The sequence below is a fragment of the Amycolatopsis anabasis genome (assembly GCF_009765355.1).
In the GTDB taxonomy this organism is placed as follows: Bacteria; Actinomycetota; Actinomycetes; order Mycobacteriales; family Pseudonocardiaceae; genus Amycolatopsis; species Amycolatopsis anabasis.
This window is the reverse complement of sequence record NZ_VTHK01000016.1, coordinates 55737-169442: the sequence shown is the minus strand read 5'-3', so window position 1 is coordinate 169442 and position 113706 is coordinate 55737. Positions and strand designations below refer to the sequence as shown.

The window sequence follows — 113706 nt, the reverse complement described above, 5'->3', positions numbered from 1 at the left end:
CGCCAGCACCGCGGCGGTCCAGCCGATCCCGGCGGGCGCCTCGTCGGCCTGGTTCTGGGCGCCGTTCTGGCCGTCGCCGTTCGCGTCGGGCGGCGGGGCGACCCCGGTCGGCGCCTCCCGCGGGGCCGACGAGTTCGGCTGGTTCGACGCGGTACCGGACGGCGCGTTGCTGGCGGCGGTGTCCGGGCGCAGATACGGCGGGATGTAACCGCGGCCATCGGCCAGCGGGGTCGGGTCGAAGCTGACCCAGCCGCGGTCGCCGAAGTGCACCTCCACCCAGGCGTGCGCGTCCTGCGAGGTGATCGTCCGGTAGTCGGCCGTGGGGTAGCCGGTGGTGAACCCGACCGCGACCCGCGCCGGGATGCCGATCAGCCGCAGCATCACGGCCATCGCCGAGGCGAACTGCTCGCAGTACCCGCGCTTGCCGTTCAACAGGAAGTCGGCCAGCGCGTCGGCGTCGGCCTGCTGCGCGGTCTGGGTGTCGTAGGTGAACCCGTTCTGCGCGGTGAAGAACTGCCACAGCGCGGTGGCCTTGTCGAAGTTCGTGGGCTTGTTGTCGGTGATCTTCTTGGTCAGCTCGACGACCCGCGGATCCACCGGCGGCAGCCGGGTGTACACCGGCGAGATCTGGCCCGGTTTCGGGTTCGCCGCGCGCAGTTCGTTCTTGCTGGGTTCGGCGAGCGAAGCCGATTCGGTGTACGCCGGGACGTGCTGCTTGCGCTCGCTGAACACCGCGCCGCTGGTCGGGTCGTAGAACCAGCCGCCGGGCACGTTGCGCAGGCCGCGCGGCGCGCCGTAGATCGGCATCCACACGTCCGCGAAGTTCACCGGCTCGATCTGGATCTCGGTCGACTTGCTGGTGCCGTCGTCACCCGGGGCCGCCGGCAATGTCTGGTTGGCCGGAACACCGGCCGGCATCGGGGCGTCCGGCAGTCCCCAGCCCTTGTTCGGCCGGTAGGTGTCCAAGGTGAACGCGCGCAGCAGCCGCTTCTCGTTGCCCAGCCCGCGAACCCGGAACAACTCGACGTTGTTGCCCTGGTCCAGCATGCCGCGCAGCTGGGTGAACGGATTGACGCCGAGGCCGCCCGCGCCGCCGGCCTGACCGCCCTGGCCGCTGCCGGGCAGCCTGCCCACGGTGCCCACGGCGGTGACCGTGGCCCCGGCGATCAGGCCGAGGACCAGGGCGACCGAAACGACCGCGACCGGGGTGGACGCCGCGCCCGGCGAGGCGCCGAGCCCGGGGGCGTCCCGGTTGCGCCAGCGGCGGTGCCGGTGGTTACCGTCCACGGCGAGCATTCCGGCGAATGCGGCGGCGCCGAGCAGGAACGTCCACCACGGCAGCATGCCGTCCGAAAGCGACGCCGGAACCGCGTACACGCACAGCAGCACCAGCCCGGTGGCCGCGGGTGCGGCCGCGGCGACGGCGAGCGTGTCGACGAGGACCGCGACCAGCCCGATCGCGATCGTGACCAGGCACAGGATCGGCGGGGTCGGCTCCACCGGCGGCAGGCCGACGCGGATCTGTTCGAACGCGGCCGTGAGCACGTCGTTCAGTTCGGCGAGCGCGGCCGGGCCGGGGATGATCGACAGGATCCCGCTGCGCGTGAAGACCCCGGTGATCATGAACGCGAGCACGAGCAACTGCGCCAGCCCGACCAGCGGGGTGGGCGTGCGCATCGAGCGCAGGGCCAGCCCGGTGCAGGCGACCAGGACGGCGGCGACGATCACGTAACCGAGCCAGGCCCAGCCGCCGACGACCCCGGTGAGCGAGGTCGCCGCGCAGACCGTGGCCGTACCGGCGGCGGCCGGGGCGAGGATCGAACTGGCCCAGGCGGTCGGCGGCGGAACCGGTCGCGGGGCAGGCGTGTGCGGGGAGGCCGGGGGCGGCGGCCGGTGCGCGGTGGCGGTCACAGGGCGCCGCCGATCAGCGTGCCCCGGCGGGCCGCGGTCCGGCACAGCTCCGCCCACACCTGCGGCATGGGGGAGTCGGGCCCCGCGATCACCACACCCCAGCCGGCCGCGCGCAGCAGGCTCGCCGACTCCTCGGTGGCCGCCGCGCGGTGCTCGGGCGCGCTCACGCCGCCGGACCACGCCGGGGTGTCCAGCAGCACCGCGAGGCTGCGGATGCCGCGCGGGCGGAACCGGGCCAGTTCGTGCACGGATTCGTTGCTCACCGTGCCGAGCACCGCGATCAGCTCCTGGCCTTCGGCCGGGTCGTGCCCGGTGGTGACATCCCGCTGATGCGCGGGCTGCAGCGCCGCGAGCGCGTCCAGGATGAGGTTGTCGTAGTGCTCGCCGCCGTCGCCCGGGGTGTCGGCGAGGGTTTTGCCGTGCTCGCTGACCAGCCGCACCCGGTGCCCGGCGCGGCGCAGGTGCACGCAGACGCTGGCGGCGAAGGACACCGCCCATTCCAGGCTCGCGGTGGGCCCGGTGCCGTGGTGGGCCGCCGCCCGGTGGTCGAGCAGCACGGTGGTGCCGCCCCGCCAGGGACGTTCCTCCACCCGGACCATGATCTCGTCGCGGCGCGCGGTGGAACGCCAGTGCACCTTCCGCAGATCGTCGCCCTGGCGGTACTGGCGGACGATCACGTCGGTCTCGCCCTGCCCGGCGTGCAGCCGGATGCTGCCGTCGTCGCCCGCGCCGATCCCGGCGCCGCTCGGCAGGCCCCACAACCCGACCACCTTGGGCACCACGATCAACCGGGAGTGCCCGATGAGTTCGCGTTCGAACTCGCAGAGCCCGAACGGATCGGTGATCGTCGCGCGCAGCGGGCCGATCTGCTGGATACCGCGCAGCACCGGCTGGATCGGATAGCGCAGCCCGACCGCGCGATCGTGCGGCAGGCGTTCCACCACGAACCGCGGGCGCGCGCCGAGCGCGTAGGGCACGCCGTCCTCGAGCAGCACCTCGCCCGCGGGCAGGCGGCCGTTGCGCCACAGGTCGAGCTCCACCTCGCCGGCGGAGCCGACCGAGACCCGGTCCGGCAGCATCTTGCGGGCGGCTCCGATGCGCACCCGGGACGCCGCGATGAACGCCGCGACGAGCAGGGGCAGCGCGACGACGAACACGGCGACCCGGAGCAGGTCCCGCTCGTTGAGCACCACGGCGCACACCGCGGCGGCGACGCCCGCGGCGAGTAGGCATCGGCCCCGCGTGGTCAGGCCGGACAGCGAGCGCAGCATGGTCGGTTACCGGCGGCCCTGCCCGCCCGCCGGGGCACCGGCACCCTGGGGCACCGGGACCCGGTGCAGCACCGCGCGCACGACATCGGTGGCCGAGCGCCGGGCGGCGTGCGCCTCGGTGGTGAGCACCAGGCGGTGCGCGAGCACCGGCACGGCGACCGCGTGCAAGTCGTCCGGGACCACGAATTCGCGGCCGGACAGCGCGGCCTGGGCGCGCGCGGCGCGGACCAGCTGCAGCGTGGCACGCGGCGAGGCGCCGAGCCGGATCTCCGGAACCTGCCGGGTCGCCGAGGCCAGTTCCACGGCATACCGCTGGACCTCGGGCGACATGTGCACGCCGCGCACGGTCCGGATGAGCCGGTGCACGGTCTCCGCGTCGGACACCGGCTGGAGGTCCTTGAGCGGATCGTGCCCCGCGTGCTCGTCGACCATCGCGAGCTCGGCCTGCGGATCGGGATAGCCGATGGAAACGCGCGCGGTGAACCGGTCGCGCTGCGCCTCCGGCAGGGCGTAGGTGCCTTCCATCTCGATCGGGTTCTGGGTGGCGATCACCATGAACGGCTCGCCGAGCTCGTAGGTGCTGGTGTCCACGGTGACCTGGTGCTCTTCCATGCACTCCAGCAGCGCCGACTGGGTCTTCGGCGAGGCGCGGTTGATCTCGTCGCCGACCACGATGTTGGCGAACACCGGGCCGGGCCGGAACTCGAAGCCGCCGGTCTGCCGGTTGTAGATGGAGACGCCGGTGACATCGCTGGGCAGCAGGTCCGGGGTGAACTGGATCCGGCTGACCGTGCAGTCGATGGAGCGGGCGAGCGCCTTCGCCAGCGAGGTCTTGCCGACGCCTGGCACGTCCTCGACCAGGAGGTGCCCCTCCGCGAGGAGGGTGACCAGGGCGACCCGCACCACGTCGGGTTTGCCGACCAGGACCCGTTCCACGTTGGCCGCGATGCGCCGCGCGGTGTCGTGCAGCTCGTCGAGGGCCGCGGCGGGGGCCCGGCCGTTCGTGCTGGCGCCGCCCCCGTAGTACGGCGCTTGTTCAGGGCTCGTCCCGCCCGTCTGCTCGTCAGGCGTTGCAGACTGCGTTCTCGACGTCACTCGACCTCCCGGAGCCGAAGCCCTTACCTGCTGTTGAGGCGCGCGTGGCGCGCACGTAACTATCCCTCTGTCGCGGCTCGCGCGGCATTCAGACTGCCACGAAGTGTGTCAAACTCGGGCGAACTCGGTGAGAGAACCCCGCGATGACGCTGCGCAACCGTTGCGCTTGCGCCATCCGGGGGTGTCTTTTCGTCACTCTTCGGGTCCTCCCGCAGGCCGGGCTTGTGCCCTATGCTGCGGTATGGATTCGGACGGCTACGGAGAGGTGCGGCACGGGCGATGACCGATGTTGGCACGGGCATCAAGGTGAACGCGAACGCGTTCGCGGTCGCTCCCGAGCTCTCCGCGGACGCGTTCCAGCAGATCAGCCGGCTGCAGGATGTCGTGGGCGAGATGGTCCGCAATGCCAAGGTGCTGGGCCGGACGGTGCCGCTGGGCGGCGGCTACGCCGACGAGATCGGCAACTTCATGGCCCAGTACGGCGTCGGCGCGCACGGTTCCGCGGTCGACTCGCTGACCCGGTTCGGCCGGGAACTGGAGACGTTGAAGACCAATATCGCCAAGGCGATGCGGCGCTACCAGGATTCCGACGACGCAGCGGCCGATGGTGTCGACTGTTCCGGCGGCTGACCGATGGCGGGGAACGCGCAGGTCCGCGGCTGGCGGGCGAGTTTGCTGGTGGTCGCGGGCGCGAGCCTGGCCGCGGGATGCGGCGCGGGCTCCGGCGCCACCCAGCCGGGCGCCTCGATCCACCAGACGACGGTGGCCGCGTCCACCGGGATGACCGCGACACCGTCCTCGAAACCCGGTTCCGCACTGGCCGCGATCCGGCCGTGCGAGCTGCTGTCCTCGGTCGACCGGTCCTCGGCCGGGCTCACCTCGATGGGCAAGGAGAAGACCATCGGCCGGGCCCGGGCCTGCGACTGGACCGAATCGGGCGTCTTCGGGCTGACCATCACGCTCGACGAGTCCGCCGGGCTGAACGATCTGAAGATCGACAAGGGGACCGGTCGCAAGCTCACCATCGGCGCCCACCAGGCGCTCCAGGTCGCCGACCGGCGCAAGGCCGACGGAACCTGTGCCGTGCTGCTCGCCGCGGGGAACTCCGCCAGCGTGCAGGTCGACGTGAACAACGCGAACTTCGCCGACACCGAGCTGGCTTGCGAACGGGCGAGCACCGCGGCGAAGCTCATCGAACCGAAGGTGCCCCAGGCCTGAGTCCTGAGCCCGCGAGATCGGATGTGCGCGATGACCGAACGGGAAGTGCCCGAGTCCGGCAGGCGGTACGACGCCTACTCGCACGAGGCGCTGAAGGCCGAGGTGGAGACGGGCAACGATCCGGGCGCCGCGGGGGAGATCGGGGAGCAGTGGGCCACGCTCGGCACGCGGCTGCGCGAATCGACCGAGGCGCTGGGCAAGATCGCCGAGCGCAGCGAGGACCACTGGCAGGGCACCGGCGGTGACGCGTTGCGCGGGATGCTGGCGAAGGCCGCCGCCTGGTCCGGGCACGCGACCGAGGTTTCGTTCTCGGTGGCCGACGCGGTGACCCAGCAGGCCGGGATCGCGGCGCGGGCGAAGGACGACATGCCCGCCGTGGTGAGCTACGACCCCGCGCAGCTGATCAGGGACGCGGCCGCGAGTGGTGACCTGCTGGCGCTGGTCGGCCTGTCCGAGACGATGTCGGCCCGCCGGGACGAGGCGGAGGCCGCCCGGGCCAAGGCCGTCGACGTGATGAACGCGCGCGACGCCGCCCTGCGCGCGGCGGTGCCGGCCCAGTCGTTCGATCCGCCGCCCGCGCTGGGGGCGAGTTGATCAGGGTCTCCGCGTCGGCGTTCGACATCCTCTGGCAGGACCTCGGCTACCCGGCCCCGCCCGGTCCGCTGCGCGTGCGCAGTGTCGGGTCGACCGACCAGGAGCGGGCGGACATCCGGGAAGCGGTCTACGACAACCTCGCCGAGCGGCGGCTCTTCGACGGCGGCCGGCTCGACCCGTCGCTGACCGAATCGCTGGACACCCTGGCCACGGCGACCGTGTATGTGGAATGCGAGGCGCTCGGGGACATGACCGCCGAGGTCCCGTTGCGCGCGGTGGCCGCGGCGCGCGGGCGGCGGGCGGTGCTGGCCGCGCAGCCGAGCAAGACGATCGGGCTGTCCAGCATCCGGGACACCGAGTTGTTCTCGGCGATCGTGGACCTGCTGCCGGTGCTGGAACCGGGGCCCGGCTACGGCATCAGCCTGCCCGCGTCCGCACTGGGCTCCGGCGTCGAGGACCCGGTCTTCGGCGAACGCGGTGCCGCCTCGGCGGCGTACCAGAAGCAGATCCGCGAAGTGCTCGCGATCCAGGCGCGCCCGGTGCTCGGCGCCGGGCAGTTCTCGGTGCGGGTCCGCGAGGGCGAGGGGCGGCCGCGGCGGATCGGCGGGGTGAGCTGGTTCGCCACCGACATCGGCGCGTATCTCGGCACCCTGGAACCCGGGCGGGGCGGGCAGCCGTGGGTGAGCGTGGCCCCGGTCGACGGCCCCCGCCTGGTCAACCGCCTCGCCGAGATTCTCGAGCCCTAGGCCTTTCATGAGGGGACCCCTCCGGACGGATTTCGTCTGGAGGGGTCCCCTCATGAAAGGGGCCTTCCCACCCGTCCCCACCCGGCTCCCCACCGTTCTCCACCCCGTTCCCCACCCCGTTCCCCACGTTGCTCCACGCGGGTCCCCACGGTGACCCACTGTACGCCGGGCAGCCGCTCCCACTAGGCCTTTCGGCTGCTTGTGAGCGGGCTCAGCGGGGCTGGAACCGGGACCCGAGCCCCCGGGCCGGGGGATCTTGGGCGGCGCGCCCCACCTCGCCCCCCACCGGCCCCCACCTCGCTCACCTGCGGAAATGTGGGCAGGTTCGCTCATTGGTGCGGCCTTTCGACGTTGACTGTGGTGAAAAGTGGGGTACGGTGGTGGCCAGTGGGGCGGAAGGGAGCCCCGTGGCCGGTTTCGGTGGGATCCACGGAGGCCGGTGAGGGAGGTGGCGCCGATGTTCCTCGGCACCCACACCCCGAAGCTGGACGACAAAGGGCGGCTCACGTTGCCCGCGAAGTTCCGCGACGCACTGGCAGGTGGGCTGATGGTCACCAAGGGACAGGATCACTGCCTCTACGTCTTCCCGCGTGCCGAGTTCGAGCAGATGGCCCGCAAGGTCGCCGACGCGCCGTTCACCAACGAGGCGGTCCGGGCCTACCAGCGGTATCTGTTCGCCGGAACCGACGAACAGCGCCCGGACGGGCAGGGGCGCATCGCGATCGCCCCGGAGCTGCGGCGGTACGCCGGGCTCAACAAGGAGTGCGTGGTGATCGGTGCGATCACCAGGTTGGAGATCTGGGACGCCCAAGCGTGGCAGGGCTACCTGGAGGAACACGAAGACAGCTACGCCAAGGCTCAGGAGGAGGTTCTGCCGGGCGTCTTCTAGACATCCGGCCGTGGTGCACCCACGCCGTCGGGGGGCGGGGGTTCCCCGGACGGCCGCGAAGCAGCAGTAGCCGACGTTCGAGGCGGATGTCGTGAGGCCTCTGTCCGCTCAGTGACCCTGATGCACCTTCCCCGGCATCAGGTTCGCAGCGGGCGGGCGGGGACCTGACGGCATCCGCCTCGTCTCGAAACCAGCAGAAACCAGCGGGTCACAAGGGAAGGGGGTGGACCATGACAGGCGAAACCGCGCACGTGCCGGTGCTGCTCGATCGCGTGCTGGCGCTGTTCGAGCCGGCGCTCGCCGATCGCGACGCCGTGCTGGTCGACGCCACCCTCGGCCTCGGCGGCCACGCCGACGCCCTGCTGTCCGCCTTCCCCCGCCTGCGGCTGATCGGGCTGGACCGCGATCCCGACGCGCTCGCCCGCTCCGCGGAACGGCTCGCCCGCCACGGTGGCCGGGCCGAGTTCGTGCACGCGGTGTACGACCGGATTCCCGAAGTCCTCGCCGATCGCGGACTGTCCCGTGTGGACGGACTGCTGTTCGACCTCGGCGTCTCCTCGATGCAGCTCGACCGCACCGAGCGCGGCTTCGCCTACGCCCGGGACGCACCGCTCGACATGCGGATGGACCCGACCGCCGGGCCCACCGCGGCCGACGTGCTGAACACCTACCCGGCCGGGGAACTCACCCGGATCCTGCGCGACTACGGCGAGGAGCGGTTCGCCGCGCGCATCGCGAAAGCCATTGTGAGCGAACGGGAACGCGAACCCTTCGAGCGCAGCGAGCGGCTGGTGAAGCTGCTCTACGACGCCGTGCCCGCGGCCACCCGGCGCACCGGCGGTCACCCGGCGAAGCGCACCTTCCAGGCGTTGCGCATCGAGGTGAACGGCGAACTGGGCGTGCTGCGCGCCGCGATCCCGGCGGCGCTGGCGGCGCTCGCCGTCGGCGGCCGGATCGTCGTCGAGTCGTACCAGTCCCTGGAAGACCGCGTGGTGAAACAGGGCTTCGCGGAACTCGCGAAATCCCGTACCCCGCAAGGGTTACCGGTCGAGCTACCCGGGCACGGCCCGCAGCTGAAGCTGTTGACCCGGGGCGCGGAGAAGGCCGGTGAGACCGAGATCGAGCAGAACCCGCGGGCCGCTTCGGTGCGGCTGCGCGCGGCGGAGCGGATCGGAGAGGTGGCACGATGACAGCGCCCACCCGCACACGCAGGCAGCAGGCCGCCGGGACCGCCCGGCAACGCGCGCGGGCCGCCACCGTCACCAAGGAGGCGCCCGGCACCACCCGCACCGCCCGGCGGCGCACGACGGGTACCCCGCAGAAACGCAGCACCGCCGCCGAGCGGGCGTATGCGCGCCGCGCGCAACGCGCGGAGGAGATGCGGCGCACCGCAGTCGCCGAGCCCGAGCAGGCGCGCGCCCGGTTCGCGCTGCGCCGCCTGCGGCCGAAGTCGAAGGCGTCCTTCGTGCTGGTCATGATGGGCCTGCTCGTCGCCGGGGTCGCGGTCACCCTGTGGCTGTCCACCCAGGCGATCGCCGACTCCTACCGGCTCGAACAGCTCCGCCAGGACAACGCGGGGCTCGCGGAGAACGCCGAACGCCTGCAACGCGAGGTCACCCAGCAGGAATCGGCGTCCTCGCTGGCCGCCAAGGCCAAGGCGCTGGGCATGGTGCCCGGCGGTGATCCGGCGCGCATCGTGGTGAACCCGGACGGTTCCACCAAGGTCGTCGGCGAGCCGAAGAAGGCGACCGTCGCCCCGGCGCCACCGCCGCCCGCCCCGCCCGCGCAGCCATCGGGCAACCCGCCGGAAACGCGGCCGATCGAAGGAGACGTGTCGCAGCAGGGCGACGAGCCGCCGCCCGCCGACGGACAGCAACAGCAGGCGCAGCAACCAGCACCGGAGCAGGGAGGTCAGTGATGCCGGGCAGGGGAGGGACGCGCGGCCGGGAACCGGGTGCTCCCAGACGCCGGACCTACACCGCGGGCGTCCGCCGGGTGGCGGGCAAGCCGAGCGGCGGGGGAAGCCAGGGCCGGTTCGTCGCGATCCGGGTGATCCTGGTCGCGGTGCTGGCGGTCGCCGGGCTGAAACTGGTGCAGGTACAGGGTTTCCAGGCCGAGGCGCTGTCCGCGAAGGCGGAGCAGCAGCGCAACACCGTGCTGGAGATCCCCGCCCATCGCGGGTCCATTGTGGACCGCAACGGGGCCAAGCTGGCGTTCAGCGTCGAGGTCCGCACGCTCTCGGTGAACCTGCGGTTGATGCGCAAGACGTGGACCGAGTTCGCGCAGCAGAACCCGGCCTCCGGGCAGAACTTCGAAACCCGGGCCGCCGCGGCGGCGAAGGCCATCGCCGCGAAGGTGCCCGGGAAGACCACCGAACAGGATCTGCTGGCCCGCTTCCACAAGCCCGAGAACTTCACCTACCTCGTGGACAACGTGGAGCCCTCGGTCGCCGACGCGATCACCAAGGCGTTCCCGGAGATCAAGGCGGAGAAGCGGGCCGCCCGCGAGTACCCCGGCGGCACGCTCGCGTCCAATGTGGTCGGCGTCGCCAACTGGCGGATGGAGGATCCGGACGTCTCCAAGCACAACCTGCACGGGCTGGTCGGGCTGGAGAACTCCCGGGACAACGATCTCGCCGGGACCCCGGGCCGCCGGATGGTGGACACCGCGCAGGGCAACGACAACATCGTCATCCCGGGGACCGAACGCGACATCCAGCCGGCGACCGCGGGTTCCGATCTGGAGCTGACTATCGACTCCGACGTCCAGTACGACCTGCAGAGCCGCCTGTCCGACTACGTCGCCAAATCACGGGCCAAGGGCGGCAGCGCGGTCATCATGGACTCGCAGACCGGCCAGGTCTACGCGCTGGCGAACGACCGGACGTTCAACCCCAACGACCCGGCCACCCGCACCGACGACCTGATGAACAACCGGGCGGTCACCACGCCGTACGAACCGGGTTCGGTGAACAAGGTCGTCACCGCGACCGCGGCCATCGATTCCGGGGTGGCGACTCCGGAGTCGAGCCTCGAGGTGCCCGGTTCGCTGCGAGTCGCCGACCACACCGTGCACGACGCCTGGTCGCACGGCACGCAGCAGTTCACCACCACCGGGATCTTCGCCAAGTCCTCCAACATCGGCACGCTGCTGCTCGCGCAGAAGGTCGGCGAGGAGAAGTACGCGGACCTGCTGAAGAAGTTCGGGATCGGGCAGCGCACCGGAATCGGCCTGCCCGGTGAGAGCCCGGGTTCGGTGCCGCCGCGCAGCCAGTGGTCGGGCACCACGTTCGGTAACCTCCCGATCGGGCAGGGGCTTTCCATGACCGTCGTGCAGATGGCCGGGATGTACCAGGCGATCGCCAACAACGGGCTGCGCGTGGAGCCCCGGATCGTCCAGGCGAAGATCAACCCGGACGGCACGCGGGTGCCCGAACCGGCGCCGAAGACCACCCAGGTGGTCAGCCCGGAAACCGCGAACACGGTGAAGAACATGATGCGCGCGGTCACGCAGAAGGGTAAGGGCCAGAACAGCGGCACGGCCCCGACCGCGGCGCTGGAGGGCTACCAGGTGTCCGGGAAGACCGGTACCGGTCAGCAGGTCGATCCGAAGACCGGGGCGTACAGCAACTCGCTGTACAACATCACGTTCGCCGGGATACTGCCCGCCGACAACCCGCGGTTCGTCATCGCGATCCGGCTGGACGCCCCGGACACCACGCTCCCCGCCGGGCATTCGGCGGCGCCGCTGTTCCACGACATCGCGTCCTACCTGACGCAGCGGTACTCGATCCCGCTGTCCAACGAGCCGTCCCCGGTGGTGCCGCTGGTGCTGTAGGACTCAGCGCCTCGGGAGTCGTGAGTGTTCAGGCCGGTTAGAGCGGACTCTCATTTGGTCGCCTACTGGTGACCTGGCGTTTCCGTTCGACGAGCCGCATTTGGCTGGCAAAGTGCGAATCCGCGCGGGTGGTGGTGCTCGGAGGTACCCAATGCGGCGTTCGGTACCTTCGACGCCCCGAAAGCCGCATTGGTGTCCTCCGGGTACCGGAACGGGGAACACCCGCGACCAAGGACGAGGGGCTCGCGGCGGGCGGGGATCCCGCTGGCGCGTGTCCCCCGTTTCGGGCGTGCGAGTCCCTCGTTTCGGTAGGCCGAGTTCCCCATTTCGGCAGGTACCCCCCGGGGCACCCCGACGAGCACGGCCTCGTTGCGGTCCCTCTTGGCCGACAACGTGCGACGAGCATCGGGGTGGCAGCCAGGCGGCGCCTGCACGCCCAGACCGGTCACCGTCTCTTGTAAGGGAACCAAGTACTGGGGGTCGTGAGTGGTCAGGCCGGTTACTGCAGAACCGGCCGTACCACTCACGACCCCCAGCACCCGGCTCCAGGGCGCGGGGATGACCAGCCGTTCCCTCAGACCACGGGATGAGGCGGAAGTTCGGACCGCGGGGCGACGTCCGCGGCCGGGTTTCCGGCGAGGCTCTGCCGCATGAACTTGCTTGCGGCAGAACGCATCAAACTGTTCAGCACCCGATCGCCGTGGTGGTGCGCGCTCGTCGCGGTGGTCGTCACGGCCGCCTTCGGGGCGTTCATGACCGGTGGCGCGGTCAGCGCCGGGGTCGCGCCCACGGTCGCCAGCACCCAGGCCGGGTCGAACTTCGGCCTGCTGGTGGTGATGGTGCTCGCCGCGCTGTCGGTGACCACCGAATACCGGTTCGGCACCCTGCGCACCACGTTCCAGGCGGCACCGGGCCGGATCGCGCCGCTGGCCGCGAAGGCGGCGACGGTCGCCGGGGTCGCGCTGGTGATCGGCGAGGTCGCCGCGTTCGTCGCCTGGTGCGCCGGTTCCCTTCTCGCACCGGACGCCGACCTCGCGCTGAACAGCGCCGCGGACTGGGGCAACGTCGCCGGTCTGGGCCCGGTGTGCGCGTTCGCCGCGCTGATCGCGGTGGCGGTCGGTCTGCTGGTGCGGCACAGCGCGGGCGCGGTGGCGCTGCTCATCATCTACGCCCAGGCGGCCGAGCCGTTGGTGGCCGCGATCCCTTCGGTGGGGGACGACGTCCACCGGTGGCTGCCGTTCAACGCGGCCAGTAAATTCCTCACCGGGAACGGGGATTCGGCCGGTGGGCGGGACGGCGGATACGGGCCGGTGCTTTCCGATTCACCGCTCGGCCAGGGCTGGGCACTGGCGTATTTCGCCGCGATCGCGTTGGCGTTGCTGGCGATCGCCATCCGCACGGCCAAAACCCGGGACGCGTAAGGAGAACTTCCCAGCATGGTCCATCCGGGATTTACGACATGCCCCACCGGTTGACCGGACCGGACAACCTCGCCGGTAACCTCCCGGCTGTGTCTGTCAACAACGATGGGCCCGCCACGTCCGGGGGCCGGGTCCCGGACAAGCCGGTCAAGGCCGTCCTCGCGCCGCCCCGACCGGTCCGCATCGAGCCGGTGCCGCTCACCACGCTCGTGGCCCGTGCCGACGCCCGGCTGATTCCGGACGCCGGGGCCCACGCCGCCGAGCTCGCGGTGACCGGCGCGACGCTGCGCGCCCAGCACGTCCTGCCCGGAGACCTCTTCGCCGCGCTGCCCGGCGCCCGGGCGCACGGCGCCGATTTCGCGGACCAGGCCATCGCGGCGGGCGCCGCCGCGGTGCTCACCGACGAGGCCGGGGCCGAGCGTCCCGCGCTGCGCGACGCGGACGTTCCCGTCCTGGTGCACGCGGACCCGCGGGACGTGCTCGGCTCGGTCGCCGCGTGGATCTACGGCGAACCGTCGCTCAAGCTCTCCGTCCTCGGCGTCACCGGCACCTCCGGCAAGACCACCACCGCCTACCTGATCGAGGCCGGGCTCCGGGCCGCGGGCTACACCACGGGGCTGATCGGCACCGTGGAGACCCGGATCGCGGGGGAGCGGCTCGCCAGCGCGTTCACCACGCCCGAGGCCCCCGATCTGCAGGCGCTGTTCGCGGTGATGGCCGAACAGGGCGTGACGCACGTGCCGATGGAGGTCTCCAGCCACGCGCTCTCGCTGGGCCGGGTCAACGGCACCCGGTTCGCGGTCGGCGCGTTCACCAACCTCTCCCAGGACCACCTCGACTTCCACCGCGACATGGAGGAGTACTTCGCCGCCAAGTCGCTGCTGTTCGACGGGCGCTCCACCACCGAGGTCGTCGTGGTGGACAGCGCCTGGGGGCAGGCGCTGGTCACCCCGCAGACCGTGACCGTCTCGACCGAGACCGGCACCGGCGCGGCGTGGCGGGCCACCGATATGGCCACCACGACGACCGGTGAGCAGACGTTCGTGCTGCACGGCCCGCACGGCCGGACCGCGCCCGCGACCCTGCCGTTGCCGGGTGCGTTCAACGTGGCCAACGCGACGCTGGCGGCCGCGATCCTGGACACCGCCGGGGTGACGCTCGAGCAGATCGTCGCCGCGCTCGCCGAGGCCGAGGTGCCGGGCCGGATGGAACGGGTCTACCTCGGCCAGGAGTTCACCGCGGTGGTCGACTACGCGCACAAGCCCGCCGCGGTGGCCCAGGCGCTGGACGCCCTGCGGGCCCGCACCGAGGGCCGGGTCATCACCGTGCTCGGCTGCGGGGGCGACCGGGACACCGCGAAACGCCCGATGATGGGCGAGGCCGCGGCGCGGCGCAGTGACGTGCTGATCGTGACCGACGACAATCCGCGCAGCGAGGACCCGGCGGCCATCCGGGCCGCCATGCTCGCCGGGGCCCGCGGCGTCGGGCCCGCGCTGGGCGGTGAGATCCGCGAGATCGGCGACCGGCGCGCGGCGATCACCGAGGCCGTCTCGCTCGCCGAGCCCGGCGACGTCGTGCTGATCGCGGGCAAGGGACACGAGACCGGGCAGGAGGTCGCGGGTGTCGTCCACCCGTTCTCCGACCGCGACGAGCTGGAGGCGGCCATCCGGCAAAAACTTGAGGTGAGCGCGTGATCGAGCTGAGTCTCGCCGAGATCGCCGAGATCGTCGGCGGGCGGACGCACAATTCCGACGGATCCGAGCGGGTCACCGGTGGCGTGGAGTTCGACTCCCGGAAACTCACCGCGGGCGGGCTCTTCCTCGCCCTGCCCGGCGAGCGGGTGGACGGGCACGACTTCGCCGCCCAGGCCGTCGCGGCGGGTGCGGCCGGGGTGCTCGCGGCCCGAAAGGTCGACGCCCCGGCGGTGATCGTGCCGCCGCTGGCCGCGGGGCAGGCGCACGAGCGCTCGGTCGCGCTCACCGGCGATTCCGACGGCTCCGGCGCGGCGGTGCTCGCCGCGCTGGGCAAGCTCGCCCGGCACGTGGTCACCGCGCTGTCGGCGGACGGGCTCACCGTCGTCGGCGTGACCGGATCGTCCGGGAAGACCTCGACCAAGGACCTCATCGCCCAGCTGCTGGAGCCGCTCGGCCCGACGGTCGCGCCGCCCGGTTCGTTCAACAACGAGCTCGGGCACCCGTGGACCGCGCTGCGCGCCGACCGGGACACCCGGCACCTGGTGCTCGAACTGTCCGCGCGCGGCCCCGGGCACATCGCCGATCTGGCCGCCGTCGCGCCGCCGCGGATCGGCGTGGTGCTCAACGTGGGCAGCGCGCACGTCGGCGAGTTCGGTTCCCGCGAGGGCATCGCGAAGACCAAGGGGGAACTGGTCGAGGCGCTGCCCGCGGACGGGGTGGCGGTCCTGAACTTCGACGACCCGCTGGTGGCGGCGATGGCCGCCCGGACGCGGGCGCGGGTCGTCGGGGTGGGCGAGCATCCGGACGCGCGGGTGCGCGCCGAGAACATCACCCTGGACGAGCAGGCCCGGGCCTCGTTCCGCCTGGTCACCCCCGGCGGGCAGGCCGAGGTCGCGCTGCCGCTGTTCGGCGAGCACCACGTCGGCAACGCGCTCGCCGCGGCCGCGGTGGCGCTCGAACTCGGCACCCCGGTGGCCGAAGTCGCGGCCCGGCTGTCCGCGGTCCAGCGGCGCTCCGCGCGCCGGATGGAGGTCACCACCCGCGCCGACGGGGTGACCGTCCTCAACGACTCGTACAACGCCAACCCCGAATCGGTCCGGGCGGCGCTGAAGACGCTCGCGTCGATGAGCCGCGGCCGCCGATCCTGGGCGGTCCTCGGCGTGATGGGCGAACTCGGGGCCGACAGCGTGACCGCGCACGACGAGATCGGGCGGCTCGCGGTCCGGCTCAACATCGGGCGGCTGGTCGTGGTCGGCGAGGACGCGGCGGCCATGCACCAGGGCGCGAGCCACGAAGGCTCCTGGGGCGAGGAGTCGGTCCTGGTGCCCGACACCGACGCCGCCGTCGCGTTGCTGCGCGACGAACTGCGGTCCGGTGACGTCGTGCTGGTCAAGGCCTCCAAGGTCGCGCGGCTCTGGCGGGTGGCCGACGCACTGCTCACCGAAGACGTGCCGAACGGTGGTGACGCGTGATCAGTATTCTGATCGCGGCCTCGGCCGGTCTCCTGGTCTCCATCCTGCTCACGCCCTACCTGATCCGGGTGTTCTCGCGGCAGGGATTCGGCCAGGAGATCCGCGAGGAGGGCCCCGAGGGGCACAAGTCCAAACGCGGCACCCCCACCATGGGCGGGGTCTCGATCATCGTCGCCCTGGTGGTCGGCTACTTCGTCGCGCACCTGATCGACTGGCTGCGCAATTCCCGGAGCGAGGGCCCGTCCGCCTCGGGCATCCTGGTTCTCTTCCTCGCGGTGGGCCTGGGCGTGGTCGGGTTCCTGGACGACTTCATCATCATCCGCAAGAAGCGGAACCTGGGCCTGAACAAGACCGCGAAACTGGTCGGCCAGCTCCTGGTGGCGATCGTGTTCGGCGTCCTGGTGCTGCAGTTCGCCGACGAGAACGGGCTCACCCCGGCGTCGCAGAACCTCTCCTACGTCCGCGACCTGACCCTGATCACGTTCCCCGCGGTGCTCTTCGTGCTGTTCATCTACGTGGTGATCTCGGGGTGGTCGAACGCGGTCAACTTCACCGACGGCCTGGACGGGCTGGCCGGTGGCGCGTCGGCGATGGTGCTCGCGACCTACGTGGTGATCTCCTTCTGGCAGTTCCGGCTCAGCTGCGAGATCAACCCGCAGGCCGCCTGCTACCACGTGCGCGACCCGCTCGACCTCGCGGTGGTGGCCGCCGCCGCGACCGGCGCGTGCGTCGGATTCCTGTGGTGGAACGCGGCCCCGGCGAAGATCTTCATGGGCGACACCGGGTCGCTGGCCCTCGGCGGCCTGGTGGCCGGGCTGTCGGTCACCACCCGCACCGAACTGCTCGCGATCGTGATCGGCGGGCTGTTCATGGTGGAGATGATCTCGGTGGTGCTGCAGATCGCGGTCTTCCGCACCACCCGGCGCCGGTTGTTCCGGATGGCGCCGTTCCACCACCACTTCGAGCTCGCCGGCTGGGCCGAGACCACGGTGATCATCCGGTTCTGGCTGCTGGCGGCGATCTGCTGCATGTTCGGGCTCGGGCTGTTCTACAGCGAGCAGCTCACCGCCGGGGGAGGTTAGTTCCGTGGACCTCGCCGGACGTCAGGTGCTCGTCGCCGGTGCCGGGGTGACCGGGAAATCGGTCGTCGACGCGCTGTCCGCGCTGGACGCCCGGATCGCGGTGACCGACGGCAACGCCGACCGCCTCGCGGAGCTCGAGGGGCTCGGCGCGGAGCTGGTTCCCGGACTCGCCGAGCCGCCCGCGGGCACCGAACTGGTGGTCACCAGCCCCGGCTGGCGGCCGACCGCCCCGCTGCTGGTCGCCGCCGCGCGGGCCGGGATCGAGGTGATCGGGGACGTCGAACTCACCTGGCGGATCGGGCAGGCGCGCCCCGAGCCGCCGGTGTGGCTCGCGGTCACCGGAACCAACGGCAAGACCACCACGGTGAGCATGCTCGAGTCGATCCTGCGCGCGGCCGGAGCGGACGCGGTGGCCTGCGGGAACGTGGGCTACGCGGTGCTGGACGCGGTGCGGGCCGGGCACCGGGTGCTCGCGGTCGAACTGTCCAGCTACCAGCTGCACTGGTCGAATTCGCTCGCCCCGCACGCTTCGGTGGTGCTCAACCTCGCCGAGGACCACCTCGACTGGCACGGCTCGCTGGCCGAGTACGCGGCCGCGAAGGGCAAGATCCACGATCGCTCGGCCACGGTCGTGCACAACCTGGCCGACGAGTGGTCCGCCCGGCTCGCGGCCGAGCACGCGCCCGAGACCGCCGCGCGGGCCGGTTTCGGCCTGGACACCCCGCGCCCGGGCGAGCTGGGCCTGGTCGAGGACCTGCTGGTGGACCGGGCCTTCGTCGCCGACCCCGCGCGCAGCGCCGACGAACTGGCCACCCTGGCCGACGTGCGCCCGTCCGGCCCGCACAACGTCGCCAACGCGCTCGCCGCGGCCGCGCTGGCGCGGGCGTACGGGGTGCCGGGCGACGCCGTCGCGAAGGGGCTGCGCGACTTCCAGCCCGGCGCGCACCGGGCCGTCGAGGTGGCCGAGATCGGCGGCGTCCGGTACGTCGACGACTCGAAGGCGACCAACCCGCATGCCGCGGCCGGTTCGCTCGGCGCGCATCCGAGCGTGGTGTGGATCGCGGGCGGCCAGCTCAAGGGTGCCTCGGTGGAGGAACTGGTCGCGTCCGTCGCCGGGCGGCTGCGCGGGGTCGTGCTCCTCGGGGTGGATTCACCCGTGATCGCCGCCGCTGTTGCGCGACACGCGCCGGATGTCCCGGTGAAAAGGGTTCATTCGGGTGACGATGATCCCATGACTGCGGCGGTGAGTGCGGCCAGCGCGATGGCGCGCGCTGGTGACGTCGTGCTGCTGGCTCCGGCCGCGGCCTCCCTGGACATGTTCCGCAACTACGCACACCGCGGCGACGCGTTCGCCGAAGCGGTCCGTGCGCTGGGGCAGGGACAAGCCCATGACCGTTCTTGAGGAACCGGAGAAGCGGGAGCGGACGGCACGCCGGAAGAAGCGGGAGCGCACCGGGGCGTTCGCCGCGTTCCGGACCGGGCTGACCGCCTGGATGTCCCGCCCGCTCGCCGATTTCCACCTCGTCCTCGCGCTGTGCGGCACGCTCACCGCGATCGGCATCGTGATGGTGCTGTCCGCGTCCTCGGTCGAATCGTTCACCAGCAGCGGTTCCTCGGTGTACGCGTTGTTCAAGAAGCACCTGGTGTTCGTCGCGCTCGGTTCGCTGGCGTTCTGGCTCGGGCTGCGCCTGCCGCTGCCGAAGATCCGGCGGCTCTCCTCGGTGACCATGGTGTGCTGCCTCGGCCTGCTGGTCCTGGTGCTCACGCCGCTCGGTTCGTCCGGCGGCGGCGCGCAGCGCTGGTTCACGATCGGGCCGATGTCCATCCAGCCGGTCGAGATCGCCAAGGTCGCGCTGACCCTGTGGGGCGCGCACATCCTGGTCACCAAGTTCAACGTGCTGCACCAGTGGCGGCACCTGCTGGTGCCGGTGGTCCCCGCCGCGCTGCTGATGTTCGCGCTGGTGATGGCGCAGCCGAACCTGTCCGGCACGATCACCCTCGGCGTGGTGCTGATCGCGCTGCTGTGGTTCGCCGGTGCGCCGAAACGGCTGTTCGCGGTGATCTTCGCGGGCGGGGTCGCCGGTGCGGTCGCGCTCGCGCTCGTCGCCGACTACCGGCTGGCCCGGGTGATGTCCTTCCTCTCGCCCGGCGAGGACACCAGCGGCGCCGCGTACCAGGCCACCCAGGCGCGGTACGCCCTGGCCGACGGCGGCCTCTTCGGGCGCGGGCTGGGGCAGGGCCCGTCGAAGTGGAAGTACCTGCCCAACGTGCACAACGACTTCATCTTCGCGGTGATCGGCGAGGAACTCGGGTTCGTCGGCTGCGCGGTGGTGATCGCCCTGTTCGCCGGGGTCGCGATCGTCGGCCTGCGCATCGCCACGCGTAACCTGGACCCGTGGATCCGGATCGTCGCCGGCACGCTGACGGCGTTCCTGGTTTCCCAGGCGGCCATCAACATCGGGTACGTGGTGGGTCTGCTGCCGGTCACCGGGGTCACCCTGCCGCTGATCTCCTCCGGGGGCACCTCGCTGCTCGTGACGATGGGGGTGCTGGGCATCCTGGCCAACTGCGCCCGGCACGAACCGGAGTCGGTCGCCGCACTGCGCACGCAGGGACCGGGTAAATTCGGGCGCCTGCTGCGGCTGCCCGCGCCGGACCCGTACCGGCCCCCGTCCAAGAAGCGGGGCAGTGGCCGGGCTGGCCCGTCGAAGGGCGTCCGGCCGGCGGCCCGGGGCGCACGGCCCGCACAGACACCGGACCGCCGCCGGGCGGTCTCGGATTACGGCAGACGTTCCGCGACGCGCGGAAGTTCGACACGGAGAGGATCCAGGTGAGCGAGCCGGTTACCGGAGCCGAACGCGGGGCGACCGCACAGGGGCCGACGGTGGTGGTCGCCGGAGGTGGCACCGCGGGGCACATCGAGCCCGCGCTGGCCCTGGCCGACGCGGTGATGCGGCTGCGACCGGAGGCCAAGGTGGTCGCGCTCGGCACGGCCCGCGGTCTGGAGAACAAGCTCGTTCCGGCGCGCGGCTACCCGCTCGAGCTGATCCCGCCGGTGCCGATGCCGCGCAAGCCGACCCCCGAACTGCTCCGGTTGCCGCTGAAGGTGCGCGACTCGGTCAAGCGCACCCGCGAGGTGCTCAACCGGGTGCGCGCGGACGTCGTGGTGGGCTTCGGCGGTTACGTCGCGCTCCCGGCCTACCTGGGCGCGCGGGGCCGGGTGCCGATCGTCGTGCACGAGGCCAACAAGACGCCCGGGCTGGCCAACAAGGTGGGCGCCCGGTTCGCGCGCAGCGTCGCGGTCGCCGTGCCGGGCACCCCGCTGCCGGGTGCCGAGGTGGTCGGCATCCCGCTGCGGCGCTCGATCACCACGCTGGACCGGGCCGCGCTGCGCGCCGAGGCCCGCAAGCATTTCGGGCTGGACCCGGACGCGCCGACCCTGCTGGTGTTCGGCGGTTCGCAGGGCGCGCAGTCGATCAACGCCGCGCTTTCCGGCGCGGCCAAGGACTTCGCGGACGCCGGGATCGGCGTGCTGCACGCGCACGGGCCGAAGAACACCCTCGCGGTGCAGGACTTCCCGGGCAAACCGCCGTACCTGCCGGTGCCCTACCTGGAGCGGATGGACCTGGCCTACGCGGCCGCCGATGTGGTGCTGTGCCGGTCCGGCGCGATGACCGCGGCCGAGGTGTCCGCGGTCGGGCTGCCCGCGATCTTCGTTCCGCTGCCGCACGGCAACGGGGAGCAGGCGGTCAATGCCCGCCCGGCGGTCGACGCGGGCGCGGCCCTGATGGTCGACGACGCCGACCTGACCCCGGGCAAGGTGGCCGAACTGGTGGTGCCGCTGGTGACCGACGCGGACCGGGTGGCGAAGATGAGCGCGGCCGCCGTCGGGCTCGGCCACCGCGAGGCCGACGAGGTGCTGGCGAAGATCGTGCTGGAGGCAGCCGGAAAATGAGCAACGTCCCCGAAGTGTTGAGCCGGGCGCATCTGATCGGCATCGGCGGCGCCGGGATGAGCGGGATCGCCCGCATCCTGCTCGCCCGCGGGGCGCGGGTGTCCGGTTCGGACGCCAAGGATTCCCGCACCTTCCTCACCCTGCGCGCGCAGGGCGCCGAGATCGCGATCGGCCAGCGCGCGGAGAACCTGGACGCCTTCGACGGCGGCCCGTCCGCGGTGATCGTGTCCACCGCCATCAAGGAGACCAACCCGGAACTGGTGGCGGCGCGCGAACGCGGCATCACCGTGCTGCACCGCGCCGAAGCACTGGCCGCCCTGATGACCGGGCACCGGGTCGCCTGCATCGCCGGAACACACGGCAAGACCTCGACGACGTCGATGCTCACCGTCGCGTTGCAGCACTGTCGCCTCGATCCGTCGTTCGCGATCGGCGGCGACCTCAACGAGTCCGGGGCGAACGCGCACCACGGTGAGGGCGGGATCTTCGTCGCCGAGGCCGACGAGAGCGACGGTTCGTTCCTGACCTACTCGCCGTCGGTGGCGGTGGTGACGAACGTCGAACCGGACCACCTCGACCATCACGGCACCGCCGAAGCGTATGTCGCGGTGTTCACCGAGTTCGCGCGGCGCATCGAACCGGGCGGCGTGCTGATCGTCTGCGCCGACGACGGCCCGGCCGCCGAACTGGCCGCGCGCGCGGAGGCCGAGGGCGTCCGGGTGCGCCGGTACGGCCGCTCGGTGACCGAATCCGGTGACGCACGCGTGCTCGCCTACACCCCGGGCGACGACGGCGGGGTCGTGCGCATTTCCTTGCAGGGCAACGAGATCGACGTCAAGGTCGCGGTGCCCGGCGAGCACATGGCGTTCAACGCGGTGGCCGCGCTGCTCGCCGGGGTGGAGCTGGGCGCCCCGGTCGACGGGCTCGCCGAGGGGCTGGCCGCGTTCGGCGGGGTGCGGCGGCGGTTCGAGTTCAAGGGCCGCTCCGGCGACGTGCGGGTGTACGACGACTACGCCCACCACCCGACCGAGGTCGACGCGCAGCTGCGGGCCGTCCGGCACGCCGCGGGACCGGGCCGGGTCGTGGTGGTGTTCCAGCCGCACCTGTACTCGCGGACCAAGACGTTCAGCGCCGAGTTCGCCAAGGCGCTCGGCCTCGCCGACGAGGTCGTGGTGCTGGACGTCTACGGCGCCCGCGAGGAACCGGAGCCCGGGGTCACCGGCGCGCTGATCGCCGACCAGATCACCGACGCCAAGGCGCACTACGAACCGGCGTTCGACCGGGCCGCGACGCTGGCCGCGGACCTGGCCGGGCCGGGTGACCTGGTGGTCACCATGGGCGCGGGGGACGTGACGCAGCTCGGGCCGGAGATCATCGCCGAGCTGGACCGCCGTAGCGAGGGCTGAGGCGGATGCGGGCGACCAGGGAGCGCACCGGCGAGCGGAGCAGGCCGGGCGACGAGAACCGCCGCCGCCCGGCGCCGAACTCCGCCGGGCGCCGCCGTGGCCGCCGCCCGCAGAGCGCGCGGCAGAAGACCGGCACCCGGCCGACCCGGCAGCGGGCGTTGCGGCGGCGGTGGGTGGCGCTGCTCAGCGTGGTCACCGTGGCCGCGGTCGTCTACCTGCTGTTCTTCACCTCGCTGCTCGGTGTGCGTTCGGTCGAGGTGCTCGGCGCGAACAGCGTGTCGGCGGACCAGGTGCGGGCGGTGGCCGCGGTCCCGGACCGGCGGGCCATGCTGCGCGTGGACACCGCCGAGATCCGCGACCGGGTGGCCGCGATGCCCGGGGTCGCCACCGCCGAGGTGTCCCGGTCCTGGCCGTCCACGATCGAAATCGAGATCACCGAGCGCACCGCCATGGGGTACTTCGAGCGGGACGGCGGCATCCACCTGGTCGACGGTACGGGCGTCGATTTCAAGACGGTGAAAGAGAAACCCGGCGGCCTGCCGCAGCTGAAGCTGGCGCGCGTCGCCCCGGACGACGCGCCGACCCGGGCGGTGACGGCCGTGCTCGCGGCCGTTCCGGAGCAACTGCGGTCCCAGGTCACCGCGGCCGGCGCGGTGACACCCGGCAGCGTCGAACTCACCCTGGCCAACGGCAAGGTCGTCCGCTGGGGCGACGCGGAACAGACCGAGCGGAAGGCGAAGGTCCTCGCCGCCCTGCTCACCCGCGAAGGCAAGACCTACGACGTCTCCAGCCCCGAACTGCCCACGGTCTCCTGACGGTTTCATGAGGGGACCCCTCCAGACAAAATTTGTCCGGAGGGGTCCCCTCATGAAAGAGAGCCTCAGGCGAGGGCGGCGTCCAGGGTGATGGTGGTGCCGGCGAGGGCCTTGCTCACCGGGCAGGTTTTCTCGGCGGTGGCGGCGAGTTCGGCGAACTTGTCCGCGTCCACGCCGGGGACCTGGGCGCGCAGCGTGATCGCGATGCCACTGATCTCGAATCCGCCGCCCTTGGCCGGGCCCAGGGTGACCTCGGCGCTCACGTCGATGCTCTCCGGTTTGAGGTTGTCGGCCTCCAGGACGCCGGAGAAGTTCATCGCCAGGCACGCCGAATGCGCGGCGGCGAGCAGTTCCTCGGGGCTGGTCTGGCCGTCCGGGTTGCCCGCCCGGGTCGGGAAGGACACGTCGAACTGACCCGCGTTGGACGAGTCCAGGGTGACGTTCCCGGTACCGGCCTGCAGGCCACCCTCCCAGTGCGTGGTGGCGTCGCGGCTTGGCATAGCTGTCTCCTCAGGTTCCTTCGGTGGTGGTGCGGGTCGACGCGGTGATGGACCGCAGCGTGGTGATGAGTTCCCGCCTTGCCTCGTCGTCCAGTCCGAGCGCGCAGCCGATCGCCGAGGGGATCCCGGCGGCCCGCTCGCGCAGTTCCCGCCCGCGTCCGGTCAGCCCGATCGCCACGCTGCGCTCGTCGCTGGCCAGCCGGTGACGGGTCACCAGGCCGTTCGCTTCGAGCCGTTTGAGCAGCGGGGACAGGGTGCCGTAGTCGAGCTGCAGCGCCTCGCCGATTTCCTTGACCGGCCGGGAATCGCGTTCCCACAGCACCAGCAGCACCAGGTACTGCGGGTAGGTGAGGCCGAGTTCGGCGAGCAGCGGGCGGTACACGTCGGTGACCGCCCGCGACGCCGAGTAGAGCGCGAAGCACGCCTGCTCTTCGAGGAGCAGCTCGCGGCGGGGATCGGTGGACGACATGCCAACAACATAGCCCTCGATTACATCGCACGCAATGTAAATGGGCGAAAGTGGGTCGCGGCAGCCCGCGGCCACCGGCAGACTTGCCCGCATGAGTGCCGAACCCGCGCGTCCCGAACCGCCGATGGTCGGCTCGCAGCGCGAGCAGCTGACCGGTTTCCTCGACTTCCACCGCGCGACGGTGGTGTGGAAGTGCGGCGGGCTGACCGACGAACAGGCGCGGCGTTCGCTCGTGCCGAGCGAGCTGACCACGATCGCCGGGCTCCTCGGGCACCTCACCTTCGTCGAGGAGTACTGGTTCAGCATCGTCCTCGCCGGGAAGCCGGACCGGTGGCGCGAGGCGTTCGCCGAGGATCCCGACGCCGAGTTCCGGCGCGCGATGCGGACACCGATCGCGCGACTGCTCGCCGAATACGAGCAGGAATGCCGGCGGAGCCGGGAGATCCTGGCCGGGCTCGATTTCGACAAGGTGGTCACCTTCCGCGGCGACCGCGCGGTGAGCGTGCACTGGGTGGTCGCGCACATGGTCGAGGAGACCGCGCGGCACGCCGGCCACCTCGACCTGCTGCGGGAACTGACCGACGGCCTCGTCGGGGAGTGACCGGCACCCATCCGATCCGGCGGCCGCGCCGAATACCCGTGCGACCCAGGGGCCCGAGGAGGCGCGCATGGACGAGCCGGCACGGCCGACTCCGTTCGGACCGGATGACCGCGAATACGCGGAGCCGACCGCCGAGCAGTTGCTGGCCGAGGTCGCCAAGGGGGACGAGCGGGCGTTCGAGCGGCTCTACGGGCTGCTCGCCGGGCCGATCTTCGGGCTGGTGCGCCGGATCGTGCGCGACGCCGCGCAGTCCGAGGAGGTGGCCCAGGAGGTGCTCGTCGAGCTCTGGCGCACCGCCCCGCGGTACTCCGCGGCCAAGGGCAGCGCGCTGAACTGGGCGCTGACGCTGGCGCATCGCCGAGCGGTGGACCGGGTCCGTTCCGCGCGGGCGAGCACCGAACGGGAACGGAAGGCGACCTTCGAGGCCGGGCGAGATCGCCCGTTCGACGAGGTGACCGAGGCGGTCACCGGGCGGCTGGAGCGGCGGCAGGTGCGCCGGTGCCTCGCGCAGCTGACCGAACTGCAGCGCGAATCCGTGCTGCTGGCGTACTACCAAGGGTACACCTATCGCGAGGTCGCCGAGGTGCTCTCGGCCCCGCTGGGCACCGTCAAGACCCGGTTGCGGGACGGTCTGATCCGGCTGCGGGACTGTCTGGGGGTGCTCGCGTGACTCAGGGAGATCTGCACGCCTTGTCCGGCGCCTACGCGCTGGACGCGCTCGACGAGCCCGAACGCGCGCGGTTCCGGCGGCACCTCGCCGAATGTCCGGCCTGCGCCCAGGAGGTCCGCGAACTGCGGGCGACCGCGGCCCGGCTGGGCGAGGCGGTCGGGCAGGACCCGCCCGCGCCGCTGAAGGACCGGGTGCTCGCCGAGGTCGCGAGCACCCGGCAGCTGCCGCCGTCGGCGAAACCGGAGCCGGGGCAGCGGTCCCGCGGCGGCGCGCGGGTGCCGCGGTGGGCGCTTGGCCTGGCGGCCGCCGCGGCGGTGGTCGGGCTCGCGCTGGCCGGGATCTTCGGCGGGATCGCCCTGCACCGGCAGGACCAGCTGACCGCCGCCGAGCGGCAGGTCGAGCAGGCGCGGCAGCGGTACGCGCCGGTGGCGGAGCTGCTGGCCGCGCCGGACGCCCGCACGGCGCGCGGCGAGTCCGGGATCGGCGGTTCGGGCACGGTCGTGCTGTCGCCGTCGCAGAACAGGCTGCTGTTCCTGGCTGCCCGGCTCCCACAGCGCCCGCCGAACCGCGATTACCAGGTCTGGCTGATGGCGCCCGGTGAACCGCCCCGCTCGGCCGGACTGCTGCCCGCGGACGGAATCGTGCTGATCAACGGGGTCGAAGGCGCCCGGCAGGTGGCCGTGACCGTGGAACCGCAAGGTGGTTCACCGGGTCCCACGACGAACCCATTTCTCGTTATGTTTGTGTGAGCCAGCGGGTTTTTCTGGCGTTACGCACCTTCACGCGAAAGGTGTTGTGGCGAAACACGTTCTGCGACACACGGCGTGGCTGCTGGATTCGGACCTGTCGGATGCCTACCGTCCTGCAACAACGTTGGTAGTTGACATAACTCTCGCCCTCAAGTTGAGGTTGAGGGTTTGGGCGCCAGCGAGCAACACGAGTAGTCACGATCAGGAAGGCGGACCCGATGACGCCCCCGCACAACTACCTTGCGGTGATCAAGGTCGTCGGTATCGGCGGCGGCGGCGTGAACGCCGTGAACCGCATGATCGAGGTCGGCCTCAAGGGTGTCGAGTTCATCGCGGTGAACACCGACGCGCAGGCTCTGCTGATGTCCGATGCCGACGTCAAGCTCGACATCGGCCGCGAACTGACCCGCGGCCTCGGCGCCGGTGCCGCCCCCGAGGTGGGGCAGCGCGCGGCCGAGGACCACCGCGAGGAGATCGAAGAGGTCATCAAGGGCGCCGACATGGTCTTCGTGACCGCCGGCGAGGGCGGTGGCACCGGCACCGGCGGCGCGCCGGTCGTCGCGCAGATCGCCCGCAAGCTCGGCGCGCTCACCATCGGCGTGGTGACCCGGCCGTTCACCTTCGAGGGCAAGCGGCGCAGCAAGCAGGCCGAGGACGGCATCCAGGCCCTGCGCAACGAATGCGACACGCTGATCGTGATCCCGAACGACCGGCTGCTGCAGCTCGGCGACATCGGCGTGTCCCTGATGGACGCGTTCCGGTCGGCCGACGAGGTGCTGCTCTCCGGTGTCCAGGGCATCACCGATCTGATCACCACGCCCGGCCTGATCAACCTGGACTTCGCCGACGTGAAGAGCGTGATGTCCGGTGCGGGCAGCGCGCTGATGGGGATCGGCTCGGCGCGTGGCGAGGGTCGTGCCGTGCAGGCCGCCGAGAAGGCGATCAACTCGCCGCTGCTCGAGGCGTCCATGGACGGCGCCCACGGCGCCCTGCTGTCCATCGCGGGCGGTTCGGACCTCGGCCTGTTCGAGATCAACGAGGCCGCTTCGCTGGTGCAGGAGTCCGCACACCCCGAGGCCAACATCATCTTCGGGACGATCATCGACGACTCGCTCGGCGACGAGGTGCGGGTGACCGTGATCGCGGCCGGATTCGACGCCGGTGCGCCGACGCACAAGAAGCTCGACCCGCCCGCCGTGGGCTCGCGGTCGTCTTCCCCGTCGACGACGGCGTCCGCGCAGGCGGGCCAGGTCGGCGGGAACGGCTCCGGAGCCGCGCAGTCACCGCCGACCCCGGGCAACGGGTTCCCGGTGGCGCAGCAGCGTTCTCAGCCGCCGACGGCGCCCGCGGGCAACGGTGTGGGCCAGACCGGTGGGTTGCCGCAGCCGGGTGGTGGCAGCCGGAGCTATCCGCCGTCGTCCCGCAACGCCTTCCCGAGCGCACAGGGCAACCTGCCCGGCCGCGCGGTCCCGGTCACCGACGACCCCTCCGACGACGAGGTCGACGTTCCCCCTTTCATGCGCCGCTGAGTCGTGAGTGCCCGGTTCCCTTGCGAGTGCGGGGATGCCCGACCGGATCCGGGCCTTCGCTAGGCTTCGGGGAGGAGCGGTCCGGCGAGGATGAGGGGCGGTTGGTTTGCGCGTCCGTCGGGTGGTCACGACCAGGGACGGCGGTGTCTCGAAACCGCCCTTCGATTCGTTCAACCTCGGTGACCACGTCGGGGACGACCCCGCGGCGGTCACGGCCAACCGCAAGCGCCTCGCGTCCGAACTCGGGCTGCGCGAGGACCGGCTCGCCTGGATGGAACAGGTGCACGGGCGCACCGCCACGATCGTCGACGGCACGGAGACCCGCCCCGCGGAGGCCACCGACGCCCTGGTGACCGCCACGCCCGGCGTCGCGGTCGTCGTCCTCGTCGCCGACTGCGTCCCGGTGTTGCTCGGCGACGCCGAAGCTGGGGTGGTGGCCGCCGTGCACGCGGGCCGGGTGGGCGCCCGCGTCGGCGTGCTGCTCGCGGCGCTGGAGGCGATGCGCACCGCGGGAGCGCAGACCCACCGGATCGAGGCGTTGCTCGGCCCGGCGGTTTGCGGCGACTGCTACGAGGTCCCCGACGACATGGCCCGGGACGTCGAGGCGCACCTGCCCGGGAGCGCCTGCCGCACGCGCAAGGGCACACCCGGGCTGGACCTGCGGGCCGGGCTCTGGCGCCAGCTCGCGGACGCGGGCGTCGGCAAGATCGGCGTCGACCCGCGCTGCACCGCGGAGGAGCAGAGTCTGTTCAGCTACCGCCGAGACCGGCCCACCGGCCGGATCGCGGCCCTGACTTGGGTCGAGGCCCAGTGAACGGCGACCGGCGCGCGGAACTCGAGCAGGCGCTGGCGGCGGTGCACAAGCGGATCGGCGAAGCCTGTGCCGCGGCGGGCCGGGCCCGCGACGAGGTCCGGCTGCTCGCCGTCACCAAGACCTTCCCGGCCACCGACGCGGCGCTGCTCGCCGACCTCGGCGTGACCGAGCTGGCGGAGAACCGGGACCAGGAGGCGGCGGACAAGGTCGCCGAGGTCCGCGAACTCCGCCCCGGCGCGGGGATCCGCTGGCACATGGTCGGCCGGTTGCAGCGCAACAAGGCGCGGTCGGTCGCGCGTTGGGCGGACCAGGTCCAGTCGGTCGACTCGGTCCGGCTCGCCGAGGCACTGGCGAAAGCGGTCCGCAACGCCCGCGAGCGCGGCGAGCGGCAGGGGCCGCTGGAGGTGTTGATCCAGGTCAGCCTGGACGATTCCCCAGGCAGGGGCGGATGTTCGCTCGAAGAGGTGAACCGGCTCGCCGAAGAGCTAACCCCCTCGGGTGATTTATCTCTCAGGGGTCTGATGGCCGTCGCGCCGCTGGGCGCGGACCCCGCCCCGGCGTTCGAACGACTCGCCCGCGCGGCGGAGGAACTCCGTCGTGATCACCCGGAGGCGACCGAGTTGTCCGCCGGGATGAGCGGTGATCTCGAGCAGGCGATCCAGCACGGCTCCACGTGTGTGCGTGTCGGAACCGCGTTGCTCGGCGGCCGCGGTTTAGCCTCGCCCTAGGGAGTTGGCCCGAAACGATCACCCGTTGGAGATCTTTCGGGTAGGAATGCTTGGGAGAGCGGCTAGGGCTGAGGGAGAGGCATGAGCGCGCTGCAGAAGCTGAAGGCCTACTTCGGGATGGTCCCGGCCGATGAAGAAGGTTACGACGAGGACGGCTACCGCCACGGCTACGCCGAGGACGAGTACGACGCCTACGACGAGCCACCGGCGCGTACCCGAGGACGGTACCGCCCGGCCGACGACTACGCCGACGAGCCCCCGGTCCGGTCCCGGAGCCGGGCGATGTCGTCGGTCGAGCCGTCGGTGCACGGCGCGCTCGCGGTCGATCGGCAACCGGAGCCGGTAGCGCGGTTGCGCCCGGTGCCGGAGGCGCCGCGGACGGTCGTGCGGGACCCGCTGAGCCGGATCACCACCCTGCACCCCACGAACTACACGGAGGCGCGGGCGGTCGGCGAGGCGTACCGGGACGGCATCCCGGTGATCATCAACCTGACCGAGATGGAGAACGCGGACGCGAAGCGGGTGGTGGACTTCGCCGCCGGGCTGGCTTTCGCGCTGCGCGGTTCGATGGACAAGGTCACCAACAAGGTGTTCTTGCTCTCACCGCCGGACGTCGAGGTGACCGCGGAGGACCGCCGTCGAATCGCCGAGGGTGGGTTGTTCCTCCGCCACTAGACGTTCCCGAAGCCGGGCTTCGAAGGGGTCTTCCGTGCGAACCTTTCGTACGAAAGACCCCTTATTTTTGTGCGCGCCGCCGAGTGCCGGGCACACAAGGTCACGGCGTTCCTTCGCAATGTGATCATGAAAACGCGGCGTGTACTACGGGTGACTTTACTGTCGCATTAAGTCGAGTGGGCTTACTCACTTCCGGAACCTGAACGCGCCTTGACGGTGGCTTCGCGCGCGGGCGTGCGCGGCTGTGGCAGAGTGGGGGCGTGGATGCGGTCTGGCTTGTCCTCTACTACGTGCTGTTCGCGTTTTGGCTCCTGCTCACAGCGCGTGTCGTGGTTGAGCTCGTGCGAGCGTTCGCACGCGAGTGGCGTCCCGCTGGAGGGGTTGCGGTGACGCTGGAGACCATCTACACAGTGACCGACCCGCCGGTCCGATTGGTCCGGCGGATCATCCCGATGGTGCGGATTGGCGGCGTCGGACTGGACTTATCGATTATGGTGCTGCTGTTGGTTGTGTTCATACTGATGCAACTGGCGTATCCCGGGTGATCGGGGAACCCGGGTGACCTGCAGGCCATGGAGTGCGTGAGGTGATCTGATGTCGTTGACCCCCGCTGACGTGCATAACGTCGCGTTCAGCAAGCCGCCCATTGGCAAGAGGGGCTACAACGAGGACGAAGTGGACGCGTTCCTCGACCTGGTGGAGACCGAGCTTGCCCGGTTGATCGAGGACAACAACGAGCTGCGTCAGCAGGTCGAGCAGCTCGACGCCGAGCTCGAATCGACCCGAGGCGAGCTGGAGACGGCCAAGGCCAACGCCGGCGCCGTGGGCGGTCCGCCCCCGGTGCGTGAGGAGCCGTCGCGGAGACTCGCCCCGGTGCCGCCCCCGAGCGCGCTGGAGCAGACGCAGACCCACCCGGGCATGATGGCCGACAACGGCGAGCCCAACGTCCAGGCCGCGAAGGTCCTCGGGCTGGCCCAGGAGATGGCCGACCGGCTGACTGCGGAGGCCAAGACCGAGTCCGACGGCATGCTGGCGGAGGCGCGGACCAAGTCCGAGCAGCTGCTCTCCGACGCCCGGTCGAAGTCCGACTCGATGGTCAACGAGGCGCGTACGCGTGCCGAGACCATGCTGAACGACGCTCGCACCAGGGCGGAGACCCTGGAGCGGCAGGCGCGCGACAAGGCGACCACCATGGAACGCGAGGCGCAGCGCAAGTACACCGAGACGATGAACAACATGAACAGCGAGAAGAGCGCGCTGGGCAAGAAGATCGAGGAGCTGCGCACGATCGAGCGGGAGTACCGCACCCGACTGCGTGGTTTCCTCGAGTCCCAGTTGCGCGAACTCGACGACCGCGGCTCCGCGGCGCCCGCGTCGGCGTCCTCCGGTTCCGGCCAGTCCTCCGGCGGAAGCGGCAGCGGGGGCAGCGGCGGCCAGGGTTACTCGTTCGGCCCGCGCGCCGAAGCGGGCTAGTCTCCGGCGCACAAACGCACAGAAACGGTTCCGACACTCCCGGTGGGAGGGTCGGAACCGTTTCCCATGTCCGTTCGTGTTGTAATTCACCGTGCTCTATATCGTCCTCATCCTGGTCCTGGCCGCCCTGGGGTTGCTGGTCACGGCGCTGATCACGGCGAACTCGCTGTGGGCGTGGATCTCGATCGGCCTTTCCGTCCTCGCCGGCCTCATCCTTGTCGTGGACTTCCTGCGCAGACGAACCCGGCGTCCCGGCGCGGAGGCCGAGGAAGCCGAGCCCGGCGCGGAGGAAGAGACCGACGAGGACGAGGCGGAGCCGGGGGAGGAACCGGAGAACCAGACCGAACTGCTGCCTGCGGCCGGAAAACTCGACGGTGAAGCCAAATCCGGTGCCGAGACCGAAGACGAGAACGGCGACCCGGCGGAGGAGCAGACCGACGCCGCGGATCTGCTGATCGTCTCGGAACTCGACGTCGAGGTGGTGGTGGTCGACGAGTACCCGCGCTACCACCTCACCGACTGCCGGTGGCTCGCCGATCGGGACACGATCCCGATCGCGATCGCCGAGGCGCGGGAACTCGGGTTCACCCCGTGCGCGAAATGCGGTCCGGACGCCAAGCTCGCCGCGGAGTACCGCGCGAACCGCAAGTCCCCGGCGGAATAGCGGCCTACGGGTCGAAGTCGAGGCCCAGCCGGTCGCGCAGGGCCGCGGCGCCTTCGGGGGTCAGGCGCAGCGCCCGGTGCCCGGGCCGGCGCCGGAGCAGCCAGCCCGCGTTCAGCATGGCCTCGGTCAGGGCGGCGCCGAGCGCGCCCGCCAGGTGGTGCCGCTGCTCGGACCAGTCCAGGCAGAACTTCAGCAACGGTCGCCGGGTCCGCGTGCCCTCGACGTCGACGCCGAGGGCGCCGAACACCTCGGCGGCTCGCGGGCCGAGTGCGTACGGATGCTCGGCCAGCGGGGCGGACAACCGGTCCGCCACGCGCCGCCGGGTGCTGGGGATGCCGTCGACGCTGCGCAACGCGCCGTGGTCGAGGAGCGCGGCGGTGACCGCGACGCCCACCCGCCCGGCGAGGTGGTCGTAACAGGTGCGGGCGAACCGCAGCGCCTGCGCCCGGGTGCCCGCCTTCAGCGAGGTGACCGGTTCGGCCGGGGAGAACCGGGCGAGGGTTTCCAGCACGTCGGTCACCTCACCACCGGCCAGCCGGTAGAAGCGGTGCCGCCCGGACCGTTCCGCGGTGACCAGGCCCGCCTCCCGGAGCTTCGCGAGATGCGCGCTGACGCCCTGCGCCGACAGCCCGGCTTCGGTCGCCAGGACCGAGGCGGCCAGCGCGCGCCCGTCCGCGAGCGCGGTCAGCACCCGCACCCGCGCCGGATCGGCGAACAGCGCCGCCGTCCGCGCGATGTCGACGTCTCCACCGGAAGCCATGCTTCCAGGATGCCGCAGGCACACTTCCAGCCCGCTGGAAGTGTTCCCGGGATCTCCTGGGGCCATGGACATGATGGTGCGAAGGTCCCGCGCGGCCGTGCTGCTCACGATGTGCGCCGGGATGTTCCTGGTGCAGCTGGACGTCACGGTCGTCAACGTCGCCCTGCCCACGATGGGTGCCGAGCTCGGGGCGGATCTGCCGCGGTTGCAGTGGATCGTGGACGGGTATTCGGTGGTGCTGGCGGCCCTGCTGCTGTGCGGCGGGGCGGTCGGAGACGTGTTCGGGCACCGGCGGGTGGTGGTGGCCGGATTCGCGGTGTTCGGCTGCGCGTCGGTGCTCTGCGGGCTGGCCTGGTCGGCCCCGGTACTGGTCGGTGGGCGGGTGCTGCAGGGGCTCGGCGCGGCGCTGCTGCTGCCCGGCACGCTCGCGGTGATCACCCGGACCTACCCGGAACGCGGGGAGCAGGCCCGGGCCTTGGGCATCTGGGCCGGCGTGTCGGCGGTGGCGCTGTCCGCGGGGCCGCTGCTGGGTGGGTTGCTGGTGCACGCGGCGGGCTGGCGTTCGCTGTTCTGGCTCAACGTGCCCCTGGCCGCGTGCGCGATCGCCGGGACCACCGCGCTGGTCCGCGCCGAAGGCACCGTGCCCGGTCGCCGGGTCGACGTGCCCGGTGCGCTGACCGCGGCGGTGGCGCTCGCCGCCGCGGTGTACGCGGTGATCCGGGCCGGTGCGGGTGAGGCGCCCTGGCTCGCGGGGACGATCGCGGTGGTCGCCGCCGCCGGATTCGTGGCCGTCGAGCGGCGGTCCGCCGATCCCATGCTCCCGCTCGGCCTGCTGCGCGACCGCCGGTTCACCGGGGCGAACCTGGTGGCGGGCGCGATGAACTTCGTCGGGCTGGGCACGATCCTGGTGGCCACCCTGTACCTGCAACGGGTCCTGGGCTCCGACCCGCTGACCGCCGGGCTGCGGATGCTGCCGATCTTCGCGCCGCTGGCCCTGCTGGCGCCGGTCACCGGGCGGCTCACCGCGCGGTTCGGCCCGCGCCCGCCGATGATCGCCGGGCTGGCGCTGGGCGTGGTTTCCTTGCTGGGCCTGCTTTTCGTGCGCGAGACGAGCGGCTACCCGACGTTCCTGCTGCCGATGGCCGGGCTCGGCACGGCGATGGGCCTGCTCACCGCGGCGGTGGTCGCGGCCGCGGTCGGCGCCGTGCCGCCGGAGCGCGCCGGGGTCGCCAGCGGCGTGAACAACACCGCGCGGCAGGCCGCCGGGGCGCTGGGCGTGGCGGTGTTCGGCGCGGTCGTGGGCGAACCGGCGCGGGTGGGCGAGTTCGTCGGCGGCGTGCACACCCTCGGCTTGTTCGGCGCGGCCCTGTGGCTGGCCGCCATCGGTGTGACCGCGTACGCGATCCGCCCGGTGCGCGAGACGGAACTACGGGGCAAGAGCGCCCTCGAGCGGCACGAGATCTCTTAGCAGCCGAGCGAGCGCGACTCGTCGCCGAATCGCCGGGCTCGACCCCCCCCGGTTTCGTCGAGCGGCGGCAGGAAGGGACCTTCGCTCACGTTCTACTGGAGTAAAGGTCCCTCGCTCCGGTTTCCGAGGAGTGAAGGTCCCTTCCTGCCGATTTCCTGCTGGTGGGGGCTTACAGCGCGGGGAAGGGGTGGCGGGCGGTGAATTCGTCGAGCGTCAGGCCCATCAGCACCAGATCGTGCCGCCGCCCGGCGAAGTACTCGTGCTCGCGCAGCCGGCCCTCGACCTGGAATCCGAGCTTTTCGTGCAATCCGATCGAGGCCTCGTTGAAGGCGTAGATGCCCACCTCGCACTTGTGGTAGCGGCGCTCGCCGAACAGGTAGGTCAGCAGGAGCACGATCGCGTCGGTCGCGTAACCGCGGCGCTGGTGGTCGTGGCCGATCGCGATGCCGTAGCCGAACCGGCCCGCGCGCCGATCGGTGTCCGTTGTGGACAGTGAACCGACGAGTGCCCGATCGGCGAGCGATTCGATGGCGAGCTGGAACTCGTCCCCGCCGGGTTCGTCCGTCGCCCGGGTCCGGGCCCATTGGCGGTAGCCCTCCGCCGACCGGGGCGGATACAGCAGGTCCGCGCCGCGCATGTCCGCCGAATGCTCGTCGAAACGCTGGAACGCCGCCCAGTCCTCGGGTTCGATCCCGCGCAGGCGCACCTTGCGCCCGGTCCAGAACTCGGTCATCGCAACTCCTCCGCGGCCCGGCCGACCTGGACCAGATCGGCGGCCAGGGTGTCCAGCAGCAACCGCTGCTCGTCGTCCTCGGCCAGGGGCCGGTAGTTCTCCAGGCGATCCAGCTCCGGTTCGGCGCCCGGCGCCAGGGCGGCCGCGACGTCCGCGAGCGCGCCGGCGAGCGGGGCGGCGGCCTCCCGCCGCAGCAGCAGGGCCGAGGCGGTGGCCACCAGCCCGCGCAGTCCCTCGACGGCCTGTGCCACGGCGTGCCGTTCGTCCTCGCTCGGTTCGGCGCTGCCCGGTTCCGCGGTGACCAGTTCCTGCCGGGTGCGCGCGGCGGCGCGGAACCGCTTGGCCAGTTCGGGACCGTCGGTCTCGTCGCCGCGCAGGACCGAGGCGACCTCGGTGAGCAACTCGCACAGCGCCGCGGTGGCCTCGGCGAAGCGCCGCGCGAGGCTCGGTTTGCGCACCTCAGGCACCGCGGCGAAACCGAACACCAGCCCGATCCCGGCGGCGAGCAGCATCAGCAGCACGTACTCGATCAGCGTGGAGCGCGGATCGAGGTGCTGCTTGGTGGCGTTCACGCCGACCGCCATCAGCACGATGCACGCGTTGAACACGATCGGCTGCTTCTGCTGGAACGAGAAGCCGATCAGCACCGCGACCACGCCGATCGGCACGAGCGCGGCCTGCGGCAGCAGCCAGAGCACCAGGGCGAGCGCGCCCGCCCCGGCGAGCGTGCCCGCGATGCGCTGCCACGCCCGGCTGAGGCTGTCCTGCCATTCCGGCTGCATGACCGCGAAGGTGCTCATCAGGAACGAGACGGTGAGCGGATCGCCCGGCCGCAACCGGGCCACCGCGAGGGCGAGCAGCACGCCCAAGGCGCACCGGACGGCGTGCCGCAGCTGCGCGGACCGCCAGGTGAGCGCGCCGCGCAACGAGGTCAGCAGCACTTCGCGGGGCAACGCGCGCGGAACGTCCACACGCGACTTGTCGCGGTGCAGGGCCGCGTCCCGGACGGTCTCCAGCGCCGACCACAGGCCGTCGATCAGGTGCCGGGTCGCGCCGGGGAGTTCGGCCTCCGGCGCGCGGCGCCGGACCGGTTCGACGGTGTCCGGTGTGGACGGAGACCGCACGGCTCCGGCGATCCGGGCAGCCTCCTCGCGGGCCGCCTCGAGCGAACCGGACACCTCGGTGGCCGCCGTGCCGCTCAACCGGCGTTCCCGGGCGGCGAGGATACCGGCCGCGGCACGGAACCGGAACGTCCCGCCGAGCACCCGCGCGGTCCACCGCACCGGGCGGTCGGCCAGCCAGAGCCGGGCCGCGCGTTCCTGAATGTCGGCGCCCTCGCCGGTGAGCGCGTCGGCGAGCGCCTCCCGGGTCGGTTTGCCGGGATCCCGCGCGCCCATCAGCAGCCGCAGCACGAGCACCACGCCGACGGCCAGCGCGGGCGCGCCGATGATCTGGCCCGCGCTCGCCGTGCCGGTGAGCTGGAAGCCGTACCCGAACAGCGAAGCCATCCCCAGGCCGAGCCCGACGGTGACATAGCGGGCGCCCAGTGCGGGCACCAGGCCCGCGACGAAGACGATGACCACGAGCAGCGCGATCGCCGCCCACGGCGAGACCTCGCCGAGCAGCCGGGGCACCCCGACACCGAGGACGAGCGCGGGGGCGAACGCCGCGAACAGCCGCAGATCCGCGCGCAGCGGCCCGCCGACCGCCGCGATCAGGCAGAACAGCGCCGTCAGCCCGGCCAGGATCGAGGCGTTCCCCAGCCCGGCGGCGTACCCGAGCCCGGTCACCCCGCCCAGGACCACCAGGATGGTGACCACCATCCCCGCGCCCTTCATGTCCCCTCCGTGATCGACATGGCGGTCAATGTAATCGCGTTTGCGGCACCGGTTAACCTAGACACACAGGGCGTCGATCCGGCCATCACCGGGGAGCCTCCGGAAGAACGGGACCGTGGTCCTCAGTAGAACCGGACGGGTGCGGCCCGTCACAGCCGCCGAACGAGAGGCCCGTGCCGGATACGGGCAAGCGGGGTGGTACCGCGGAACGCGCCGGAGACGGCCGCGTCTCGTCCCCGTGTGGAGCGCAGGCTCCGTACGAGAGAGACGAACCGCGAGGAGCACACCGACGATGTATCCGAAGGCTCAGCTCGGCGACGAGACCACGGGCGTTGCGTCCCAGCCGTCCTTCCCCGCGCTGGAGAAGCAGGTCCTGGCCTACTGGGAGACCGACCGCACCTTCTCCGCGAGCATCCAGGCGCGCGAGCCCGGCGTGCATGGCGGCAACGAGTACGTCTTCTACGACGGCCCGCCGTTCGCCAACGGCCTGCCGCACTACGGTCACCTGCTCACCGGGTACGTCAAGGACATCGTGCCGCGCTACCAGACCATGCGCGGCCGCCGGGTGGAGCGCCGGTTCGGCTGGGACACCCACGGCCTGCCCGCCGAACTCGAGGCGATGCGGCAGCTCGGCATCACCGAGAAGGCCGAAATCGAGGCCATGGGCGTCGACAAGTTCAACGAAGCCTGCCGCGCGTCGGTGCTGCGCTACACGAACGAGTGGCAGGAGTACGTGACCCGGCAGGCCCGCTGGGTCGACTTCGACAACGACTACAAAACGCTCAACGTCACCTTCATGGAGTCGGTGATCTGGGCGTTCAAGCGGCTCTGGGACAAGGGCCTGGTCTACGAGGGCTACCGCGTGCTGCCCTACTGCTGGCGCGACGAGACCCCGCTGTCCAACCACGAGCTGCGGATGGACGACGACGTCTACCAGAGCCGCCAGGACCCGGCGGTCACCGTCGGATTCCGCTTGTCCGGCAACGATTCCGAGCTCGACGGCACGTACCTGCTGATCTGGACGACGACCCCGTGGACGCTGCCGTCGAACCTGGCGACCGCGGTGCACCCGGACGTCCGGTACGTGGTGGTGGAAGGCGCGGACGGGCGGCGCTACCTGCTCGCCGAGGCCCGGGTCGCCGCGTATGCCCGCGAACTCGGCGAGGAACCGGCGGTCCTCGCGCACTACACCGGCACCGAACTGCTCGGCACCCGGTACGACCCGCCGTTCCCGTTCTTCACCGGCCGGGAGCACGCGCACCAGATCCTGCCCGCCGACTACGTCACCACCGACGACGGCACCGGGATCGTGCACATCGCACCCGCCTACGGCGAAGAGGACAAGGTCGTCACCGACGCCGCCGGGATCGAACCGGTCACCCCGGTGGACGCCCAGGGCAGGTTCGACGCGACCGTGCCGGACTACCAGGGGCAGAACGTCTTCGACGCCAACCCGAACATCATCCGGGACCTGAAGAACGGCACCGGATCGGCGGCGCAGCAGGGCGCGGTGCTGCTGCGGCACGAGACCTACGAGCACCCGTACCCGCACTGCTGGCGCTGCCGCAACCCGCTGATCTACCGCTCGGTGTCGTCGTGGTTCGTCGCGGTCACCGAGTTCAAGGACCGGATGGTCGAGCTGAACCAGCAGATCACCTGGTACCCGGAGAACGTCAAGGACGGCCAGTTCGGCAAGTGGCTGGAGAACGCCCGCGACTGGTCGGTGTCCCGCAACCGGTACTGGGGCACGCCGATCCCGGTGTGGCAGTCGGACGATCCGGCCTATCCGCGCACCGACGTGTACGGCTCGCTGGACGAGCTGGAGCGGGATTTCGGGGTGCGGCTGGACAATCTGCACCGGCCGTTCATCGACGAGCTGACCCGGCCGAACCCGGACGATCCGACCGGGAAATCGACCATGCGCCGGGTGCCGGACGTGCTGGACGTGTGGTTCGACTCCGGGTCGATGCCGTACGCGCAGGTGCATTACCCGTTCGAGAACGCCGAATGGTTCGAGCACCACTACCCGAGCGACTTCATCGTCGAGTACATCGGCCAGACCCGCGGCTGGTTCTACCTGCTGCACGTGCTGGCCACCGCGCTGTTCGACCGGCCCGCGTTCCGCACCTGCATCTCGCACGGCATCGTGCTGGGCTCGGACGGGCAGAAGATGTCCAAGTCGCTGCGCAACTACCCGGACGTCACCGAGGTGTTCGACCGGGACGGCTCGGACGCCATGCGGTGGTACCTGATGGCCAGCCCGATCCTGCGCGGTGGCAACCTCATCGTCACCGACAAGGGCATCCGGGACGCGGTGCGGCAGGCTGTGCTGCCGCTGTGGAACTCGTACTACTTCCTCGCGCTGTACGCCAACGCCGAGGGCGTCGACGGAACGCACCGCACCGATTCCGGGCACGTGCTGGACCGCTACATCCTGGCCAAGACGCACGAGCTGGTCACCGACGTCGAGTACGCGCTGGACACCTACGACATCGCGGGCGCGTGCGCCACGGTCCGCGAGTTCCTCGAAGTGCTCACGAACTGGTACGTCCGCCGCTCGCGGGACCGCTTCTGGGCCGGTGAGCGGGACGCGATCGACACCCTGCACACCGTGCTGGAGGTGACCTGCCGGGTCGTCGCGCCGCTGCTGCCGCTGACCACCGAGACGGTGTGGCGCGGGCTGACCGGCGGTCGGTCGGTGCACCTCACCGACTGGCCCGGCCTGGACGAACTGCCCGCCGACGCCGCGCTGGTCACCGCGATGGACCGGGTGCGCCAGGTGTGCTCGTCGGCGCTGTCGCTGCGCAAGGCGAACAAGCTGCGCGTGCGGCTGCCGCTGGCGCGGCTGCTGGTCGCGGCCGAGGACGCCGAATCGTTGCGCGAGTTCACCGACATCATCCGGGACGAGGTGAACGTCAAATCGGTCGAGCTGACCACGGACGTGGCCGCGCACGGCGGTTTCGAGGTCGCGGTGAACGCCCGCGCGGCCGGGCCGCGGCTGGGCAAGGACGTGCAGCGGGTGATCAAGGCGGTCAAGGCGGGCGAGTGGACGACCTCGCCGGAGGGCGCCGTGGTGGCGGCCGGGATCGAACTCGTCGAGGGCGAGTACGAGCGGCGGCTGGTGGCCAAGGACTCCGGCGCGGCCGCCGAACTCCCCGGCGGCTCGGGGCTGGTGCTGCTGGACACCGAGGTCACCCCGGAACTGGCCGACGAGGGTGTCGCCCGTGACCTCATCCGGGTGATCCAGCAGGCCCGCCGGGACGCGGGACTGGATGTGGCGGACCGGATCGAGCTGACCGTGGACGCCCCGGACGAGGTGACCGAGGCCGCGAGGACGCACGAGAAGTTCGTCGCGGCGGAGACGCTCGCGCTGGCCGTGTCCTACGGACCGGTGACCGACGGCTCCGCCGGAACGGTCGGCGAGGGCGTCAAGGTCGCCGTCGCGGTGGCGAAAGCGTGATCCGTAGGCGAAGGTCGGGGGGATGAAGGTTTCCTCATCTTCGGCTCATCCGGCCTTCGCCGAGGCGGACGATGCTCGGGGCATGAGTCGTGCGCCCTGGATCGTGGCGGTCGTCGCGGTGATCGCGTTGCCGGTCGCCGCGGGGCTCGCCGCCCTGCTCGCCACCAAACCCGAGCCGCCGCGGGTTCCCCCGGTCGTGCGGATCGGGGAAGCGCCCGGGCCGCCGCCGAGCGGGGTCTCCCCGGCACCGTCACCGTCCCCGTCGCCGCAGGTCCAGCTGCCGCCGCCACCACCGATCGACGACGACGATGACGACGGCCCCGGCGACCGGGACGACGATGGCTGAGGTGCCCAGGAAAGGCAGCCGGGTACCGGCGCGAGTGCGGATCATGGGCTGGTTCGTGCTGGTGATGACCGCCGGGCTGGCGACCGTGGTGCTGGTGGTGGCGGAGACCGAGTACGCCTCGGTCGGCAACCGGATCAACCGCGCGCTGGAACAGGACGTCGAGGAGTTCCGCACGTTCGCCCGGATCGGCTACGACCAGGGCGGTGGCCGGGCGATCCAGGATCCGTGGACGCTGTTCGACCGGCACCTGCGCACCCAGTACATCCACGAGGCCGAGGTCCTGCTCGGCGTGGTGGAGAACGGGAACCAGCTGAACGCGCTGAAACAGATCGACAAGTCGGTGCACGGGATCCGGTTGGACCAGCCGGTGCTGCGGGACCTGGTGAGCGGTCCGGCGGGCACCGGCAGCGTGGCCACCGCGGCCGGTGAACTCCGCTGGCTGCGGATCGACGTGCTCGCGCCGCAGGCATCCGACACCCGGCCGCACGCCTGGTTCGTCGCCGGGTACTTCGTCGATCCGCTGCGCGCCGACGCCTCCGGCACGGTCCGGACGTTGCTCTGGGTGAGCGCGCTCGCGCTGGTCATGGCCGCCGGGGTGTCCTGGCTGGTGGCCGGGCGGATCCTGGCGCCGGTGCGGACCGTCCGGCAGGCCGCCGCCGAACTCACCGAAGACGATCTCACCCACCGCATCCCGGTGCACGGCCGCGACGACATCGCCGCGCTCGCCGAGCAGTTCAACGCGATGCTCGACCGGCTGGAGCACGCGTTCGCCACCCGGCGCCAGTTCCTCGACGACGCCGGGCACGAACTGCGCACGCCGATCACGATCGTCCGCGGGCATCTCGAGCTGATGGGCGACGATCCCGCGGAGCGGGCCGCGGTGGTCCGGCTGTGCACCGACGAACTCGACCGGATGGCGCGGATCGTCGACGACCTGCTCCTGCTGGCGAAGGCCGAGCAACCGGATTTCCTGCGCTGCCAATGGGTTTCCGTGCCGGAGCTGACCAGTGACATCGAGGCGAAGGCGCGGGCCATCGCGGATCGGCGGTGGGTGCTGGAATCGGTCGGCGAGGGCGACGCGTGGCTGGACCCGCAGCGGGTGACCCAGGCGGTGCTGCAACTCGCGCAGAACGCGGTGCAGCAGACCGGCGACGGCGACGCCATCCGGATCGGCTCGGCGATCGAGGGCGACGCGGTGTCGTTCTGGGTCACCGATCCGGGCCCGGGGGTGCCGCCCGGGGAAGCCGAACGGATCTTCGGCCGGTTCGTCCGCGGTGACGGCGGCGGCCGGTCCGGGGCCGGGCTGGGGCTGGCGATCGTCAAAGCCATCGCCGACGCGCACCACGGCCGGGCACGCGTGCATTCGGTGCCGGGCGAGGGCGCGACCTTCGGCGTCGAACTGCCGGTGAGGGGAGAACGATGAGCCGCATCCTGATCGCGGAAGACGAGGAACGGATCGCGTCCTTCGTGGAGAAAGGCTTGCGCGCCAACGGTTTCGCCACCACCGTGGTGGCCGACGGGGACGCCGCGCTGGCCACCGCGGTGGCCGGGGAGTTCGATCTGGTCGTCCTCGATCTCGGCTTGCCGAAGCGGGACGGTTTCGCCGTGCTGCAGGCGATGCGCCGCGCCCGCGTGACCACCCCGGTGATCATCCTGACCGCCCGGGATTCGGTGCACGACACGGTCGCCGGTCTGGAAGGCGGCGCGGACGACTACATGACCAAACCGTTCCGCTTCGAGGAACTCCTCGCCCGGGTGCGGCTGCGCCTGCGGGCGGGGGACCGGACGCCGGAGGTCGGCGTGCTCCGGCACGAAGAGCTGTCCCTGGACCTGCGCACCCGCCGCGCGCAGACCCCGGCGGGCACGGTCGACCTGACCGCGCGGGAATTCGCGTTGCTGGAACTGTTCCTGCGGCATCCGGGCCAGGTGCTCGCCCGCGAGCAGATCCTTTCGCACGTCTGGGGTTACGACTTCGACCCGGGGTCCAATGTGGTCGATGTCTACGTGCGCACCCTGCGCCGCAAGATCGGCGCGGACCGCATCGAAACCGTCCGCGGCATGGGCTACCGCCTCGGCCAGTGAACCCCGTCGCATTGAGGTTTTCCCGGTAAGTTGGGTACGGTCCCGCCGCCGCGAGTTGCACACTCAGGCACGCGAGTTACACGTTCGGGCACGCGAGTTGCACATTCGGGCAGGTACCCGGCGGGTGCCCGATCGCGGTGGGCTCGGGAAAGTCGATCGGTGTCGCGGGGTGGTCCCGAGTGTGTATTTCGCTTGCCCGAGTGTGTAGTTCACTTGCCTGAGTGTGGAACTCGGCGACCGGAACGAGACTCGCCCCAGTGGGCCCCGCCCGCTCGCGAGTTCCCCGTTTCGGTCTACCGGGTTCCCCATTTCGGTAGGGTGGGAGGGCACTTTTCCGGGAAAGTGCCGCGCACTTTCCCGGCCAAGTGCGCGCCGTGCCTTAGATGAAAGTGCTCTCATCTGGGGCTCACGGGTGCTTCAGGGGGCGGTCGGAGGCTGGGTGTCATGAGCACCCTGACCGAGCGCCTGACCACCCCGATCCCCTCCGGGCCGGGCCGCGGGCGTCGCCGTGGCCTGATCGGGTTCGGGGCGGCGGTGCTCGCGCTGGTCCTGCTTTACGTCCTGCCCGGCGGGGAGCTGAGCCCGCACGGCCGGGCCGCGCTGGTCGTGTTCGCGGCCGCGGTCCTGGCGTGGATGTTCGCGCCCGTCGACGACACGTTCGTCGGCCTGGTGGCCGCGCTGGCACTGGTGTTCACCGGCGTCATCGGCCCGGACACCCTGTTCGGCGCGCTGGGTGACGAGACGATCTGGCTGCTGGTCGCCGCGTTCGTCCTCGCCGGGGGACTGGCGGCGACCGGACTTCCCGCGCGCGCCGCCGTGGCGCTCGTGTCGCGGGCGCGGACCGTGCGGCAGCTCGCGCATCTGGTGACGGTGGCGCTGGTGGTCACCGCGCTCGCGATCCCGGCGACCTCCGGCCGGGCCGCGCTGGCGCTGCCGGTGTTCGTCGCGCTGGCGAAATCCTTGCGGCGGCGGGAATCCGTGGTCCGGGCGCTCGCGATCCTCTTTCCCTCGGTGATCCTGCTGTCCGCGATCGCCAGCCTCATCGGCGCCGGGGCACACCTGATCACGAGCCAGGTCCTCGCGGAAACCACCGGTTCCGGGATCGGCTTCGGCCGGTGGCTCCTGCTCGGGCTGCCCTTCGCCGTGGTGAGTTCGCACTGTGCCGCCGAAGTGGTGCTGCTGCTCACCACGACCCGGGCCGACCGGCGGCGGCCGCTGTCGATCGAAACCCGGGAACTGGGCGTCCCCGGCGGGGAGCCGCTCACCTCCGCCCAGCGGCGTGCGCTGATCGTGCTCGGCGGGGTGATCCTGTTGTGGTGCACCGAATCGCTGCACGGCATCGGCCCGGCCGTGGTGGCGTTGGCTGGCGCGCTCGTGATTACCACGCCCCGGCTGGGGACGACCGGACTCGGTCGCCAGCTCGAGTCGGTGCCGTGGTCCCTGCTGCTGTTCATGGCGACCACCGCGGTCCTCGGCTCCGCGCTTGTCTCCTCCGGCGCCGCACACTGGCTGACCGGACTGGTCTTCGGCGGCGGCCTGCCCGCATCGGGATTCCTGGTACTGGTGGTGGTGCTCAGCGCGGGCGCCCACCTGGTCCTGCAGTCCCGGTCGGCGCGATCGTCGGTGCTGGTGCCGCTGGTGATCCCGCTGGCGAGCGCGGCCGGTTTCAACCCGGCGGCGATCGCGTTCGTGTCGACGGTGGCGGCCGGGTTCTGCCACACGCTCCCGTCCTCGGCGAAACCGGTGGCCCTGTTCGCCGCCGTCGAGGGCGTGCCCACCTACGACCGCCGCGACCTGCTGCGGCTGTCCGCGGTGCTCGGGCCGCTGGTCGTGCTGCTCGTCCTCGGCTTCGCGCGGTTCGTCTGGCCCGCGCTCGGGCTGTCCCTTCACTGATCCAGGAGATGATCATGACCCCGTTGCGTTTCGTGGTGGCCCCGAGCGGATTCAAGGAGTCGCTGGCCGCCGAGGCGGTGGCCGCGGCGATCACCGCCGGGGTGCGCCGGGTCGTGCCCGGTGCGGTGGTCGACACCGTGCCGCTGGTCGACGGCGGCGAAGGCTCGGCGCGCACCCTCGCCGCGGCCACCGGTGGCGAACTGGTCCCGGTGCGGGTGACCGGGCCGGTCGGCGAGCCGGTGTGCGCCCAGTTCGCGATCCTCGGCGGGGACGGTCCGCGCACCGCCGTGGTGGAGATGGCCGCGGCGGCCGGGCTACGCCTGGTGCCCGCCGACCTCCGCGACCCCGGCCGCACCACCACCTACGGCGTGGGCGAGCTGATCCGCGCGGCGCTCGACGCGGGGTGCCGCCGCATCCTGGTCGGTTGCGGGGACTCCGGCACCTGCGACGGCGGCGCGGGCGCGCTGCGCGCCCTCGGCGCCCGGTTCCTCGACGCGGTGGGCACGCCGGTCGAGGCGGACGGCTACACCCTCGCCGACGTCGTCCGGCTGGATCTGTCCACAATGGACGAACGGCTCGCGGGGACCGAGCTGACCGTGGCGTGCAACCCGTGCAACCTGCTCGTCGGCGAGCACGGGGTGGCCCGGGTGTTCGGTCCGCAGAAGGGGGCCGGGCCGGAGCAGGTCGAGGCCCTGTCGACGGCGATGGAGCACTGGGCCAAGCTCCTCGAGCACCACCGCGACGTGGATCTGCGGTTCGTGCCGGGCGGGGGAGCGTCGGGCGGCCTCGGCGCGGGGCTGGCCGGGATGCTCGGGGCCCGCCTGCTCCCGCGCTTCGACGTCCTGCTCGACCACGCCGATCTGGACGCCCGGCTCGCCGCGGCGGATCTGGTGTTCACCGCCGAGGGCGCGATCGACGCGCAGACCGCGCGCGGGAAGGTGCCCGGCGAGGTGGCCCGCCGCGCCAAGCGGCACGGCAAACCGGTGATCGCGCTCGCCGGGACCATCGGCGCCGGGGCCCGGACCACGTTCGACGCCGGGATCGACGCCTACGCGGGCATCCTCGCCGCGCCGATCACGCTGCCCGAGGCGCTCGAGCATGCGGCCGAACTGCTCGCCGACGCGGCCGAACGGGTGCTCCGCCTGGTCCTGGTCGGCACGGCGCTGGCCGCCCGGTAACGACCGGGCCGCGCCCGCGATGGATTCCCCGGGGCCGGTGCGTGATCCACACGTGCCGTCGGAACAGGGGGAGTCCGGGTGAAACCCGTTACCAGGCGCTGGATACTCGCCGGGGGTGCGACGGCCGTCGTCGCGATCGTGGTCGCCGCGGTGATCGGACTGCGGGGCGGTTCCGCGGGCACCGAACCGGCGGCCGCGACCCCCTCGGCAGCCGCGGACGAGCCGAGCTCGGTCGCGGCCCGCTACCTGGACGCCTTCGCCGCCGGGAACGCGACCGCCGCGGGAAACCTCACCGACGATCCGGCCGCCGCGAGCGCGCTGCTCGCCGCGGTGCGCACCGGCCTGCCCGCGGCGCAGGCCCAGGTCCTCCTGCGGCAGGTCACCCCGGCCGGGGACGGCAAGGCGAGCGGCGCCTTCCACGTCACCTGGACCCTCGGCGCCGGGCGCACCTGGGCCTACGACAACAGCCTCCAGCTCATCCGCACCGGCGACCACTGGTCGGTGCACTGGACCCCGGCGCTCGTGCACCCGAAGCTGGAGGCGAACCAGCGGCTCGCGCTGCGCACCCGCGCCGGCACCCCGGCGGTGGTCGACCGGGACGGCAAACCGCTGATGCTCTGGCAGGAGTCCGGCATCCAGCCCGCCGAGGGCAATCCGGCGCCGCTGCTGCGGTCGAGCATGACCAAGCTCACCCAGGAGCAGGGCGCGGGCGGCTGGTCGGTCACCCGCACCGACGCCGCCGGGGCCGACGTGGAAACCCTGGGCGGCACCGGGACCGCCCAGGCGAAACCGCTCACGATCACCCTGGGTGCCGGTGCGCAGGGCGCCGCGCAGGCCGCGGTCGACGGCGCGCGGTTCCCCGCGGCGCTGCTCGCGCTGCAACCCTCCAGCGGCGAGATCCTCGCGGTCGCCCAGAACGCGGCCGCCGGGCTGGACCCCAAGGCGTTCAGCGGGCTGTACGCGCCCGGGTCGACGTTCAAGATCGCCACCGCGGCCGCGGTGCTGCAACACGGCGGCCAGGACGCCAACACCGTCCTCGACTGCCCGGCGTCGGTTCAGCTCGGCCAGCGCACCATCCCCAACGACAACAACTTCGCGCTGCCGCCGCAGCCGCTGCACAGCGCCTTCGCGCATTCCTGCAACACCACGTTCGCCCAGCTGGCGTCCGGGCTGCCCGCGGACGCGCTCGCGCGGGCGGCGAGCCAGTTCGGCCTGAACGCGGACTTCGAGATCCCCGGGATCTCCAGCGAGGCGGGCAAGGTCGAACCGGCGGCCAATCAGGCCGAACAGGTCGAGAACGCGATCGGGCAGGGCAAGGTGCAGGCGAGCCCGTTCGGGATCGCGCTGATGGCCGCCACCGTCGCCGCGGGCCGCGCGGTCACGCCGAAACTGTGGCGCGGCCTGGACACCCGGGTGAACACCGGTTACCAGCCGCCGCCGGGCGGGGTGATCGGGGCGCTGCGGCAGATGATGCGCGAGGTGGTGACCGGCGGCACCGCGTCCGAGCTGCGCGGTAGCGGCCAGGTCTTCGGCAAGACCGGCACCGCCCAGTTCGGCGACGGAACCCAGTCCGACGGCTGGTTCGCCGGTTACCGCGGGGATGTCGCGTTCGCGGTCCTGCTGAAGGGCGCGGGTTCGTCCAAGCCCGCGGTGGCCGCCGCCGCGACATTCCTCAGTGGACTGTGAGCGGCGCGCCACCACCACCTGGCTGGGAAGAACGACCCGACTCCCTATTCTTGACCCGGCAAAAGGGGTAGACGGGAGGCGTGGTGGACGGACTTCCGGTCGTGCTCGGCGTCGGAGCGCTGGTGCTGCTGGCCTCCGTCCTCGCGGTGCGCGTATCGATCCGCCTCGGCCTGCCCTCGCTGCTGGTCTACCTCGGAATCGGCGTCCTCATCGGCGAGGCGGGCTTCGGGGTCGAGTTCGAAGACGCCACGCTCACCCAGTCGCTCGGCCTCGCCGCGCTGGTGATGATCCTGACCGAGGGCGGCCTGACCACCCGGTGGCAGGCGGTCAAACCCGCACTGGGGCCCGGAATCGCACTGTCCACTGTGGGCGTTGCGATCAGCATCGCGGTCACCGGTGTCGCGCTGCACTTCCTGCTCGGCCTGGACTGGCGCACCGCGCTGCTGTGGGGCGCGGTGCTCGCCTCGACCGACGCGGCCGCGGTGTTCTCCGTGCTCCGCACGGCCGGGGTCGGCAAGCGGCTCGTCGGCACCCTCGAACTCGAATCCGGTATCAACGACGCCCCGGCCTACATCGCGGTCGTCGTGCTCGCCTCCAGCATGCTGGTCGACTGGACGTTGCCGCTGCTGGTGGTCTACGAGCTCGCCGCCGGGCTGGCGATCGGGCTCGCGTTCGGCTGGGTGGGCGCGCAGGCGCTGCGCCGGGCCGCACTGCCGGCCACCGGCCTCTACCCGCTGGCGACCGTGGCGGTGTGCGTGATCGCGTATTCCAGCGGGCAGCTCGCGCACGCCTCGGGCTTGCTGGCCACCTATGTGGCGGGTGTCGTGCTCGGCAATTCGCGGCTGCCGCACCGCTCGGACACGCTGTCGTTCGCCGAGGGGCTGGGCTGGCTGGCCCAGATCGGCCTGTTCGTGCTGCTGGGGTTGTTCGCGTCGCCGGAACGGCTGCTGGACGCCGTGGTGCCCGGCCTGGTGGCCGGTGCGGTACTGCTGGTGCTCGCCCGGCCGCTGTCCGCGCTCGTCGCCACGTTGCCGTTCCGGGTGCCGTGGCGGGAACGGGCGTTCCTGTCCTGGGCCGGGCTGCGCGGCGCGGTGCCGATCGTGCTGGCGATGATCCCGCTGGCCGAGGGGCTGCCCGGGGCCGAGCGCCTGGTCGACGCGGTGTTCGTGCTGGTCATCGTGCTCACCCTGGTGCAGGGCGCGACCCTGGCTCCGCTGGCGAAACTGCTCGGCCTGAGCGTGTCCGCCGAGGCGCGGGAGATCCAGGTCGACTCCGCGCCGCTCGACGAACTCGGCGCGGAGCTGCTCCAGGTGCGGATCCAGCCGGGGTCGCGGTTGCACGGCGTGTACCTGTCCGAGCTGCGCCTGCCGCTCGGGTCGACGGTCAGCCTGGTCGTCCGGCACGGCGAAGGGTTCACCCCGCAGCACACCACCCGGCTGCAGGAACGGGACGAGCTGCTCGTGGTCGCCACCGAACGGTCCCGGGACGCGGCCGAGCGCCGCCTGCGCGCGGTCGACCGCGCGGGCCGCCTGGCGCGCTGGAAGGGCGAGTCCGGCCGCTGATCCGGAAAATAGGGTCGTGAGCGTTTGCGCCGGTTCTAGCCGGTCTGAACACTCACGACCCCCAGCACCCGGTCCCCTTGCTCCCGCGGGCAAGGAGGTCACCACGATGGGGAAGTGCCGCCGCGACACGCCCCGAAAGTGCGCGCACTTTCGACGCGACCGAACGAGGCGACCGGGGCAGCGAGGGCTAACCGGCCTGACCGCTCACGACCCCACCCCGCAACGGGCGCCCCCTCCGGGGTCAGCGATGACTAACTGGTAAATGGGAACGTGCGCCGCGTATTCCCTCGCGGGGTTCTTCTGGCTAGCTTGCGCTCGTTCGGCGTAACTCGACTGGGTGGAATCCCTGCACGAAGGAGAACGCGGAGTGACCAACACGCGTGTCAATCCCACGATCCAAAGACCCCGGAGACCTCGTACCGCCGCCGCGGCGGCCGGGGTGGTCTTCGCCGCGACCCTGGTCGTGGCGCCCGCCGGGGCGGAGGCGGCGGAGTTCCCGGTGTTCGGCCTGCCGTTCGCGGCCGGGCAACAGACCGGTTCGGCCGGTATCCACTCCGACGACGGCAACAACGGCGTGAAGAACGCGATCGACTTCAACCCCGATGACGGGATCGTGCGGGCCCCGCTCGCCGGGACCGCGCACCTGCAGCACTGCTCGGCCGGGGACTGGGTCACCATCGACCACGGCGACGGCTGGCGCACCGGCTACTACCACATGGAGAACATCAAGGTCACCGACGGGCAGCAGGTCGAGGCCGGAACCGAACTCGGCCACATCGGCAACGCGCTGCCGTGCGGCGGCAACAGCACCGGCGCGCACGTGCACTTCACTCTCTGGACCCTGTCCGGCACCGCGGTGAGCACGACCGCCGCCGACCCGATCGCCGCCGGCAACTGGGACGGCGTCTCCTACGAGCGGCTGTCCGGCGAGGTCGCGGACGCGCTCGGCGTCGCGGTCGACGGCAAGGTGTTCGGCGGCTGGCGGTTCAACGAGGGTCCCAACCAGTACGGCGGTACGGCGACCCGGGTCAGCGACGGCTTCCAGGTGACGCTTCCCGGCTGGTTCCGCTACGACGGTTGATGCCCCGCCGATCGCGTGACCGTCGTCTCATCGGCTGGGTCGCGGTCGCGCGATCGGCGTCGCATCCGCTAACGTCTCCGGCAGGTCATGAGCGCCAGCGTCAAGCCCCGGCTTGCTGGCCGGCAACCCTCCTTCCGCGGTGGGGTGCCCCGGGTGAGGACCTGGTCCGCCGCGAGGTGCGGTGGGCAAGCGCGGACTCCTCAGTGGGTCCCCGGACCGCCGAGGAGGCTCCCGATGACACTCGCTCTCGAATCCCGCACCGCTGAATCCGTTGTCCCGAAAGGGATTCCGGCCGTCGCCGGGGCCGGGCTGGAAGTGCCGCTGGTGACCGGCGAGCGGATCGGCTACGCCAACCTCGACCACGCCGCCAGCGCGCCCTGCCTGGACGCGGTCCGGCGCGCGGTCGACGAGTTCCTGCCCTGGTACGCCAGCGTTCACCGGGGCGCGGGTTTCGCCTCCCAAGTGTCCACAAAGGTCTACGAGGGCACCCGGGACGTGCTGCGCCGGTTCGTCGGCGCCCGGACCGGGGACACCGTGGTGTTCACCCGCAACACCACCGATTCGTTCAACCTGCTGGCCCGCGCCGTTCCGCGGAACACCTCGGTCGTCGTGTTCGACACCGAGCACCACGCGGCCCTGCTGCCCTGGAAGGGCGCCCGCGTGCACCGGATTCCGACGCCGCGCACCCGGCTCGCCGCGGTGTCCGCTGTGGACAGTGCGCTCGCGGGCTGCGCCGAGGGGCCCCGGCTGGTCGTGCTCACCGGGGCGTCCAACGTCACCGGGGAACTCCTGCCGGTGGCCGAGATCGCCGCGGTGGCGCGCCGCCACGGCGCCCGGATCGCCCTGGACGCCGCGCAACTCGCGCCGCACCGCCGGATCTCGCTGCGCGCACTGGACGTGGACTACGTGGCCCTGTCCGGGCACAAGCTGTACGCGCCGTTCGGCGCGGGCGCGCTGATCGGCCGGGCCGACTGGCTGCGCGCCGCCGATCCCTACCTGGCCGGGGGCGGCGCCAGCAAGCTGGTCACCGAGCAGAGCGTGGTGTGGAATTCCGGACCGGAACGGCACGAGGCCGGTTCGCCGAACACGGTCGGCGTCTACGCGCTGGGGGTGGCCTGCCGGACCTTCGCCGAGCACGCCGATGCCGTCGAGGCGCACGAATCCGCGCTGCTGGCCCGGCTCCGCCGTGGCCTGGCGGCGGTGCCCGGACTCAGCGAACTCCGGCTCTTCGACGCGGAGGTCGACCGGGTGGGCACGGTGAGTTTCGTGCTCGACGGGTTCCAGCCCGGCTGGCTGGCCGCGGTGCTGTCGGCCGAATACGGCATCGGGGTGCGCGACGGCGCGTTCTGCGCGCACATCGCCACCCGGCGGTTGATCGGCGACACCGGTGCGGAGGGCAGGCAAGCGCTGCGGGTGAGCCTCGGCCTGGGCACCACCGCCGAGCACGTCGACCGGCTCGTGCTCGCCCTGCGCCAGATCGTCGCCCGCGGGCCCCGGTGGACCTACCACGACGACGGCGGCCGCTGGGCGCCGAGCCCCGACCCGCGCGAACTGCCGCCTTTCCTGTCCGCCTGACGGGCGGGCCGAGCACCCACTACCCTCACTCGAATGGGTGAGAACGGCAGGAGAGGTCTGGTTCCCGGAGACCGGAGCGAATTCTGGTTTCCGTTGGCACTGCTCGGTTTCGGCTTGCTCGCGCTGCTGGCCCTGCGGCCGGAACCGGGCTTCGGCTGGTTCGCGTATACCCCGCGCTCGGAGATGATGGCGACGACGTTCGCGGTCCAGGGCTCGTCGAACGTGATCGTGCCGGAGTTCTTCGTGGATCCAGCGGGTCTCGGATTCGCGGTTTCCGGACGCGACTTCTGGCCGGTCGCCATCCTGGTCCTGTTCCTGGCGACCGTGGCGTGGTACGCGGTCCGGATGCGCCGCGCGGGCGCCGGGCTGTCCCGGGGACGGCTCATCACCGTGGTCCTCGGCGGCCTCGGCGCCATCGTGCTGGGGTTCGTCCTCGGCGGGATCGCCCGCGCCGCCGGGGACGGCCCGGAGGTCGCGGTCACCGTCGGCGGCCCGCTGGTCGGGCTCGGCCTGTGCGCCGGGGCCTGGTCGTTCTTCCGGCTCGGGCCCGGTGGGCGGGCGGCCCGGATCGCCTGCGCGGTCCTGGTGCCCGCGGCGGCTTTCCTCGCCCTCGCCGCGCTCCTGCCCGACCGGATCGACACGCTGCTGATCACCACCGGGCTGCTCGTGCTCGCCCGGCTGGAACGCAGCATCCTGCTCGCCGTGGTCGCGGGCGCGTTCCTGCTGTCCGGGGTCCTCTTCGCCCGCGGCGTCTTCGGGCTCGCGCTGTCCGCGGCGATCGTGTTCGCCGGGGTGATCGCCGCGTTCGTGGTGGTCCGGCGGCCCACCGGGGAGCCCGCCTGAACCCGCAGTGGACAATGGCGCGGTGAGCACCGAGCCAGGATCGCAACCCGAGACCACCCCGGGCCCCGCCGAGGCCGCGCCGCCCAAGCGCCGGATCGGCCTGGTCTTCTCCGTCGCGGTCCTCGGGTTCGCCCTCGATCTGGTCACCAAGGTCCTGGTCGTGTCCAATTTGGAGGGACAGGAGCCGGTCCGGATCCTCGGCGGGGCGGTCTACCTGCAGCTGGTGCGCAATCCGGGCGCGGCGTTCGGCATGGCCACCGGGATGACCTGGCTGCTCGCGATCGTCGCGATCGTCGTGGTCTGCGCGATCATCTGGCTGGCCGGTCGCCTGCGGTCGGCAGGCTGGGCGATCGGCCTCGGGTTCGTGCTGGCCGGGGCGTTCGGGAACCTGATCGACCGGCTCTTCCGCGCGCCCGGTGTCCTGCGCGGCCATGTCGTCGACTTCATCTCGGTGTTCGCCCCGAACGGGGACGTGTGGCCGGTGTTCAACGTCGCCGACTCGTCCATCTGCGTGGGCGGGGTGTTGATCGTGCTGCTTTCCCTGCTCGGCAAGGACTACGACGGCAGCTCGGCCCGGGGCGCGAAGAAGGAGGCGGCGTGACCGCGCGGATGCTGCCCGTTCCGGACGGGCTGGACGGGATGCGCGTGGACGCGGGCCTGGCCAAACTGCTGGGGCTGTCGCGGACCGCGGTCGCCGAACTCGCCGAGGCGGGGGAGGTGCTGCTGGACGGCAGACCGGCGGGCAAATCCGACCGGCTGGCCGCGGGCGGGCTGCTCGAGGTGACGCTGCCCGAGCCGGGCAATCCGGTCGAGGTGATCGCCGAGCCGGTCGAGGGCATGCGGATCCTGCACGACGACGACGACATCGTGGTGATCGCCAAACCGGTCGGCGTGGCCGTGCACCCCAGCCCCGGCTGGACCGGCCCGACCGTGGTCGGCGCGCTCGCCGCCGCCGGGCTGCGCATCGCCACCTCGGGGGCGGCCGAGCGGCAGGGCGTGGTCCACCGGCTGGACGCGGGCACCACCGGTGTGATGGTGGTGGCCAAGAGCGAGCACGCCTACACGGTGCTCAAGCGGGCGTTCAAGGAACGCACGGTGGACAAGGGCTACCACGCGATCGTCCAGGGCCACCCGGATCCGACCCGGGGCACGATCGACGCGCCGATCGACCGGCATCCCCGGCACGACTACAAGTTCGCGGTGGTCGCCGGTGGGCGGCCGAGCATCACGCACTACGAGGTGGTCGAGGCGTTCCGGGCGGCCTCGCTGGCCGAGATCAAACTGGAAACCGGGCGCACGCACCAGATCCGGGTGCACTTCGCGGCGCTGCGCCACCCGTGCGTCGGCGACCTGACCTACGGCGCCGATCCGGTGCTCGCCCGCAAACTCGGCCTGACCCGGCAGTGGCTGCACGCCCGCACCCTCGGCTTCGCCCACCCGGCCGACGGGCGCTGGGTCGAGTTCGAAGCCGAGTACCCCGAAGACCTGGCGCGCGCCCTGGACATCCTCCGCGCCGAATCCTGACCCCTGCCCAACTTCCATGAGGGGACCCCTCCGGACAAAAATCGTCAGGAGGGGTCCCCTCATGACACCTCGGGGCCCGGGATCAGTCCTCGATGGACCAGGTGAGGGAACGTTCGTCCGGTTCGGGGCGGGGGCTCCACCGGACCGAGACCACCCGGGTCGCCTCCGGCAACACGTAGACCGTGTGCCCGCCCGCGGTCTCGCCCGGCTGCACGCCGATGCGGTGCGGCGGGCGGGAGGACAGGGACACCGGGGCCTTGCCCACGGCCTGGCCCTGGTCGGTGAGCAGCTCGAGGTAGTTGTCCGGTAGCGACACGAACGGGACGTTCCCGCGGTTGGTGATCTCGGTGTGCACCACGACCGCGCGTTCGCCGTCGTCGAGCCGGTATCCGGCGGCGCTGAACAGGAAGTCCGCCGGGTCCTGCACCTCGAGCAGTTGCAGTGTGAGCTGCTCGCCCTCCAGCCCCTCGGTCGCCAGGACGTCGCCGGTCTTACCGGCGCGCTGTCCCGGCGCGGCGGGCGGTTTGGGCGCCTGGTCGCCGCGCGCCCAGGACGAACTCTGCGGCGGGCCCCAGGTGTTCATCACCGGGTCGGACGGCACCGGGGCCGGGGGCGGTGGTGGCGGTGGAGCGGGCCGCCGCGGCGGGCGCGGCGGGGCGCCGCCGTTGGGCGGCGGCCCGGGGTAGCGGCCCGACGGCGTCCCCGCGACCGGGTGCGCACCCTGCTGCTGCATCGGATACCGCCCCGAGGGCGTGCCCTGCACGGGATACGGACCGGACGGCGTGCCCTGGACCGGGTAGGCGCCCGACGGCGCGCCCCGCACCGGGCCGCCGGGGTTGTGCGTGGCCCACGCGCCGGTGCCCGCGAGCGCGGCGCGCAGCCCGTGCGGATCGCTTTCCACCCCGACCAGCAACGGCAGGCCGCTGCCGGACAGGCCCACCAGCCGGTAGGCGACCTCGCGCGGATCCATGCCGACCTTCGCCGCGAGTTCGTGAACGGCCGCCTTGCCCAGCTCGGCCAGCGCGGCGAGCAGGCGGGCATCCACGGGATCGGTCACGGCCACGGCAGGCAACGCTACCGCCTCGCGCCACCACACGTGCGCACCCCGCCCCGGTTCTTCACACCCAAAACCCGGCACCGGCTCTAGGCTCGGTGACAACACTCACTTGATCACTGGGACGGACCATGACCGAAGTCGTCGTGCTCGCCGACGAGCTGGTTGACCTGATGTTCGACGCCGAGCCGCTGTGGCCCGCCATTCTCGGCATCGACCCGCTGCGGCCCGGCCTCGGCGACCTGAGCGAGGACGCGGAGCGGGACCACCGCGCGAAGCTCACCGCGCTCGCCGCCCGGGCCCGCGCCCTCGATCCGGCCGGGCTGACCGGCGAAGACCGGACCACCCGCGAGGTTCTGCTGAGCCAGCTCCAGGGCCACCTCGACCGGTTGGACAGCCACGCCGTCGAATTCACCGTCAGCGACCTCTTCGTCGCACCCGCGGTGGGCCTGCTGACCGTGCTGCCGAGGATCACGGTGACCGGCGCCGAACAGGGTGCGGTCCAGCTCGACCGGCTCGCGGCGATCCCGGCCTACCTCCGGCAGGCGCTGGACCGGCATCGCGCCGGGGTCGCGGCCGGGCGGGTGCCGGTCGCCCGGCTCGTGCGTGCCGCGATCGAGCACCTCGACCGGTATCTCGCGAACCCGTCCGCCGATCCGCTGATCCGCCAGCCCATGCCGGACGACGACTTCACCGCCCGCCGCGCGGCCCTGCTGGACGAGGTCGTCCGGCCCGGGTTCGCGGCCTACCAGGACGCGCTCGCCGCCGAGATCGAGCCGCACGGCCGGCCGGAGGACCGCCCCGGCGTGTGCTGGCTGCCCGACGGTGAACGGATCTACACCCTGCTGGCGCGCACGCACACGACCACCGAGCGCACCCCGGAGGAACTGCACGAGACCGGCCTGGAACTGATCGACGGGCTGGCCCGCGAGTACGCCGAGATCGGGGCGCGGGTGTTCGGCACCGCCGAACTGCCGGAGATCTTCGACCGGCTGCGCACCGATCCCGCGCTGCGCTGGAAGAACGCGGACGAACTGCTGGCCGGGGCGCGCGCCGCGATCACGCGGGCCGAGGAGGCCGCGCCGCGCTGGTTCGGCCGGATCCCGCCGCAACCGTGGGTCGTCGAGCCGGTGCCGGAGGCCGAGGCGCCCGGCGGACCGGCCGCGTACTACCTGTGGCCCTCGGCCGACGGCAAGCGGCCGGGCACCTACTTCGCGAATACCTACGAGGTCACCGAACGGTTCCGGCACACGGCCGAGGTGACCGCGTTCCACGAGGCCATTCCGGGCCACCACTTCCAGTTGTCCACCGCACTGGGCCTGGACGATCTCCCGCTGTTGCGCCGGATCGGCGATTTCAACGCCTACAGCGAAGGCTGGGGCCTGTACTCCGAACGGCTCGCGCACGAGATGGGGCTGTACTCCGACGACGTGTCCCTGCTCGGCATGCTGACCATGGACTCGATGCGCGCCGGGCGCCTGGTCGTCGACACCGGGTTGCACGCGAAGGGCTGGAGCCGCCGGCAGGCCGTGGACTACCTGCGCGAGCACACCCCGATGCCGCGGGTGGAGATCGAATCCGAGATCGACCGCTACATCTCCTATCCCGGGCAGGCGTTGTCGTACATGGTGGGCCGCTTGGAGATCCAGCGCATCCGGGCGCGGGCGGAGGAGATCCTGGACAGCCGGTTCGACGTCCGCGACTTCCACGACGTCGTCCTCGGCGGCGGCGCCCTGCCGCTGTCCGTGCTCGACGGCGTGGTCACCGAGTGGGCGGCGGGTCAGGAGGCTTCGGCGTGAGCACACCCATCGAACTGGCCGAGGAACTCACCGGCATCCTGTTCGCCGCCGATCCGGTGCGGCCTTCCGTGCTCGGGCTGCCCGCGGAGCACGACCGGCTGGCCGACCTGAGCGAGGAAGCCGAACAGCGGACCAGGGCGGCCTGCCTGGACGTGGCGGCCCGGGCCGAGGCGATCGACCGGGACGCGCTTTCCGAGCAGGACCGGGTGACCCGGGACGTGGTGGTCCAGCAGGCGAAGGCGGTCGTCGATCGGATCGACTCGGCCGTGTGCGAGATCTCGGTCAGCGACGCCTTCGGCGCCCCGGCGCTGCAACCGCTGCTCCTGCTGCCCCAGCTCACCCTGAACGACGCGGAGAAGGCACGCGGGTACCTCGCCCGGCTCGCCGCCTTTCCATCCTATTTGGACACGGTCGCGCGGCGTCAGCGCGCCGCACTCGAGAACGGCGTCGCGCCGCCGGAATTCCTGGTGGACGCGGGTATCGCGTTCGTGGACCGCTTTCTGTCCGAATCGGACACCAGCCCGTTGCGCGTCGGCGCCGAAACCGCGGGATTCGCGCCGGAACGCGACCGGTTGCTCGCCGAGGTGGTCCGCCCGGCGTATGCGCGGTACCGGGATTTCCTCGCCAGCGAGGCGAAACCACGCGGCCGTCCGGCGGACCAGGCGGGCCTGTGCTGGCTGCCCGACGGCGAGGAACGCTACGCCAAGCTGATCCGCGTGCACACCACGACCGACCGCACCGCCCGCGATCTGCACGAGACCGGCCTGGCGCTGATCGAGCAGCTGGCCGGCGAGTACCGCGAACTCGGCGGCCGGGTGTTCGGCACGACCGAGTTGGCGGAGATCTTCCACCGCCTCCGGACCGATCCGGAGCTGCGCTGGTCGGACGGCGAGGAACTGCTCGCCGCCGCCCGCGCGACCATCACGCGTGCGGAAGCGGAGGCGCCGCGCTGGTTCCGGTCCGTGCCCGAGCAGGCGTGCGAGGTCCAGCCGGTGCCCGAAGCCGACGCGGAAGGCGGCACGATCGCCTACTACCTCGAGCCCGCGCTCGACGGTTCGCGCCCCGGGATCTACTTCGCCAACACCTTCGCCGCCGGGGAACGGTTCCGGCACACCGCGGAGGCGATCGCGTTCCACGAAGCCGTGCCGGGACACCACTTCCAGCTCTCCACCGCGCTCGGGCTGAGCGAACTCCCGCTGCTGCGGAGGATCGCGGACATCAACTCCTACCTGGAAGGCTGGGGCCTCTACGCCGAGCGGCTCGCCGACGAGATGAGGCTGTATTCCGGTGACGTGGCCCGCTTCGGCTTGCTGACCCAGGATTCCATGCGGGCCGGGCGTCTCGTGGTGGACACCGGACTGCACGCCCTGGGCTGGAGCCGGCAGCGGGCGGTGGACTTCCTGCGCGAGCACACCCCGATGGCGCCGCTGGAGATCGAGCGCGAGATCGACCGGTACGCCGACTGGCCCGGGCAGGCGTTGTCCTACATGGTGGGCCGGTTGGAGATCCAGCGGATCCGGGCCGCCGCGGAGGAGGCGCTGGGGGAGCGGTTCGACATCCGCGACTTCCACGACGTGGTGCTCGGCAACGGCGTGCTGCCGCTCTCGGTGCTGGACACGGTCGTCGCGGACTGGGTGGCGCGGCACTGATGGCCGAAATCGAGGGTTGCCGGTCATTGTGGACATCGCGCCGGCCGGGCAGGCTGGAGGTGTGGGGCAAGAACTGACCGATCACCGGGATGTCGTGGTCCTGTTCGAGGACGGGGTCGTCGCGCTCGACGTGGCCGGGCCGATGGACGTGTTCATGGGGGCGAAGATGGCCGGCGCCCGGTACCGGGTCCGGACGGCTTCGCCCGGGGGCGTGCCGATCCGCGCCGCGAACGGGCTGCGGATGGCCCCGGATCTCGCGGTCGAGGAGCTGAGCGGCCCGATCGACACGCTCGTGGTGACCGGGGGCGCGGCGACCGTGGGCGCGGCGCCGGGCGGCAGCGCGCTCGCGGCCGAGGTCCGGCGGCTCGCCCCGCGGACCCGCCGGGTGGCTTCGGTGTGCGTCGGCGCGCTCCTGCTCGCCGAGGCGGGCCTGCTCGACGGGCGGAAGGCGACCACGCACTGGCAGTGGTGCCACGTGCTCGGGCGGCGGTTCCCGCGGACGACCGTCGTCTCCGACGCGATCTTCGTCCGGGACGGCCGGGTGGCGACCTCGGCCGGGGTCACCACCGGGATCGACCTGGTGCTCGCGTTCGTCGAGGACGACTACGGCGCCGAACTCGCCCGGGAGGTGGCCAAGGGGCTGGTGGTCTTCCTGCAGCGGCCCGGCGGGCAGTCGCAGTTCAGCATGTGGACCCGGCTGCCCGCGCCGCAGCACCCCGCGCTCCGCGTGGCCACCGACGCGGTGGTGCTGGATCCGGCGGCCGATCACAGCGTGACCGCGCTGGCCCGACGCGCGTCGGTCAGCGTGCGCCACCTCAACCGGCTGTTCTCCGACAAGCTCGGCACCACCGTGGCCAGTTACGTCGAACAGGTCCGCGTGCAGACGGCGCAGACCCTGCTCGAGGCGGGCGATGACGGCCTCGAGCCGATCGCGCGCCGCGCGGGTTTCGGCAGCCCGGAAACCATGCGCCGCGCGTTCCTCCGGCTGCTCGGCGTGGCCCCGGGCAGCTACCGCGCCCGCTTCCGCTCGACCGCTTCACCGGCGCGCTCAGCCTGACTCCGTCCACATAGGACGGTTGTTTTCCCTTGCAGAAAGGTGTATTCAGCATGCCCGAAAACGGTTTGGTCGTCCCGGACACCGAGCTGAGCCACGCGGCCTGGGAGTTCGTGCGGCGCATCGAGACCCCGGTGCTGGCCAACCACAGCATCCGGGCCTACTTCTTCGGCCGCGCGCAGGGCGAGCGGGCGGGCCTGCGCCCGGGCGTCGACTACGACGACGAACTGCTGTTCCTCGGCGCGGTGCTGCACGACGTCGGGCTGACCGAGGAGGGCAACGGCAGCGAGCGGTTCGAGGTGGACGGCGCGGACCTGGCGGTGCGCTTCCTGCTCGAACGCGGGATCGACCAGGAACGCGCGGACGTGGTCTGGGACGCGATCGCGCTGCACACGATCCCGGGCATCCCGAACCGGAAGCGCCCGGAGATCGCGCTGATGCAGTCCGGGACGTACCTCGACGTCGCCGGGCTGGGCACCGGCGCGCTGCCGCCGGGGTACGCCGAGGCGGTGCACGCGGCGTACCCGCGGCTCGGCATCGAGGCCGCGCTCTCCCAGGCGGTCGTCGACCAGGCGCTGGCGAAGCCGAGCAAGGCCGCGCCGGGCACGTTCGCCGCCGAACTGGCCGGCCAGCGGGTGCCGGAGGCGAAGGCGCCCGGCTGGGACGAGATGCTGGAGCGGTCGGAGTGGCGGGGGATCGCCTGACCGGTCACACCTCGAGGGGTTTCCCGGGAGCGGCCGGTAGGGTGCTCGACTAAGCGGTCGCTCAGAAGGGAAAGAGGCGCATCGATGAGGATCGGCACCCAGATCAGCTATGCCGGGGGCTTCGCCGAGAGCGTGGCGGACATCGTCGAGCTCGAACGGGTCGGCCTGGACATCGCCTTCGTCCCCGAGGCGTACTCGTTCGACGCGGTGAGCCAGCTCGGGTATCTCGCGGCGAAGACCGAACGGGTCGAGATCGCGTCCGGGATCTTCCAGATCTACACCCGCACGCCGACCCTGACCGCGATGACCGCCGCCGGGCTGGACTTCGTTTCGAACGGCCGGTTCACCCTCGGCATGGGCGCCTCGGGCCCGCAGGTGATCGAGGGCTTCCACGGGGTGCGGTACGACGCGCCGCTGGCCCGGACCCGCGAGGTCGTGGAGATCTGCCGCCAGGTGTGGCGGCGTGAGCGCGTGGTGCACGAGGGCCGCCACTACCAGATCCCGCTGCCCGCCGACCAGGGCACCGGGCTCGGGAAACCGCTCAAGCTGATCAACCACCCGGTGCGCGAGCGGATCCCGATCATGCTCGCGGCGATCGGGCCGAAGAACGTCGCGCTCACCGCGGAGATCGCCGAGGGCTGGGAGCCGATCTTCTTCCACCCGGAGAAGGCCGCCGAGGTCTGGGGCGGCCCGCTGGCGGAGGGCAAGGCGAAGCGCGACCCCGCGCTCGGTGAGCTGGACACCGTGGTCGGGGCGGCGCTGGCCATCGGCGAGGACGTCGAGCAGTTGCTCGACTGGGTCCGCCCGATGGTCGCGCTCTACGTCGGCGGGATGGGGGCGCGCGGCAAGAACTTCTACAACGACCTCGCCTGCCGCTACGGGTACGAGGCCGAGGCGAAGCTGATCCAGGACCTGTACCTGGACGGGAAGAAGGAGGAGGCGGCGGCCGCGGTGCCGCTGGACCTGCTGCGCTCGATCTCGCTGGTCGGCCCGGCGGGTTACGTGAAGGAGCGGCTCGCCGCGTTCGCCGAGGCCGGGGTGACGACCCTGCAGGTGACCCCGCTCGCCTCGGGCCGCGAAGGTCGCGTCGCCGCCGTGCGCGGTCTCCGCGAACTCATCGACTGAGGATTCGCGTGCGCGAGTGTGCGACTCGCGTGCCTGAACGTGTAACTCGCTTGCCGAGTGTGGAACTCGGGGTCAGTCGGCGGGGGTGAGGCGGGCGGAGACGACCAGGGCGTCGGCTTCGTCGGCGGTGCCGCCGAACAGGCTGGAGCTGGTGGTGAGGCGGAGTTCCGGGGTCGTGGTGGCGTTCGGGGCGAGGACGTCGGCCGGGAGGTTCGGGCTCGGATGGGTCTCGGTCCGGTAGACGGTGAACACCAGCGCGGTGCCGTCCTGGCGGCGCACGGTGATCGGGTCCCCGGGGCGGAGTTCGCGCAGCCGGTAGAACACCGCGCGGGCGTGGCCGTAGCGCACGTGCCCGGAGATCACCGCGGCGCCGGGCTCCCCGGGCGTGGGGTTCGTGGTGAACCAGCCCGCGGCCCGGGCGTCCCCGGGCACCTCCATGGCGCCCGTCGGCGTCCGGCCGAGTTCGACCAGCGGCCGGGCGTTGACTCCGATCGAGGGAATTTCCAGCGATTCCGGAGTCGAGGCGGCCAGCACACCGCCCGCTCCCGGGCTGCCGGTGATCCCGGCCTTGGTGGCCAGCGGCTGAGGAACCGGTAGATTCGCCGTGGCGGAGGCCGTCACGCTCGGTGACTTCAGCAAGGCCACGCCAACGAGCGCTCCGGCCAGGGCCACCACGACGGCGGCGGTAGCGGCGCCGAGCCTCCCCAGGTCACCGCGGCGATCGAATTGTTGGGTCACGTCCACCCGCTTCGTGCACGGCCGTGACTCCTCCCCGGCCCGTTACCTGGTGATCGCCGAGGTAGGGACTGAGCGTTACCACTACTGGAGTAGGTGGCGAAACTATCACCCGTATGGGGTAGGTGTTCGTTATCCTCCGACGAACGGTTCGAGTGAGACCATCAGAAACTCGCCAAAAAGGAGCTGGGGATGTCGACGCCGGACCCGCGATGCGTTTGAAATCGGACGCAGCGGGAAATTTCCGGCAGGGGTTTTCGGAGCAGAAGGCGGAGGTGCTTGCGTGTCTGTCGGCGGGGTGGATTCGACGGTCGGAGTGCTGGACGTGGGTTCGTTCAGCGCGCATCTCGTGGTGGTCGGCCGCCACGGGTCACCACGGGATCCGGTGCTGACGCACAAGACCCGCCTCCGCCTCGACCGCGCGCTCGACCACAAGGGCCGGATCGGCGCGGCGGGCATCGCGTCGATCGTCGCCGCCGTGGCCGAAGCCGATCGGATCGCCGCCGAACACGGGGTCGAGGACGTCTACCCGCTGGCCACCTCGTCCATCCGGGACGCGGCGAACGCGCGCGAGGTGGTCGCCGAGGTCGCCCGGTCGACCGGCACCTGGCTGCGGTTCCTGCCCGGGTACCGGGAAGCCGAACTGGCGTTCCTGGCCGCCCGGCGGTGGTACGGCGCCGCGGCGGGGCCGCTGCTGGTGCTCGACATCGGCGGGGGCACGGTCGAACTCGCCGGGGGGTGCGGCGAGCAGGCCGAATTCGCCCGGTCGCTGCGCCTCGGCGCGCGGGAGATGACCCGGGGCTGGCTGGACGGCGGGCCCGCCGACCGCGACCGCGTCGACGCCCTGCGCGCGCACGCGTTGGCGCGAGCGGAGGCCGCGCTCGCCGATGTGGGGCCGCTGCTGCGCGACTCGCTGCCGGTCGGGTGCTCCAAGGTGTTCCAGCAGCTGGCCCGGCTGGCCGGGCACCGCCGGGGCGTCGCCTCCGAACTGCACCTGGCGGATCTGCGCAAGTGGATCCCGAGATTGGCCAAACTCCCGGCCGCGCGGCGGGCCGAACTGCCCGGCATCTCGCGGTGCCGGGCGCGCCAGGCGCTGGCCGGGGCGATCGTGGCCGAGGCGCTGCTGACCGTCAGCGCCGGGAAGGTGGCCATCTGCCCGTGGTCCACCCGGGACGGGTTGCTGCTGACCCTGTTGGACGGCGCGGTTCCCGGCGGCACGCCGTCCTGGGAGGCGGCGTGACCCGGGTTGACGATCTGGCAAAACCGGGTAAGCCGGTCACATGACCTCACCGCAGCACCGCCGCAACCCCGAACCCCCGCTGTCCCCGGACTTTCCCGACCTCAAGCATCCGGACATCGACATCGGCCGGACCAAGGACGTCGACGAGCCGGCCAACCGCGACGACGTGGAGCCGCCGGACCGGGAGGATTCCGGTCGCCTGGACCAGGACATCGAGTCGCTCCTCGGGGACGACGAGTCGTCTCAGGCCGTCGGCGAACCGCCCGACTGACGCCGCTCGGCCGCGACGCCTGCGTCGGTGCTGATCCGCGCCGGGTTCCGCCGCGACGGTTCCCGGCCGGGCGGTTGAACCGGTGCGGGACCCGTCTCGAGCGGCGGAATCGGCAGCACCACGGCGTGTTCGCCGACGGTGAACCGCTCGCCGTGGTGGGTGAGCTCCAGCGGTTCCCCGGCCACCAGGCGGTAGGTCACCTCGTTCTCGCGGATGTCCACCGCGAACCGGGTGCCGCGGAAGCACATCCGGAACCCGATCCGGTCCAGCGCCGGGGGCAGCCGGGGCGCGAACGAGAGCACGCCCCCGTGATCGCGCATGCCGCCGAAGCCGGCGACCACCGCGATCCACGCCCCGGCCAGGGAAGCCATGTGCAGGCCGTTGCGGACGTTGTTGTGCACGTCGTGCAGATCGGTCAGCGCCGCCTCGGCGAAGTAGTCGTAGGCCAGGTCCAGGTGCCCGACCTCGGCCGCGACCACCGCCTGGGTACACGCCGACAAGGAGGAATCGCGGACCGTCCGGGCCTCGTAGTAGGCGAAGTCGCGGGCCTTTTCCTCGGCGGTGAACGCGTCGCCGCGCAGGTGCAGTGCGAGCACCAGATCGGCCTGTTTGATCACCTGCTTGCGGTAGAGGTCGAAGTACGGGTAGTTCAGCAGCAGCGGGTAGTTCTTCGCCGCGGTGCCCGCGAAATCCCAGTCGGGGTGCTCGGTGAACCCCTCGGACTGCGGGTGCACGCCGAGCTCCTCGTCGTAGGGGACGAGCATGCCGTCGGCGGCCCGGCGCCAGTCGGCGAGCTCCGCCTCGGTCACACCGAAACCCGCGGCGACCCGGGGGTGGCGTTCGCAGGCGGCGATCGCCTCGCGCAGATTCCGTTGCGCCATCAGGTTCGTGTAGACGTTGTTGTCCGCGACCGCGGAGTACTCGTCCGGCCCGGTGACCCCGTCGATGCGGAACCCGCCGTGCCGGTCGTGGTGGCCGAGCGAGGCCCACAGGCGGGCGGTCTCGATGAGCAGTTCGGCGCCGCAGCCCTGGTCGAACTCGGTGTCCCCGGTCGCCGCGACGTACCGCGCGGTGGCGTCGGCGATGTCCGCGGACACGTGGAACGCGGCGGTTCCGGCCGGCCAGTACGCCGAGCACTCCGCGCCGTTGATCGACCGCCACGGGAACGCCGCCCCGCGCAGCCCGAGCTGTTCCGCGCGGTCCCGCGCCTTGGAGATGGTCGACTGGCGCCACCGCAGGGCGTCCCGGGCCGCGTCCGGCATGGTGTAGGTGAGCACCGGCAGCACGAACGATTCGCTGTCCCAGAAGGCGTGCCCGTCGTAGCCCGGCCCGGTCAGCCCCTTGCCGGGGATGGCCCGGCTCTCGCCGCGCGCCCCGGCCTGCAGCACGTGGAACAGCGCGAACCGGGTCGCCTGCTGCAACTCCGGATCGCCGTCGATGATGATGTCTGCGGTGTCCCAGAACTCGTCGAGGAACCGGCGCTGCTCGGCGAGCAGCCCGTGCCAGCCGGTCTGGATGGCGCCCGCGAGCGCCGCCTCGACCTGCGCGCGCAGCGCGGGCACCGAACGCTTCGCCGACCAGCCGTAGCCGAGGTACTTGGTCAGCCGCAGCCGTTCCCCCCGCGGCACGTCGACGGCCGCGGTCAGCCGGGCCAGATCGCCCTCCGCGGCGATCCGGGTCCGCAGCCCGTCGGAGACCTCGAGCTGGTGCTCCATCGCCGCGGCCATCCGGAGCTTCGAATTGTGGGTCTGGTGCACCAGCACCGCGCCGTAGCCCTCGGCGGAGGCGAACTCGGAGACCAGCGGGGACTTCAGCGCCGCGGCCACGCGGGGATCGCTGGTGTCGGACTCGATCGGCTCGTTCGCCAGCAGATCGGACTGCACGACGAGTTGCAGGTCGTCGTCCAGCGGCTCCACCTCGTACCGGATCGCGACGACCGCGCGCTGGGTGAACGACACCAGCCGCTGGGTCCGCACCCGCACCCGGCGGCCGGTCGGCGACGCCCATTCCGTGGTGCGGGTCAGCGTCCCGGCGCGGAAGTCCAGCACCCGGTCGTGCGCGATGGCGTGGCCGTACCGCATGTCCAGCGGTTCGTCCTCGACCAGCAGCCGGATGATCTTGCCGTCGGTCACGTTGACCACGGTCTGCCCGGCCTCGGGATAGCCGTAACCCGCCTCGGCGTAAGGAAGTTCGTGTTCCTCGTAGAAACCGTTGAGGTAGGTGCCGGGCAGCCCGCGCGGCTCGCCCTCTTCCAGCGTGCCGCGGATGCCGATGTGCCCGTTGGACAGCGCGAAGGTCGATTCGGTGCGCTGCAGCTCGTCGATGGCCAGCCCGCGCCAGCGCAGTTCCCAGGGGGCGCGTTCGTAGCCCCGTCCGGTCTGGTTCACGCCCGTCCCTCCAGCAGTTCGGCGAGATCGTCGACCACCACGTCGGCGCCGTGGGCGCGCAGCTCGTCGGCCTGATCGGCGCGGTTCACCCCGACCACGTAACCGAATCCGCCGTCCTTCCCGGCCTGCACGCCCGCGAGCGCGTCCTCGAAGACCGCCGCCCGGCCCGGGGCGACCCCGAGCGCCTCGGCCCCCGCGAGGAACGAGTCCGGCGCCGGTTTCCCGCGCAGCTTCCGCTCGGTGATCACCACGCCGTCGATCCGCGCGGCCACGAACCGGGACAGGTCCGCCGCGTCCAGGACGGCCTCGCCGTTGGCCGAGGAGGTCACCACGCCGATGGCGATCCCGGCGTCGCGCGCGGCTTCCAGGTACCGCACCGAACCGGGGTAGGGGCTCACCCCGCGCTCGTCCAGCAGCCGCAGCAGCAGGTCGTTCTTGCGGTTGCCGACGCCGTGCACGGTGTGCGCGTCGGCCGGATCGTCCGGCGTGCCCTCGGGCAGTTCGATCGCGCGCGAGCGGAGGAACTCGCGCACCCCGTCGGCGCGGGGGCGGCCGTCGACGTAGGCGGCGTAGTCGTGGTCGGTGAACGGCTGGAAGTCCGCGCCGTCCCGTTCGCGCAGGAAGGCGTCGAAGGTCTGCTTCCACGCCTCGCGGTGCACGGCGGCCGTTCCGGTGAGCACGCCGTCGAGATCGAACAGGCAGGCGGTGATCCCCTCAGGTAACCCGATCATGCCTGGAACCGTACCGGCGGTGACGCGCTCGTGCCGCGAACGGCCGATACCTGCGCGCCTGAAAAGGTGATGAAATAGTGAGTCCCGATCTTCGTGCGGAGGTGGCGCGTGCGCGGTTCGATCGCCATGCACATGAGCGACGGCCTGCTCGACGTGCCCGCCTCGCTGCTGTTCGGCGCGGTGGCGGTGGCCGGCGTCGCGGTCGCCGTGGTGTTCGCCCGCCGCGACCTGGACGACCGGACCGCGCCGATGGCCGGGCTGGTGGCCGCGTTCGTGTTCGCGACCCAGATGCTGAACTTCCCGGTGCTGCCGGGGGTGAGCGGGCACCTGCTCGGCGGCGCGCTCGCCGCGATCCTGGTCGGGCCGTGGGCGGGTGCGCTCTGCGTGAGCATCGTGCTGGTGCTGCAGGCGTTGCTGTTCGCCGACGGCGGGCTGACCGCGCTGGGCGCCAACATCACCAACATGGCGCTGCTCGGCACCGCCGCGGGTTACCTGATCGCGGTCGCCCTCCGGCCGTTCGCGGTGCGGTCGAGGGCCGGGCTGGTCACCGTGGCGTTCACCGCCGCCTTCGTGAACACGGTCGTCGCCGCCCTGGGCTTCGTCGGCGAGTACGCGATCGGCGGGCACGGTTCGGTGCCGCTCGGCGGGGTCGCCGCGGCCATGGTCGGCGTGCACTGCCTGATCGGCATCGGCGAAGGCGTGCTCACCGCGCTCACCGTCGGCGCGGTCGCCTCGGCCCGGCCGGACCTGGTGTACCTGCTGCGCGGCGGCCGGGAAACACGTCCCCGATCCCCGATCGGGGCGCGGCGGCAGGAGGGCGCGGCGTGAGTCCGGCCAGGACCCATCGAGGGGTTGGGTTCTTCGCCGGATTCGCGATCGTGGCCCTGCTGCTGGCCGGTGTCGTCTCGTACTTCGCGGATTCGAGCCCGGACGGCCTGGATTCGGTGACCCAGGACGGGTGCACCACCGTCCAGACGGCGGAAGGCGAGCGGCTGCAGGGCTCCTGCCTCGCCCAGGACGCCCGGGAACACCCGCTGGAGAAGGGGCCGCTGGCCGGGTACGCGGTCGGCGGTGACGAGGGGTTGACCGGGGTCGCCGGGGTGCTCGGCGTGCTGGCCACGCTGGCCGTCGCGGGCGGGGTGTTCTGGCTGCTCCGGCGGCGCCGGGCGCCGGACGATCCGGAATCGCGCACGTGAGTGGCGCGCACGCGGTCCTCTTTCGCGCCGGGGATTCACCGGTGCACCGGGTGCCGCCGCAGGTGAAGCTGGTCTGCGCGTTCGCCGCCGTGCTGGGCGTGGTCGCGACGCCGCGGGAGCTGTTCTGGGTGTTCGGCGTGGATCTCGCGGTCCTGCTGGTGGTCTGGCGTCTCGCGGGGGTGCCGGTGGGCTGGTTCGCCCGCCGGGCGGTGATCGAACTGCCGTTCGTGGTGCTGGCCGTGGTGCTGCCGTTCGCCGGGCCGGGCCCGCGAACCGCCGTCCTCGGGGTGCCGCTGTCCGTCGAAGGCGCGCTGACCGGGTGGAACATCTTCGCCAAGGGAACGCTCGGTGTCCTCATCTCGCTCACCCTCGCGGCCACCACCCATCCGCAGGACCTGGTGGCGGGGCTGCGGCGGTTGCGGGTGCCCCGGCTGTTCACCACGATCGCCGCGCTGATGCTGCGGTACGTCGAGGTCGTCGCCGCCGAGGCCGGGCGGATGCGGCTCGCCCGGATCTGCCGCGGCCACGATCCCCGGTTCCTCTGGCAGGCCGCGGCCACCGCGCGGGGAATCGGCACCCTGTTCCTGCGCAGCTACGAACGCGGCGAGCGGGTGCACCTGGCGATGCTGTCCCGGGGGTGGACCGGGGCGAAACCGCCCGCGCCCGGGCCACCGGCCGAACGGGGGCCGGTGGCGCTGTCCGTGCGCGGGCTCGCCTACGCGTATCCGGACGGGCAGCGGGCGCTCGCCGGGATCGATCTCGACGTGCGCGCGGGGGAGCGGGTCGCGGTGCTCGGCCCCAACGGCGCCGGGAAGACCACGCTCGCGTTGCACCTCAACGGGGTGCTCACCGCGGCGGCCGGGCGGGTCGAGGTCGCCGGGCTCGAGGTGACGCGGGCGAACCTGCGCGAGATCCGCCGCCGGGTCGGGCTGGTCTTCCAGGATCCCGACGACCAGCTGTTCCTGCCGACCGCGGGCGAGGATGTCGCGTTCGGACCGGCGAACTTCGGGGTGGCCGAACCGGAACTCGGGCAGCGGGTGCGCGCGGCGCTCGACGCGGTCGGGATGGGCGAGCACGCCCACCGCGCGCCGACGCACCTGTCCGGCGGCCAGCGCCGCCGCGTCGCGCTCGCGACCGTGCTGGCGTGCGATCCGGACCTGCTGGTGCTGGACGAGCCCTCGGCGAACCTCGAACCCGTGGCGCGGCGCGAACTGGCCGAGGTCCTGCTGGCGCTGGACCGCACCATGCTGGTGGTCACCCACGATCTGCTCTTCGCCCTGCAGATCTGCCCGCGCAGCGTGCTGATCGACGACGGGATCGTGGTCGCCGACCGGCCGACCCGGGACCTGCTCGCGGACACCGAACTGCTGGCCACGCACCGCCTCGAACTGCCGTGGGGCGTCCGGCTCGGCTAACGCAGCACGGGCAGCGGGGAGTGCGGCGAGCGGCCGGTCGCGGCCTCGATCAGTTCGACCGCCGGGGCGACCTCGGCGAGCAGCAGCGCGGTGTCCCGCAACGCCGCGGGCGGCACGTCCGGGGCCAGGTCCAGGGCGCGCTGCACGTCGAGGAGGTGCACGGTGGCTTCCATCAGGATGATCCGGATCGCTTCCCCGACCGCGACCACCGCACCCGAAGCGGGCCACGGGATGACCAGGGTCGCCGCGAGCTCCCGCAGCTGCCGCAGCGCGCCGGGTCCGTGCACGCCGAACCGTTCGACCAGTTCCCGCCGGGGGTGCTCGGCGGCGTCGGCGACCGCCTGGTCCGCGTTCGGCTCGGCCATCGTGTGCGCCACCCCGTCCGGGGCGTTGAACCGGCGGATGATTTCCGCCGCGGTCACCGGCTTTCCCGGCGCGTCCGTCCGCGGCAGCGGAGCGTCCAGATCCCGGGCCGTCGCGGAGTGGTGCGCGTACACCGCGGCCACGTCCCAGCCGGTGCACCGGGTCGCCGCGGACCACTGGTCCTCGCTCAGGTCGTGGCCGAGGGAGGTCCAGACCTCCCAGGTCTGCTCGAGGGCGGCCAGCCTGCCGCGGTAGAGATCTTCCATGAACCGACAGTGCCACAACTCCAAGCACCGGTGGCGGTTCAGCTCGCGAGGTCTGCCCTTTCGGGCTGGAGGGCCGCGAGGAGCGCGTGCACGGCCTGGTTCGCCGGGGTGGGAACGCCGTGCTCGCGTCCGAATCGGACGATCGCTCCGTTGATCAGGTCGGTCTCCGGTGGCCGTCCGGCCAGCCGGTCGTACAGCATCGAGGTGCCGTCGTCCGCGGCGAATTCCCGGTAGAAGTCCAGCGTCCGCCGCAGATCCGCGGCATCCAGGCGGGCGCCGCACGCCGCGCCGACCGCGATCGCCTCGGTCAGCAGGGTCCGGGTCAGCTCGCCGATCTCCCCGTCGCGCAGCACCTCCAGCCGCCGCAGGGTGAGTGCGGTGATCGGATTCGCGGCCACGTTGCCGAGCAGTTTGCGCCAGGCCGCCGTGGTGAAGTCCGGTTCCCGGTGCACCTCGAGCCCGGATCCGGCGAGCAGCGCGGCGAACGCGGACGCGTCCGCGTTCTCGGGCACCACGATCCGGCGGCCGCGCCGGTGCCGCACGCGGCCCGCCGCGATCCGTTCGGCGGCGATGTAGACCAACGCGGGCAGCACGCGCGCGGATCCGGCCAGCGGGGTCACGCGCTCGCGGTGTTCCACCCCGTTCTGCAGCGCGACCACGGTCGTTTCCGGCGCGCGGAGCCGGGACAGCCAGGGCGCCGCACCGGCGACGTCCTGGCCCTTGGTGGTCAGCAGGACCCAGTCCACCGGCGCCGCGGTCGCGGGATCGGTGCGCACCGGGACGTCCACCGCGTGCTCGCCGTCGTCGTCGGCCAGCACCAGTTCGCCGACCGGCGTTCGCGTGCACAGCACGGTGTCCGCGCCGGTGCGGTGCACCGCCGCGGCGAGCACCGTCCCGATCGCGCCCGCACCGATGATCGCCACCGAGGTCATGGCGCCTCCCTCGAGCTAAGTGAGAATCGGTTCCCAGTTAGCTCGATGATCGCAGGCGCGTGTTTCGATCAGGTGACACCGAGCAGGGTTTGTTCCGGGCCGATCGCGGCGATGCCCAGGGTGCGCAGCACGGCCCAGATCGTGGCCTGGTTGGCGGTGATGATCGGTTTGCCGAGTTCCTGTTCCAGCGGCGCGATGAGGTCGTAGGTCGGCAGGGCGGTGCAGCTCACGAACAGCGCGTCGGCGTCCGGATGGTCCCCGGCGCGGATCAGTTCGGCGACCCGCGCGTACGACACGTCGTACACCTCATGGATCGAACCGAGGCCGAGGTCGGTGCTCGACACCACCCGCAGTTCCGATTCGGTGAGGAACTCCCGCAGCCGCTCGCCGACCGGCGGCTCGTAGGGATGTGCGACGGCCACCCGCCGCGCGCCGACCGCCCGCAACGCGTCGACGACGGCCCCGGCCGTGGTCAGCGCCCGCGGCGCCCCGGCGCCGAGCATGGCCTCCCGCAACGCGTGTTCGCGGTCCGGGCCGCCGACGAAACCGCAGGCGGTGCACAGGTACGTCACGGCCCGGGCGCCGACCGCGCACACCTCCCGCGTGGGCCGTTCCACCCGGCCGGGCTGGTTGAGCGCGGAGACCAGGCCCAGGTTGTCGGCAGAGGACACCGGGTCGGTACGCGCGATGAACAGGGACACGTCGTCCGGCGCCCAGCGCCAGAGCTCCCGGTCGCGATCGAAGTCGAAGGACGCGACCACGCCCACGCCGACCTGCGGCACCGGACCGTCGAGAAGACCGCGCATACCACCGACGGTAGTTGTCATTACGATTTCCCGGTGCCCGATGTCCCCGCGCGCAGGAGCGACGCCCGGCAGAACCGCGCGGCCCTGCTGCGCGCGTCCGGGGAGCTGCTCGCCGAGTCGGGGCCGGGTTTCTCGCTGAACGCGATCGCGCACCGGGCCGGAGTCGGCACGGCCACCGCGTACCGCCACTTCGCCGGGGCGCGGGAGGTCGTCGAGGCGTACCTGGACGGGCTCACCGGTGACCTGCTCACCGCGCTCGACGCGGTGCCGCCGGGCGATCCGCTGGTGCGGCTGCGCCGGATGTGCGCGATCTGGGTGGCCAAGGCCGCGGACTGGGGTGTCGCGGTGGCGGCCGTCCGCTCGGCCCGGGGTTTCCTCGCCCGCCTCGACGAGGGCGACGCCTTCATCGTGGCCCTGCACCAGCGGCTGGCCGCGGTGCTCACCGAATGCGTGCGGGCGGGGCACCTGCCGCGGCAGGAGATGCGTTACGCGGTGCTCACCTGGATCACGCTGTTCGACGAGCGCGTGGTGACGGATCTGGTGGCGAGCAACGGCTGGTCGCCGGATCGGGTCGCCCGCCGCCTCACCACGACCCTGCTGCGCGCCTACGGCCGAGCGGAGTGAAACCGGCCGTATAACGACCTATACGGCGCCGCCTTCGGCCACCTGGGTCGGCCCGCTCACCAAGGGCTTTCACGCCCGGCGCGAATACAGGTCGCGCAGCAGCGCGACCTCCGCGCCGTGGTGGATCACCTCGCGGTGGATGTGCAGGATCAGCGCCGCCAGCGGGCGGTCGGCGAACGGTCCCTCGGCCGGACCGCCGGGGCGGTTCAGTTCCGCTGGGCCGAGCGCGCGCATTCCGGACGACCACGCGTCGTATGCCTGGTCGAGCTGGTCCAGCGCCGTCGCGGCGGTCCCGGCGTAGGGGAAGGTTTGGTAGCAGACGGGCGGGCCGCCGAACTGCGTTTCGGCGCGCTTGCCGAGGACGTGGACAGTGATGTGCGCGAGCCGCCAGGCGATGGTGGTGACCGGTGGGGGCTCGGGGGCGGGGAAGGCGTAGTCGACGGTGAATCGCCCGCCGCCCAGTTCGTCCGCGGTGCGGCGCGGGCGCACGGTCCAGCAGTCGGCGACCGGTTCCCAGAAGTATTCCGCGTCGGTCAGGCCGTGCAGCCGGGGCCGCAGCCGCTCCCGCCAGTGCCAGTCCAGTTGATCGCCGAGTTCCACCGGCCAGTCGAGGTCCATGACTCTCAACCAAGTGGTTGGTGGAGCCTTTGTCAACCATCGCCGGTCAGCGGGCGCTGAGCTATCCGGAGGCGTGCGGCAACACCAGGAGTTCGGGCGACGGTTGCGGCGTCGCGCCCCAGGCCAGATCGGTGACCACGGTGACCGCCCGGTCGACCGCGGCCTCGACCGGTGGGCTCAGCCCGATCCGGTGGGCGACGCTGGCCGGTTCGCAGCCGACCACGATCACCCGGCCCGCGTCCCCGCCGAGCATGCGCAGCAGCCGGAACACCGCGTCCGGCCGCATACCGTGCGCGTCCACCGCCGCGCTCAGCGGTTCGAGGTCACCGGCCTCGGCCTCGATGAGGCAGAGCGTGCCGGGCGCGTCGCCTCGCGGGGTCGCGTCGATGAGGATCGTGGTGTCGTACCCGCCGAGGAGTTCGTGGGCCAGGTGCGTGCCGTCGATCCCGTAGTCGGCGATCTGCACCCAGCTGGGCAACCCGACCTGTTCCAGTTCCTTGACGACCTCGATGCCGAAGCCGTCGTCGCCGAGGAAGATGTTGCCTATCCCGGCAACCAGGACGCGCGGGCGTTTCATTCCATCACCTCCGTGTTCGCCGGTGTGCTCAGCGGTTCGTCGGTCACCGAACGGAGATAGCGGATCGTGCCGTGCAGCCGATCGAGCAGGTCCGAAGGCATGATCTCGTCGATCTCGGTGGTGCCGAACAGTTCCCCGGCGCCGTCCGCTCCGATCTCGGGATCGTCGTAGAGGATGATCGGCGAGGACAGGACGGCCGAGGCGCGCTCGGTGCCGCCGATCAGCACCGGCCAGGTGCGCGTGTTCACGCAGTCGTCGGCCGCGGTGCGCGCCCAGTCCGGCGGGTCCAGCAGGGAAAGGAACTGTCCCGGGTCGAGCGCCAGCACCAGATGCGCGGCGAGGAGCGCGTGGTGCAGCGCGGCCTTCCGGGTCGGCACCGGCTCGGCCCAGTCGCTGGTGTTGCGCAGATCGACCCGGAGCCGCACGCCGCCGGGCGGGCCGTCGAGGGAACTGGCCGACATCTTCAGCACTCCGCTCAGCGGCCGGGTTCGCCGGATCAGCCTCGCCGCGCTGCCCACGCGCTCGTACCGCTCGGTGCCCGCGACGCTGAACGGGACCTCGACCGGATGCGCCAGCAGATCGGACACCCGCAGTTCGGCGTCGACCTCGCGTTCGACGGCCTCGTCCCAGGTGGTGTACTCGGTGCCGCCGACGGTGAGCGACGGAACGTCGACGAACTGGTAGCCCGCGAGTTCCTGCGCGACCCGTTCCTGCGCCTGCAGGAACCGGGCGGTGACCCGCAGCGTGCTGTCCGGTCGCGCCTCGAGCACGCATTCGGTGCGCGAGGAAGCATGTTCGCCGAGATCCGTGGCGGTGAACGACGGCGGCATCAGCACGCCCCACTGCCAGCGCACCTTGGATTTGGCCGCGGTGGCCCGGTACGGGTAGAGCAGGTAGCCCTCGTACAGCACCGCGTCACCGACCGCCTTGGCCTGTTCGAGTGGGCTGCTCACGGACTCACCCGTTTTCAGACGTGTTCTCAGTGGTGAGAGGCAGAATTCCACGGTAAAGCTGTGATCTGGATCACGCAACTCGGCAGCTTACGCCGTCCGGAGCGGTGCCGGGCTGAATCGGTCAATCGATTCCGTGCGGAGTGGTCCCGGGATGCGGCCGGACGTGGTGGATGAGGTCGTGCACGGTGGCGTCGGCGAGCCGGTACCGGACCACCCGGCCCTCGCGGTGGGCGGCGACCAGTCCGTGCGCGCGCAGCAGGCGCAGCGCCTGGGAAACCGCGGTATCGGACATTCCGGCGGCCGCCGCGAGATCCGAAACGCAGATCTCCTTGGCGTAGTGGATGCACACCAGCAGGGTGAGCCGGGACGGGTCGGCGAGGATGGCGAACCGCTGGGCCCATTCCCGCACGGTTTCGCGGTCACCGAGGCCTTCGATCGCGTCGTCGACGCGGTTCGCGTCGATCAGGCGGCGGCGCTCCGGCGGGCTGGGCACCCAGCGATCGTGCCATTCCGGTACGCCTGGGGCCAGGTTCGCGGTCAGGACGCGGCGTGCCGCTGATGGGCCAGCAACACGGCGATCTGCTCGGCGGCCAGCTCGAGCGGATTCGTGTCGCGGCGCACGCGGCTGAGCAGCAGTGCGCCCTCGAAGTTGTGGATGATCGCGACGGCGAGTTCGGTGGCGGCTTCCGCGGCGTAGCCGTGTTCCCGGAGCAGTTCGGTGAGCACGCCCTGCCAGCGGTCGAAGGCTTCGCGGCACGCGGCGGTGAGCTTGGGCGAGCCGTTCACCGTCTCCAGGGTGATGGTCGCCAGCGGGCAGCCGCCGCGGTAGTCGGCGTCCGCGAGCCGCCGGCCCGCCTTGCGGTACCACCAGCGGATGGCGTCCTCGGGCGAATCGTGGCGTTCGAAGCCGCGGCGGACCCCGTCGATGGCGAAATCGGCACCGAGCTGGACGGCCTCGACGCCGAGTTGTTCCTTCCCGCCGGGGAAGTGGTGGTGCGCCGAGCCCCACGGCGTACCGGCCTCGTCGACCAGGCGGCGCCACGAGGTCGCGTGGTAGCCGTCGCGCTGGAACAGCCGGACGGCCGTGGCGAGCATGCGTTCCCGCGTGGTTTCGGACACCCGGTGAGCATACGCCTTGACTAAGACGATCGTCCTAGGCGAAGCTGGGCGCCGCTAGGACGATCGTCTTAGTCGAGGTACGGAGGTGCGGGTTTGACCATCGACCAGGCCGCCGAGCTGGGCGCCGTGCGGGAGAAGACGATCAGCTGGCGCGATCCGCTCCCCGCGGCGCGGGTGGGCGCGACGATGTCCGGGCGGGAGTACCTGACCGGGATCGCCGAGGGACGGATTCCGGCGCCGCCGATTTCGAGCCATTTCGCGATCCGCTGGGTGCACGTCGGCGACGGGGATGTCGTGCTGGGCGGAACACCGGACGAGTCGCTGTACAACCCGATCGGCACCGTGCACGGCGGCGTGGCCGCCACGCTGCTCGACTCCGCGCTGGCGTCCGCGGTGCATTCGACGCTCCCGGCCGGGGTCGGGTACACCTCGGTCGAACTCAAGATCAACTTCGTGCGGGCGATCCACGGTTCGTCCGGGGAGATCTTCGCGCACGGCCGGGTGGTCAAGGCCGGTTCCCGGATCGCCTTCGCCGAGGGCGACCTCCGGGACGCGGCCGGGAAGATCCTCGCCACCGCGTCCACCACCTGCCTCGTCATCGGCGGCTGACCGCGGATTCGCGGTACCGTCGAAGAGGTGTGGATCGAGCGGGGGACCGTCGAGTACGACGAGCGGCCACTCGGCCTCGACGTGACCGCGCCCCGGCTGTCCTGGACGATGCGCGCGGACGAGCACGGGGCCCGGCAGACGGCGTACCGGATCCGGGTGGCCACCGATCCGGACGGGCGGACGGTGATCTGGGATTCCGGCCGGGTCCGTTCGGCGAACTCGGTCGGAGTTCGCTATGCCGGTCCGGCGTTGCGCCCGCGCACGCGGTACCACTGGCGGGTCCGGGTCTGGGACGCGGCCGACCGGCCGTCACCGTGGAGCCCGATGTCCTGGTGGGAGACCGGGATGCTCGCCGAACCCTGGGCCGCCCGCTGGATCGGCGCGCCCGACGCGGCGGGCCCGGAGCCACCCGCCCCGCTGCTGCGCCGCGAATTCCGGGTCACCGGCCCGATCGCGCGGGCCCGGCTCTACCTCAGCGGGCTGGCCTACCACGAGGCCGAACTCAACGGCGAACGCGTGGGCGATCGGGTGCTGGATCCGGGATTCACCGGCTACGACCGGACCGTGCTCTACGTCGTGCACGACGTCACGCGCCTCCTGCGGCCGGGCGCCAACGCGCTCGGGGTGACGCTGGGCCGGGGTTTCTACGGGATGCGGACGCCGAACGCGTGGAACTGGCACCGAGCCCGGTGGCACGGCGAACCGAAACTGCTGGCACAGCTGGAAATCGAGCACGAGGACGGCTCGCGGACCACGATCGGCACCGACGAGTCGTGGCGGGTCGCCAACGGCCCCACGCTCTCGAATTCGCTCTACGAAGGCGAAACCTACGACGCCCGGCGCGTGCCGCGGTGGTGGACCCGGCCCGGTTTCGACGACAGCGCCTGGATTCCGGCCGTCGCCCAACCCGCGCCGGAGGGGAGGCTGCGCGCGCAACGGCACGAACCGATCCGGGTCGTGGAAACCGTGCGCCCGGTGGCGATCACCGAACCCGGCCCCGGGGTGTACGTGGCCGATCTGGGCCGCACCGCCGCCGGTTGGGTCCGGCTCTCGGTCACCGCGCCCGCGGGCACCCGGATCCGGTTGCGGTACGGGGAAAAGCTCAACCCCGACGGAACCGTCGAGGCGGTCAGCGAGCATGTGCTCACCGACCGGTTCCAGGTCGACGAGTACTTCTGCGCGGGCACCGGCACCGAAACCTGGGAACCGAGGTTCTCCTACAAGGGGTTCCGCTATGTGGAGGTGACCGGGCTGTCCGCCCGTCCGGAACCCGGCGATCTGCTCGGCCGGATCGTGCACAGCGACGTTCGCGAGGTCGGGTTCTTCCGGTGTTCGGAGCCGCTGTTCGAACGGTTCGACCGGATGATGCGCCGCACCTTGCTCAACAACCTGCACGGCATCCCCACCGATACCCCGATGTACGAGAAGAACGGCTGGACCGGCGACGCCCAGCTCGGCATCCCGACCTTGACCGCGGCGTTCGGCATGGCCCGGCTCCTCGGGAAATGGGCGGGGGATTTGGCCGACAGCCAGGACGAACCGGGGCAGCTGCCGGTCATCGTGCCCAGCGGCGGCTGGGGGTACGCCGAACTCGCCCCGGCCCCGGAGTGGACGACGGTCTTCCCGTTCCTGCTGCGCGAGCTGTACCGCTGGTACGGCGACGACCGGCTCGCCGCCGAGCACTGGCCGTCGCTCACGAAGTACCTGGACTGGGAGATCGGCCGCCTGCGGGACGGGCTCGCGAGCACCGCGCTCGGCGACTTCCTGCCGCCCGGTCACCCCGGCGGCATCCCGCCGGAGGACACCCGCCTGACCGCGACGGCGTTCCTGTACCGCGCGCTGCTCGCCGCCGCGGAACTCGGTGACCTGCTCGGCGAAACCGGCACTGCCGCCCGCTACCGCGCGACCGCGGCCGCCTGCAAGGACGCCTTCAACGCGGAGTTCCTCGGCCCCGCCGGGCATTACCGCACCGGAAGGGACCCCGGGTACCGGCAGACGTCGAACGCCATCCCGCTCGCGTTCGGGCTGGTGCCACCGGGCGCCGAAGCGGCGGTCGCCGCGAGCCTCGCCGCCGACATCCGCGCCCGCGGCGACCACCTCGACACCGGTTGCCTGGGCACGAGCGTCCTGCTGCCGGTGCTCACCGCCCACGGTCATCCCGATCTCGCCCACGCCCTCGCCACCCAGCGCACCTACCCGAGCTGGGGGTACTGGGCAGACAGCGGGGCGGACACCATGTGGGAGCGCTGGGACGTCGACACGCGGTCCCGGGACCACTACTTCCAGGGCACGGTCACCGACTGGCTCTACCGGAACGTGGCCGGGTTGCGGCCGGGGGACAACGGCTTCGCGCGGTTCACCGTCCGCCCGGATGCCCGCGTCGGCGTGCGCTGGGCGCGGTACGCGGTCGACACCGTGCGGGGCCGGGTCGCCGTCGACTGGTCCCAGCACGCCGGCGAATTCCGGCTGGAGGTCGAGGTCCCGGTGGGCGCGACCGCGGAGGTCCACGTGCCCGCGAACCGCCGCGAGGACGTCACCGCCACCCCGGACGCCGAGTTCCTGCGCGCGGAACCGGGGTTCGCGGTCCTGCGCGCGGAGTCCGGCCGGTGGCGCTTCACCAGCCGGAACCCCCGCTGACCGGGCCCGGTCAGCGGTTGGTAGGCGACCGGTAGGAACCCCGGCCGAGGCTTGCGGCCATGAGCGAAACCAAGAACATCCTGATCTCCGGCGCGAGCATCGCCGGGCCCGCCCTCGCCCACTGGCTGCGCCGCCACGGGTTCCGCCCGACCGTCGTGGAGCGTGCCCCAGCGCCCCGCCCCGGCGGGTACGCCGTCGACATCCGCGGCGCCGCGATCACGGTCGCCGAGCGCATGGGGATCCTCGGGGACATCCGCCGCACGGCCACCGGCATGCGCGGCGCCTCGCTGATCAGCGCCGCCGGGAAGCGGATCGCGGACCTGGACGGCGACGCCTACGGCATGCACGTCGAGGGCGATGTCGAGATCATGCGCGGGGACCTGTCGCGGCTGCTGCACGAGCTCACCGCGGACGAGATCGAGTACCTGTTCGACGACTCGATCACCGGGATGACCCAGCGGGAGCACGGAGTCGAGGTCACCTTCGAGCGGAACGCGCCCCGGGCGTTCGATCTGGTGATCGGCGCGGACGGGTTGCACTCCAATGTCCGCGGCAGGGTCTTCGGCGAGGAGTCCCGGTTCGTCCGCCATCTCGGCCACTACGTCGCGGTCGCCACCGTGCCCAACCACCTGGGGCTCGATCACTGGGGGATGCTCTACCGGGCCCGCGGCAAGATGGTGAACCTCTACAGCGCGGGCCGGGCCGCCGAGGCCAAGGCGTGCTTCCTGTTCGCCTCGCCGCCGCTGACCTACGACCGCCGCGATCTCGCGGCACAGCGGCGGATCGTGGCCGAGGCCTTCGCCGGGGACGGCTGGGCGATCCCGCGCCTGCTCGAAGCCGCGGGCACGGCCGGCGACTTCTACTTCGACACGATCAGCCAGATCCACCTGGACCGCTGGTCGGCCGGGCGGGTCGCGCTGCTCGGGGACGCCGCGTACGGGCCTTCGCTCGCCTCCGGGCAGGGGACGAGCCTCGCCCTGGTCGGCGCGTACGTCCTCGCCGGGGAACTCGCGGCGGCGCGCGGGGATCATCAGCTCGCGTTCGCCCGCTACCAGGACGTGTTGCGCGATTTCGTCGCCAAGAACCAGAAACTCGGGCGGGACTCGGTCAAGCACATGGCGCCGAAGAGCGCGGCGGGGGCGTGGTTCCAGGGGCAGCTGATGCGCATGATGCCGCACCTTCCGGGTAAGGACGCCATGCTCCGGATGATGATCAAGCCGATCGCCGAGGCGGCCAATGCCGTCGAGCTGGCGGAGTACCGGGTCTGACGAGGTTTGACAGCGCGTGGGAGGGAACCGTATCGTATCGAAGTGTACGGTACGGTTTCGTTCAGTTAGAGGTGTGATGACGCGGGGCGAGGTGCGGGAACGGGCCATCCTCCAGGCCGTCACCGAGTTGCTCGGGGAGGTGGGCTACCAGGCGCTCACCATGGACGCGGTGGCCGCGCGGGCGCGGGCCAGCAAGGCCACGATCTACCGCCGGTGGCGCAACAAGGCGGAACTGGTGAAGGCCGCGCTGGACGCGTACGACAGCGAGTTCAACCTGGTCATCCGGGACACCGGCGAGCTGCGCGGCGATCTGGTGGCCGTGCTGGAAGCCTTGCGGGACAAGGCGACCGACGAGTACCTGGGCATGCTGAACGCGCTGATCGCCGCCGCGCGGTACGACACCGAACTCGCCGCCGCCCTGCACGAGCACACCGAGGACGAGGAGCTTTCCCCGTTCGCCGCGAGCCTGGACCGGGCCGTCGCGCGCGGCGACCTGCCCGCGGACGTGGACGGAACCCTGGTGCACGACGTGGCGGAGGCGATGATCCTGCGCCAGCTCACCGTCGGCCTGCCCCTCGACGACGCGTTCGTCACGCGGGTCGTGGACGACGTACTGCTCCCATTGCTGCCCACCAACTCTTGAGGAATTCCAGTGACATCAAATGTTCCCGTCCTGATCGCGGGCGCGGGGCCGAGCGGCCTGACCCTGGCCGTCGAACTCGCGCGCCGCGGCGTCGCGTGCCGTGTCGTCGACAAGGCGCCGCGGTTGTTCCCGGGATCCCGGGGCAAGGGACTGCAGCCGCGGACCCTGGAGGTGTTCGAGGATCTCGGCGTGCTCGACGCCGTGCTCGCCGGTGGGGCGCCGTTTCCGCCGTTCCGGCTCTACTCGGGCCAGGAGGTGGTCTGGGAGCGGCGGCTGGAGGAGATGCTCGGCACCGAGTTCCCGTCCGGATCCGACGTCCCCTACCCGCGGCCGTGGCTCATCCCGCAGTGGCGCACCGACGAGATCCTGCGCGACCGCCTCACCGAACTCGGCGGCCGGGTGGAGTTCGGCACCGAGCTGACCGGATTCACCCAGGACGCCGAGGGCGTGGTCGCCACGCTGAGCCGGGAGGGCCGGACCGAACGCGTGCGTGCCGAGTACCTCGTCGGCACCGACGGCGGGCGCAGCTTCGTGCGCAAGCAACTCGGGGTCGGCTTCGCGGGGGAGACCTACGAGACCGAGCGGACGCTCATCGGCGATGTCCGCGCCGAGGGCCTCGAGGGCGTCCGCTGCCACATGTTCACCCGTGGCGGGGACATCACCGACCGGTTCTCGCTGTGGAACCTGCCGGGCAGCGAGCATTACCAGTTCGTCGCCGCGGTGGCCGAAGGCGAGGAGCCGGAACTGAGCCTGGCCACGGTCCGGAAACTGCTCGAGGAGCGGTCCGGCCGGGACGACATCCGGTTGTCCGGGCTGAACTGGATCTCGCTGTACCGGATCAACGTCCGCATGGCCGAGCGGTTCCGGATCGGCCGGGTGTTCCTCGCCGGGGACGCCGCCCACGTGCATTCCTCGGCATCGGGCCAGGGCCTGAACACGAGCATCCAGGACGCCTACAACCTCGGCTGGAAACTCGCCGCGGTGCTCGGCGGCGCGCCGGACGCGGTGCTCGACACCTACTCCGACGAGCGGATCCCGGTGGCCGCCGAGGTGCTCGACGTGAGCACGCTGATGCACCGGCGGAACTTCCGCGCGACCACCGCGCCGCCCGGTTCGGCCCCGGCGATCCACCAGCTGGACATCACCTACCGGGACGGGCCGCTGGCGGTCGACGACCGCGCACCCGGCGGCCGGATCCGCGCGGGGGACCGTGCCCCCGACGCGCCGGTGCGCACCCGCGCCGGGAAACCGGTGCGGCTGTTCGAGGTCCTGCGTGGTCCACAGTGGACATTGCTGGCCTGCGGCGCCGATCCGGGTGTGGACTTCGGGCCCGAGGTCGCGGTGCACACCGTGGCCGAGCACGGGGACCTGGTCGACGCCGAGGGGGCGCTGCGGCGGGCCTACGAAGTGGCGGACGGGGACCTGGTGCTGATCCGGCCCGACGGGTACCTCGGCCTGGTCACCGATCGCGCGGCGCGGGTCACCGAGTACCTGAACCGCTTGACAGCCCGCCGCTAGGCAAGTACAAAACCAGGTGGTTATGAAACTACTTGGTTATGAAGACGAGCGGCTCGACGCCACGTTCGCGGCATTGGCCGACCCGACCAGGCGGGCCATCCTCGCCCGCCTGGCTTCGGGTGCGGCCACCGTGACCGAACTGGCGGCGCCCTTCGCGATGAGCCAGCCCGCGATTTCCAAGCACCTCAAGGTGCTGGAGCGGGCCGGGCTCGTCTCGCGGGGCCGGGACGCGCAGCGGCGGCCGTGCCGGTTGGAGGCGCGCCCGCTCAAGGCGGCCACCGACTGGCTGGAGAACTACCGCGACTACTGGGAAGAGAACTTCCGGCAGCTGGACTCGTTGCTCGGCCGGCTCAAGGCCGACGAGGAAGGGCGGGCATGAACACCGTGCGCGTAACCACGCCGAGCGAGACGGAAATCGTGCTGACGCGCGGGTTCGACGCCCCGCGCCGCCTGGTCTTCGACGCCTGGACCAAACCCGAACTGCTCAGGCAGTGGTTCGGCGCCCGGGGCTGGCACCTCGTCGTCTGCGAGATCGATCTGCGCGTGGGCGGCGCGTGGCGGTTCGTCTCCCGCGGACCGGGTGGAGCCGACATGGGCCACGGCGGCGTGTACCGCGAAATCTCCGCGCCCGATCGCCTGGTCTACACCGAGTCCTACGACGACCAGTGGTTTCCGGGCGAGGCACTGGTCACCACGGTCCTCACCGAGGACGGCGGCCGCACCACCATGACCAGCACCCTGCTCTTCCCGTCGCGGGAGGTCCGCGATCTGGTGCTCGCATCCCCGATGGAACGCGGTGTCGGCGAAGGCTACGACCGGCTCGCCGAACTGCTCGCCCAGCAACGAAAGGACGTCACCGCATGAAGTGGACCCTGGAAGTGGTCGTGGTCCCCGTCGCGGATCTGGACCGCGCCAAGGCCTTCTACGCCGAGAAGGTCGGTTTCGCCGTGGACCACGACAGCAGGTTCGGCGAGGGGAACCGCATCGTCCAGCTCACCCCGCCCGGTTCGGGTTGCTCGATCGTGGTGGGCGAAGGTGTTGTCCCGCAGATGCCGCCGGGTTCCCTGAAGGGCCTGCAGCTCGTGGTACCCGACGTCCACGCGGCGCGCGAAGAACTCGCCGAACGCGGAGTGGAAGTCAGCGAGGTCCAGGTCGCCGGTCCGGAGGGTTTCCGCCCGAGCAAGGAGGGCGAGGACCTCAACAACGTCGGCTTCGCCTTCTTCGCCGATCCGGACGGCAACGAATGGGCCGTCCAGCAAATCACCGCGCGCGGGTAGGCATCCCCCGCACACGCGAGGGCGCCGAGCCTCGGGGTCGTGAGTGTTCCGGCCGGTTAGAACCGGTCTGTCCACTCACGACCGTTGTCCGGTCGGTTGCCGGCGGCGGCGCGGGCGGCGGCTGGATTCGCGGACGACCAGTTCCGGGGTGAACAGCACCCGCTGATGTTCGTGGTGTTCGCGGGCGGTCGACTCGGCCATCACGAGTTCCGCCGCGGTGCGGCCGATCAGCTCGCGGGGTTGCCGGACCGAGGTCAGCGGCACCGCGGCCGCGGCGGCGAAATCGATGTCGTCGTAGCCGACGATCGCGACCTCCTCCGGCACCCGCTTTCCGGCGCGCACCATGGCCTGCAGCACACCGAGGGCGAGCAGATCGTTGGCGCAGAACACCGCCGGGGGAGTCGACCGGCGCGCGAGCAGTTCCTCCCCGGCGCGCAGCCCGCACGCCACGTTGAGCGCCGGGACTTCCAGCACGGTGAGCAGGTTCCGGTCGTGCCCGCCCTTGCGCAGCGCGTCGAAGGCGCCCCGCCGGCGCTCGCGTGCCTGGTGGATCCGCGCGGGACCGTTCACCAGCACGATCTCGCGGTAGCCCTCGGCCAGCAGGTGGTTGATCGCCAGTTCGCCGCCGGTCCGGTCGTCGACGGCGACCGAGCACAGATCCGCTTCCTCGCTCGGATGATCCAGCAGCACCACCGAAACCCCGCGCTGCTGCAGTCGCCGGATCCCGTCCAGCGACGCGCCCGCCGGGGTGATCAGCGCGCCGTGCACCCGTTGTTCCGCCAGCAGTTCCAGGTGCCGCGCCTCGCGTGCCGGAGATTCGTCGCTGTTGCACAGGATGACCGCGTGCCCGGCCCGGCTTGCCGCCTCCTCGACCCCGCGCGCGACATCGGTGAAGAACGGGTTTCCCACGTCCAGGACGACCAGGCCGATCGCGCGCGCGGTACCCGAGCGCAGCTGGCGCGCGGACTCGTTGCGCACGAACCCGAGCTCGGAGATCGCCGCGAGAACGCGTTCCCGGGTCCCCGCGGCCACCATTTCGGGCTTGTTCAGCACGTTCGACACGGTGCCCAGCGAGACCTTGGCCCGTTCGGCCACCTCGCGCATGCTGACCGGCGGCTTCATCCCTGCTCCACCCGCGCATCCTAACTTGAAACGTCTCAACACCACTTGACACAAATCACACCGAACCCGCACGCTAGCTCAGGCCCCGTGATTGAAACGATTTATTCACGCGGAGGAGTGGCCCGGTGCAGCAGCCCTCTGGTAACGCCTCGGCCCCGGTCGTCGAGCTGCGCGGGGTGTCGAAGAACTTCGGCCCGGTGCGTGCCCTGTCCGAGGTTTCCCTCCTGCTGGAACCGGGCACCGCGCACGCCCTGCTCGGCGAGAACGGCGCGGGAAAATCGACCCTGATCAAGGTGCTCGCCGGGGTGCACCGGCCGGAACGCGGCGCGCTGCTGGTGGACGGCCTGCCGCGGCGGTTCACCGGTCCCGGCGACGCGCGTGCCGCCGGTATCGCGGTGATCTACCAGGAACCCACGCTGTTCGGCGATCTTTCCGTCGCCGAGAACGTCTTCATGGGCCGCCAGCCGCTCCGGGCCGGGCGGCGGATCGACACCCGCGCCCTGCACGCGACGGTGCGCGCGCTGTTCGACCGGCTGGGCGTCGACCTCGATCCCGCGCGCCCGGCCCGCGGCCTGTCCATCGCCGACCAGCAGGTCATCGAGATCGCCAAGGCGCTGTCCTTCGACGCGCGCGTGATCGTGATGGACGAGCCCACCGCGGCGCTGTCCCCGGCCGAGACCGGCCGGTTGTTCGGGGTGGCCCGGGCGCTGCTCGAACACGGGGTGGCGGTGCTGTTCGTCTCGCACCGGCTGGACGAGGTCTTCGAGCTTTGCACGCGGGCGACCGTGCTCCGGGACGGCGAACTCGTCTGGTCCGGCGCGCTCGCCGGGAAGACCCCGGACGATCTGGTGCGCCGGATGGTCGGCCGCGCACTGTCCGCGCTGTTTCCCAAGCAGGACAGCGTCCCCGGCGAGACCGTGCTGGCGGCGCGGCGGCTCACCCGGGAAGGCGTGTTCACCGACGTCTCCTTCGACCTGCGTGCCGGGGAGATCGTCGCGCTCGCCGGGCTGGTCGGCGCCGGGCGCAGCGAGGTGGCCCGCGCGGTGTTCGGCATCGACCGGCTGGACGCGGGCGAGGTGCGGGTGCGCGGCAGACCGCTGCCGAACGGTTCGCCGACCGCCGCGATGGCCGCCGGAATCGGTTTCGTGCCCGAGGACCGTCGCCAGCAGGGGCTGGTCATGGACGCCTCGATCGAACGCAACGCCGGGCTCGCCTCGCTCGGCGCGCTGAGCCGGGGCGGGCTGATCCGCCGCCGCGACGAACGCGCGCTCGCCCGGGACTGGGCGGTGAAACTCCGGCTGAAGTTCGCCCGGCTGACCGATCCGGTCGGCGTGCTCTCCGGCGGCAACCAGCAGAAGGTCGTGCTCGCCAAGTGGTTGTCCCGCGGGCCCCGGGTGCTCATCGTCGACGAGCCGACGCGCGGCATCGACGTCGCCACCAAGGCCGAGGTGCACCGCCTGCTCTCCGAACTCGCCGCGGACGGGGTCGCGGTGCTGATGATCTCCTCGGAACTGCCGGAAGTGCTCGGCATGGCCGACCGGGTGCTGGTGATGCACGAGGGACGCCTCGCCGCGGAACTGCCGCGTGCCGAGGCCACCGAGGAGGCCGTGGCGCTGGCGGCGGCGGGGAGGTCCGCGTGACGGTCACCGCCGCGCCACCGGAAACCCCGGGTAAGGGAAACGCCCGGCGGTTGATCGATCGGGCGGGCCGGATCCGCGAACTGGGCATCGCGGGTGTGCTCGTCGTCGTGATCGCCGGCACCGCGCTCGCCAACCCGCGGTTCGCCGAACCGCAGAGCATCCGCGACCTGCTGCTGAACGCCTCGATCATCGCGCTGCTCGCGGTCGGCCAGACGATCGTGGTGATCACGCGCAACGTCGATCTGTCGGTCGGTTCGGTGCTCGGCCTGTCCGCGTTCGTCACCGCCGATCTCGCGGCCGCGCACCGCGGCCTGCCCGTCGTCGCGTACCTCGCGATCGGCGTGCTGATCGGGATCGCGTGCGGGACCGGCAACGGGCTGGTGGTCTCGCTGGGCCGGGTGCCGAGCCTGGTGGTCACGCTCGGCACGCTCTACGTCTTCCGCGGGCTGGATTTCGCGTTCGCGCACGGCACCCAGGTCAACGCGGCCGAGCTGCCCGAAGGCCTGCTCTCGCTCGGCAGCGGGCGCGTGCTCGGCGTGCCGCACCTCGTGCTGATCACGCTGCTGGCCGTGGTCGTCGCCTGGTTCTTCCTGCGCTCGTACCGATCCGGGCGCGAGCTGTACGCGATCGGCTCCCAGCCCGAAGCCGCCGTGCTCGCCGGGATTCCGGTGGGGCGCCGGGTGTTCGCCGCCTTCGCGGTCTCCGGCGCGATCGCGGGGCTGGCCGGTGCGCTGTGGACCGCGCGCTACGGCACGGTCGACGCGGCCGCGGGCACCGGGCTGGAACTCCAGGTCGTCGCCGCGGTGGTGGTCGGCGGGGTGGCGATCTTCGGCGGTTCCGGGAGCGTGCTCGGGGCCGCGCTCGGCGCGTTGCTGCTGAGCACGATCTCCGGCTGCCTGGTGGTGCTCGGGGTGCCCGCGTTCTGGCAGCAGGCGGTCACCGGCGCGCTGCTGCTCGCGGCGATCACCGTCGACCGGGTCGTCTCGCTGCGGCTGGCCAGAAGCCTGCGGAGGAGGAACCATGGCTGACCGGCTGCGCGGACTGCTGCGCTGGGAGACCGCGCTCGTGCTGCTGCTCGCCGCGGTAGCGATCGCCGGCTCGGCCCGGACCGGCGGAACGTTCCTCTCCGGACAGAACCTGTTCTACCTCGGCCTGGACATCGGCGAGATCGCGCTGATCGCGCTGCCGCTCACGTGCGTGATCGTCGCCGGGGAGATCGACCTGTCGGTCGCTTCGGTGCTCGGCCTGTCCAGCGCGCTGATCGGCACGCTGTGGAACGCGGGCTGGCCGCTGGAGGCGATCCTGCCGTTCGTGCTCGTGGTGGGCGCGCTGTGCGGCGCGGTCAACGGCCTGCTCGTCACTTCCCTCGGCCTGCCCTCGCTCGCGGTCACCATCGGCACGCTCGCGCTCTACCGCGGCCTGGCGCTCGTCCTGCTCGGCGACACCGCGGTCGCCGATTTCCCCGCCAGCTACACGAAGTTCGGCATCGAACCGGTGCCCGGAACCTGGCTGCCCTATCCGATCCTGGCCTGCGCGGTGCTCGCGGTGATCTTCGGCGTCCTGCTGCACGCGAGTTCGTTCGGCCGGGCCACCTTCGCGATCGGCGCCAACACCGAGGCCGCGCGGTTCTCGGGCATCCGGGTGAAACGCACGAAACTCGTGCTGTTCGTGCTCACCGGTGCCGTCGCCGCGCTCGCCGGAATCGTCTACACACTGCGGTTTTCCAGCGCCCGCGCGGACAACGGCAACGGCCTCGAACTGGCCGTGGTGGCCGCGGTCCTGCTCGGCGGGGTGTCGATCTTCGGCGGCCGCGGCACGCTCGGCGGCGTCCTCGCCGGTGTCCTGCTGCTCGGCGGGCTGCGCAACCTGCTGATCCTGGACGACGTTTCGACCGAGACGCTCACCGTGGTCACCGGCCTGCTGCTGCTCGCCGGGGTCCTCGCCAACCGCTTCCTCAGTTCCGTTCCGGCAGGAAGGCGACAACCACCATGACCAGAACCGCGATCGCCGCGCTGGCGCTCTGCGCGCTCACCCTGACCGCGTGCGGCGGCACCACGAAGGACAGCGCCGGGCAGCAGGGCAACCAGCCCGGCAACACCGCCGCGGCCAATCCGGACGCCAAGCTGAAAACCGGGCTCAAGGTCACCTACCTGCCCAAGCAGGTGAACAACCCGTACTTCACCGTGGTGGGCAAGGGAGTCGAACAGGCCGCCGCGGAGTTCCAGGCCGCGGTGAAGGCCACCGGCCCGTCCGAAGCCAGCGCCGCCTCCCAGGTCACCTACATCAACACCGCGGCACAGCAACGGCAGGACGTGCTGGTCCTCGCGGCCAACGACGAGAACGCGGTCGCCCCGGCGCTGAAAACCGCGCGGGCGCAGGGCATGAAGGTGGTCACGCTCGATTCGGACGTGGCCGAGGACGCCCGGGACGTGTTCGTCAACCAGGTGGACTCTGGCGAGATCGCGGTGAAACAGGTGGAATTGCTGTCGAAGGCGATCGGCGGGTCGGGGGAGTTCGCCATCCTTTCCGCGACCGCGAACGCCACGAACCAGAACACCTGGATCGACATCATGCAGCGGGAACTGGCCAAACCGGAGTACGCACAGCTGAAACTGGTCGAGATCGCCTACGGCAACGACGACGACCAGACCTCGTTCCAGAAGACCCAGGGCCTGCTGCAGGCGCATCCGAACCTCAAGGGCATCATCTCGCCCACCACGGTCGGCCTCGCCGCCGCGGCCCGCTACCTCGGCTCGTCCGAGTACAAGGGCAAAGTCGCGCTCACCGGGCTCGGCACCCCGAACCAGATGCGGGAATACGTCAAGAACGACACGCTCACCTCGTTCGCGCTGTGGGAGCCCGCGAAACTCGGCTACCTGGCGACCTACGCGGCGGCCGCGCTCGCCTCCGGGCAGATCACCGGTGCGGCAGGGCAGAAGTTCAAGGCGGGCAATCTCGGCGAGTACGCGATCGGCAGGTCCGGGGAAGTCGTGCTCGGCCCGCCCACGGTGTTCACCAAGGACAACATCGACCGGTTCGACTTCTGAGGAAGGCTCGATGAACGAAGACACGGCCACCCGCGCGCGGCGGATCCTGCGTGCCCAGCGCATCGAAACGCCGTCCTGGGCGTACGGGAACTCGGGCACCCGGTTCAAGGTCTTCGCGCAGGCCGGCATTCCGCGCACGCCGTACGAGAAGATCGACGACGCGGCCAAGGTGCACGAGCTGACCGGGGTCGCCCCGAGCATCGCGTTGCACATCCCGTGGGACCGGGTCGACGATTTCGGGGCGCTGGCGCGGTACGCCGCCGATCGCGGCATCGCTCTCGGGGCGATCAACCCGAACGTGTTCCAGGAGGACGACTACCGGCTGGGCAGCGTCTGCAATCCGGATCCGGCGGTGCGCCGCAAGGCCGTCGATCATCTGCTGGAATGCGTGGAGATCGGCCGCGCGACCGGTTCGCGGGTGCTTTCGGTGTGGCTGGCGGACGGGACGAACTACGCGGGCCAGGACGACATCCGCGCCCGGCAGGACCGGATGGGCGAGGCCCTGCGCGAGGTGTACGACCGGATGCCGGAGTCGATGCGGCTCCTGCTGGAGTACAAGTTCTTCGAACCGCACTTCTACACCATGGACGTGCCCGACTGGGGTACGTCGTTCGCGCAGTGCCTGCGGCTCGGCGAACGGGCCCAGGTCCTGGTGGACACCGGGCACCACGCGCCGGGGACGAACATCGAGTTCCTGGTGACGATCCTGCTGCGCGAGGGGCGGCTCGGCGGATTCCACTTCAACAGCCGCAACTACGCCGACGACGATCTCCTGGTCGGCGCCGCGGATCCGTTCCAGCTCTTCCGGATCCTGCACGAGATCGAGGGCGCCGGAGCGCTCGAACCGGATTCGGGTGTCGAGTTCATGCTGGACCAGTGCCATAACCTGGAACCGAAGGTTCCGGCGATGATCCGCTCGATCATGAACGTGCAGGAGGCCACCGCCAAGGCGTTGCTCGTCGATCGCGCGCGGCTCGGTCAGGCGCAGGTGAGCGGCGACGTGCTCGGTGCGCACGCGGTGCTGATGGACGCGTTCAGCACCGATGTCCGGCCCCTGCTCGCGGACGTCCGCCGGGACGCCGGGCTCGATCCGGATCCGCTCGCGGCCTACCACCGCGGCGGTTACCAGCAGCGGATCGAGGAAGAGCGAGCGGGAGGCGCGGCGATGGGATGGGGTGCTTGATGGGCACGCCGGTCGAGGTCACCGAACTGCTGGACCGCTGCCATGTTCTCGGCACCGATCCGCGGAACACCAACTACGCGGGCGGAAACGCTTCGGTGAAGGCGAAAGCGCCGGATCCGGTCACCGGCACCGATGTGGAACTGTTGTGGGTCAAGGGATCCGGTGGGGATCTCGGCACGCTCACCGAGTCCGGCCTGGCGGTGCTGCGGCTGGACCGGCTGCGCGCGCTCGCCGACGTGTACCCCGGGGTGGAACGCGAGGACGAGATGGTCGCCGCGTTCGACTACTGCCTGCACGGCAAGGGCGGCGCGGCGCCGTCGATCGACACCGCGATGCACGGGCTGGTCACCGCCCCGCACGTGGATCATCTGCATCCGGACGCGGGGATCGCGCTGGCCACCGCCGCCGACGGCCCGGAACTGGTGCGCGAATGCTTCGGCGACCGGGTGGCCTGGGTGCCCTGGCGGCGGCCGGGATTCCAGCTGGGCCTGGACATCGCGGAGATCCAGCGCCGCGATCCGGAGGCGATCGGCGTGGTGCTCGGCGGGCACGGCATCACCGCGTGGGGGCCGGATTCCGCCCGGTGCCGCGACAATTCGCTGGAGATCATCCGGCGGGCGCAGGAGTTCATCGAACGCCGGGGCCGTCCCGATCCGTTCGGGCCGGTGCGTCCGGAGTGGGTGCCGCTGCCGACGGCCATCCGGCACGAACGCGCGGCCGCGCTCGCGCCGCTGCTGCGCGGCCTGGCGTCCACCTCGAGCCGGGCGGACACCGGACGCTTCCAGCTCGGCCACTACCTCGACACCGAGGAGGTCCTGGACTTCCTGTCCCGGGACCGGATGCCGGAACTGGCCGCGCGGGGCACGTCCTGCCCCGATCACTTCCTGCGCACCAAGGTCCGGCCGCTGGTGCTGGACACCCCGGCCGACGCGCCGCTGTTCCAGGTCACCGAGCGCCTGCGCGAGCTGCACGCCGAATACCGGCGCGACTACCAGGCCTACTACGAGCGGTACGCGATCCCGGATTCGCCCGCGATGCGCGGCGCCGATCCGGCGATCGTGCTGGTGCCCGGGGTCGGCATGTTCTCCTTCGGCGCGGACAAGCAGACCGCGCGGGTCGCCGGGGAGTTCTACGTCAACGCGATCAACGTGATGCGGGGCGCGGAGGCGCTTTCGGAGTACCGGCCGATCCCGGAAGCCGAGAAGTTCCGGATCGAGTACTGGGCACTGGAGGAGGCCAAACTGCGCCGCCGCCCCGCGCCGAAACCCCTGGCCGGGCGGGTGGCGCTGGTGACCGGCGGCGGTTCCGGGATCGGCCGGGCGACCGCGTGCCGGTTGGCCGCCGAGGGGGCGTGCGTCGTGGTGGCCGATCTGGACCCGGACCGGGCGGGCGCGGTCGCGGCGGACGCGGGCGCCGGTGCGGCGCGGGTCGCGGACGTGGCGGTGGCGGTGGAGGCGGACGTGTCCTACACGGCCGCCGTGGACGCCGCGTTCGCTCGCGCGTGCCTGGCGTTCGGCGGGGTCGATCTGGTGGTGAACAACGCCGGGCTGTCGGTGTCGAAACCGCTGGTGGAAACCACCGACGGCGACTGGGACCTGCAGCACCGGGTGATGGCCCGGGGTTCGTTCCTGGTGTCCCGGGCGGCCGCGCGGCTGATGGCCGAGCAGGGACTCGGCGGGGACCTGATCTACATCGTGAGCAAGAACGGGGTGTTCGCGGGCCCGGACAACGTGGCCTACGGCGCGGCGAAGGCCGATCAGGCGCATCAGGTGCGGCTGCTGGCGGCCGAACTGGGGCCGCTCGGGATCCGGGTGAACGGGGTCAACCCGGACGCGGTGGTCCGCGGATCGGGGATCTTCGCCGGGGGCTGGGGCGCGCAGCGCGCGGCGGTGTACGGGGTGCCCGAGTCCGAACTCGGCGCCTTCTACGCGAAACGCACGCTGCTCAAGGCCGAGGTGCTGCCCGAGCACGTGGCGGCCGCGGTGTTCGTGCTGACCGCGGGGGAACTCTCGCGCAGCACGGGAATGCACATCCCGGTCGATTCCGGTGTGGCCGCGGCATTCCTGAGATGAGCGGAGGTCGATGGTGACAGCGGTCGCGGCGGTCGATCTCGGCGCCTCGAGCGGGCGGGTGATGCTGGCCGAGGTCGGTCCCGAGGGGATCGAGCTGACCGAGGCGCACCGGTTCGCGAACCTGCCGGTGCACCTGGGCAAGACGCTGTACTGGGACGTTCCCGGGCTGTACCGCGGAATTCTGGACGGCCTGCGGGTCATCGGGCGCCGCGGCCCGCGGCTGGCCAGTATCGGGGTCGATTCCTGGGCGGTGGACTACGGCCTGCTCGACGCGGACGGTTCGCTGCTCGGGCTGCCGGTGCACTACCGGGACCACCGGACCGACGGCGTCACCGAATGGGTGCTCGACGAAGTGCCCGCCGATCGGCTCTACGCGGTCACCGGTCTGCAGCTGCTGCCGATCAACACGCTGTTCCAGGTGATGTCCGAGGCGGTCTCGGCCCGCCTGGCCGCGGCGCGGCACCTGCTGCTGATCCCGGACCTGATCTCCTACTGGCTGACCGGGGTGCTCGGCACCGAACGCACCAACGCTTCCACGACCCAGCTACTGGATATCCACAGTGGACACTGGGCGACCGGGCTGATGGCCGAACTCGGCATCCGCGCCGAACTGTTCTCGGCGTTGCGGGAACCCGGTGACCCGGCGGGCGAACTGACCGGCACGGTCACCCTGGATGCCGGGCTGCCCGGGCCGGTGCCGGTCACCGCGGTCGGTTCGCACGACACCGCGTCCGCCGTGGTCGCGGTGCCCGCGACGGGGGAGCGGTTCGGGTACGTGTCCTGCGGCACCTGGTCACTGGTCGGCGTGGAACTCTCCGCGCCGGTGCTGACCGAGGAGAGCCGCCTGGCGAACTTCACGAACGAGGGCGGCGTCGACGGGACGATCCGCTACCTGCGCAACGTCATGGGCCTGTGGCTGCTGCAGGAATCCCGGCGGGCGTGGGGGAATCCGGACCTCGACGGGCTGCTGGCCGAGGCCGCCGGGTGCCCGCCGCTGCGGTCGGTGATCGATCCGGGTGATCCGGTCTTCCTCGCGCCCGGGGACATCCCGGCCCGGATCAGGCGGTGGTGCGCCGACACCGGCCAGCCCGAACCCGCGACCCCCGCCGAGACCACCCGGTGCGTGCTGGACAGCCTCGCGCTCGCCTACCGGAACACCCTGCGTGCGGCGCAACGGTTGTCCGGCAAGGAGATCGAGGTCGTGCACCTGGTGGGCGGCGGGGTCCGGAACGAGTTGCTCTGCCAGCTCACCGCGGACGCCTGCGGGCTGCCGGTCGTGGCCGGGCCCGCCGAGGCCACGGCCCTCGGGAACGCCCTGGTGCAGGCGCGGGCGGTGGGCGCGGTGCGCGGCGGCCTGCCGGAACTGCGGGCGCTCGTGCGCGCCGGTTGCACCCTCCGCCGTTACACCCCATGCGAACCGGCCGCCCCCTGGGACCAGGCCGCCACCCGCCTCCCCATGCCCTGACCGCCGGGCAAGCACCCAATGAGGTTGCTCAGTGTGCGGCTTCGCACCGGGTGCCCGGGTGCGAACTCGCCTACCGAAACGGGGGACTCGCGAGCGGGCGGGGCCCGCTGGGGCGAGTCTCGTTCCGGTCGCCGAGTTCCACACTCAGGCAAGTGAACTACACATTCGGGCAAGCGAAATACACACTCGGGACCACCCGCGACACCGGTCGGCTCCCCGGTGGCCACCGCGATCGGGAACCCGCCGGATCCCGCACCCCGCACCCCGCATCCGGCAGCCCGAATGCGCCCTGAGGGGTCCCACACGGACAACCCGCCTGCCCGAGTGTGCAACTCGCGTGCCCGAACGTGTAACTCGCGTGCCTGAGTGTGCAACTCGCGGCGGCGGCACCGCGCCGCCAACTCACGGAGAAACCTCAATGCGGCGTTCGGTGCGTGTTCAGGTGGCGCGTCGCGCGTGCCGCCGGATCGGGCGTTCGGTGTGCGGCGGGGTGGACAGCCGGTCGCCGACCAGTCCGGTGAGCGCGGTGACGAACGGTTCCCGGGTGCCGCCCGGCGCGGAGGCGAGCACGTCCTCGTAGATCCCGGTGACGATCCGGTGCGCGTCGGCGACGATCCGGGCGCCCTTCTCGGTGACCGCGACGATCCGGGCACGCCGGTCGGTGGCGGACGGCTTTCGCTCCGCCAGCCCGGCCTTCTCCAGTTCGTCGACCGTCACCACCATGGTGGTCTTGTCGAGTGCGGACAGCTCGGCGATCTGGCTCTGCGTCCGGTCGCCGGGCATCGCCTTGGTGAGGACGCAGTACCAGCGCGGGGTGATGCCGAGTTCGGCGAGTTTCACCGCCATCTCGGTCTCCAGCGCGTGGCTGGCTTGCTGCAGCAGGAAGACCAGATCCGGATCGGGCGCCCCGGGGGTAGGCATGAATCGATGGTAACCGGATGTTCTATTCGCAAAACCATTTCGCACCGGATCGATCGACTGTGACGGGCGGCACATCCGGGAAGTGCCCGGGCGGCCGGGCGGTTGTGCGCGGTATGAGCGAAGGTCGCGGGCGAGTACGGGTGGAACCGGGGGCCAAGCGGGTGCGGGCGTTCTTCGGCGGGCGGGTCGTCGCCGACACCGTGCGGCCGCTGCTGGTCTGGGAGGTGCCTTACTACCCCGCCTACTACTTCCCGAAGGATGCCGTGGACGCGGACCTTCTGGTCGCCACGGACGAGGTCCGGCATTCGCCCAGCCGGGGCGAAGCCCAGGTGTTCACCGTGCGTGCGAACGGCCGGGAGGCGCCGGAGGCCGCGCTCGAGTACACCGACTCGCCGATCGAGGCCCTCCGCGGGCACGTGCGGCTGGACTGGGACGCGATGGACGCCTGGTTCGAGGAGGACGAGGAGGTCTTCGTCCACCCCCGCGACCCGTACAAGCGAGTGGACATCCTGGCCAGTTCGCGGCACGTCCGGATCGAGATCGACGGGGTGACCGTCGCCGAATCGCGCAGTCCGCGGCTGCTCTTCGAGACCGGCCTGCCGACGCGGTACTACCTGCCGAAGACCGACGTCCGGATGGATCTGGTCGAACCGAGCGACAAGATCACCCGCTGCCCGTACAAGGGGGACGCGGAGTACTGGTCGGTGCGCATCGGCGACCAGCTGCACGCCGACATCGCGTGGTACTACCGCCTGCCCACCGCGGAGAGCCAGAAGATCGCCGGTCTGGTGGCCTTCCTGGACGAGCGGGTCGACGTGGTCGTCGACGGCGTGCGGCAGGAACGCCCGAAAACCCCGTTCGGCTGATCGTCGTTAGGGTGGTCGCATGTCCGATCGCCTGTACTTCCGGCAGCTGCTGTCCGGCCGCGACTACGCGTCCGGTGATCCGGTCGCCACCCAGATGGTCAACTTCGCCTACCTGATCGGCGATCGGGAGACCCGGGAAGCGATCGTCGTCGACCCCGCCTACGCCGTGGGTGACCTGCTCGACGCGCTCGCGGCGGACGATATGCGGCTGACCGGCGTGCTGGCCACCCACCACCACCCCGACCACGTCGGCGGCGAGATGATGGGCTTCTCGCTGCCTGGGCTCGCCGATCTCCTCGCGCGCGAACAGGTGCCGGTGCACGTCAACCGCGAAGAGGTCGAATGGGTGCGCCGGACCACCGGCGTGTCCGCCACCGATCTGGCCGCCCACGACCACGACGACGTGCTCACCGTCGGCGATGTCGAGATCCGCCTGCTGCACACACCCGGCCACACGCCGGGCAGCCAGTGCTTCCTGGTGGACGGCCGGTTGGTGGCCGGGGACACGCTCTTCCTGGAGGGTTGCGGCCGCACCGACTTCCCCGGCGGGGACGCGGACGCGATGTACCGGAGCCTGCGCTGGCTCGCCGACCTCCCGGGCGATCCGGTGGTCTACCCCGGGCACCTGTACTCGGCCGAGCCGTCGGCGCCGCTTTCGTCGGTGCGGCAGAACAACTTCGTCTACCGCCCGCGCAACCTCGACGAGTGGCGCATGATGTTCGGCCAGAGCTAGAGCCAGTCGTCGGCGACCCGGGCGGCGAGTTCCTCGAGGAGTTCCGCGGTGTGCGACATGCAGCGCGCCACGTCCGGTTCGATGTCGGTGAGCCCGTAGGCGGCGGAAAACCCGTGCTGAGTCAAGGATTCCTGGCTCAGCGCGTTCCGGCCCGCGATCGCGACGACCCGGATCCCGCGTGCCGAAGCGGTGGCCGCGATCCCGGCCGGGCCCTTGCCGTGCAGGGTTTGCTCGTCGAGCGAACCCTCACCGGTGATCACCAGGTTCGCGCCGGGCAGCCGGTCTTCGAACGCGGTCAGTTCCAGGATCACGTCGATGCCGGGCCGGAAGGTCGCGCCGAGCACCGCGAGCGCGGCGTACCCGGCGCCCCCCGCGGCACCCGCTCCCGGCGCCCCGGCCAGATCCACGCCGAGTTCGCGGCGCACGAACTCCGACCACCGCGCCAGCGCGGATTCCAGCAACGCGACGTCCTCGGGCGTGGAGCCCTTCTGCGGCCCGTACACCGCGGCCGCCCCGCGCTCGCCGAGCAGCGGGTTGTCCACGTCGCTGGCCACCACGAACTCGACCTCGCGCAGCCGCGGATCGAGTCCGCTCAGGTCGAGCCGGTCCAGATCGAGCAGCGCCGCGCCGCCCGGGGCGAGCTCGTCGCCGCGCGCGTCGTACAGCCGCGCGCCGAGGGCGACCGCGATCCCGGCGCCCCCGTCGGTGCCCGCGCTGCCCCCGACCCCGAGCACGATCCGGCGGCAGCCGTCGTCGAGCGCGGTCCGGATCAGTTCGCCGACGCCCAGGGTGTTCGCGGTCAGCGGGGCCGGGACGCCCTCGGGCAGCAGGCTCAGCCCGGACACCGCCGCCAGTTCGACGACCGCGGTGTCGTCCTGGCGGGCGTACCCGCTCTGCACCGGTTTGCCGGTCGGGCCGGTGGCCACCACGGGAACGTGCCGGAAGCCCGCCGCCACCGCGGCCGCGACCGTGCCGTCCCCGCCGTCGGCGATCGGGCACTCGAGCACCTCGACCTCCGGATGCCCGCGCCGCAGCCCGGCGGCGATGGCTCCGGCGACCCCGTCCGCGGGCAGCGTGCCCTTGAACTTGTCCGGCGCGACGACTACTCGGGTCAGCGATGGCATCTGGTCCGTTCCGTTTCCGCGCTCACGCGCCGTCGTTTCCGGCATCTGGAGAAGCACCCTAACTGGAAATCCGTACCGCGGTACGGGCTTACCGTGGGGGCATGAACGAGCACGAGCCGAAGAGCGCGTGGGCGGCGGAGTCCTGCACGCTGCCCACCGAGCAGCAGCCCCTGCGGGAGGCGGAGTTCGACGCCCTGTTCGCGACCGCCGTGCGGGCGCTGGACCGGCCGGAGCCGACCCGCCTGACGCTGACGCTGGCCGGGGGAGCGGACGTCGAGGAGACGGTCCGGGACCTGGTGCGGCGAGAGACCGAGTGCTGCACCTTCTTCACCTTCGACGTGACCCGCACCGCCGCCGATCGGCTGCGGCTGGACATCGGCGTACCGGCGAACCACCGCGAGGTGCTCGACGCGCTGGCCGAGCGGGCCGGTCGCCGGTGAGCGCCGGGCTGCGCAGCGGCGAACTGGCCGAGGCCGCCGGGGTGCACCCGCAGACGCTGCGCTACTACGAGCGGCGCGGCCTGCTCGCCGAGCCCGGGCGATCCCTCGGCGGTCACCGGCTCTACCCGCCGGAGGCGGTCGACCGGTTGCGGATGATCAAGACGGCCCAGCGGCTCGGCTTCACGCTCGGCGAGGTCGCCGAACTGCTGGGGCGGCGCCGCCGGACCGGGCTGCACCAGCGCGCCGCGGGCAAACTGGACGAGATCGAGGCGAAGATCGCCGACCTGCGGGCCGTCCGGGACACCCTGCGCGCCGCGCTCGCGGCCGGATGTGACGATCTGGCGGACTGCGCCGCGACCCCGCGGTGCCCGCTGCCATTCGCAGAGGCGGCGCGGTGACCGTCGTCCGTTCGCTGGCGTTGTTCGTGCTCGCCGCGCTGGCCGAGATCGGGGGCGCCTGGCTGGTGTGGCAGGGCGTGCGGGAGCAGCGCGGCTGGCTGTGGGCGCTCGGCGGGATCGTCGCGCTGGGCGCCTACGGATTCGTCGCGACGCTCCAGCCGGACGCGCATTTCGGCCGCGTGCTCGCGGCGTACGGCGGCATCTTCGTCGCCGGTTCGCTGCTGTGGGGCGTGCTCCTCGACGGCTACCGGCCGGATCGCTACGACCTGCTCGGCGCGGTGATCTGCCTGCTCGGCGTCGCCGTGATCATGTACGCGCCCCGGAGTAACTGATCAGTGACCTTACCGAACCTCACTCGTTGATCACCCCGATGCGACGGGTGGGAACAGGGAGGTTCACGGTGCGACGGTTGGCGATCTGTTTGGCCGCGTGCGCGGCGGTACTGGGGCTGATCGTCCCGGCGGGCACGGCGAACGCCGAGCCGCTCAAGGTGAACTGGGGCTTCGGCGCCGGTCTGCAGGCGGGTCTGCGCGACTGGAACGGCTCCCCGGCCGGGGCCAACGACTGGTCGTGCCGCCCCTCGGCCGCGCATCCGGAACCGGTGGTCCTGGTGCCCTCGACCCTCACCTCGATCTCGATGGACTTCGCGGCCCTGGCGCCCTACCTGCGCAACGAGGGCTACTGCGTCTTCGCGCTGAACTACGGTCAGGACCCGTTCGTCCCGCCGGGCCTGATCGGGCTGGACGACCCGGTGGCCTCGGCCCGCACGGTCGCGGAGTTCGCGGAGAAGGTGCTGGCCACCACGGGCGCCGCCAAACTCGACCTGATCGGCCATTCGCAGGGCGGGATCCTCGCGCGCTACTACACCGAGGTGCTCGGCGGCGCGCCCAAGGTGCGCACGTACCTCGGCCTGGGCAGCCCGTACCGGGTCGACCAGGGCTTCAACCTCGTCTCGTTCGCCTACAACCTGGTGCACCTGCTGCCGAACGCCGACGAGATCATCCACCGCCTCGCCGACCGCACGCTCGGGGTCCTCGACCTCGCGAACGGCGAGTTGTGGAACCGGCTCAACGCCCGCGGCGGCACCACCGCGGGGGTGAACTACCTGACCATCGGCAGCCGCACGGACTTCACCATTCCCGCCGACACCCTGGTCTTCCCGCCGGTGCCGAACGCGAAGAACCTGTGGATCCAGGACTACTGCGCGACCGACGCCACCGGGCACTTCGGGCTGGCCGCCGATCTCACCGTGGCGGATCTGATCCTCAACCAGCTCGACCCCGCCCACCCGCGGCAGCCGGGATGCCGGGTCGTTCTGCCCAGCCCGTGATCGTTGGGCCGGGCGCGCCAGCCTCGACACGACCGGCTGGAATGCCCGGCTGGGCCGTTCCGATCAGGGACGGCTGTGGCGCGCCACAGAATCTGGCGCCGAAACTGTCACCTGGTAACACAGATGGGCCCGGGTGACTACCTACCGTTGACCCTGCCATTTGCGCCTGCCTAGAGTGTCGCGCGTCACAGCTCAAGGAGGCGCTCATGGCACGCTCCCCGCTCGTCGATGAAAGCTCGGGGTCGCTCGGGCGACGGCGGTTCCTCACCTTCGTGGTCGCCGCGCCGACGCTGACCTTCGCGACCCGGCTCGGTGCGGACGCGGCCGTCCCGGCGGAAGCCGAGGCGGCGATCCCCAGCCCGCCGGGTGTGCCGGACGTGGTCGACCTCGGCGACGCGCTGATCCTCGCCGGCCTGCCGACCTCCGGCATGCTGGTGCTGGAAATCAGCGAGGACAACAAGATCCGGGTGGAACTGCCCCGCGCGGAAGTCGGTCAGGGCATCAACACCGCGGTCGCGATGATGGTCGCCGAGGAACTGGACGCCCGGCTCTCCGACGTCGAGGTCCGGCTCGCCGACGCCCGGCCCGAACTGTTGTTCAACCAGCTGACCGGTGGCTCGAACTCGGTGCGCTCGCTCTACGGCCCGGTCCGCGCGACCGCGGCGGCGGCGCGCGCCCGGCTGATCACCGCCGCGGCGCAGCAGTGGAAGGCCGCACCCGGCGGGCTGCGCACCCGGAACACCACCGTGGTCGCGCCGGACGGGCGCACCGCCTCGTACGGCGCCCTGTCGGCGGTGGCCGCGCGGCTGGCCGCCCCGGCCGTGCCCGCCGCGCCGAAACCGGAGTCCGCGCACCAGGTGATCGGCACGCCGCAGTCGCGTATGGACGCCCGGGACATGGTGACCGGACGGAAGAAGTACACCCTCGACCTCGACGTGCCCGGCGCGCTGCCGACGATGGTGCGCCGCGCCCCGACCATCAAGGGCAGCGTCAAGAAGGTCAACAACGAGGCCGCGGTCCGCGCGATGCCCGGGGTGGTGGACCTCGCGGTGGTCCCGAACGGGGTGGCGGTCGTCGCCGAAACCTTCGGCCAGGCGCTCGACGCGAAGAACGCGCTCGACGTGACCTGGAAACCGGGCACGATCGACGGACTGTCCGATGCGGACATTCGTAAGAAGCTCCGCGCGGCCGCGCTTCCATTCGTCATCCCACCCCTCCTGACCCAGCACGTCGACGCGGAGTTCGACTTCGCGTTCGTGAGCCACGCGCCGCTGGAGACGAACTGCGCGATCGCCGACGTGCGGGCGGACCGCGCGGAGATCTGGTCCGGGCTGAAGTCGCCGATCGTCGCGAAGCAGACCATCGCGGGCGAACTCGGGCTGCCGGAGAACAAGGTGACCGTGCACGTGGTGCAGGGCGGCGGTTCCTTCGGGCGGAAGCTCTTCTTCGACGCGGCCCTGGAGGCCGCGCAGATCTCCAAGGCCGTCAAACGACCGGTCAAGCTGATGTGGAGCCGCATCGACGACATGCGGCACGGCCGGGCCCGGCCCGCCACGCACCACAAGCTGCGGGCGACCTTCGCGCTGGGGCAGGTGCTCACCTACGAACAACGCGTCGCCGCGGTGGAAACCGATTTCCGGCACGGGCTCGGCGAGATTCTCACCGCGACCGCGGCCAAGCTGCCGGTCGGCGGCAACCTGAGTTTCGCGCAGACGGTCTTCACGCTCACCGAGAAGGTGCCCTACAACTTCGGCGTGGTGACCGAGTTGCTCAACGAGGTGCCGCTGCGGATGAACACCGGCAGCTGGCGTTCGGTGTACTCGGCCACCACGCGCACGTCCGAAGAGATCATGGTGGACGAGATCGCCCGGAAACTGGGCAAGGATCCGGTGGCGTTCCGCCGGGAGTCGCTGAAGAACGAGCGGCAGCGCGCGGTGCTGGACAAGGTCGCCTCGGCGGGCGCCTGGGGCCGCGCGATGCCGAAGGGCTGCGCCCAGGGCGTGGCCTTCCACGAGGAGTACAAGTCGTGCACCGCGTGCCTGATCGAGATCGACGCGCGGGATCCGAAGAACCCGCGGGTGACCAGGGCGGTGATCGCCGCGGATGTGGGCCGTCCGATCAACCCGCGCGGCCTGGAGGCCCAGTTGCTGGGCGGGCTCACCGACGGGATCGCCACGATCCTGCGCGCCGGGCTGCACATCGACAAGGGCCTGCCCCTGGAAGGCAGTTATTCGCAGTTCCACTACGCGCGGCAGAAGAATTCGCCACCGGACGTGCGGATCTTCATCATGCCCGCCAACGGGGAACCGGGCGGCGCCGGGGAACTCGGCGTCCCCGCGGCGGCCGCGGCCGTGGCGAACGCCTACGCGCGGGCGACCGGGACGCAGCCGCGCAGCTTCCCGATCAACTTCGATGTCGACTTCGACCCCTTCCCGCGTTAGAGGAGCGAGCCAGTGCCGAATTACACCTTCACCGTGAACGGGAAGACCGTCACCGTGGAAGCTCCGGCGGATCTGCCGTTGCTGTGGGCGTTGCGGGACAAGCTGGGGATCAAGGGGCCGAAGTACGGCTGCGGGATCAACGTGTGCAAGGCGTGCACCAGCCACCTCGACGGGGAGGCGATCAACCCGTGCGTGACCCCGGTGGCCCAGGCGGCGGGCCGGGAGGTGACCACGATCGAGGGCCTCGCCGACGGGGAGAAGCTGCATCCGGTGCAGGAGGCGTGGCTGGAGCAGGACGTGGCGCAGTGCGGCTACTGCCAGCCGGGGCAGATCATGGCGGCGGTGGCGTTGTTGAAGAAGACGAAGAACCCCACCGACGCGGAGATCGACCAGATCGAGAACGTGTGCCGCTGCGGCACCTACTTCCGCATCCGCGAAGCCATCAAGAGCGCGGCCGCCAAGATGTGAACACCCCCGGGTGATCGCAGGTGCGGCGGCGGAACCGATTCCGCCGCCGCACCTGCGGTCCGTTTTGTGTTCACCCAGCCGGATTACCTGGTTTCGTGTTAGATGACGAGTTCCAGGGACTCACCGCGGAGGCCCCGCGGAATCGTCGTTCGGCTGTGAGGGTTTCGTGCACTACCTGGACACCGCGCCCCAGGTGTCCGCGCTCGCCGTGCAGGTCGAGGCGCGGATGCCGGAAATGATCGAGCACACCGTCGGCCAGATCATCGAGGAGATGACGGTCTACCGCGAGGCGCAGTTCGTCTCGCACGACGAACTGCGCACCTCGGTGCGGGTGAACCTGGACTTCGTGATGCGCGCCCTGCGTGGCGCCGGAATGCCCGACCTTTCCCAGGCGAGCAGCACCGGCCGCGCCCGCGCGCTGCAGGGTGCGCCGCTGCCGGAACTGCTGCGCGCGTACCGGATCGGATTGACCGAGGTCTGGCAGCAGTTCGTGGACCTCACCGCGCGGGGCGACCGCGGCGACCTCGCCGCGCTGGTCGCCGCGACCAACGCGATCTGGGTCCTGGTCGACGACTACGCCGAGGCGCTGACCACCGCCTACCGGGACACCACCGCCGAACTCATGCTCTCCCGGCAGAACCGGCGGCTCGCGCTGATCGAGGCGTTGTTCGCGGGCGGGACCGCGACCGAGGGGACGCTCTGGGACATCGCGCGCATGCTCGACCTCTCCCTGGACGGCACGTTCGTGGTGGTCGCCGCCGAGACCCCGGGAGTGGGCCAGGAACCGTTGCCCCAGATAGAAACCCGGCTCCGCGAACGCAATCACGCCTCGGCCTGGCGGCTCACCCCGGACCTCCAGGTCGGCGTGGTCTCGCTCCGGAACGCGGACGCTTCGCGGGCGATCATCGATCTGCTGCGCGAGAACGTGGCCGGGCGGGTCGGGGTGAGCCCGGTGTTCTCCGGGCTCGGCAACACCGCCCGCGCGCTGCACCTCGCGCGCGTCGCCCTGTCCAGTCTGGCCCCGGGCACGTCCGGCACCGTGCAGTTCAACGAATCCCCGCTCGCCGGCCTGGTCGCCAGCGCACCGGAGGCGTCGGTGCAACTGGCCTACGACGTGCTGCGCCCGATCCTGGATCTCGCCGGTGAGGAGCGGAACGTGCTGCTGCTGACCCTGCGTGCCTGGTTCGACTGCCAGGGGTCCACCAAGCTCACCGCCGAGCGGGTGTTCTGCCATCCCAACACCGTTCGACACCGGCTTCGCCGCATTTCCGACGAGCTCGGGCGCTCGCTGACGGATCCGGCCGATATCGCCGAACTCGGTACCGCGTTGCGGGCGCTCTACATGTTTCCGGACACCACGCATCTGCCGTTGCCTTCGATGTGGCGACCGCCCGAAGAGTATTCGGCTCGGTGGTGATCGTGTTGTGCGTGCGGTAACGAGACGCTAGGGTGACGCGACGGCGGTGCGGCGTGCGTCGGTTGATTGGGTTTGAGGATGGGATCAGCGGTGGTTACGGGAAAAGTCGTTCGTTTTGACGAAATTCGCGGTTATGGTTTTGTCGCCCCGGATACCGGTGGCGAGGACGTTTTCATGCACGTCAATGATCTGGAGGTCGACAAGCGGCTGATCGGCCCCGGGGTCGTCGTCGAATTCCAGGTGGAAGAGGGCGACCGCGGGTTGAAGGCGTCCGGGGTTCGCGTGCTGGAGAACGCGTCGCCCCCGCTGCCGGTCACCGTGCGTTCCGCCGAGGCGCGCCAGGTGCACCCGGACGACGAGGAGCTGTGCGACGTGCTCTCGGCGAAGGAGTTCACCCAGGAGGTCACCGAGGTCCTGCTCGGGGCGACGACCACCATGACCGCCGACCAGATCCTGCAGGTGCGGCGCAGCATCGTGCGGCTGGCGCATTCGCACGGCTGGATCGAAGCCTAGGGCTTCGCCGGTTCCAGCGCCGTCGCGGCGACCCGCAGGTCGGCGACGAAATCCGCGTAGGCGGCCTGGCGGTCGGGCGCGCGCAGGACCGAGGACGGGTGCACGGTGGCGAGCGCCTTCGCGGGACGTTCGGGCAGGTCGAGCAGGTTCCCGCGCTCCCTGGTCACCCGGAACGAGCTGCCGAGGAGCGCCTGGGCCGCGGTCGCGCCGAGGAACACGACCAGTTCGGGCCGGGTCGCGTCCAGTTCGGCGAGCAGCCAGGGGCGGCAGGCGACGATCTCGGTGCGCGACGGCTTCTTGTGGATGCGCTGCTTGCCGCGTTCGGCCCGGACGAACTTGAAGTGCTTCACCGCGTTGGTGACGTACACCTGTTCGCGGTCGATGGCGCTCTCCGCCAGCGCGCGGTCCAGCAGCCGCCCGGCCGGGCCGACGAACGGTTCCCCCGCCCGGTCCTCGTAGTCGCCGGGCTGCTCGCCGACCATGAGCACCCGGGCGTTTCCCGGACCGTCGCCGAAGACGGTCTGCGTCGCGTCCCGGTAGAGCCCGCAGCCCCGGCAGGTCGCCGCGGCCGAGCGGAGCCGGGACAGCTCGCGGGTGTCCGGTACGAACTCGCTCGCGTCCTGCGTTCTGGTCGCCACGTCGGGGGAGTACCTCTCCGGCGAACCTTCAAACGGCAGGTGTGCCCGCGGCTTTGCCGGGTAACCCGAGCGTGCCCCCAATCAACGTGAGGAGAGTGCCGGATGAGCACGATCACCGAAATCGTCGAAGTCGACGTTCCGGTGTCCACGGCCTACAACCAGTGGACCCAGTTCGAATCGTTTCCGGAATTCATGGAAGGCGTCGAGCAAGTGCGCCAGCTCGACGACACCCATACGCATTGGGTCACCCGGTTCGGTGGGGTCGCGCGCGAATTCGACGCGACCATCACCGAACAGCATCCGGACGAACGGGTCGCCTGGAAGTCCGACAGCGGCCCGGAGCACGGCGGCGTGATCACCTTCCACCGCTTGGCCGAGGGGAAGACCCGGGTGACCGCGCAGATGGAGATCGACCCCGAGGGCTTCGTGGAGAACGTCGCGGACAAGCTCGGGATCCTGGACCGCCGGGTGCGGGGTGACATGCAGCGGTTCAAGAACTTCATCGAGAACCGCGGCCGGGAAACCGGTGCGTGGCGCGGAGAGGTGCCGCGTCCGCCGGGCTGACCGGGCCGTTTGCCCGGCCGGGAGCCGGGGTAGTCCTCCTCCGACTCGGACGGAGGAGGACGTCATGACCGGAACCACCCGGGCGCCCCGGACCCGAAACGGACTGCCCAGGGCGTCGGTGCCCGAGACCGTGCGCTTCGGCCTCGAAGCCGGAGTGCCGCTGGTGGCGGGCGGGGTCATCGTGCGCCGGCCGCAGGTCATGGCGCTCGCGGAAAAGCTGCAGGCCGATCGGAAGACGGTCGGCCTGATGCACGAGCTCAACGACCGGTACGGCCCCGGGTCGCTGCGCGTGCCGATCCCGGGCCGTACCGTGCTGCTCGTCCTGGATCCCGGGGACGTGCACCGGATCCTGGTGACCGAGGCGGCCTCGTTCACCCCGGCGAACCAGGAGAAGCGCGCCGCGCTCACCCAGTTCCAGCCGCACGGCGTGCTGATCTCGCGGGGTGCGGAACGCGCGAAGCGGCGCGAGTTCAACGAGAACGTGCTGCAGACTCCCCGCCCGCTGCACGAACTCGCCGAGCCGTTCGTCGCGGTCGTGCGCGAGGAGGCGGACCGGATGACCGCCGCGGCCGAGGTCGGTGGCCGGTTGTCCTGGTCGCGGTTCGCCGACGGCTGGTGGCGGATCGTGCGGCGCGTGGTGCTCGGGGACAGCGCGCGCGACGACGAGGCGCTCACCGACGAGCTCGGCGAGCTGCGTACGGCCGGCAACTGGTCCTATTTGCACCCGATCCGCCGCGTCCGGCGCAGCGACTTCGCCGAGCGGCTGCGCATCCGGCTGGACCGCGCCGAACCGGGCAGCCTCGCCCAGGCCCTGGCCCAGACGCCCGCCGCCGAGGGAACCGATCCCGGCGGGCAGGTGCCGCACTGGCTGTTCGCCTTCGACGCCGCGGGCATCGTCACCGCCCGCACCCTCGCGCTGCTGGCCACCCATCCGGAGCAGGCGGGCCGGGCGCACGCCGAACTCGACGCGCTCGACCTGGCCAAGCCGCAACTGCTGCGGTACCTGCGTGCCTGCCAGCTGGAATCGCTCCGCCTGTGGCCGACCACCCCGGTCGTCCTGCGCGATTCCACTGTGGACACGAAATGGGGTGCGGACACCGTGCCCGCGGGCGCGGCGTTCGTGATCCTGGCGCCGTACTTCCACCGCGACGCGAGTTCACTGTCCTATGCGGACGAATTCGCGCCGGACATCTGGCTGGACGGTCGTGCCGAGCAGAACCCGGCGCTGGTGCCGTTCAGCGCCGGGCCGGGGGAGTGCCCCGCGCGCAACCTGGTGCTGTTCGTGACGTCGACGCTGCTCGCCGCGCTGCAGGAACACCACCGCTTCGAACTCACCTCGGCGGCGCCACTGGGCCCGGGCCGCCCGATCCCGGCGACACTGAACAACTTCGCCCTCGATTTCGCGGTCGCCCGGCGATGAACCGTTCGCCGTCCGTCGCGCTGGTGGTGCTGGCAGTCCTGGCCACCGGGTGCGGCGCGGCGGCGGAGCCGGACGCGCGCGCGACCGCGAACCGGTTCGTCACCGCGGTCGGCGTGGCCGATCAGTCGACCGCGTGCGGCCTGCTGGCGGAACGGGCGGCGCGGATGCTGACCGAGCAGAGCGGGCAGTCGTGCACACGGGCGCTCGCGCGCCTGGGGTTGCCGCACGAACCGGTGCGCGAACTCGCCTCCTGGGGTGGCGAGGCGCGGGCCCGGTCCGCGGCGGACACCCTGTTCCTGCACGAGTTCCCGCAGGGCTGGCGGATCACCGGCGCCGGCTGCCGTTCCCTGGGGGAGAACCGGCCGTACGCGTGCGCGGTCGGAGGCGGGTAGGCATGCGGCGCTTCGTCCGCGACAACGGCCTGACGCTGGCGTTTCTGCTGCTGTTCCTGGCCAGCCTGGCCGGTCAGGCGGTCGCCGGGCACGTGGACTTCGACCACCGGCAGCTCGCGCTGGGCGGATCCGAGGTCGGACTGCTCGACTACCTTGTGTCCGCCGATTTCCTCGTCGACGTCGCGGAGAACTGGCAATCGGAGTACCTGCAGTTCTTCCTGTACGTCGCGGTGACCGTCTGGCTGGTGCAGCGCGGTTCGCCCGAATCCAAACCGGCGGGCAAGGTCGGGCGGGAGAGCGACCGGGAGCAACTGCTCGGCCGGTACGCTCGCGCGGACTCGCCGCGCTGGGCCCGGGCGGGCGGCTGGCGCGCCGCGGTGTTCTCCCGGTCGCTCGGGCTGGTGATGGGGGTGCTGTTCCTGCTGTCGTGGCTCGCGCAGTCGGTGGCCGGGTTGCGCGCGTACAACGCCGACCAGTTGCGAACCTTCACCGATCCGGTCTCCTGGTGGGAATATCTGGGATCGGCGGACTTCTGGAACCGTTCGCTGCAGAACTGGCAGTCGGAGTTCCTGGCCATCGCGTCGATGGCGTTCCTGTCGGTCTACTTCCGCCAGCGCGGTTCGCCGGAGTCCAAACCGGTCGGCGCACCGCACGGGGTCTCCGACGAAACCGGCTGACGGCTCGCGGTCGTGAGTGGACAGGCCGGGTTGGGACCGGTCCAAAAACACTCACGACCCCAGCCGGAGTCCGGGTCAGGTGCTGCCCTTGGTGGCTTCGGCGCCGCGCTGGGACGGCGTTTCGGTCGCCTCGTGGTGGGCCACGGCCCGGCCGGTGAGCGTGATGTGCCCCTCGCCGCGCAGGCGTTCGATCATATGCGGGTAGTGCAGCTCGAAGGCCGGGCGCTCGGACCGGATCCGGGGGAGATCGGTGAAGTTGTGCCGCGGCGGCGGGCAGGTGGTGGCCCATTCCAGCGAGTTGCCGAAGCCCCACGGGTCGTCGACCTCGACCGGCTCCCCGAACCGGTAGCTGCGCACCACGTTGTAGATGAACGGCAGGATCGACGCGCCGAGGATGAACGAGCCGATCGTGGAAATGGTGTTCAGCGTGGTGAATCCGTCCGAGGGCAGGTAGTCGGCGTACCGGCGCGGCATGCCCTCGTCGCCGAGCCAGTGCTGCACCAGGAACGTCATGTGGAACCCGATGAACGTGGTCCAGAAATGCAGTTTGCCCAAGGGCTCGTCGAGCATCCGGCCGGTCATCTTCGGGAACCAGAAATAGACCCCGGCGAACGTCGCGAACACGATCGTGCCGAACAGCACGTAATGGAAATGCGCCACCACGAAATAGCTGTCGGTGACGTGGAAGTCCAGCGGAGGCGCGGCCAGGATGACCCCGGTCAGCCCGCCGAGCAGGAAGGTCACCAGGAATCCGATCGACCACAGCATGGGCGTTTCGAAGCTCAGGTTCCCCTTCCACATCGTGCCGATCCAGTTGAAGAACTTCACCCCGGTCGGCACCGCGATCAGGAACGTCAGGAACGAGAAGAACGGCAGCAGCACCGAACCGGTGGCGAACATGTGGTGCGCCCACACCGCGAAGGACAGCGCGGTGATGCCCACGGTCGCGAACACCATGAGCCGATAGCCGAACAGCGGTTTGCGGCTGAACACCGGGATGATCTCGGTGATGATGCCGAAGTACGGCAACGCGACGATGTACACCTCGGGGTGCCCGAAGAACCAGAACAGGTGCTGGAACAGGATCGCGCCGCCGTTGGCCGGATCGAACACGTGTGCGCCCAGGTGGCGGTCGGCGAGCAGGCCGAACAGCGCGGCGGTGAGGATCGGGAACGCGGCGAGGATCAGCACGCTGGTGAACAGGATGTTCCAGGTGAAGATCGGCATCCGCCACATGGTCATCCCGGGGCAGCGCAGGCAGAGGATCGTGGTGATCATGTTGACCCCGCCGAGGATGGTGCCGAGACCGGACACGATCAGGCCGGTGATCCACAGGTCGCCGCCGATGCCCGGGGAATGCACGGCGTTGGACAGCGGCGTGTAGGCCGTCCAGCCGAAGTCCGCCGCACCCGCCGGGGTGACGAACGAGCTGAGCACGATGATCGCGCCGAACAGGTACAGCCAGTAGGACAGCGCGTTCAGGCGGGGGAAGGCGACGTCCGGCGAACCGATCTGCAACGGCAGGACCAGGTTGGCGAAGGCGAAGAGGTTCGGCGTCGCGTACAGCAGCAGCATGATCGTGCCGTGCATGGTGAACAGCTGGTTGTACTGCTCCTGCGACAGGAACTGCAGGCCGGGCACCGCGAGTTCGCCGCGCATCAGCAGGGCCATCGCCCCGCCGATGATGAAGAACGCGATCGACGTGACCAGGTAGAGCATGCCGATCTGCTTGTGATCGGTGGTGCGGAGCAGGCTCAGGAAGGCCTCGCCCCGTTTACCGCGGTGCACGGGGCGGAAGGGAATCGTCGTCGGCCTCAGTTCCGTCTGGATATCCATCGGGTACCTCCGCGCGGTAGGTTCGATTACGGTAACTCCGGGTACCCGTCAGGCGAAAGTGGACGACGGCATCGGTAGCCGAAGGGGGTGCCATGGCGGGCTCGGTCGCGGAAAAGCTGCTCACCGCGCATTTGGTTTCGGGCGAACCGAATCCGGGGGAAGAAATCGGACTCGGCATCGACCAGACGTTGACCCAGGACGCGACGGGCACGCTGGTGATGCAGGAACTGGAGGCGCTGCGCCTGGACCGGGCGCGCACCGAGGTCAGCGTGCAGTACGTGGACCACAACCTGCTGCAGGCAGACGAGAAGAACGCCGAGGACCACGCGTTCCTGCGGTCCGCCTGCCGCCGGTACGGGCTGTGGTTCTCCAAACCGGGTAACGGCGTTTCCCACCCCACGCACATGCAGCGGTTCGGCGTGCCGGGCAAGACCATGGTCGGCTCGGATTCGCACACCTGCGCGGCCGGTTCGCTGGGCATGCTCGCGATCGGCGTCGGCGGGCTCGAGGTCGCGATGGCGATCGCGGGAAGGCCGCTGTACCTGCGCATGCCGGAGATCTGGGGCGTCCGGCTGACCGGTGAGCTGCCGCCGTGGGTGTCGGCCAAGGACGTGGTGCTGGAAATGCTCCGGCGGCACGGGGTGAAGGGCGGCCTCAACCGGATCATCGAGTACCACGGGCCCGGCCTCGCCGGGCTGACCGCGATGGACCGGCACGTCATCGCCAACATGGGCGCCGAACTGGGCGCCACCACCACGGTTTTCCCCGCCGACGACGCGGTGCGGCGGTTCCTGCGCGCCGAGGGCCGGGAGGACGACTTCACCGAGCTGACCGCCGACGCGGACGCGAGCTACGACGTCGACGAGGAGATCGACCTGTCCGCCCTGGAACCGCTGATCGCGAAGCCTTCCGCACCGGACAACGTGGTGCCGGTCCGCGAGGTCGCCGGGACCGAGGTGAGCCAGGTGGTGATCGGTTCGTCGGCGAACCCCGGTTTCCGGGACTTCGCGATCGCCGCGGCCATGGTCAAGGGCCGCCAGACCGATGATTCGGTGAGCTTCGACGTCAACCCGTCCTCCCGGGAGATCTTCGCCGATCTGACCAAGGCCGGGCACACGTTCGACCTGATCTCGGCGGGCGCCCGGATCCACCAGGCGGGCTGCATGGGCTGCATCGGGATGGGCCAGGCGCCGGCCACTGGGCGGAACTCGCTGCGCACCTTCCCGCGGAACTTTCCCGGCCGCTCCGGCACCCGGGAGGACTCGGTGTGGCTGTGCTCGCCGGAGACCGCCGCGGCGGCCGCGCTGACCGGCGAGATCATCGATCCCCGCGATCTGGCCGGCAAACTGGAGCTGCGGCACACCGTGCCCGCGGAACCCGAATCGGCTTCGGTGAACACCGAGATGCTGGTGCCGCCGCCGGAGCCGGAGGAGGCCGCGCGGGTCGAACTCGACAAGGGCCCGAACATCTCCTCGCTCCCGGATTTCCCGGAACTGCCGGACCGGATGGCGGCGCCGGTGCTGCTCAAGGTCGGCGACGACATCTCCACCGACGAGATCTCCCCGGCGGGCGCCCGCGCGTTGCCGTTCCGGTCGAACGTGCCGAAGCTCGCCGAGTTCACGTTCACCCGGATCGACGAGGACTACCCGGCCCGGGCACGTGCGACAGCCGACGACACCGGGCATTTCGTGGTCGGCGGCGAGAACTACGGCCAGGGCTCGTCCCGGGAGCACGCCGCGATCACCCCGCGCTACCTCGGGTTGCGCGCGGTGATCGCGAAGTCGTTCGCGCGGATCCATTGGCAGAACCTCGCCAACTTCGGCATCCTCGCCCTCGAGTTCACACGTTCGGATGATTACGACCGCATCGATCCGGACGATGTGCTGGCGATCGACGAGGTGCGCCGGTCGCTGCCCGGCGGGCCGGAACTGACCGTCCGCAACACCACCAAGGACGAGGAGTACCGCGTGCGGCACCGGCTGTCCGAACGCCAGGTCGAGGCCGTCCTCGCCGGTGGCCGCATCCCCCTGCTCGCCCGGGAAGTCTGAGCGGGTCCGCGCTTGGCTATGTGCGGGGGCGGGCGGCGACCGCGGCGGTTTCGGCGGCGAGCTGGAGTTCCTCCCGGGACTGGACGGTAAGCACCGGGACACCGGCGTCCGGCCCGCTGATCACCGCGTCCTCGGTGCGCCGGGTAGCCAGGCCGCCGCGCACGCCCAGCACCCCGAGCCCGGCGCTCACGGACTCGGCGACCTCCGGCTGGTCCCAGCCGATGTCCCCGGTGAACACCAGCGCGTCCACGCGCTCCAGGCTCGTGGCCGCGGCGGCGAGTTCGCGGCGGACCCGGTGGCAGAACACGTCCATCGCCAGCGCGGCCGCCTCGTCCCCGCGTTCGGCGGCACGCACCAGATCCCGGGTGTCCGGGGAACTCCCGGACAACCCGAGCAGCCCGGATTCCGATTGCAATCCGGTTTCCAGCTCGTCCAGGGAAAGCTTCTTCTCCCGCAGCAGCCACAGCAGCATGCCGGGATCGACGCTGCCCGAACGCTTCGACATCGCGAGGCCCTCCAGCGGCGTGAAACCCATCGACGTGTCGACACTGCGTCCCTTGTGGACGGCGGCGACCGAGCAGCCGCCGCTCAGGTGGGCGAGCAGGACGTCCAGTTCCCCGGCGGGGCGGCCGAGCAGTTCGGCCGTGCGGCGCAACGCCCAGGCGAAGGAGAGTCCGTGGAAACCGTAGCGGCGCAGCCCCCACTCCTCCCGCCACCGCCGGGGCAGCGGATAGGTGCGGGCCGCGGCTGGCAGACCGCTGTGGAACGCGGTGTCCGGGCAGACTATCTGGCGGCATTCGGGCATCTTCCGGTGCAGCGACTCCAGCAACGCGAGCGCCGCCGGCACGTGCTGCGGCGCGATCGGCGCCACCTCGCGGAGGGTGGCGAGCACTTGGTCGTCGACGACCGCGGGCGCCAGGAGGTGCGGGCCGCCGTGCACGAGCCGGTGCCCGATCGCCGAAATCGCCTCGGTCGGCACGCGCTCCAGCAGGTCGTCCAGTTCCCGCTGGGCCGCCTCGGAATCCGCGGGGTGCCCGCTCTCGGCCGCGTCGACCACGTGCTCGTCGGTGGTGT

Annotated in this window: 108 protein-coding genes, 1 pseudogene and 1 riboswitch (2 of these 110 running past the window's edge); of the genes and pseudogenes, 83 read left to right on the top strand and 26 right to left on the bottom strand. The window is 71.6% G+C overall.

Annotated elements, in window-relative coordinates:
- The 3 genes in view from FXO23_RS22230 to FXO23_RS22220 are tightly spaced (at most 6 nt apart) and all read right to left on the bottom strand, a layout consistent with a single transcriptional unit that may run on beyond the window.
- On the bottom strand, positions 1-1911 hold the 5' portion of the coding sequence (locus tag FXO23_RS22230; protein WP_246257666.1) for a transglutaminase TgpA family protein. It extends 645 nt beyond the left edge of the window; the window shows 1911 of its 2556 coding nt (coding positions 1-1911); its start codon is at positions 1909-1911; the stop codon falls past the left edge of the window.
- A complete protein-coding gene (locus tag FXO23_RS22225; RefSeq protein ID WP_158887311.1) occupies positions 1908-3182 on the bottom strand; it encodes a DUF58 domain-containing protein in 1275 nt (424 codons plus the stop codon). Before FXO23_RS22225 ends, FXO23_RS22230 begins: the two co-directional genes overlap by 4 nt.
- A gap of 6 nt (positions 3183-3188) precedes the next feature.
- On the bottom strand, positions 3189-4277 hold the full coding sequence (locus FXO23_RS22220) for an AAA family ATPase (protein ID WP_179956840.1): 1089 nt from the start codon (positions 4275-4277) through the stop codon (positions 3189-3191).
- Between the two features lie 279 nt (positions 4278-4556).
- Between FXO23_RS22220 and FXO23_RS22215 the strand changes: the two genes are divergently transcribed.
- The 17 genes from FXO23_RS22215 to FXO23_RS22135 all read left to right on the top strand — a co-directional run bounded on the left by FXO23_RS22215 (position 4557) and on the right by FXO23_RS22135 (position 23406).
- Complete coding sequence (locus tag FXO23_RS22215; protein ID WP_158887310.1) at positions 4557-4907, top strand: hypothetical protein; 351 nt, start codon at positions 4557-4559, stop codon at positions 4905-4907.
- Positions 4908-4910: 3 nt separating this feature from the next.
- Entirely contained in the window at positions 4911-5495 is a 585-nt protein-coding gene (locus tag FXO23_RS22210; RefSeq protein ID WP_158887309.1) for a DUF3558 family protein, read from the top strand.
- Between the two features lie 30 nt (positions 5496-5525).
- On the top strand, positions 5526-6089 hold the full coding sequence (locus FXO23_RS22205; RefSeq protein ID WP_158887308.1) for a PE-PGRS family protein: 564 nt from the start codon (positions 5526-5528) through the stop codon (positions 6087-6089).
- Positions 6086-6835 (top strand): ESX secretion-associated protein EspG, encoded by a 750-nt coding sequence (locus FXO23_RS22200; RefSeq protein WP_158887307.1) that lies wholly within the window; start codon positions 6086-6088, stop codon positions 6833-6835. The genes FXO23_RS22205 and FXO23_RS22200 overlap by 4 nt, the downstream gene beginning before the upstream one ends.
- Positions 6836-7292: 457 nt before the next feature.
- Positions 7293-7724, top strand: coding sequence for a division/cell wall cluster transcriptional repressor MraZ (gene mraZ, locus FXO23_RS22195; protein WP_158887306.1), 432 nt, complete (start codon positions 7293-7295; stop codon positions 7722-7724).
- A 230-nt stretch (positions 7725-7954) separates the two neighbouring features.
- The gene (rsmH, locus tag FXO23_RS22190; protein WP_158887305.1) at positions 7955-8914 is read left to right on the top strand and encodes a 16S rRNA (cytosine(1402)-N(4))-methyltransferase RsmH; all 960 of its coding nucleotides are present in this window, start codon (positions 7955-7957) and stop codon (positions 8912-8914) included.
- The gene (ftsL, locus tag FXO23_RS22185) at positions 8911-9642 is read left to right on the top strand and encodes a cell division protein FtsL (RefSeq protein WP_158887304.1); all 732 of its coding nucleotides are present in this window, start codon (positions 8911-8913) and stop codon (positions 9640-9642) included. The genes rsmH and ftsL overlap by 4 nt, the downstream gene beginning before the upstream one ends.
- The gene (locus FXO23_RS22180; protein ID WP_158887303.1) at positions 9642-11561 is read left to right on the top strand and encodes a peptidoglycan D,D-transpeptidase FtsI family protein; all 1920 of its coding nucleotides are present in this window, start codon (positions 9642-9644) and stop codon (positions 11559-11561) included. The genes ftsL and FXO23_RS22180 overlap by 1 nt, the downstream gene beginning before the upstream one ends.
- A gap of 650 nt (positions 11562-12211) precedes the next feature.
- Positions 12212-12982 (top strand): hypothetical protein, encoded by a 771-nt coding sequence (locus FXO23_RS22175; RefSeq protein WP_158887302.1) that lies wholly within the window; start codon positions 12212-12214, stop codon positions 12980-12982.
- Between the two features lie 38 nt (positions 12983-13020).
- Positions 13021-14676: a UDP-N-acetylmuramoyl-L-alanyl-D-glutamate--2,6-diaminopimelate ligase gene (locus FXO23_RS22170; RefSeq protein ID WP_158887301.1), complete on the top strand. Its 1656-nt coding sequence runs from the start codon at positions 13021-13023 to the stop codon at positions 14674-14676.
- A complete protein-coding gene (locus FXO23_RS22165; protein ID WP_158887300.1) occupies positions 14673-16148 on the top strand; it encodes a UDP-N-acetylmuramoyl-tripeptide--D-alanyl-D-alanine ligase in 1476 nt (491 codons plus the stop codon). Before FXO23_RS22170 ends, FXO23_RS22165 begins: the two co-directional genes overlap by 4 nt.
- A complete protein-coding gene (mraY, locus tag FXO23_RS22160; RefSeq protein WP_158887299.1) occupies positions 16145-17230 on the top strand; it encodes a phospho-N-acetylmuramoyl-pentapeptide-transferase in 1086 nt (361 codons plus the stop codon). Before FXO23_RS22165 ends, mraY begins: the two co-directional genes overlap by 4 nt.
- Positions 17231-17234: 4 nt before the next feature.
- Entirely contained in the window at positions 17235-18632 is a 1398-nt protein-coding gene (murD, locus tag FXO23_RS22155) for a UDP-N-acetylmuramoyl-L-alanine--D-glutamate ligase (RefSeq protein WP_158887298.1), read from the top strand.
- Positions 18619-20064, top strand: coding sequence for a putative lipid II flippase FtsW (ftsW, locus tag FXO23_RS22150; RefSeq protein WP_158887297.1), 1446 nt, complete (start codon positions 18619-18621; stop codon positions 20062-20064). Before murD ends, ftsW begins: the two co-directional genes overlap by 14 nt.
- Positions 20061-21185 (top strand): undecaprenyldiphospho-muramoylpentapeptide beta-N-acetylglucosaminyltransferase, encoded by a 1125-nt coding sequence (murG, locus tag FXO23_RS22145; RefSeq protein WP_158887296.1) that lies wholly within the window; start codon positions 20061-20063, stop codon positions 21183-21185. The genes ftsW and murG overlap by 4 nt, the downstream gene beginning before the upstream one ends.
- Positions 21182-22591 carry a UDP-N-acetylmuramate--L-alanine ligase gene (gene murC, locus FXO23_RS22140; RefSeq protein WP_158887295.1) on the top strand — a complete coding sequence of 470 codons (1410 nt, stop codon included), beginning with the start codon at positions 21182-21184 and terminating at the stop codon, positions 22589-22591. The genes murG and murC overlap by 4 nt, the downstream gene beginning before the upstream one ends.
- Positions 22592-22596: 5 nt before the next feature.
- A complete protein-coding gene (locus tag FXO23_RS22135; protein WP_158887294.1) occupies positions 22597-23406 on the top strand; it encodes a cell division protein FtsQ/DivIB in 810 nt (269 codons plus the stop codon).
- Between the two features lie 65 nt (positions 23407-23471).
- Here FXO23_RS22135 and FXO23_RS22130 read toward each other — a convergent pair whose 3' ends face one another.
- Both FXO23_RS22130 and FXO23_RS22125 read right to left on the bottom strand, forming a co-directional pair.
- A complete protein-coding gene (locus tag FXO23_RS22130; RefSeq protein ID WP_158887293.1) occupies positions 23472-23906 on the bottom strand; it encodes an OsmC family peroxiredoxin in 435 nt (144 codons plus the stop codon).
- Between the two features lie 10 nt (positions 23907-23916).
- Entirely contained in the window at positions 23917-24375 is a 459-nt protein-coding gene (locus FXO23_RS22125; RefSeq protein ID WP_158887292.1) for a MarR family winged helix-turn-helix transcriptional regulator, read from the bottom strand.
- A 91-nt stretch (positions 24376-24466) separates the two neighbouring features.
- On the opposite strand from FXO23_RS22125, the gene FXO23_RS22120 reads away from it, so the two are divergent.
- From FXO23_RS22120 to FXO23_RS22075, 10 genes are all read left to right on the top strand, one after another.
- Complete coding sequence (locus tag FXO23_RS22120) at positions 24467-24976, top strand: DinB family protein (protein WP_158887291.1); 510 nt, start codon at positions 24467-24469, stop codon at positions 24974-24976.
- 67 nt (positions 24977-25043) lie between these two features.
- Positions 25044-25646, top strand: coding sequence for an ECF RNA polymerase sigma factor SigK (gene sigK, locus FXO23_RS22115; protein ID WP_158887290.1), 603 nt, complete (start codon positions 25044-25046; stop codon positions 25644-25646).
- The gene (locus FXO23_RS22110) at positions 25643-26395 is read left to right on the top strand and encodes an anti-sigma factor (protein ID WP_158887289.1); all 753 of its coding nucleotides are present in this window, start codon (positions 25643-25645) and stop codon (positions 26393-26395) included. The genes sigK and FXO23_RS22110 overlap by 4 nt, the downstream gene beginning before the upstream one ends.
- A gap of 218 nt (positions 26396-26613) precedes the next feature.
- Positions 26614-27924: a cell division protein FtsZ gene (gene ftsZ / locus FXO23_RS22105; protein ID WP_158887288.1), complete on the top strand. Its 1311-nt coding sequence runs from the start codon at positions 26614-26616 to the stop codon at positions 27922-27924.
- A gap of 106 nt (positions 27925-28030) precedes the next feature.
- The gene (gene pgeF, locus FXO23_RS22100) at positions 28031-28738 is read left to right on the top strand and encodes a peptidoglycan editing factor PgeF (RefSeq protein ID WP_158887287.1); all 708 of its coding nucleotides are present in this window, start codon (positions 28031-28033) and stop codon (positions 28736-28738) included.
- Complete coding sequence (locus FXO23_RS22095) at positions 28735-29466, top strand: YggS family pyridoxal phosphate-dependent enzyme (protein WP_158887286.1); 732 nt, start codon at positions 28735-28737, stop codon at positions 29464-29466. Before pgeF ends, FXO23_RS22095 begins: the two co-directional genes overlap by 4 nt.
- A gap of 81 nt (positions 29467-29547) precedes the next feature.
- Entirely contained in the window at positions 29548-30141 is a 594-nt protein-coding gene (locus FXO23_RS22090; RefSeq protein WP_158887285.1) for a cell division protein SepF, read from the top strand.
- 260 nt (positions 30142-30401) lie between these two features.
- Complete coding sequence (locus FXO23_RS22085; RefSeq protein ID WP_158887284.1) at positions 30402-30686, top strand: YggT family protein; 285 nt, start codon at positions 30402-30404, stop codon at positions 30684-30686.
- A 49-nt stretch (positions 30687-30735) separates the two neighbouring features.
- Entirely contained in the window at positions 30736-31614 is an 879-nt protein-coding gene (gene wag31 / locus FXO23_RS22080) for a DivIVA-like cell division protein Wag31 (RefSeq protein WP_158887283.1), read from the top strand.
- A gap of 91 nt (positions 31615-31705) precedes the next feature.
- Positions 31706-32278: a hypothetical protein gene (locus tag FXO23_RS22075; RefSeq protein WP_158887282.1), complete on the top strand. Its 573-nt coding sequence runs from the start codon at positions 31706-31708 to the stop codon at positions 32276-32278.
- A 4-nt stretch (positions 32279-32282) separates the two neighbouring features.
- Here the strand turns inward: FXO23_RS22075 and FXO23_RS22070 are convergent, their stop codons facing one another.
- Entirely contained in the window at positions 32283-33038 is a 756-nt protein-coding gene (locus FXO23_RS22070) for an ArsR/SmtB family transcription factor (RefSeq protein WP_158887281.1), read from the bottom strand.
- 64 nt (positions 33039-33102) lie between these two features.
- Here FXO23_RS22070 and FXO23_RS22065 point away from each other — a divergent pair, with 64 nt between their 5' ends.
- Positions 33103-34506: an MFS transporter gene (locus tag FXO23_RS22065; protein ID WP_246257663.1), complete on the top strand. Its 1404-nt coding sequence runs from the start codon at positions 33103-33105 to the stop codon at positions 34504-34506.
- 169 nt (positions 34507-34675) lie between these two features.
- Here FXO23_RS22065 and FXO23_RS22060 read toward each other — a convergent pair whose 3' ends face one another.
- A complete protein-coding gene (locus tag FXO23_RS22060; RefSeq protein WP_158887280.1) occupies positions 34676-35239 on the bottom strand; it encodes a GNAT family N-acetyltransferase in 564 nt (187 codons plus the stop codon).
- Positions 35236-37077, bottom strand: coding sequence for an FUSC family protein (locus FXO23_RS22055; protein WP_158887279.1), 1842 nt, complete (start codon positions 37075-37077; stop codon positions 35236-35238). Before FXO23_RS22055 ends, FXO23_RS22060 begins: the two co-directional genes overlap by 4 nt.
- A gap of 292 nt (positions 37078-37369) precedes the next feature.
- Between FXO23_RS22055 and ileS the strand changes: the two genes are divergently transcribed.
- From ileS to FXO23_RS21990, 13 genes are all read left to right on the top strand, one after another.
- Positions 37370-40537, top strand: a complete 3168-nt coding sequence (gene ileS / locus FXO23_RS22050) for an isoleucine--tRNA ligase (RefSeq protein WP_158887278.1) — start codon at positions 37370-37372, stop codon at positions 40535-40537.
- 82 nt (positions 40538-40619) lie between these two features.
- Positions 40620-40883, top strand: a complete 264-nt coding sequence (locus tag FXO23_RS22045; RefSeq protein ID WP_158887277.1) for a hypothetical protein — start codon at positions 40620-40622, stop codon at positions 40881-40883.
- On the top strand, positions 40876-42306 hold the full coding sequence (locus tag FXO23_RS22040) for a sensor histidine kinase (RefSeq protein WP_158887276.1): 1431 nt from the start codon (positions 40876-40878) through the stop codon (positions 42304-42306). The genes FXO23_RS22045 and FXO23_RS22040 overlap by 8 nt, the downstream gene beginning before the upstream one ends.
- Positions 42303-42965 (top strand): response regulator transcription factor, encoded by a 663-nt coding sequence (locus tag FXO23_RS22035; RefSeq protein WP_158887275.1) that lies wholly within the window; start codon positions 42303-42305, stop codon positions 42963-42965. The genes FXO23_RS22040 and FXO23_RS22035 overlap by 4 nt, the downstream gene beginning before the upstream one ends.
- A 444-nt stretch (positions 42966-43409) precedes the next feature.
- Entirely contained in the window at positions 43410-44858 is a 1449-nt protein-coding gene (locus FXO23_RS22030) for an SLC13 family permease (protein ID WP_158887274.1), read from the top strand.
- Between the two features lie 14 nt (positions 44859-44872).
- Positions 44873-46036, top strand: a complete 1164-nt coding sequence (locus tag FXO23_RS22025) for a glycerate kinase family protein (RefSeq protein ID WP_246257659.1) — start codon at positions 44873-44875, stop codon at positions 46034-46036.
- Between the two features lie 78 nt (positions 46037-46114).
- A complete protein-coding gene (locus tag FXO23_RS22020) occupies positions 46115-47722 on the top strand; it encodes a penicillin-binding transpeptidase domain-containing protein (RefSeq protein ID WP_246257657.1) in 1608 nt (535 codons plus the stop codon).
- Between the two features lie 83 nt (positions 47723-47805).
- Positions 47806-49284, top strand: a complete 1479-nt coding sequence (locus tag FXO23_RS22015) for a potassium/proton antiporter (protein ID WP_158887273.1) — start codon at positions 47806-47808, stop codon at positions 49282-49284.
- Between the two features lie 367 nt (positions 49285-49651).
- On the top strand, positions 49652-50365 hold the full coding sequence (locus FXO23_RS52290) for a M23 family metallopeptidase (RefSeq protein ID WP_281356569.1): 714 nt from the start codon (positions 49652-49654) through the stop codon (positions 50363-50365).
- A gap of 83 nt (positions 50366-50448) precedes the next feature.
- A riboswitch (SAM riboswitch) is annotated at positions 50449-50563 on the top strand.
- Between the two features lie 36 nt (positions 50564-50599).
- Positions 50600-51940, top strand: coding sequence for an aminotransferase class V-fold PLP-dependent enzyme (locus FXO23_RS22005; RefSeq protein WP_158887272.1), 1341 nt, complete (start codon positions 50600-50602; stop codon positions 51938-51940).
- 93 nt (positions 51941-52033) lie between these two features.
- The gene (locus FXO23_RS22000; RefSeq protein WP_158887271.1) at positions 52034-52783 is read left to right on the top strand and encodes a hypothetical protein; all 750 of its coding nucleotides are present in this window, start codon (positions 52034-52036) and stop codon (positions 52781-52783) included.
- 22 nt (positions 52784-52805) lie between these two features.
- Positions 52806-53384, top strand: a complete 579-nt coding sequence (gene lspA / locus FXO23_RS21995; RefSeq protein WP_158887270.1) for a signal peptidase II — start codon at positions 52806-52808, stop codon at positions 53382-53384.
- A complete protein-coding gene (locus FXO23_RS21990) occupies positions 53381-54307 on the top strand; it encodes an RluA family pseudouridine synthase (protein WP_158887269.1) in 927 nt (308 codons plus the stop codon). The genes lspA and FXO23_RS21990 overlap by 4 nt, the downstream gene beginning before the upstream one ends.
- A gap of 82 nt (positions 54308-54389) precedes the next feature.
- Here FXO23_RS21990 and FXO23_RS21985 read toward each other — a convergent pair whose 3' ends face one another.
- Positions 54390-55370, bottom strand: a complete 981-nt coding sequence (locus FXO23_RS21985) for an AsnC family transcriptional regulator (RefSeq protein WP_158887268.1) — start codon at positions 55368-55370, stop codon at positions 54390-54392.
- A 122-nt stretch (positions 55371-55492) separates the two neighbouring features.
- On the opposite strand from FXO23_RS21985, the gene FXO23_RS21980 reads away from it, so the two are divergent.
- From FXO23_RS21980 to FXO23_RS21960, 5 genes are all read left to right on the top strand, one after another.
- Positions 55493-57160, top strand: coding sequence for a DUF885 domain-containing protein (locus FXO23_RS21980; protein WP_158887267.1), 1668 nt, complete (start codon positions 55493-55495; stop codon positions 57158-57160).
- Positions 57157-58809: a DUF885 domain-containing protein gene (locus FXO23_RS21975; protein ID WP_158887266.1), complete on the top strand. Its 1653-nt coding sequence runs from the start codon at positions 57157-57159 to the stop codon at positions 58807-58809. Before FXO23_RS21980 ends, FXO23_RS21975 begins: the two co-directional genes overlap by 4 nt.
- Positions 58810-58870: 61 nt before the next feature.
- The gene (locus FXO23_RS21970) at positions 58871-59866 is read left to right on the top strand and encodes a GlxA family transcriptional regulator (protein WP_246257655.1); all 996 of its coding nucleotides are present in this window, start codon (positions 58871-58873) and stop codon (positions 59864-59866) included.
- A gap of 50 nt (positions 59867-59916) precedes the next feature.
- Entirely contained in the window at positions 59917-60567 is a 651-nt protein-coding gene (locus tag FXO23_RS21965) for an HD domain-containing protein (protein WP_158887265.1), read from the top strand.
- A gap of 84 nt (positions 60568-60651) precedes the next feature.
- Positions 60652-61692 carry an LLM class F420-dependent oxidoreductase gene (locus tag FXO23_RS21960; RefSeq protein WP_158887264.1) on the top strand — a complete coding sequence of 347 codons (1041 nt, stop codon included), beginning with the start codon at positions 60652-60654 and terminating at the stop codon, positions 61690-61692.
- 72 nt (positions 61693-61764) lie between these two features.
- Here the strand turns inward: FXO23_RS21960 and FXO23_RS21955 are convergent, their stop codons facing one another.
- Entirely contained in the window at positions 61765-62430 is a 666-nt protein-coding gene (locus tag FXO23_RS21955) for a sortase domain-containing protein (RefSeq protein WP_158887263.1), read from the bottom strand.
- Between the two features lie 280 nt (positions 62431-62710).
- Here FXO23_RS21955 and FXO23_RS21950 point away from each other — a divergent pair, with 280 nt between their 5' ends.
- Both FXO23_RS21950 and FXO23_RS21945 read left to right on the top strand, forming a co-directional pair.
- Entirely contained in the window at positions 62711-63667 is a 957-nt protein-coding gene (locus FXO23_RS21950; RefSeq protein ID WP_158887262.1) for a Ppx/GppA phosphatase family protein, read from the top strand.
- A gap of 40 nt (positions 63668-63707) precedes the next feature.
- A complete protein-coding gene (locus FXO23_RS21945; protein ID WP_158887261.1) occupies positions 63708-63938 on the top strand; it encodes a hypothetical protein in 231 nt (76 codons plus the stop codon).
- Here the strand turns inward: FXO23_RS21945 and FXO23_RS21940 are convergent.
- Both FXO23_RS21940 and FXO23_RS21935 read right to left on the bottom strand, forming a co-directional pair.
- Positions 63911-66325 (bottom strand): glycoside hydrolase family 65 protein, encoded by a 2415-nt coding sequence (locus FXO23_RS21940; RefSeq protein WP_158887260.1) that lies wholly within the window; start codon positions 66323-66325, stop codon positions 63911-63913. The two genes, FXO23_RS21945 and FXO23_RS21940, sit on opposite strands and share 28 nt — an antisense overlap.
- Positions 66322-67056, bottom strand: a complete 735-nt coding sequence (locus tag FXO23_RS21935) for an HAD family hydrolase (protein ID WP_158887259.1) — start codon at positions 67054-67056, stop codon at positions 66322-66324. The genes FXO23_RS21940 and FXO23_RS21935 overlap by 4 nt, the downstream gene beginning before the upstream one ends.
- A gap of 126 nt (positions 67057-67182) precedes the next feature.
- Between FXO23_RS21935 and FXO23_RS21930 the strand changes: the two genes are divergently transcribed.
- The 4 genes and pseudogenes from FXO23_RS21930 to FXO23_RS51090 all read left to right on the top strand — a co-directional run bounded on the left by FXO23_RS21930 (position 67183) and on the right by FXO23_RS51090 (position 69667).
- Positions 67183-67884 (top strand): energy-coupling factor ABC transporter permease, encoded by a 702-nt coding sequence (locus FXO23_RS21930; RefSeq protein ID WP_179956845.1) that lies wholly within the window; start codon positions 67183-67185, stop codon positions 67882-67884.
- Positions 67881-68252 (top strand): PDGLE domain-containing protein, encoded by a 372-nt coding sequence (locus FXO23_RS21925; RefSeq protein ID WP_158887257.1) that lies wholly within the window; start codon positions 67881-67883, stop codon positions 68250-68252. Before FXO23_RS21930 ends, FXO23_RS21925 begins: the two co-directional genes overlap by 4 nt.
- Positions 68249-68887, top strand: a pseudogene (gene cbiQ, locus FXO23_RS51095) (cobalt ECF transporter T component CbiQ); the annotation flags it as partial. The gene FXO23_RS21925 and the pseudogene cbiQ, both read left to right, overlap by 4 nt.
- On the top strand, positions 68876-69667 hold the full coding sequence (locus FXO23_RS51090; protein ID WP_218952123.1) for an energy-coupling factor ABC transporter ATP-binding protein: 792 nt from the start codon (positions 68876-68878) through the stop codon (positions 69665-69667). The pseudogene cbiQ and the gene FXO23_RS51090, both read left to right, overlap by 12 nt.
- On the opposite strand, the gene FXO23_RS21915 is transcribed toward FXO23_RS51090, so the two are convergent.
- The 3 genes from FXO23_RS21915 to FXO23_RS21905 all read right to left on the bottom strand — a co-directional run bounded on the left by FXO23_RS21915 (position 69664) and on the right by FXO23_RS21905 (position 72034).
- Positions 69664-70296 (bottom strand): maleylpyruvate isomerase N-terminal domain-containing protein, encoded by a 633-nt coding sequence (locus FXO23_RS21915; RefSeq protein WP_158887255.1) that lies wholly within the window; start codon positions 70294-70296, stop codon positions 69664-69666. The two genes, FXO23_RS51090 and FXO23_RS21915, sit on opposite strands and share 4 nt — an antisense overlap.
- Before the next feature lie 38 nt (positions 70297-70334).
- Complete coding sequence (locus tag FXO23_RS21910) at positions 70335-71228, bottom strand: 2-dehydropantoate 2-reductase (protein WP_158887254.1); 894 nt, start codon at positions 71226-71228, stop codon at positions 70335-70337.
- A 68-nt stretch (positions 71229-71296) separates the two neighbouring features.
- Positions 71297-72034, bottom strand: coding sequence for a maleate cis-trans isomerase family protein (locus tag FXO23_RS21905; RefSeq protein ID WP_158887253.1), 738 nt, complete (start codon positions 72032-72034; stop codon positions 71297-71299).
- Positions 72035-72067: 33 nt separating this feature from the next.
- On the opposite strand from FXO23_RS21905, the gene FXO23_RS21900 reads away from it, so the two are divergent.
- Positions 72068-72658 (top strand): TetR/AcrR family transcriptional regulator, encoded by a 591-nt coding sequence (locus tag FXO23_RS21900; RefSeq protein ID WP_158887252.1) that lies wholly within the window; start codon positions 72068-72070, stop codon positions 72656-72658.
- 69 nt (positions 72659-72727) lie between these two features.
- Here the strand turns inward: FXO23_RS21900 and FXO23_RS21895 are convergent, their stop codons facing one another.
- The 5 genes from FXO23_RS21895 to FXO23_RS21875 all read right to left on the bottom strand — a co-directional run bounded on the left by FXO23_RS21895 (position 72728) and on the right by FXO23_RS21875 (position 75925).
- Complete coding sequence (locus FXO23_RS21895; RefSeq protein ID WP_158887251.1) at positions 72728-73276, bottom strand: DinB family protein; 549 nt, start codon at positions 73274-73276, stop codon at positions 72728-72730.
- Between the two features lie 61 nt (positions 73277-73337).
- Positions 73338-73853, bottom strand: a complete 516-nt coding sequence (locus FXO23_RS21890) for a hydrogenase maturation protease (protein ID WP_158887250.1) — start codon at positions 73851-73853, stop codon at positions 73338-73340.
- Entirely contained in the window at positions 73850-74806 is a 957-nt protein-coding gene (locus FXO23_RS21885) for a hypothetical protein (protein ID WP_158887249.1), read from the bottom strand. Before FXO23_RS21885 ends, FXO23_RS21890 begins: the two co-directional genes overlap by 4 nt.
- Before the next feature lie 121 nt (positions 74807-74927).
- The gene (locus FXO23_RS21880) at positions 74928-75299 is read right to left on the bottom strand and encodes an ArsR/SmtB family transcription factor (protein ID WP_158887248.1); all 372 of its coding nucleotides are present in this window, start codon (positions 75297-75299) and stop codon (positions 74928-74930) included.
- Positions 75300-75343: 44 nt separating this feature from the next.
- The gene (locus FXO23_RS21875; protein ID WP_246257654.1) at positions 75344-75925 is read right to left on the bottom strand and encodes a TetR/AcrR family transcriptional regulator; all 582 of its coding nucleotides are present in this window, start codon (positions 75923-75925) and stop codon (positions 75344-75346) included.
- A gap of 93 nt (positions 75926-76018) precedes the next feature.
- Here FXO23_RS21875 and FXO23_RS21870 point away from each other — a divergent pair, with 93 nt between their 5' ends.
- From FXO23_RS21870 to FXO23_RS21835, 8 genes are all read left to right on the top strand, one after another.
- Positions 76019-76534 carry a PaaI family thioesterase gene (locus FXO23_RS21870; RefSeq protein WP_246257653.1) on the top strand — a complete coding sequence of 172 codons (516 nt, stop codon included), beginning with the start codon at positions 76019-76021 and terminating at the stop codon, positions 76532-76534.
- 27 nt (positions 76535-76561) lie between these two features.
- On the top strand, positions 76562-79171 hold the full coding sequence (locus tag FXO23_RS21865) for a family 78 glycoside hydrolase catalytic domain (protein WP_246257651.1): 2610 nt from the start codon (positions 76562-76564) through the stop codon (positions 79169-79171).
- Between the two features lie 59 nt (positions 79172-79230).
- On the top strand, positions 79231-80439 hold the full coding sequence (locus FXO23_RS21860) for an FAD-dependent monooxygenase (RefSeq protein WP_158887247.1): 1209 nt from the start codon (positions 79231-79233) through the stop codon (positions 80437-80439).
- 76 nt (positions 80440-80515) lie between these two features.
- Entirely contained in the window at positions 80516-81082 is a 567-nt protein-coding gene (locus FXO23_RS21855) for a TetR/AcrR family transcriptional regulator (RefSeq protein WP_158887246.1), read from the top strand.
- Positions 81083-81091: 9 nt separating this feature from the next.
- Positions 81092-82600 carry an FAD-dependent monooxygenase gene (locus FXO23_RS21850; protein WP_218952118.1) on the top strand — a complete coding sequence of 503 codons (1509 nt, stop codon included), beginning with the start codon at positions 81092-81094 and terminating at the stop codon, positions 82598-82600.
- 22 nt (positions 82601-82622) lie between these two features.
- Positions 82623-82979, top strand: coding sequence for an ArsR/SmtB family transcription factor (locus FXO23_RS21845; protein WP_158887245.1), 357 nt, complete (start codon positions 82623-82625; stop codon positions 82977-82979).
- Positions 82976-83464 carry an SRPBCC family protein gene (locus tag FXO23_RS21840; RefSeq protein WP_158887244.1) on the top strand — a complete coding sequence of 163 codons (489 nt, stop codon included), beginning with the start codon at positions 82976-82978 and terminating at the stop codon, positions 83462-83464. The genes FXO23_RS21845 and FXO23_RS21840 overlap by 4 nt, the downstream gene beginning before the upstream one ends.
- Positions 83461-83877: a VOC family protein gene (locus tag FXO23_RS21835; protein WP_158887243.1), complete on the top strand. Its 417-nt coding sequence runs from the start codon at positions 83461-83463 to the stop codon at positions 83875-83877. Before FXO23_RS21840 ends, FXO23_RS21835 begins: the two co-directional genes overlap by 4 nt.
- Before the next feature lie 75 nt (positions 83878-83952).
- Here FXO23_RS21835 and FXO23_RS21830 read toward each other — a convergent pair whose 3' ends face one another.
- A complete protein-coding gene (locus FXO23_RS21830) occupies positions 83953-84999 on the bottom strand; it encodes a LacI family DNA-binding transcriptional regulator (RefSeq protein WP_158887242.1) in 1047 nt (348 codons plus the stop codon).
- Between the two features lie 125 nt (positions 85000-85124).
- On the opposite strand from FXO23_RS21830, the gene FXO23_RS21825 reads away from it, so the two are divergent.
- Genes FXO23_RS21825 through FXO23_RS21795 form a run of 7 tightly spaced genes read left to right on the top strand, consistent with a single transcriptional unit; the run spans position 85125 to position 94406 of the window.
- Complete coding sequence (locus FXO23_RS21825) at positions 85125-86639, top strand: sugar ABC transporter ATP-binding protein (protein WP_158887241.1); 1515 nt, start codon at positions 85125-85127, stop codon at positions 86637-86639.
- Positions 86636-87667, top strand: a complete 1032-nt coding sequence (locus FXO23_RS21820; protein ID WP_158887240.1) for an ABC transporter permease — start codon at positions 86636-86638, stop codon at positions 87665-87667. Before FXO23_RS21825 ends, FXO23_RS21820 begins: the two co-directional genes overlap by 4 nt.
- Positions 87660-88631: an ABC transporter permease gene (locus FXO23_RS21815; RefSeq protein WP_158887239.1), complete on the top strand. Its 972-nt coding sequence runs from the start codon at positions 87660-87662 to the stop codon at positions 88629-88631. The genes FXO23_RS21820 and FXO23_RS21815 overlap by 8 nt, the downstream gene beginning before the upstream one ends.
- Positions 88628-89686 (top strand): rhamnose ABC transporter substrate-binding protein, encoded by a 1059-nt coding sequence (gene rhaS, locus FXO23_RS21810; protein ID WP_158887238.1) that lies wholly within the window; start codon positions 88628-88630, stop codon positions 89684-89686. Before FXO23_RS21815 ends, rhaS begins: the two co-directional genes overlap by 4 nt.
- 10 nt (positions 89687-89696) lie before the next feature.
- Positions 89697-90869: an L-rhamnose isomerase gene (rhaI, locus tag FXO23_RS21805; RefSeq protein WP_158887237.1), complete on the top strand. Its 1173-nt coding sequence runs from the start codon at positions 89697-89699 to the stop codon at positions 90867-90869.
- Positions 90869-92941 carry a bifunctional aldolase/short-chain dehydrogenase gene (locus tag FXO23_RS21800; protein ID WP_158887236.1) on the top strand — a complete coding sequence of 691 codons (2073 nt, stop codon included), beginning with the start codon at positions 90869-90871 and terminating at the stop codon, positions 92939-92941. The genes rhaI and FXO23_RS21800 overlap by 1 nt, the downstream gene beginning before the upstream one ends.
- Before the next feature lie 10 nt (positions 92942-92951).
- Positions 92952-94406 carry a rhamnulokinase gene (locus tag FXO23_RS21795; RefSeq protein ID WP_158887235.1) on the top strand — a complete coding sequence of 485 codons (1455 nt, stop codon included), beginning with the start codon at positions 92952-92954 and terminating at the stop codon, positions 94404-94406.
- A gap of 438 nt (positions 94407-94844) precedes the next feature.
- Here FXO23_RS21795 and FXO23_RS21790 read toward each other — a convergent pair whose 3' ends face one another.
- On the bottom strand, positions 94845-95327 hold the full coding sequence (locus FXO23_RS21790; protein WP_158887234.1) for a MarR family winged helix-turn-helix transcriptional regulator: 483 nt from the start codon (positions 95325-95327) through the stop codon (positions 94845-94847).
- A 113-nt stretch (positions 95328-95440) separates the two neighbouring features.
- Here FXO23_RS21790 and FXO23_RS21785 point away from each other — a divergent pair, with 113 nt between their 5' ends.
- Both FXO23_RS21785 and FXO23_RS21780 read left to right on the top strand, forming a co-directional pair.
- Positions 95441-96193 carry a DUF427 domain-containing protein gene (locus tag FXO23_RS21785; protein ID WP_158887233.1) on the top strand — a complete coding sequence of 251 codons (753 nt, stop codon included), beginning with the start codon at positions 95441-95443 and terminating at the stop codon, positions 96191-96193.
- A 19-nt stretch (positions 96194-96212) separates the two neighbouring features.
- Positions 96213-96926, top strand: a complete 714-nt coding sequence (locus tag FXO23_RS21780) for an MBL fold metallo-hydrolase (RefSeq protein WP_158887232.1) — start codon at positions 96213-96215, stop codon at positions 96924-96926.
- Here FXO23_RS21780 and FXO23_RS21775 read toward each other — a convergent pair.
- Positions 96923-98050, bottom strand: a complete 1128-nt coding sequence (locus FXO23_RS21775) for a glycerate kinase (protein ID WP_158887231.1) — start codon at positions 98048-98050, stop codon at positions 96923-96925. The two genes, FXO23_RS21780 and FXO23_RS21775, sit on opposite strands and share 4 nt — an antisense overlap.
- 101 nt (positions 98051-98151) lie before the next feature.
- On the opposite strand from FXO23_RS21775, the gene FXO23_RS21770 reads away from it, so the two are divergent.
- The 8 genes from FXO23_RS21770 to FXO23_RS21735 all read left to right on the top strand — a co-directional run bounded on the left by FXO23_RS21770 (position 98152) and on the right by FXO23_RS21735 (position 105057).
- Positions 98152-98490, top strand: a complete 339-nt coding sequence (locus tag FXO23_RS21770; protein ID WP_158887230.1) for a hypothetical protein — start codon at positions 98152-98154, stop codon at positions 98488-98490.
- A complete protein-coding gene (locus FXO23_RS21765) occupies positions 98487-98888 on the top strand; it encodes a MerR family transcriptional regulator (protein WP_158887229.1) in 402 nt (133 codons plus the stop codon). Before FXO23_RS21770 ends, FXO23_RS21765 begins: the two co-directional genes overlap by 4 nt.
- Positions 98885-99220: a YnfA family protein gene (locus FXO23_RS21760; RefSeq protein ID WP_158887228.1), complete on the top strand. Its 336-nt coding sequence runs from the start codon at positions 98885-98887 to the stop codon at positions 99218-99220. The genes FXO23_RS21765 and FXO23_RS21760 overlap by 4 nt, the downstream gene beginning before the upstream one ends.
- Positions 99221-99297: 77 nt before the next feature.
- Positions 99298-100218 carry an esterase/lipase family protein gene (locus FXO23_RS21755; RefSeq protein WP_158887227.1) on the top strand — a complete coding sequence of 307 codons (921 nt, stop codon included), beginning with the start codon at positions 99298-99300 and terminating at the stop codon, positions 100216-100218.
- A gap of 206 nt (positions 100219-100424) precedes the next feature.
- Positions 100425-102659, top strand: coding sequence for a xanthine dehydrogenase family protein molybdopterin-binding subunit (locus tag FXO23_RS21750; RefSeq protein WP_158887226.1), 2235 nt, complete (start codon positions 100425-100427; stop codon positions 102657-102659).
- Positions 102660-102671: 12 nt separating this feature from the next.
- Positions 102672-103127: a (2Fe-2S)-binding protein gene (locus FXO23_RS21745; protein WP_158887225.1), complete on the top strand. Its 456-nt coding sequence runs from the start codon at positions 102672-102674 to the stop codon at positions 103125-103127.
- A 226-nt stretch (positions 103128-103353) separates the two neighbouring features.
- On the top strand, positions 103354-104544 hold the full coding sequence (locus tag FXO23_RS21740) for a PucR family transcriptional regulator (protein ID WP_158887352.1): 1191 nt from the start codon (positions 103354-103356) through the stop codon (positions 104542-104544).
- A 78-nt stretch (positions 104545-104622) separates the two neighbouring features.
- Positions 104623-105057, top strand: a complete 435-nt coding sequence (locus tag FXO23_RS21735; protein ID WP_343034501.1) for a cold-shock protein — start codon at positions 104623-104625, stop codon at positions 105055-105057.
- On the opposite strand, the gene FXO23_RS21730 is transcribed toward FXO23_RS21735, so the two are convergent.
- On the bottom strand, positions 105054-105695 hold the full coding sequence (locus FXO23_RS21730; RefSeq protein WP_158887223.1) for a UdgX family uracil-DNA binding protein: 642 nt from the start codon (positions 105693-105695) through the stop codon (positions 105054-105056). The genes FXO23_RS21735 and FXO23_RS21730 overlap by 4 nt on opposite strands.
- A gap of 102 nt (positions 105696-105797) precedes the next feature.
- On the opposite strand from FXO23_RS21730, the gene FXO23_RS21725 reads away from it, so the two are divergent.
- From FXO23_RS21725 to FXO23_RS21710, 4 genes are all read left to right on the top strand, one after another.
- Positions 105798-106259 carry an SRPBCC family protein gene (locus FXO23_RS21725; RefSeq protein ID WP_158887222.1) on the top strand — a complete coding sequence of 154 codons (462 nt, stop codon included), beginning with the start codon at positions 105798-105800 and terminating at the stop codon, positions 106257-106259.
- A 64-nt stretch (positions 106260-106323) separates the two neighbouring features.
- Entirely contained in the window at positions 106324-107679 is a 1356-nt protein-coding gene (locus FXO23_RS21720) for a cytochrome P450 (RefSeq protein WP_158887221.1), read from the top strand.
- The gene (locus FXO23_RS21715) at positions 107676-108071 is read left to right on the top strand and encodes a hypothetical protein (protein WP_158887220.1); all 396 of its coding nucleotides are present in this window, start codon (positions 107676-107678) and stop codon (positions 108069-108071) included. The genes FXO23_RS21720 and FXO23_RS21715 overlap by 4 nt, the downstream gene beginning before the upstream one ends.
- A gap of 2 nt (positions 108072-108073) precedes the next feature.
- Positions 108074-108748, top strand: coding sequence for a DUF6766 family protein (locus FXO23_RS21710; RefSeq protein ID WP_158887219.1), 675 nt, complete (start codon positions 108074-108076; stop codon positions 108746-108748).
- Between the two features lie 75 nt (positions 108749-108823).
- On the opposite strand, the gene ctaD is transcribed toward FXO23_RS21710, so the two are convergent.
- A complete protein-coding gene (ctaD, locus tag FXO23_RS21705) occupies positions 108824-110584 on the bottom strand; it encodes an aa3-type cytochrome oxidase subunit I (RefSeq protein WP_158887218.1) in 1761 nt (586 codons plus the stop codon).
- Positions 110585-110676: 92 nt separating this feature from the next.
- Here ctaD and FXO23_RS21700 point away from each other — a divergent pair, with 92 nt between their 5' ends.
- Positions 110677-112632 (top strand): aconitate hydratase, encoded by a 1956-nt coding sequence (locus FXO23_RS21700; protein WP_158887217.1) that lies wholly within the window; start codon positions 110677-110679, stop codon positions 112630-112632.
- A 16-nt stretch (positions 112633-112648) separates the two neighbouring features.
- On the opposite strand, the gene FXO23_RS21695 is transcribed toward FXO23_RS21700, so the two are convergent.
- Positions 112649-113706: the 3' portion of an acetate/propionate family kinase gene (locus FXO23_RS21695; RefSeq protein WP_158887216.1), read on the bottom strand. The gene runs 55 nt beyond the window's last position; 1058 of the gene's 1113 nt are visible here — the last part of the coding sequence; its start codon lies beyond the right edge, outside the window; it ends in the stop codon at positions 112649-112651.

Bases quoted from the DNA above. Each gene is read 5' to 3' on its own strand.
- FXO23_RS22030 (WP_158887274.1), top strand. From the start codon at position 43,410: ATGAGCACCCTGACCGAGCGCCTGACCACCCCGATCCCCTCCGGGCCG.
- wag31 (WP_158887283.1), top strand. From the start codon at position 30,736: ATGTCGTTGACCCCCGCTGACGTGCATAACGTCGCGTTCAGCAAGCCG.
- FXO23_RS21770 (WP_158887230.1), top strand. From the start codon at position 98,152: ATGAACGAGCACGAGCCGAAGAGCGCGTGGGCGGCGGAGTCCTGCACG.
- FXO23_RS22170 (WP_158887301.1), top strand. From the start codon at position 13,021: ATGCCCCACCGGTTGACCGGACCGGACAACCTCGCCGGTAACCTCCCG.
- FXO23_RS21835 (WP_158887243.1), top strand. From the start codon at position 83,461: ATGAAGTGGACCCTGGAAGTGGTCGTGGTCCCCGTCGCGGATCTGGAC.
- FXO23_RS22040 (WP_158887276.1), top strand. From the start codon at position 40,876: ATGGCTGAGGTGCCCAGGAAAGGCAGCCGGGTACCGGCGCGAGTGCGG.
- FXO23_RS21915 (WP_158887255.1), bottom strand. From the start codon at position 70,296: ATGGAAGATCTCTACCGCGGCAGGCTGGCCGCCCTCGAGCAGACCTGG.
- ftsL (WP_158887304.1), top strand. From the start codon at position 8,911: ATGACAGCGCCCACCCGCACACGCAGGCAGCAGGCCGCCGGGACCGCC.
- FXO23_RS22025 (WP_246257659.1), top strand. From the start codon at position 44,873: ATGACCCCGTTGCGTTTCGTGGTGGCCCCGAGCGGATTCAAGGAGTCG.
- FXO23_RS22215 (WP_158887310.1), top strand. From the start codon at position 4,557: ATGACCGATGTTGGCACGGGCATCAAGGTGAACGCGAACGCGTTCGCG.
- FXO23_RS22045 (WP_158887277.1), top strand. From the start codon at position 40,620: ATGAGTCGTGCGCCCTGGATCGTGGCGGTCGTCGCGGTGATCGCGTTG.
- FXO23_RS21775 (WP_158887231.1), bottom strand. From the start codon at position 98,050: ATGCCATCGCTGACCCGAGTAGTCGTCGCGCCGGACAAGTTCAAGGGC.
- FXO23_RS21700 (WP_158887217.1), top strand. From the start codon at position 110,677: ATGGCGGGCTCGGTCGCGGAAAAGCTGCTCACCGCGCATTTGGTTTCG.
- FXO23_RS22205 (WP_158887308.1), top strand. From the start codon at position 5,526: ATGACCGAACGGGAAGTGCCCGAGTCCGGCAGGCGGTACGACGCCTAC.
- FXO23_RS22005 (WP_158887272.1), top strand. From the start codon at position 50,600: ATGACACTCGCTCTCGAATCCCGCACCGCTGAATCCGTTGTCCCGAAA.
- FXO23_RS21840 (WP_158887244.1), top strand. From the start codon at position 82,976: ATGAACACCGTGCGCGTAACCACGCCGAGCGAGACGGAAATCGTGCTG.
- mraZ (WP_158887306.1), top strand. From the start codon at position 7,293: ATGTTCCTCGGCACCCACACCCCGAAGCTGGACGACAAAGGGCGGCTC.
- FXO23_RS21785 (WP_158887233.1), top strand. From the start codon at position 95,441: ATGAGCGAAGGTCGCGGGCGAGTACGGGTGGAACCGGGGGCCAAGCGG.
- FXO23_RS21830 (WP_158887242.1), bottom strand. From the start codon at position 84,999: ATGAAGCCGCCGGTCAGCATGCGCGAGGTGGCCGAACGGGCCAAGGTC.
- FXO23_RS21890 (WP_158887250.1), bottom strand. From the start codon at position 73,853: ATGAAACGCCCGCGCGTCCTGGTTGCCGGGATAGGCAACATCTTCCTC.
- FXO23_RS21860 (WP_158887247.1), top strand. From the start codon at position 79,231: ATGAGCGAAACCAAGAACATCCTGATCTCCGGCGCGAGCATCGCCGGG.
- FXO23_RS21750 (WP_158887226.1), top strand. From the start codon at position 100,425: ATGGCACGCTCCCCGCTCGTCGATGAAAGCTCGGGGTCGCTCGGGCGA.
- FXO23_RS22125 (WP_158887292.1), bottom strand. From the start codon at position 24,375: ATGTCGTCCACCGATCCCCGCCGCGAGCTGCTCCTCGAAGAGCAGGCG.
- FXO23_RS22180 (WP_158887303.1), top strand. From the start codon at position 9,642: ATGCCGGGCAGGGGAGGGACGCGCGGCCGGGAACCGGGTGCTCCCAGA.
- ctaD (WP_158887218.1), bottom strand. From the start codon at position 110,584: ATGGATATCCAGACGGAACTGAGGCCGACGACGATTCCCTTCCGCCCC.
- FXO23_RS21790 (WP_158887234.1), bottom strand. From the start codon at position 95,327: ATGCCTACCCCCGGGGCGCCCGATCCGGATCTGGTCTTCCTGCTGCAG.
- FXO23_RS21780 (WP_158887232.1), top strand. From the start codon at position 96,213: ATGTCCGATCGCCTGTACTTCCGGCAGCTGCTGTCCGGCCGCGACTAC.
- FXO23_RS21800 (WP_158887236.1), top strand. From the start codon at position 90,869: ATGGGCACGCCGGTCGAGGTCACCGAACTGCTGGACCGCTGCCATGTT.
- FXO23_RS22175 (WP_158887302.1), top strand. From the start codon at position 12,212: ATGAACTTGCTTGCGGCAGAACGCATCAAACTGTTCAGCACCCGATCG.
- rsmH (WP_158887305.1), top strand. From the start codon at position 7,955: ATGACAGGCGAAACCGCGCACGTGCCGGTGCTGCTCGATCGCGTGCTG.
- FXO23_RS22225 (WP_158887311.1), bottom strand. From the start codon at position 3,182: ATGCTGCGCTCGCTGTCCGGCCTGACCACGCGGGGCCGATGCCTACTC.
- FXO23_RS22090 (WP_158887285.1), top strand. From the start codon at position 29,548: ATGAGCGCGCTGCAGAAGCTGAAGGCCTACTTCGGGATGGTCCCGGCC.
- rhaI (WP_158887237.1), top strand. From the start codon at position 89,697: ATGAACGAAGACACGGCCACCCGCGCGCGGCGGATCCTGCGTGCCCAG.
- FXO23_RS21815 (WP_158887239.1), top strand. From the start codon at position 87,660: ATGGCTGACCGGCTGCGCGGACTGCTGCGCTGGGAGACCGCGCTCGTG.
- FXO23_RS21725 (WP_158887222.1), top strand. From the start codon at position 105,798: ATGAGCACGATCACCGAAATCGTCGAAGTCGACGTTCCGGTGTCCACG.
- FXO23_RS21930 (WP_179956845.1), top strand. From the start codon at position 67,183: ATGCACATGAGCGACGGCCTGCTCGACGTGCCCGCCTCGCTGCTGTTC.
- sigK (WP_158887290.1), top strand. From the start codon at position 25,044: ATGGACGAGCCGGCACGGCCGACTCCGTTCGGACCGGATGACCGCGAA.
- ftsW (WP_158887297.1), top strand. From the start codon at position 18,619: ATGACCGTTCTTGAGGAACCGGAGAAGCGGGAGCGGACGGCACGCCGG.
- FXO23_RS21795 (WP_158887235.1), top strand. From the start codon at position 92,952: ATGGTGACAGCGGTCGCGGCGGTCGATCTCGGCGCCTCGAGCGGGCGG.
- FXO23_RS21980 (WP_158887267.1), top strand. From the start codon at position 55,493: ATGACCGAAGTCGTCGTGCTCGCCGACGAGCTGGTTGACCTGATGTTC.
- FXO23_RS22130 (WP_158887293.1), bottom strand. From the start codon at position 23,906: ATGCCAAGCCGCGACGCCACCACGCACTGGGAGGGTGGCCTGCAGGCC.
- FXO23_RS22120 (WP_158887291.1), top strand. From the start codon at position 24,467: ATGAGTGCCGAACCCGCGCGTCCCGAACCGCCGATGGTCGGCTCGCAG.
- ftsZ (WP_158887288.1), top strand. From the start codon at position 26,614: ATGACGCCCCCGCACAACTACCTTGCGGTGATCAAGGTCGTCGGTATC.
- FXO23_RS51090 (WP_218952123.1), top strand. From the start codon at position 68,876: ATGCTGTCCCGGGGGTGGACCGGGGCGAAACCGCCCGCGCCCGGGCCA.
- FXO23_RS21965 (WP_158887265.1), top strand. From the start codon at position 59,917: ATGCCCGAAAACGGTTTGGTCGTCCCGGACACCGAGCTGAGCCACGCG.
- rhaS (WP_158887238.1), top strand. From the start codon at position 88,628: ATGACCAGAACCGCGATCGCCGCGCTGGCGCTCTGCGCGCTCACCCTG.
- FXO23_RS21895 (WP_158887251.1), bottom strand. From the start codon at position 73,276: ATGGACCTCGACTGGCCGGTGGAACTCGGCGATCAACTGGACTGGCAC.
- FXO23_RS21935 (WP_158887259.1), bottom strand. From the start codon at position 67,056: ATGATCGGGTTACCTGAGGGGATCACCGCCTGCCTGTTCGATCTCGAC.
- ileS (WP_158887278.1), top strand. From the start codon at position 37,370: ATGTATCCGAAGGCTCAGCTCGGCGACGAGACCACGGGCGTTGCGTCC.
- FXO23_RS21735 (WP_343034501.1), top strand. From the start codon at position 104,623: ATGGGATCAGCGGTGGTTACGGGAAAAGTCGTTCGTTTTGACGAAATT.
- FXO23_RS22210 (WP_158887309.1), top strand. From the start codon at position 4,911: ATGGCGGGGAACGCGCAGGTCCGCGGCTGGCGGGCGAGTTTGCTGGTG.
- FXO23_RS21945 (WP_158887261.1), top strand. From the start codon at position 63,708: ATGACCTCACCGCAGCACCGCCGCAACCCCGAACCCCCGCTGTCCCCG.
- FXO23_RS22035 (WP_158887275.1), top strand. From the start codon at position 42,303: ATGAGCCGCATCCTGATCGCGGAAGACGAGGAACGGATCGCGTCCTTC.
- FXO23_RS22060 (WP_158887280.1), bottom strand. From the start codon at position 35,239: ATGACCGAGTTCTGGACCGGGCGCAAGGTGCGCCTGCGCGGGATCGAA.
- FXO23_RS22070 (WP_158887281.1), bottom strand. From the start codon at position 33,038: ATGGCTTCCGGTGGAGACGTCGACATCGCGCGGACGGCGGCGCTGTTC.
- FXO23_RS21855 (WP_158887246.1), top strand. From the start codon at position 80,516: ATGACGCGGGGCGAGGTGCGGGAACGGGCCATCCTCCAGGCCGTCACC.
- murC (WP_158887295.1), top strand. From the start codon at position 21,182: ATGAGCAACGTCCCCGAAGTGTTGAGCCGGGCGCATCTGATCGGCATC.
- FXO23_RS21720 (WP_158887221.1), top strand. From the start codon at position 106,324: ATGACCGGAACCACCCGGGCGCCCCGGACCCGAAACGGACTGCCCAGG.
- FXO23_RS21715 (WP_158887220.1), top strand. From the start codon at position 107,676: ATGAACCGTTCGCCGTCCGTCGCGCTGGTGGTGCTGGCAGTCCTGGCC.
- FXO23_RS21960 (WP_158887264.1), top strand. From the start codon at position 60,652: ATGAGGATCGGCACCCAGATCAGCTATGCCGGGGGCTTCGCCGAGAGC.
- FXO23_RS22135 (WP_158887294.1), top strand. From the start codon at position 22,597: ATGCGGGCGACCAGGGAGCGCACCGGCGAGCGGAGCAGGCCGGGCGAC.
- FXO23_RS21710 (WP_158887219.1), top strand. From the start codon at position 108,074: ATGCGGCGCTTCGTCCGCGACAACGGCCTGACGCTGGCGTTTCTGCTG.
- FXO23_RS21910 (WP_158887254.1), bottom strand. From the start codon at position 71,228: ATGACCTCGGTGGCGATCATCGGTGCGGGCGCGATCGGGACGGTGCTC.
- FXO23_RS21905 (WP_158887253.1), bottom strand. From the start codon at position 72,034: ATGCGCGGTCTTCTCGACGGTCCGGTGCCGCAGGTCGGCGTGGGCGTG.
- FXO23_RS21740 (WP_158887352.1), top strand. From the start codon at position 103,354: ATGCCGGAAATGATCGAGCACACCGTCGGCCAGATCATCGAGGAGATG.
- FXO23_RS22055 (WP_158887279.1), bottom strand. From the start codon at position 37,077: ATGAAGGGCGCGGGGATGGTGGTCACCATCCTGGTGGTCCTGGGCGGG.
- FXO23_RS21845 (WP_158887245.1), top strand. From the start codon at position 82,623: ATGAAACTACTTGGTTATGAAGACGAGCGGCTCGACGCCACGTTCGCG.
- FXO23_RS22065 (WP_246257663.1), top strand. From the start codon at position 33,103: ATGGACATGATGGTGCGAAGGTCCCGCGCGGCCGTGCTGCTCACGATG.